Origin of the sequence: Azospirillum brasilense (assembly GCF_008365405.1) — a bacterium.
GTDB lineage: Bacteria > Pseudomonadota > Alphaproteobacteria > Azospirillales > Azospirillaceae > Azospirillum > Azospirillum brasilense_D.
Window position 1 is genome coordinate 56,345 of sequence record NZ_QOKV01000007.1, and the last position, 112,825, is coordinate 169,169.

Here is a 112,825-nt window from a genome sequence, read left to right on the forward strand (position 1 = left end):
TTCGCCGGTCCAGCCCGGCACCGGAACGCGCCCGTCGCCGCCGCGCCGCACCGGGACCAGCGCCGGCGACAGGAAGCCCAGCGTTCCCGCGGTGTCGGCGTAGACGACGTTCTGCTGCGGCGCCACATGGAGGAACAGCGCCTCGCGCACCGCGGCGGCGTCGGCGGCGTGGTTGAGGCGGTACAGCGCCTCCGCCGTGGTGTCGGCGGCGGTCAGGCCGGGGAAGGCCAGCGCCAGAACATGACCCTCAGGCGTGGCAGATGCGGCGTCCGGCGTGGTCAGCACCGGGCCGTGCCGCGTCTCGCGCACCGTCAGCGTCTCGTCCGGCTGGCCGGCGATGCGGATCGTTTCCTGGCGCGTCCCGAAGGCCGCACCGCCGTCCGGCGTCAGGTAGCGGTCGGGGTCCTGCGGGTCGAGCTTCTCGATGAACAGGTCCTGGGTGTCGCTGTGGGTGGTGGTGAAGCCCCAGGCGACGCGCCCGTTGTGCCCCAGGATGTGAAGCGGCACGCCGGGGATCGTCGCCCCGGCGATGCGGTGGTCCGGCGTCACGATGCGCGCCAGATACCAGAGGATCGGCGCCTCCAGCCCGAGATGGGGGTCGTTGGCGATGATCGGCTTGCCGGTCGCGCTGCGCGCCCCGGTCAGCGCCCATTCGTTGGACGCGGTGTCGAAGCCGAGGTCGGGCAAGGCGGCCAGCGCCTTCGGCAAATCCATGCCGTCGAGCGCCGCCGCCAGGGTCACCGGGGCGGCGGGGTCGGAGTCCGGGAACAGGTCGCGCATCTGCTCCGGCGTCAGGCTTCTCAGGGCGCTGGCGCGGAACAGCTCGTCCCGCGAATCGCCGGAGAGCTGGAGCGCCATCAGCTTGCCCCAGACGAGGCTGTCGGTGGGCCGCCAGGGCTCCGGCGTGTGGCGCAGAAGCTGGAACTCGATGGGCAGCGCCTCGCGGTGCGTCGCCATCCAGGCGTTGACCCCGGCGGCGTAGGCGTCGAAGGCCGTGCGGGCTTCCGGCGACAGCTCCTCATAGGCCTCCTCGGCCCGGCGATAGACGCCCAGCGTGCGCATGGAGCGGTCGAGCCGCAGCGCCCAGTCGCCGAAGCGCGTGCCGACCAGTTCGGCCAGACGCCCGGCGGCGCTGCGCCGCATCGTCTCCATCTGCCACAGCCGGTCCTGCGCGTGGACGTAGCCGAGCGCGAAGTAGGCGTCCCGCTCGGTGGCGGCGAAGATGTGCGGGACGGCGTTGCGGTCGCGCAGGATCTCCACCGGGCCTTCCAGCCCGGGAACGGTGACGGCGCCCTCGTAGGCCGGGGTCTGCTGGCGAAGCCAAAGCAGGACCCCGCCCGCCCCCAGCACCGGCACCACGACCACCAAGGCGAGAACGGCGACCAGGATGGCCAGGGGCTTGCGGACGGCACGGGGAGTCATCGGGAAACCACAGCTCGGAAAGGGGGTTCGCCAGACAGAGATGGGGATGGGGGCCGCCCGGGGCCATGCTCCTCAATTCCGCTTGCGGGCCTCACGATCCGGACTCACGGCGTCGTGGCTTCCTTCAGATACTCGACCAGATCCCGGCGATCGGACGCGCTGGTGATGGTCTGCATCGGCATCTTGCTGCCGGGGGTCATCACGTCGGGGCCGATCTCGAACAGCCGGGCCACCGCCGCCTCGTCCCAGACGATGCCGCTGCCCTTCAGCGCCGGGGAATAGTGGTAGCCCTCCACCGCCCCGGCGGGGCGCCCGAACAGACCCCACAGCGTCGGGCCGGCGCGGTTGCCGCCGTCCGGCGTCAGCGTGTGGCAGAAGGCGCAGGCGCGGAACAGCGTCCTGCCGCGCTCCGGGTCGGGCGCGTCGTCGCCCAGCGCGGGGCTGCCGGCGGCCAGCAGGAGGATAGCGGCCAGCGGCAACCTCCCATTCACGGCGCGTCGTCCGGATCGGTGACGGTCAGGGAGACCACCGACGTGTTGATGAGCAACTTCCCGGCGTTCTCGAAATTTACCGTGACGCGGTCGCCGATGGCCGACTGCACCTGCCCCAGACCCCAGTCGGGGCGGGCGGGGTGGCGCACCCAGGCGCCGGGAACCAATGAATCGTCCATGCCGCGCCCCCTGCATCCACTGGATTCGGTTATCGCTTTCGCGGGATGACCGCGGAAAAGCGGCGGCATCCGCGCCCCTGGAATGATACAAACAGACGTCGCCGCCGGCCATCCCCATGGGGCACCGGCATGCAACAGAATGCCGCCCGGCCGGGGGAAGTTCCTGAACAACGTTCCCCGGGCCGCGCTTTGGCCGATGGCCGTTTCGCCGACGGTCGGCCATCAACGATCTGGAGACCTCCCGTGCCGCTGGACATCCGCGTGATCGAGCTTGTCGCTTCCCGCATCTGCCACGACCTCGTGAGCCCGGTGGGAGCGATCCGCAACGGGCTGGAACTGATCGAGGAGATGGAGGACGAGCCCGCCGGGGGCTTCATGGGCGAGGCGGTGAAGCTGATCGAGCATTCCTCCGGGCAGGCCGACCGGCGGCTGCGCGTCTTCCGGCTGGCCTACGGCCTCGCCGGGCGGGAGCAGAAGGGCTTCGGCGACACCCGCTCCTCCGCGCAGGGGCTGCTGGAGGGCGGGCGGACCACGCTGGACTGGCCGGCGGGGGTGCCGAACGACCAGCTCGCCTTCAAGCGCGGCGCGTCGAAGGTGCTGCTCAATGTCATCATCCTGGCCGACGAGGCGCTGACCCACGGCGGCACCATCACCGTCACGGCGGACGGGGACGAGCAGGCGGGGCGCTTCATCATCACCGCCGCCGGGCGTCCCGGCGCCCTGAAGGACGAGTCCGCGGCGGCGCTGGCCGGCACGGTGGCCGCCGCCGACCTGACCCCGCGCAGCATCCACGCCTACATGACCGGGCGTTTCGCGGAAGACGACGGCTACCGCGTCGCCGCCGTCCCGGCCGGGCCGGACCGGCTGGTCTTCACCGTGGAGTGGTGACCCGGCCCCCGCCGGAGGCGTGACCCGCGCATCGACGTCTTTCAAACCGCCGCCGGTCCGGTGCGCGGCGGTTGGTCATGGCCGTGCGCAGCATGCCCGGCGGTCATAGGCCGCCGCGCCGGCACCGGCCTCGCCGGCTGTGACCTTGGGCCGCGTGGCTCGGCATGACGGCGGAGCCCGGGAGTGGTATCGAAGGAGGTAAGGTTCTCTTAATCAGTGTTTGACAGGCTCCCACCGTAGCTGGAAAGGCCCGTACCGGCGGCGTCGCGCACGCCGCCCTCCGGACGGCCCGGCCGGAAACGGATACAATTGCGGGCGTGGGGATCGCGACATGGATGATCTGCTCTCCGAATTCCTGACGGAAACCAACGAGAACCTGTCGGTTCTCGACGTGGAACTGGTCCGTCTGGAGCAGAATCCCAACAATCCGGAACTTCTGTCGAACATCTTCCGTCTGGTGCACACCATCAAGGGCACCTGCGGCTTCCTCGGCCTGCCGCGCCTGGAAAAGGTCGCGCACGCCTCGGAAAACGTGTTGGGCAAGTTCCGTGACGGTGAACTGACCATCAACCCGGAAGCGGTCTCGCTGATCCTTCAGGCGCTGGACACCATCAAGAGCCTGCTGGCGGTGCTGGAGGCGACGGAGGCGGAACCGCCGGGCGACGACCTGCCGCTGATCGAGCGGCTGAACCTGTGCGCCGAAGGCAAGCTGGGGGCCGCCGCGGCCAAGCCCGCCCCGGCCCCGGAGCCCCCGCCGGCCCCCGCGGTCGCGGCGGCGGAGGTGGCCCCGGCCTCCTCGGGCAACCTCACGCTGGACGAGCTTGAGGCGATCTGGAACTCAACTCCCGGTCCGACCAGCACCGCCCTGGCCCCGGTCGCCGCGGAACCGGCGGAAGACCCCGTCCCCTCGCACGATCTGGTGGTGCCGGACCCCGATCCGGTCCCCGCCGCCGCCAAGATGCCCGCTCCCGCCGCGGAGGCCGCCTCCGGCGCCGGTGCGGGCGGCGAGGCCGCGACGAAGGAATCGGCGGTCGCCGCGCAGACCATCCGCGTGAACGTGGATCTGCTCGAAAACCTGATGACCATGGTGTCGGAGCTGGTGCTGACCCGCAATCAGCTCCTCCAGATCCTGCGGTCGCAGAAGGAGAGCGAGTTCGCCGCCCCGCTGCAGCGCCTGAACCACGTGACGTCGGAGTTGCAGGAAGGCGTCATGAAGACGCGCATGCAGCCCATCGGCAACGCCTGGGCCAAGCTGCCGCGTCTGGTGCGCGACCTGTCGCACGAACTGGGCAAGAAGATCGACCTCCAGATGCTCGGCGCCGACACCGAGCTGGACCGCCAGGTGCTTGAGCTGATCAAGGACCCGCTGACGCACATGGTGCGCAACTCCGCCGACCATGGCCTGGAGGTGCCCGCCGACCGTCTGCGCTCGGGCAAGTCGGAGACCGGCCGCATCACGTTGAACGCCTATCACGAGGGCGGCCACATCATCATCGAGATCCAGGACGACGGTAAGGGCCTGGCGATCGACCGGATCAAGCAGAAGGCGATCCAGAACGGGATGGCCTCGGAAGGCGAGCTGGCGGCGATGTCCGACCAGCAGATCATCCAGTTCATCATGAAGCCCGGTTTCTCGACCGCGGCGAAGGTTACCAACGTGTCGGGCCGCGGCGTCGGCATGGACGTGGTCAAGACCAACATCGAGAAGATCGGCGGCACGATCGAGATCAAGTCCCAGCAGGGCAAGGGCTCGACCTTCGTCATCAAGATCCCGCTGACGCTGGCCATCGTCTCCGCCCTGATCGTGGAGTGCGCCGGCGAGCGCTTCGCCATCCCGCAGATCAGCGTGGTCGAGCTGGTGCGCGCCGCCGCCGACAGCGAGCACACCATCGAGCGGCTTAAGGGCACGCCGGTCCTGCGCCTGCGCAACCGCCTGCTGCCGCTGGTCTCGCTGCAGGAGCTGCTGCGGCTGGACGACCAGGAAGGTGGGGAGAAGAAGACCGACGAGACCTTCATCGTGGTCACGCAGGTCGGCACCTACACCTTCGGCATCATGGTCGACCGCGTGTTCGACACCGAGGAAATCGTGGTGAAGCCGGTGGCGCCGATCCTGCGCCACATCGAGATGTTCTCGGGCAACACCATCCTCGGCGACGGCTCGGTCATCATGATCCTCGACCCGAACGGCATCGCGTCGGCGACCGGCGAGATGGCCATGGGCGAGAACGTCTCGAAGGAGGCGGCCTCTGTCCAGGCGACCCGCCAGGAGGACAAGATGGCGCTCCTGCTGTTCCGCGCCGGGGCCGGCGCGCCGAAGGCGGTGCCGCTGTCGCTGGTCGCCCGCCTGGAGGATGTCGATCTCGCCAGCGTCGAATCGTCCAACGGCATGCCGGTGGTCCAGTACCGCGGCAAGTTGATGCCGCTGGTGCCGATCGATCCGGGTTTCATGATCGGCCAGGAAGGCCGCCAGCCGGTGCTGGTCTTCGCCGACGGCGACCGGTCGATGGGCCTGATCGTCGACGAGATCGTCGACATCGTCGAGGAGCGTCTGGTGGTGCAGCTCACCGCCGACCGTCCGGGCCTGATGGGCTCGGCGATCATCGCCGGCAAGGCGACGGACGTGATCGACGCGGGCTTCTTCCTGACCCAGGCCTACAAGGATTGGTTCGGCTCGTCCTCGACCGATGCGTACGAGGAGGAGAGGGCGCTCCAGCGCGTGCTGCTGGTCGATGACAGCCCCTTCTTCCGCAACCTGCTGACCCCGCTGCTGTCGGTCGCCGGCTACGACGTCACCGCGGTGGAGAACGCCAACGAAGCGCTGGCGCTCTGCGAGGCGGGCGAGGACTTCGACGTCATCGTCTCCGACATCGAAATGCCGGGGATGAGCGGCTTCGACTTCGCCGAGGCGGTCCGCCAGGGCGGCACCCGCTGGAGCGGCACGCCGATGGTCGCCCTGTCCAGCCACGCCTCCCCGCGCGACCTCGACCGCGGCCGTCAGGCCGGGTTCACCGACTATGTCGCCAAGTTCGACCGTGACGCGCTGCTGTACGCGCTGCAGCAGACCCTGTCCGAGCAGAAAGGTGCCGCATGAGCAACGCCAAGCTGCCCGCCACCACCAAGAAGTCCAAGGGCGACGAGATCACCTCCGGTGGCAGCCAGGACTATGTGACCATGACGATCGCCGACCAGCTGTTCGGCATCCCGGTCCTGCAGGTCCAGGACGTGCTGGGGCATCAGCGGATCACCCGCATCCCGCTGGCCCCGCCGGAGGTCGCCGGCTCGCTGAACCTGCGCGGGCGCATCGTCACCGCCATCGACGTGCGCCTGCGGCTCGGCCTGACGTCGCGCCCGAAGGACAAGCCGGGCATGTCCATCGTGGTGGACCTGCGCGGCGAACTCTACAGCCTGATGGTCGATTCGGTGGGGGAGGTGCTGAGCCTTTCCAACGACGACTTCGAGCGCAACCCGGCCACCCTCGACCCGCGCTGGCGCGAGGTGTCCACGGGCATCTATCGCCTGAACGGTCAGCTCATGGTGGTTCTGGACGTGCCGCGTCTGCTGAATTTCACCACGTTGGAAGCGGCCTGAGGCGAAACCCTGGTCGGTGTGCAAAGCGAAGCCTGAGGCCCGTTCACCATGAAAGTTTGCCTGGTCGTCGACGACAGCCGCGTGGTCCGCAAGGTTGCGCGGAAGATCCTGGAAGAGCTGCACTTCGCCTGCACCGAGGCGGAGGATGGGAAGCAGGCCATGGAAGCCTGTGCGCAGAAGATGCCGGACGCCATCCTGCTGGATTGGAACATGCCGGTGATGAACGGGATCGATTTCCTGCGCCGTCTGCGCAAGATGACCGGCGGAGACGTTCCCAAGGTCGTGTTCTGCACGACCGAGAACGACCTCGCCCACATCCAGGAGGCGCTGTCCGCCGGGGCGAACGAGTACATCATGAAGCCTTTCGACAGCGACATCATCCAGACCAAGTTCCAGCAGGTCGGGCTGCTGTGACGGGCGGGACCACCGCACCGTTTGCCGCTCCGACCCTGAAAGGCTGATTGCGATATGTCTGATCGTTTCGGCAGACCTCCTCCCCCCGCGCCGTCGGGGCATCCGACCGGCGCGGCCGGCGGCGATCCCGTCCGGGTGATGGTGGTCGACGATTCCGCCGTGATCCGTGGCCTTCTGACCCGCGCGCTGGAAGGCGATTCCGAGATCCGCGTGGTCGCGTCGGTCGGCGACGGCCAGATGGCCGTCAACGCCCTGCAGCGCAACTCGCTCGACGTCATCGTCCTCGACATCGAGATGCCGGTGATGGACGGGCTGACCGCCATCCCGAAGCTGCTGGCGGTGGCGCCGCAGGTGAAGATCATCATGGCCTCCACGCTGACGCTGCGCGGGGCCGACATTTCCATGCGCTGCCTGTCCGCGGGGGCCGCCGACTACATCCCCAAGCCGACCTCCACCCGCGAGATCGGCGGGGCGGACGCCTTCAAGCGCGAGCTGGTGTCGAAGGTCAAGGCGCTGGGCGCCGCCGCCCGCCGCGCCGGGTCCCGCACCCGCGGCGAGCTGCGCCCGCTGAACCCGGTGCCCGCCGCCTTCCTAAAGCGCGAGCCGCCGCCCGTCACGCTGCGCCCGGCTCCCGCCGTCGGCTCCGTCGGCCAGGTCAAGCCGGACGTGATCGCCATCGGCAGCTCCACGGGCGGCCCGCAGGCGCTGTTCGAGGTGCTCGCCCATCTGAAGACCGGGGTCACCCAGCCGATCCTGATCACCCAGCACATGCCGGCGACCTTCACCACCATCCTGGCTGAGCACATCACCCGCCAATGCGGGCTGAACGCCCAGGAGGCGAAGGACGGCGAGCCGGTGGTGTCGGGGCGCTGCTACATCGCGCCGGGGGACTTCCACATGCTGGTCACCCAGCGTGCGGGCGCCAACGTGATTTCGCTGACCAAGGACCCGCCGGAGAATTTCTGCCGCCCGGCGGTGGACCCGATGATGCGGTCCATCCTCCGCGCCTTCGGCGGGCGCAAGGTTCTCGCCTGCATCCTGACCGGCATGGGGCAGGACGGGCTGAAGGGCTGCACCGATGTGGTGAACGCCGGCGGCACCCTGATCGCGCAGGACGAGCCGTCCAGCGTCGTGTGGGGCATGCCGGGGGCCGTCGCCCAGGCGGGCATCTGCTCCGCGGTGCTGCCGCTCAAGGAAATCGGTCCCTACATCCGCAAGTTCGCATCGAGGGCAGCATGAGAGTCGAAGATTTCGACATGTTCTCCACGCTGCTCAAGCAGCGTTCCGGTCTGGTCCTGACTCGGGACAAGGCCTACCTGCTCGAATCCCGGCTGATGCCGGTGGCGCGCAAGTGGAACATGAAGGGGCTGGAGGAGCTGGCCTCCAGCGTGCGGACGCGCAAGGACGAAGCCCTGTTGCGCGACATCACGGAGGCGATGACGACCAACGAGTCGTCCTTCTTCCGCGACCAGAAGCCCTTCGACCAGTTCAAGCAGATCGTCCTGCCGAGGCTGTTGGAAGCGCGGTCGGCGAAGCGGTCGATCCGCATCTGGTCGGCGGCCTGCTCGTCCGGGCAGGAGGCTTATTCGCTGGCCATGCTGCTGAACGACGACGCGGCGAAGCTGGCCGGCTGGCGGATCGAGATCGTCGGCACCGACATCTCCGCGGAAATGGTGGAACGCTCCAAGTCGGGCATCTACACCCAGTTCGAGGTGCAGCGCGGCCTGCCGATTCAGATGCTGGTGAAGCATTTCAAGCAGCAGGGCGACAAGTGGCAGATCAGCCAGCAGCTGCGCCAGATGGCCTCCTTCCGCGAATTCAACCTGTTGGGCGACCTGTCGGGGCTGGGGCAGTTCGACATCGTGTTCTGCCGCAACGTGCTGATCTATTTCGACCAGCCGACCAAGACCAAGGTTCTGGAGGCGATCGCCCGCCAGATGCCGCAGGACGGTGTGCTCTATCTGGGCGGTGCGGAAACCGTGCTGGGCATCACCGACCGCTTCAAGCCGGTGGAAGGCCAGCGCGGCCTGTACAGCCTGGGCGGCTTCCAGGTGCCGAGCGGGCTGAGGGCGGCCGTCTAATCAGGGCTGTCTGATCAGGGCGGCGTGACGGTGAGGCGGTCGGCGGCGCCTTCCTCCATGACCCAACGGCGGAAAGCGGCGATCTTCGGCCGGTCGGCGGTGACCTCTGGGCAGACGAGGTAGTAACCGAAGTCTCCCGGCAGGGCGAGGTCGAACAGCCGGGTCAGCCGCCCGCTCGCCAACTCCTCCAACACCAGGGTGCCGCGCGCCATCGCGATGCCCTGGCCGTTTTCCGCGGCTTCGATGGCGATTCCGATCTCGTCGAAGACCATCTCGGAGCTTGGCTTCAGGTCGCCGAGCCCGGCCATTGCCAGCCACGTCGCCCAATAGCTGTGGCCGGTTTCCTCGACCAGGACATGATGGCGCAGGTCGGCCGGCTGCCGCAGCGGCGTCGGCCCCTGCAGCAGGGCCGGGCTGCACACCGGGAATACCGCGTCGTCGAGGAAGCGGTCGGCCCGCAAACCCTCCCACACCCCAAGGCCATGGCGGAGCCCGATGTCGATGTCAGCCTCGCGCTCGAAATCGATCTCGTGCTGGCTGACGCTGATGCGCAGATGGATTTCCGGGTGGCGGGCGCGGAAGCGGCCGATGCGGCTCATCAGCCAGCGGCTGGCGAAGGAGGGCGAGACGCTCATCGTCAGCACGCCGGAGCGCTCATGCTCCATCACCCGCTCCAGGCCGGTGGCCAGCCGCGCGAAGGCGTCGCGCACGCTGGGCAGCAGGAGCTGGCCGGCGTCGGTCAGAACCAACGCCTGATTCAACCGGCGGAACAGCCGGATGCCCAGTCGATCCTCCAAGGTCCGGATCTGGTGGCTGATCGCGCTCTGGGTGACGTTCAACTCCTCCGCCGCGCGGGTGAAGCTGAGATGGCGCGCCGCCGCTTCGAAGGCGCGCAGGCCGTTGAGGGGAGGGATCTGCATGGGTCCGCATCCGCCGGATTGTTGCCCGGCCGCATGAAATTCTCTCATGCAGGTTAGAGAAAGCATCCTTTGCGGACAAGCCGCTTCCGGGTCATTTCTAGGGGACGGAAATCATCAAGCGGAGTGTCGGATCATGAGCAGGAGAGCGCTGGGCGTCGTTTCCACAGACCGGGGCATGGTGTCTCTTGGCGGCGCGCGGCGGTTTGCCGAGCGCGCGTTCGGCGAGGTGCTGGGGATGATCGAGCGCCACCGGCAGCGCCGCTCCCTGGCGGCCCTGGACGACCATCTGCTGCGCGATGTCGGGCTGAGCCGCAAGGACGCCCGCCGCGAAACCGGCAAGGCGTTCTGGCAGGAATAGCCGTGGAGGGCGGCAGGCCTGAACCCGCCGCTCACCGGCATGACTTTCAACAGTGATGGGCGGTCGGCGATCAGCCGGCCGCCTGAGCCTGCTGGTGCGGGACGCGCGGGATCGGCGACGCCTCCTCGTGCGGGTCGCGCAGCACGTAGCCGCGGCCCCACACCGTCTCGATGTAGTTGTCGCCCTGGGTCGCCGCGGCGAGCTTCTTGCGCAGCTTGCAGACGAAGACGTCGATGATCTTCAATTCCGGCTCGTCCATGCCGCCATAGAGATGGTTCAGGAACATCTCCTTGGTCAGGGTCGTGCCCTTGCGCAGCGACAGCAGTTCCAGGATGCCGTATTCCTTGCCGGTCAGGTGGAGCGGCTGGTTGTCCACCTCCACCGTGCGGGTGTCCAGGTTCACGGTCAGGCGGCCGGTGCGGATGATGCTGTCGGAATGGCCCTTGGAGCGGCGGACGATGGCCTGGATGCGGGCGATCAACTCGCGCTTGTCGAAGGGCTTGGTCAGATAGTCGTCGGCGCCGAAGCCCAGACCCTTGATCTTGTGGTCCAGCTCCGACAGGCCAGAAAGAATGAGGATCGGCGTGGTCACCCGCGCGGCGCGCAGGCGGCGCAGCACCTCGTAGCCGTCGATGTCCGGCAGCATCAGATCGAGGATGATGATGTCGTAATCGTACAGCTTGCCGATTTCGAGTCCATCCTCACCGAGGTCGGTAGAGTCGACGATGTAGCCTTCCGACTGGAGCATCAGTTCGATGCTCTTGGCCGTGGAGGAATCGTCTTCGACCAGCAGAACCCTCATGGCGATATCCCGATGTTTGATGGCGCGTTTCTGGCTTCCGAAGCGGCGTTGCTGTCCCGCAGTTCCTTAACCAATTCCCTTAACAGATCCGCTCGTCTGTTTACACAGGTTAACAGACGATTCAGCTTAACGCCAGAGGCATAGCACTTCATTTAACGTTAATGTTTTTGGACGAGCATGACGCGGGCGGCATGGCGGCGGACTCCCAGCCCACCGCAAATTGCGCCGTCCGCACCCGGCTCACCCGTCCCAATTCCGTCCGCTGATCCGCAAGACCGTGCCCGCCGACGTCGCCCGCATCCTTCAGGAAATCGAGTCCGTGTCCGGTTGCAGCCGGTTCGGGCGGGTCACCGCCGTGCTCGGCCTGCTGGTCGAGGTCGGAGGGATCGAGAAGGAGTTGTCGGTGGGCGGCCGCTGCATCGTCGAATCCCGCGACGGCCGGCAGGTCCCCTGCGAGGTGGTCGGCTTCCGCCAGGGCCGCGCGCTGCTGATGCCCTTCGGCTCCATCGACGGGGTCGGGCTGGGCTGCCGCGCGCTGGTGTCGGACAGCCAGCCCATGGTCTTCCCGACGGAGGCGTGGCTCGGCCGTGTCATCAACGCGCTGGGCGAGCCGGTGGACGGCAAGGGACCGCTGCCCAAGGGGACGCATGGCGTTCCCATCCGCAACAACCCGCCGCCCGCCCACTCCCGCGCCCGGGTGGGCGAGAAGCTGGACCTGGGCATCCGCGCCATCAACGCCTTTCTCACCTGCTGCCGCGGCCAGCGCATGGGCATCTTCGCCGGCTCCGGCGTCGGCAAGTCGTCGGTGATGTCGATGCTCGCCCGCTTCTCCGGCGCGGAGGTCGCGGTGATCGGTCTGATCGGCGAACGCGGGCGCGAATTGCAGGAATTCATCACCGAGGATCTGGGCGAGGAGGGCCTGTCGCGCAGCGTCGTGGTCTGCGCCACCTCCGACGAGGCGCCGCTGATGCGCCGCCAGGCCGCCTACATGACTCTGGCCGTGGCGGAGGCCTTCCGCGACGCCGGCCGCAACGTGCTGTGCATGATGGACAGCGTGACCCGCTTCGCCATGGCCCAGCGCGAGATCGGCCTGTCGGCCGGCGAGCCGCCGACGACCAAAGGCTATCCCCCGACCGTCTTCGCCGAGCTGCCGCGCCTGCTGGAGCGCGCCGGGCCGGGCTTGAGCGGGTCGGGGTCCATCACCGGCCTGTTCACCGTGCTGGTGGAAGGCGACGACCACAACGAACCCATCGCCGACGCCGTGCGCGGCATCTTGGACGGCCACATCGTCCTGGAGCGCCAGATCGGTGAGCGCGGGCGCTACCCGGCCATCAACATCCTGCGCAGCGTGTCGCGCACCATGCCCGGCTGCAACTCCCCCATGGAGAACGAGCTGGTGAACCACGCGCGGCGGCTGATGTCGTCCTACGACAATATGGCGGAGATGATCCGCCTGGGCGCCTACCGCAAGGGCACCGACCCGCAGGTGGACGAGGCCATTCATTTCCAGCCGGCCTTGGAGGCGTTCCTCAAGCAGGGCAAGCGCGAGGCGACCGACCTCGACAACAGCTACGCCCAGCTTGCCGCCATCTTCGGCATTGAACAGTGGCCGCCGCAAGAATGAGCAGTCTCAAGACCATCATCCGCCTCCAGAAATGGAAGCTCGACGAGAAGCGCCGGGCGCTGGCGGAGCTGCAGAACCTCGCCGACCGGCTCCAGGCCGAGATCGACCGGCTGAAGGAGGAGATCGCGGCGGAGCGCGACACCGCCCGCGGCAACGTCGAATACGCCTTCACCTACAGCAACTACATCCAGGCGGCGATGGAGCGCGGCAAGCGGCTGACCCAGTCCATGGGGCAGGTGGAGGCCCAGATCGCCGTCGCCACCGACGAGATGGCCGAAGCCTTCCAGGAGCTGAAGCGCTACGAACTGGCCGAGGAGGAACGGTTGAAGCGCGAGAAGGAGAAGCTGAAGCGCAAGGAGGCCAACATGCTGGACGAAACCGCGCTGGTCGGCTTCCGCCGCCGTCAGCGGGAAGAAAGCGAACTGGAAACCTGACGGCCCGGCCCGTTCAATCGACCGTGGCGTTGTCGGTGGGAAGATCCGAATAGGACACCACGCGCGCACGGCCGGCGTGTTTGGCGGCGTACAGCGCCCGATCGGCGTTCTGAAGCGCCAGGGCCAAGTCCGCCGCGTCCGACGGCCAAAGCGCGATGCCGATGCTGCATCCGATCTGGACATCGAGCCCGTCGGCCATGATCGGGGCGGATACGCTGTCGATGATCCGTCTGGCGACGTCCAGGGCATAATGCCCCTGTTGGCCATCCGGCAGGGAGAGCAGCACGGCGAACTCGTCACCGCCGAGGCGCGCCGCGAAATCCCCATGGCGCACGCAACGCGCCAGCCGGTCGCCGATCTCCTTCAACACCATGTCGCCGGCATGGTGACCGTGCCGGTCGTTGATCGGCTTGAATCCGTCGAGGTCGATGTAGAGGATCGCCACGGCATCGCGATCCGACGCCGGCTGCTCCTGAAGGCGCTCCACGTGAGCTTCGAAGAAGCGCCGGTTGGCGAGCCGCGTCAGGCGATCCTCGAAGGCGATGGTGCTCAGCGTCCGCCCCATCGTCCGCATGCCCCATCGTCCGCATCGCGTGGGCGACTTGGCCAATCTCGGACGGGTGGACCGGCGCCGGGGTGCAGGGGGCATGGGGATCGAAGAGGTCCGACGACAGGAACGCCGCCGATGCCTTGAGGTCCCGCAGGCCGCGCAGGACCATCACCTCCATTAGCATCCAGACCCCTCCGACGATGAGAAGCACCACACCGACCATGACACCGGTTCCCAGCAGCAGGTTCCGGTCGGCCGCAATCAGGATGTCGTCGCGCGTGACGGCGACGACGATCTTGGCGCCGGTTTCCTCCAGGGTCGAGAAGCCGCTGATCCGGGGGACGCCGTCCAGCCCGTCATCCTCGATGATGCCCGCCTCCTCCTGCAGGAATTTGCGGACCATCGGATGATCGGCCATCGATCGCCCGACGAGCCCTTGCGGGTCCGGCACACGGGCGAGGACCGTTCCCTGGGAATCGAACAGCGAGACGATCCCGCCGGACTCGCGGGCAATCTCGGCGGACAGTTCCGCAAGCCAGCTCAGATCCACCCCGCCCACCAGCACGCGGCTGACCGATCCGTCATCATCGAGAATCGGCAGGGCGGCGACCACGCGGGGTTGCTTGCTGTTCTGGCCGATCAGGAAGTTGCTGACCGTAAAGCCGCGCGTCGCCAGGGCTTCCTTGAAATAGTCACGTTGGGCGAGGTTCAGCGAGCGGTTGTCGCTGCTGTTGCACAGCAGATTTCCATCGGGATTGAACACGCCGAAACCGGCGGCCCAGGGATAGAGGTCGGTCGCCTGTTTCAACAAGGTCGAGCAACGTTCCGGGCTCGCTTCCCGGATGTCGGGGACCAGGGTGAGAAGCTGGAGGACGCTGCGGGCCTGCTGAACGATCTGCGCCTGCTGCTGCGCCCCGCGGTCGGCGAGCAGGCGGGTGGCATCGCGTGCCCGCTCGATGTCCTGGCTGCGCTCTTGAAGCAGAAGGACGACGACCAGACCCACCATTGGAAGAAGGGCGAGCAGAATGAAGGCTTCGAGGCGTGCGCGAAGCCCAACGCGCGCCCACAGGGTTTGGGCACGCCTCAATATTCGCGCACGTTTCAACGGGCTCATCCACGCACCGACCGACCCGCTTTATTCTCATGCGGGTTGAGGAAATCAAGCGATGAACGCCGTGGAATGGCGCGGTGCAGCCATGCCGTCCGATCGGTGTGGCCAGGGGTCGGGAATCAGACGCGCCGCATCCGGGCGAAAAGATGCGGGTTGTCCCAACCGGGCTGGCGGTCCTCGATGACCACGCGCTGGGGGACGGGCAGGGTCCGCTCCACCGTGATCTCGACCCAGCGGGGGATCAGTTCGTTGTTCAGGTCGTCGAGCACGGCAACGGCCAGGGCCTCCGGCCCGGCGGTTGCGGCGGTGCCGGACAGGGCGCCGAGATAAGCGGCGACGCCCTCCGGCGCGGCGACCGCGCGGTCGGGGACGTAGCGCAGGGTCAGGCGGGTGCCGGGCGCCGGTTCCCCGTGAAGCTCCACCAGATAGTCATGGCGGGCATCCGGGTTGGCGGCGGTGGTCAGAAGCTCGCGGCGGTGCATGGCGTCCAGGCTCGTCAGGCGGTGTAGCTGCTTCCGCCGGCCCCGGTTCGGGTCAGCTTGACCCAGCATTTGGCTCCGGACTGGAAGGACAGGCCGCCGATGTAACCCACGGCGCGGATGCTGTCCGCGAAAATCTGGATCAGGTCCAGGCGGATCTCCGGCGCCAGCGGGGTGTGGCTGCGCAGGATCAGGTCGAACCGGTTGGGCTGCACCAGCCCGTCGAGCTGCATCGGACCGAGCCGGCTGAGATCCAGGTCGAGCAGGAAGCGGCTCCCCTTGTCGCCGCCCTTGCGGCCCGTCTTGCCGTCCTCTTCCGAATTTATGGGATGGATGTGCAGCTTGAGCGGCATCAGCCCGTTGGCGTCCATCATCGGCAGGGTGTAGGGGCGCCAGTCGCCGGGCAGGGGATCGCCCGCCTGCTGCTGGAGGCTGCGGAACTCGCGTTCCAACTGGGACAGCAGGCCGCCTTGGCCGGATTTCTCCAGGGCGGAGGCGGCGTCCTCCCCCAGCCAGCCGCGGGCGTCGCCGCCGCGGATCGCCGACAGGAAGAAACTTAGCGCCGCGCCGAACTTGCGGTTCGGCTGCGGCATCACCGTGCCGATCAGCGCTTGCGCGGCGGAGCGGTCCACCCCGGCCAGGGTGGCCAGGAGTTGGCGCATGGCGGGCCAGTCCCGTTCGCTCAGCGGCCCCGGTTCTGCGGTGAGCGGGGGTGGCGCGGTCTGGAGCGCCTTGGCGGGGTCGGTTAGGGCCGCGGTGACGGCGCTGCCCTGCGGTAGACTCGCCTGGACGTTCAGCGCCAGCATGCCCTGCGGCGTGGCGAGGATCGGCTGGCCCTGCGGCGTGCTGCCGGCCACCGTGCCCTTCAGCACCGGTCCATCGGGCATCTCCGGCGTTGTCGGGGAGGCGCCGGAGTCCACACTGGGCGTTGCGGTCGGGGTTGCGGCGCCGCGGGGCGAGGCAGGGGCCGATTGCGGCGCTGCGGGAGGCGAAGAACCGGGTTGGGACGGGGCACCGTCCTTGCGGGGCGGGGTGCCGGCGCTCTGGCCGTCCGGTGGGAGGGACCCGTCGTCCGGCGGGGTGGCCTGCGGCTGGTCCGGCGGGGGGGTGACGGTCAGGATCTTGAGAGCGACGGTGCCGCCCTGGGTCAGGACCGGTTCGCCGGCTGGTTTCGCGGGGGTCGGCTTTGGGGGAGCGGCGGGCTCCGCGAGTTCCCCGCCGGGATGCGCCGCGTCGCCGCCGAGTTCCACCGTGGCGTCGAGCATCGGCTTGCCGGGGAGCGGTGTTGCGCCCGAAGGCGTGGGCTGCGCCTGTGGAGGGGCGGGGGTTGTGTTGGGTTGGCCGGCTTGCGTCGGTGCCGGGGCTTGGCCGCTGTCGCCGTCCGTGACGGGAAGGGGCGGCGGGGCCGCCGGGGTGGCGGTGATCTGGCCGGGGAGGGCCGGGGGGGCGCCGGGCGCGGCCGGAGGCTTCGGCGCCGCGGCGATGACCAGCGCGGGAACGATGGTGCCCGGCAGCAGCAGGGGAAGCGGCTGGCCCGCCGGTCCCGTGGTCGGCGTGGCAAACGCCGGGTTGGGCAGGATCACCACCGGCGTCGCCGAGCCCTGAGGCTGCGCCACGCCGGTCTGGCTGGGGACGGTCTGCGCCGGTCCGCTCGTCGGCGGTGCTGTCGGGACGTTCGGCGCGGTGGTCGGGGGGGCGGTCTGGGTGCCTTGGGTCAGCACCAGAACCTTCGCCGCGAGGCTCTGTGTGGGGGAGGCCGCGGCGGGGTCGGTCGACGCGGCCTGCGCCTGCTCCAGCAACACCTGCGCCGGGGTGATCTGGAGCGTCACCGGTTTGTCGGCGGGCAGCGGCGTCGGGGTTTGCACAAGCACTTCGCCGGCCTGTGTCCGCACGCGGGCCAGACCCTCCGGCGTGGTGCCGACGACGGTGCCGGTCAGCACCACCGGGCGGGCGATGTCCTGCAAGCGCTCCGGCAGGGCCTTGATCGTGCCCTCGGCGACCGCCACCGGGGCGGGCGCGGGGGTGGCCGCCGCCGGGGCGGCGGGCGCACCGGCGGCCGGGGGTGGAAGGGCGCCCCCCATTCCGGCCTTACTGGCCGTTCAGAAGCCGCTGGGCGATGGCCAGCACGTCCCGCGCGGCGTCGGAACTGGGCGAGCGGGTCAGCAGCGGCGACTGGTTGCGGATGGCGTCGCGCACCTTCAGGTCGCGGCGGATGATGCCGGCCAGCGCGGGCTTGTACTTCAGGAAGTTCTGGCAGGCCTTCAGGATGGTGCCGTAGGTCCGCTCGCCGTCCTTCACGCTCTGCGCCATGTTCACCACGACGCGCAGGTCGGCGGTGGGGTTGGTGGCGTGGGTCAGCTTGATGAAGGCGTAGGCGTCGGTCAGCGACGTCGGCTCGTCCGTCGTCACCACCAGCGTCGTCCCGGCCGGGCCGGACAGGGTGCGCACCGTGCGGTCGACGCCGGCCCCCATGTCCATGATGACGCAGTCGTAGCGCCGCGCCAGCTCCATCAGGTCGTTGCGCAGGCCGGACAGGCGCTGGCTCGGCAGTTGGGCGAGCGTCCCGGAGCCGGAGCGGCCCGCGATGATGTCGAAGCCACCATCGGTGTAGCGCTGGGCCGCGCGGCCCAGCGTCACGTCACCGTTGATGACAGCGCCGAGATCGTTCTTGGGCTGGAAGCCGAGTTGGATGTCGACGTTGGCGAGGCCGAGGTCGCCGTCGAACAGCAGCGAGTTCTTGCCCATCTTGGTCAGCGCGTGGGCGAGCGTGATCGAGAACCACGTCTTGCCGACGCCGCCCTTTCCACTGGCCACGGCGATGACGTTGGCACCGCGCAGCGGGTGAACGTTCTTGAGGGCGGCCGGAAACACCGGATCGGTCATGGGATGGTCCTCGACGAAGAACGAACGGCTTTGGTCTTGGCAGGGGCCGCCGGCTTGGGCCGGTTGCGCGCCGCCTTGTCCTCGGCGGGCATCATCAGGCGGGCGAAGGCCACCGGGTTCAGCGGTGTCAGCCCTTCGGCCACCTTGGAGGAAACGCTGGCGTTGCAGAAGGCCATCCGCGCGCGGTGCGCGGTGCCCAGGAGACTGCCCAGCCGACGCGCCATGTCGAGCCGGGTGATCAGCATCCGCCGCACGCCCAGCGCCTTGAAGGATTGGGCGATGTCGGCGGCTTCCATGGCGTCCAGCCCGGCGGGGAGCACGAGGATCGGCTCGGCCACCCCGGCGGACAGCAGGGCCTTGAGGTCGGCCATGTCTTCCCGGTTGTAGGGGTTGCGCCCGGCGGTATCCACCAGGACGACGTCGGCGCCGCGGCTGACCTCGAACGCGCCCGCGAGCGCGTCGGGGTCTTCCACCGTCGCCAGTTTGATTTTCATCAGACGCGTGAAGGCGGCCAACTGTTCCATGCCGCCGGCGCGAACCGTGTCGGTGGTGATCACGCCGACCGAGCGTTTGCGGAACACCGCCTGGGCGGCCAGCTTGGCGACGATCAGCGTCTTGCCGCTGCCCGGCGGGCCGACCAGGATCAGCGGCTTGTTGCCGCCGCGCCGGTCCTGCAACGGGCTGAAGGTGAACATGGAATCGAGCGCGGCGCCCAGAGCCAGCGCGGGATCGTCGGTGTCCAGCCCTGCGGCGGCGTCGATCAACTGCTCGGCCAGCGCGGCGGGCACGCCGTGGCGGTGCAGCACGTCGGCCACCACCTCGCCCACGTCGATCTCCGGCTCCTCCTCGACCACCACCACGGGGCGGGCGGTCCGGGTCGGCTGGGCTGTGCGCGCCTGCGTCATCAGCAGATCGTCGTCCTCCACCGCCGCGGTCACGCGAACGCCGCCGCCGTCCTCCTCGCGCGTGGCGACGATGATGGCATCGTCGCCCAGCGTCTGGCGGACCATGCGCATGGCTTCGGACATGGACTTGGCGTGGAACGACTTCAGCCGCATCGGCCCGCTCCCCGCCCGTCACACTGGTTCGTCATGGCCTGCATCAGATCTGCCCCAGGGTCTTGATCCGCGCCTTGGGGTGGATCTCGTTCTGCGACATCACCACGGTGGCCGGCCGGAACCGCTCGACGATCGAGCGGACGAAGGGACGGATCAGCGGGCTGGTCAACAGGACGGGGGTCTCGCCCATCATGGCGTGTCGCTCGAAGGTTTGGCGGACCGAAGTGATGAATTGCTGAAGCCGGCTCGGCGCCATCGTCAGTTGCCGGTCGTCGCCGTCGCCCACCAGCGATTCCGCGAACGCCTGCTCCCACTCGGGGGACAGGGTGACGAGCGGGATCACTCCCATCTCGTTGATGTTCGCGTCGCAGATCTGCCGCGCCAGGCGCGTGCGCACATGCTCGGTGATCTGCGTGATGCTGCGGGTTTGGCTTGCCGCCTCGGACACGCCCTCCAGAATGGTGGCAAGATCGCGTACCGAAACCCGTTCTGCAAGCAGGTTCTGCAACACCCGTTGCAATCCGCCCACAGTGATCTGCGCCGGCACCACATCGGCGATCAGCTTCTGGTGTTCCTTGTCCAGCTCGTCCAGCAGCTTCTGCGTCTCGGTGAAGGACAGCAGCTCCGGCATGTTGTCCTTGATCAGCTCGGTCAGGTGCGTGGTGATGACCGTGGACGGATCGACCACGGTGTAGCCCTTGAACAGCGCCTCCTCGCGGTAGCCCGGCTCGATCCAGATGGCCGGCAGGCCGAAGGTCGGCTCCACCGTCTGCTCGCCGGGCAGGCTCATCGCCTCGCCGCGCGGGTCCATGACCAGCAGCATGTTCGGGCGGATGTCGCCGCGCCCGGCTTCGATCTCCTTGACGCGGATGATGTAGGAATTGGGCGGAAGCTGGAGGTTGTCCTGGATGCGCACCGCCGGCATGACGAACCCGACCTCGCCGGCGATCTGGCGGCGCAGGCCCTTGATCTGGTCGGTCAGCCGGTGGCTGCCCGCCTGCGGCTGGTTGATCAGCGACAGCAGGCCGTAGCCCAGTTCCAGCCGGATCAGGTCGATGGCCAGCGCCGTGGCGATCGGCTCGTCGGCCACCGGGGCGGCTCCGCCGCCCGGCCCGCCCATGCCCGCGGCCTCCGCGGCGGCGGCCTCCGCCTCCTCCGCCTCCTTCTTCGCGCGGATCTTCGGCAGATACCAGGCGGCGGCGCCGACGATGGCGATCACCGGCAGGAAGGGCAGCACCGGCATGCCCGGCATCAAGGCCAGCAGGGTGATGGCGCCTGCCGACAGTCCGAGAGCGCTGATGTGGTTGGTGAGCTGCCCGACCACCGCCTTGTCGGTGGAGCCGCCGGTGCCGGCCTTCGACACCAGGAAACCGGCGGAGATGGAGATGACCAGCGCCGGGATCTGCGAGACAAGTCCGTCGCCGATGGTCAGCTTGGTGAAGGTGTCCAGCGCCTGCAGGATCGGCATGTCGTAGCGCAGGACCGCCAGCGACACGCCGCCGATGATGTTGATGAACATGATCATCAGGCCGGCGACGGCGTCGCCCTTCACGAACTTCGACGCACCGTCCATGGAGCCGAAGAAGGCGCTTTCGTCCTCCAGCTCCTTGCGCTTGGCGCGGGCGGTGGTCTCGTCGATCATGCCGGCGGACAGGTCGGCGTCGATGGCCATCTGCTTGCCGGGCATGGCGTCCAGGGTGAAGCGCGCCGCCACTTCGGCGATGCGGCCCGAACCGGCGGTGATGACCTTGAAGTTCACGATCGTCAGGATTGCGTAGACGATCACGCCGATGATGAAGTCGCCGCCCATGACGAAGCCGGCGAAGGCCTCGATGACATGGCCCGCTGCGGACGTCCCCTCATGCCCCTGGGTCAGGATCAGGCGGGTGGACGCCATGTTCAGCGACAGGCGCAGCAGCGTCGTGATCAGCAGGATCGTCGGGTAGGACGACAGCTCCAGCGGCTTTTCGATGAACAGCACCACCATCAGGATCAGGATCGAGATGGTGACGTTCAGCCCGAGCATCATGTCGAGCAGCATCGGCGGCAGCGGCAGGATCAGGCCGACGACGATCAGCATGATGCCGGCCGCCATGATGAGGTCGCCGCGCTTCAGCGCGCCCTTGGCGACGGCCACCATGTCGGTCAGCGCGGTCATGTTGCCGCCGCCTGCTCGCGCTCCGGGATTGTGTTCGGTCAGTGCCATGCCGCCGCTCCTCCGCCTTTCCTCCGATCAGCGGATCAGTAGGCCGCCCGTTCCTCGCTGCCCGGCGGCGGCACCGGCACCCCATCCTCGCTGTACTGCTTCAGCTTGTTGCGCAGCGTGCGGATGGAGATGCCCAGGATGTTCGCCGCGTGGGTGCGGTTGCCCAGGCAGTGCGACAGCGTGCCGATGATCAGGTCGCGCTCGACCTCCGCCACCGTGCGCCCGACGAGTCCCTGGACGGCGGGAGCGCCGGACGCCGCCCCCGCGTTGCCGTAGGCCGCGGCACCCGCGGCGTGGCCCTGCGGCGGCGCGTAGGAGGTCGGGTAGCCGGGAGCCGGCTGCCCATAGCCGCGCGGCGCCTGCGGCACCGTGCCGCCCGGCCCGGCGAAGGGGTTGGCGACTGGCGAGTTGGTCGGGATCGACGCTTGCGCCGATCCTTCCGGGGCGAGCAGCTGGCTGGTCAGCATGATCGCGTCGGGCCCGACCGTCTCCGACTTGGAGAGCAGGACGGCGCGGTGCATGGTGTTTTCCAGCTCGCGCACGTTGCCGCGCCAGTGATGGGCGCGCAGCATCAGCAACGCATCGTCCGACAGCCGCTTCTCGCCCAGCCCGTTGGCCTGCGCGTATTTCTTCAGGAAATGGTCGGCGATCATCGGGATGTCGGCCGGCCGTTCGCGCAGGGACGGAATGGCGACGCTGAAGACGTTCAGCCGGAAATAGAGATCCTCGCGGAAATTGCCGGCGCGGACCTCGTTCTCCAGGTTGCGGTTGGAGGTGGCGACCAGACGGACGTTGACCTTCACCGGCTGGGACGAGCCGATGCGGTCGATCTCCTTCTCCTGGATGGCGCGCAGCAGCTTGGCCTGGAGCCGCGGGTGCATCTCCGACAGCTCGTCGAGCAGCAGGGTGCCGCCGTTGGCCTCCTCGAAGCGGCCGAGCCGGCGGGCGACGGCGCCGGTGAAAGCGCCCTTCTCGTGGCCGAACAGCTCCGATTCCAGCAGGTTTTCCGGGATGGCCGCGCAGTTCACCGCAACGAAGGGCGCGTCGGAGCGCCGGCTCTTGCGGTGGATGTAGCGGGCCATCAGCTCCTTGCCGGTGCCGCTCTCGCCGGTGATGAGGACGGAGGCGTCGCTGGGCGCCACCTGGTCCGCCAGCCGCAGGGTCGCCAGCATGGCCGGGTCCTGGCAGACGATGGCGTGGCTTTCCTCCGCCACCGCTTCCAGCACGGCGGCGATCAGCTCCGCGTCGGGGGGCAGGGGGATGTATTCCTTGGCGCCGGCGCGGATCGCCTTCACCGCCGCCGCGGCGTCGGTGCCGATGCCGCAGGCCACCACGGGAATGGTGATCCGTTCCGCCTTCAGGCTTTCGATGAAGGTCGCGATGTCGAGTTTGACGTCGATCATCACGAGGTCGGCCCCCGCCGCCGCGCGCAGGGCGTTCAGGGCGCCCTCGATGCTGTCGGTGTGGGACACCTTCGCCCCGCGCTGCATGGCGATCTTGCCAGCGGCGGTGATGTACCCTTCCAACGTTCCAACGATCAGCAGACGCATCTTACGCTCCCCTCGGAGAACCCCGGTCGGAGTCCCGGTCGAAGTACTGAATCCGCTTTCCAGGCGGAAGAACGGCGTTCAGGAGCATCTCCAGACGCCGCGGATTTTCCTGACGCGCGATGGATACCGCGCCGATGGTGTAGAGAGTCTTGATGAGCGCGTCTTCCTCCGCGGTCCGCTCGACCTTCGCGGCCAGCGGGGCCAGCGCGACGTTGCCGAGCACCGCCCCGTAGAAGGTGGTCAGCAGGGCCAGCGCCATGGCCGGGCCGATGCTCGACGGGTCGTTCAGGCTGCCCAGCATCTGGACGAGGCCGACCAGCGTGCCGATCAGCCCCATGGCCGGCGCCACCTCCGACGCGCGGCGCAGCACGCCGGCGCTCTTGACCTTGCCGGCGCCCGACGCCTCGACCTCGCCGATCAGCATCCGCTCGATGTCGTCGGGCGGCAGGCCCTCGGCCACCAGCGTGACGGAGCGGTGCAGGAAGGACTCGTGCTTCAGCTCCGGCAGGACGTTGCGCAGCGTCTCCGGAGCGCGCCGCGCCGCCTCGGCCAGCAGCAGCACCTGCCGGGCCACGCCGCGCGGGTCGCTGGTCCGGTGGATCAGCACCGCCCCGGCGTCGCGCCAGGCGATGGCCACGTCGGACAGCGAAAAGGAGGCGGTGGTGACCGCCAGCGTGCCGCCCAGCACGATGATGAGCGAAGGCGGGTCGACGAAGGCGCGCAGACTGCCGCCCGACGCCATGGCGACGAAGATGACCACGGCGGCGGCGGCCAGACCGACCAGCGTCGCCATGTCCACCCCGCCGCGCGGGCGGGCCGAACGCCCACCCCGGCGGGACGATTCGGCGCTGTCTCGTGTGAGGCTCATCCGCGGTCCGACTTGATGATTTCGGTCATGGTGATGCCCAGCCGGTCCTCCACCACGACGACCTCGCCGCGGGCGACCAGACGGTTGTTCACGTAGATGTCGATGGCCTCGCCGACCTTGCGGTCCAGTTCCACCACCGCGCCGCGCCCGAGCTTGAGCAGCTGGCTGACCTGCATGGTCGATTTGCCGAGCACGGCGGAGATCTGGACGGGGATGTCGTAGACCGCTTCCAGGTCCTTGGCTGGACCCAGGCCGGTCTCATACTCCGCAATGTCGCTGCGGCCGCCGCCGTCCAACTCGTCGAGGGAGAAGCTGTCCTTGGCCATCGAAGTCTCCAGAAGCCCTTAGAACCTCAAAAAAAAATGCTACTTGCCGCCATCCGGTCCGCCGAGGTGTCAGCCCGGCGGCGCCTCCAGCAGGCCGGCCATCCGCCGTTCGATCTGGGCGAGCAGGCCGGCGGTGTCGCGCTCCACCCCGCCCTCGGCCCACTCGATCCGGCAGCTTCCCGGCGCCAGAGCGGAATCGCCCACCACCATCAGCTTCGCGCCGAAGCCGCGGGCGGCGATCACCTGATCCAGATGCTCGCGCACCGCGTCCACCGTGTCGTCGGCGACGCGGACGACCAGACGCGGCTCGTCGATCAGGTCGGTCAGGCAGGCGCGCACCAGCCCTTCCACCTCCATCAGCCCGCCGCGCCGCGCCAGCTCCGGCATCAGCTTGCGGACGATGGCCAGCGCGATGTGCACGGGCTGGTCGGCCCGTTGGGCGCTGGTGGCGTAATGCTCGTTCAGCAGGTGCTGCACGCCGTTGCCGATGGTTTCCAGCGCGTTGGCGGTCCGGGCCTGCACCGTGGCCTCGATCTCGGCGCGGGCCTTCTCGTAGCCGTCCTTGCGGCCGGCGTTGTTGCCGTCCAGGAAGCCCTTGCCGTAGCCCGTCGACTTGCCGGCGGTTTCGCCCTCCGCGAAGCCGGCGGCGCGGGCGGCGGCCAGATCGGCCTCGCCGAACACCGGCGGCGGCGGCTCGGGGGGCAGCTCCGGCTCCGGTTCGGGCTCCGGTTCCGGCAGGGGGATGTTGTCGAAATAGTCGTCGTCGGCCTGACGCTGCCGGCGCGGTGGTGCATCCACGTCGAAGGACTCGTCGAACAGGAACTTGCGGACCGAACTCATCGCGTCAGCTCTCCTGATACAGCCAGTTGCGCAGGATCGACACCGCTTCCTCCGGATGCTTTTCCACGATCTCGCCCACCTTGCGCAGCGAGGAGGCGCGGACGCGGCCTTCGACGCGGTTGATGTCGATCATCTGCTCCAGCTCCTCGTCGGCCTGGGCGGCTTCCAGGGCCAGATCCTGGGCCAGCGCGCCGGTCGGCGCGGCCAGCGCGGCGGGCATGCCGCTCTGGTCGGCCAGCAGGCGGTCCATGTCGTCCTCCTCCTGCTGGTCGGCCTTCTCGAAGGCGCGGGTGATCAGCGGGCGGATGACCAGCAGGATGATCAGCACGGCGACGATGCCCAGCACGACCATCTCCGCGATGCGGAACAGGTCGTCCTTGGTCATGCCGAGGAACAGCTCCTCCGGCTTCTGGACGTCGTCTTCCGGCGACCAGAAGCGCATGTTGATGACTTCCAGCGTGTCGCCGCGCACGGCGTCGAGGCCGACGGCGGAGCGGACGAGCGCCTTGATGCTCTCCAGCTCCTGCTCCGGCCGCGGCTGGTAGGCCGCCGGGTTGCCGTCCTTGGGCAGGCTGTAGGTGCCGTCGACCAGCACGGCGACCGACAGGCGGCGGACCTGCCCGGATTCGCGGACGTGGTTCTTGGTGGTCCGGCTGATCTCGTAGTTGATCGTCTCTTCGCTGCGGTTCTGCTTGTTCTGCGAGATCGGCCCGGCGCTGTTGCCCGACTGCGCGGTCGGCAGGTTCTGGTCCACGGTGACCGGCGACAGCGGGTCGCGGTCTTGGCTCTCGTTCGCCTCCGTCACCGTCTGGGTGGAGCGGACGACCTGGCTTTCCGGATCGAAGATTTCCGACTGGGTGGTGATGCGGTCGAAGTCGAGATCGGCCGACACCTCCGCCCGCACCTTGCCGTAGCCGACGGTGCGGCCCAGCAGATCCTCGATGATGCGGGCGATGCGGCTCTCGTAGGCGACCTTCTTCTCCTCCGCCGAGGCCAGCATGGCGTCCGCGCTGTCGTTGCCGGAGCCGCGGGCCAGCAGGGTGCCCTTGTCGTCGACGATGGAGATGCGGCTGGGGTCGAGGTTCGGCACGGAGGCGGCGATCAGGTGCTGGATCGCCTGGATGTTCTCGCGCGACAGCTGGGCGCCGGGGCGCAACTTTATGAAGATGCTGGCCGTCGCCGGGTTCTGCTGGCGCGCGAACAGCTCGCGTTTGGGCAGCACCAGATGGACGCGGGCGCTCTGCACCCCGTTCAGCGTCTGCACCGTGCGCGCCATCTCGCCTTCCAGGGCGCGCAGGTGGTTGATGTTCTGCATGAAGCTGGTGGCGCCGAAGCCTTCGCCCTTGTCGAACAGCTCGTAACCGATGGAGCCACCCGACGGCAGGCCGGCGGCGGCCATCCGCATGCGGGTCGGCCCCACCTGCTCGGCGGCGACCATGATCTTCGTGCCGGTCTTGTCGACCGTGAAGGGGACCTTCGCCTCCTCCAGCTTCTTGGCGATGGCCGCGGCTTCGGTGGGCTGGAGTTCGGCGTAGAGAAGCTCCATCTCCGGGGTGGAGAGGCGGGTCATCAAATAAACGAAGAATCCGATCAGGAGCAGGCCGACGCCACCGATGGCGGCCAGGCGCGCGGGACCCAGGTTGCGCAAGGTCTGCAGAAGATTGTTCACGCGCTAGTCCCCGATCGGATGCCCCGGTGGATCTCCGGGAAGTTCTTGATTTCGCAGACGCAAAAAAGGAATTTGCAAAAACCGCGCCGGTCCTCGTCTTCAGCGCGCATGCTGGGCTGTCTTGATGAAGAGAGCGTTAATTCGTGGGCAGAAATTGCCCAGTGCCCGGCAAAATGTGCCTATCGATGCGCGCCGGCAACGCTCTTCTGCCCACCTGTGAGCGAGGGTTCGGGCGCCGATTCACCAAAAAAGAGTGTTCGGCAGATTGTTTCCGTTCTAAGCAAATTAAAATTACTCCGAAAGAAGGAATAATGCGTGCGTGAGTAACCATTCTCTTTCTGTGGTTTGTTGGGACGTAGGTAGTAAATGCCGCAACGGTGGTTGACTTTACACCGCCGACGTCATAGCTGAGTTGCAATGGTCGCTTGTCCGATACCAAAAAGATCGTGGCACAAGCGCGTCGGAATCTTTCCAACGCAGAACCGAATGTTGCTTCGCGTGACATGGGGCTTTGCCACTTTTCCTGATGGGGGAATGTTGTGAAAAAACGTGGACGTGAGAAGAAGGAAGGCCTCAACGAGGTCGATGTGTTTGTTGGGCAGCGCCTGCGCGAACTGCGCATGCTCGCCGGTCTGAGCCAGAGCGATGTCGCGGCGGCTTTGGGGCTGACGTTCCAGCAGCTTCAGAAGTACGAGCGCGGCTTCAACCGAGTCTCGGCCAGCCGGCTGTTCAAGCTGGCCCAGTTCTTCCGGGTGCCGGTCTCCGTCTTCTTCGAGGGGCTGGAGGAGCGCCACGCCGCCCAGGAGGCGGGGGTCGCCAGCCCGCAGGCGGAGGAATCGGAGGGCACCCTGCGGTCCCGCGAGGCGCTGATGCTCGCCCGTTATTTCCAGAACATCCGCGACCCGCAGATCCGCGGAGCGATCCGGGAACTGGCCGAACGCTGCGCCGACCAGACCGACGGAGCCGGCGGTCAGGCGCTCGACGAGGATGCGGAGGTGGTCGACCCGACCGCCGTTCGTGGACGCCGCGGGCGCAACGCCGGCCACAGCGTCGGGCAGGCGTGAGGAGCGGGTGGCGTAGCCGTGGGGGCCCGGCCCCGTACGGTTCACCCGCCCGGTTTTGTGGGTAGGCCCGGCCCCGGCTTCACCGCTGGGCCGCGTCGGTTCGCGCCGCCCTGCCGCCTCGGCCCCCCGTGAGGCGATCGGGCGTGCGCGCTGTTGATTCGATTGGGTTTGTGTCGACCGTTGATGACGGACCCAACACGGGCGGGCAGGGCTTTTGTTGACGCTCGCCGCGTCCGGCTGGCCCCGCCACCTCCCCGGTGCCCGTCGCATGCTCCGGAAGCAGGAAGCCGCGCAAGCGCCTCGGCTGGGAAAACCCCGCCGAGGCGCTGGACGAACGGCTGCAATCCGTCGATAAGGCAAGCCGGAACAAGGCTGTTGCGACGACCGCCGGACTCCGCCCGTTCGATCCGCGATCCGAGACGGGCGGCGCCTTCCCGATCCGTCCGGTCACCGATCAGCCACCACGGAACTCACCCAACCACACCGACGGTGTTCGATGCAAAATTCCGGAGAACCGAAGACAGGCTTCCTTGGTCGGCGGGAACTCGACCTCCCGGTCACGATCTTCGAGGTGATGTCCCGCCTGTCGGACGAGCACAAGGCGATCAACCTTGGCCAGGGCTTTCCCGATGAGCGCGGTCCCGCCGACGTGCTGGACGTGGCGGCCAAGGCCATCCTCGAAGGGTGGAACCAATACCCGCCGATGATGGGCACGCCGGACCTGCGGCAGGCGCTGGCCGCCCACGGCCGGCGGTTCTACGGGCTGGACATCGATTGGAAGACCGAGGTGCTGGTGACCTCCGGCGCCACCGAGGCGCTCACCGCCAGCCTGCTCGGCCTCATCGAACCGGGCGACGAGGTGGTGCTGTTCCAGCCCATGTACGACAGCTACCTGCCGATCGTCCGGCTGGCCGGCGGCGTGCCGCGCTTCGTCAGCCTGAAGGCCCCGGACTGGAGCTTCACGCGGGCGGATCTGGAGGCGGCCTTCTCGCCCAAGACCAAGCTCGTCCTCATCAACGACCCGCTGAACCCCGCCGCCAAGGTCTTCACCCGCGCTGAGCTGGAGCTGCTGGCGGAGTTCGTCCAGCGCTTCGACGCCTTCGCCGTCTGCGACGAGGTGTACGAGCACATCGTCTTCGACGGGCGGCAGCACATTCCGCTGATGACGCTGCCCGGCATGCGCGACCGCTGCCTGAAGATCGGTTCCGCCGGCAAAACCTTCTCGCTGACCGGCTGGAAGGTCGGCTACGTCACCGGCGCGCCGCACCTGCTCCAGCCCGTCGCCAAGGCGCACCAGTACATCACCTTCACCACGCCGCCCAACCTTCAGACGGCGGTCGCCTATGGGCTGGGCAAGGACGACGCCTATTTCGCCGGGTTGGCCGGCGGGCTCCAGGCCAAGCGCGACCGGCTGGCCGACGGGCTGCGCGCCGTGGGGTTCGAGGTGCTGCCGTCCGCCGGCACCTATTTCGTGGTCGCCGACGTGTCGCCCTTCGGGTTCGACGGGAACGACGAGGCCTTCTGCCGCCGTCTGACCGCCGAGGCCGGGGTGACGGCCATCCCCGTCGGTGCCTTCTTCGTCCAGGACGCGCCGCGAAGCTTCGTACGCTTCTGCTTCTCCAAGAGGGACGAAATCCTCGATGGCGCGGTTGAACGGTTGAGGGCGCACTTCTCGCGGAAATGACATGAAGGCCTCCGCCGTCAACGCAGGATGGAGGGGCTTGCCGGAGACTTCGGTGGCGTGATACCCCTAGTCCTCTAGGGTCGATACCGGGCCGGAACGGATCATCGTCCGGATCCGCCCCGGTGGACCGCCTGTGGAAAGACCGGGATGCGTCTGCCGATCTCGTTCCGCTGGTGCGTGTTCGCCATTGCCGCCGTTGCGATCACGGTGGTCTGGGGGGCCTACGCGCAGGTGACGCGCGAGTTGCTGGACGGCCAGACGCGGGAAGCGGTGGCGAAGGCCGAGGTCATGGTCCGGGCCTTCGCCAAGAGCACCCACCGCGCGGTCCACGAGGTGGACATCACGCTGCGCTCCCTGGCGCTGGAATTCGGGGAGAACGGCCTGCCCGGCATCCGCAACTTCCTCGACCAGACGCTCTACGATCCGACGCTGATCCATCACTTCACCGTGCTCGACGCCGACGGGACCGTGCTGTTGCGCAGCGAAGGGCCGGGCGGGCGGATGAACGAGCGGGACGAGACGGCTTTCGCCTTTCACCAGGGCACCGGCCGCGACCTGATGCACATCGGAACGCCTTTTCCCGGAACGACCGGCGGCGGCCCCCTGCTGCGCCTCAGCCGGCGGTTGACCGACGGGGATGGCGGCTTCGCAGGCATCGTGATCGCCAACATCGACCCCGACATCCTGGCGGAGTTCTACCAGCAGGCGAATTTGGGGCCGCAGGGGGCGGTGACCCTGATCGGGATGGACAAGATGATCCGTGCCCGCGGCGCCTCGCGGGGCGTCGAGGCGGTCGGCTTCGCCATCCCCCACTCCCGCCTGTGGGAGGCGTTGGGCCGGTCGCTCGCCGGCGTCTATTGGCAGGAGTCGCAGACCGACGGCGTCCTGCGCGCCTTCGCCTACCGTATGGTGGAGAGCTATCCGTTGGTCGCGACGGTGGGCGTCGCGCGGGAAGACATCGAGGCGGGAGTGGCCGACCTGCGCAACACGCTGTTCCTGCTGGCGGCGATCCTGACCGTGTCCATCCTGCTGGTGATGCTGTTCCTTCTGGTGCAGCACCGCACCGCGGAGCGGTTGCGCGCCGCGCTGGCGCTGAACCGCAATTTCCTCGCCCGCGTCAGCCATGAACTGCGCACCCCGCTGAACGCCATCCTCGGCTTCTCGGAGATCATCCGCGATCAGATGCTGGGTCCGCAGTCCGGGGGACGCTACGCCGACTACGCCCGCGACATTCACGAATCGGGGCGGCATCTGCTGGGGCTGATCAACGACATCATGGATCTGTCGCGGCTCCAGGCGGGGACGCTGCCCCTGCATCCGGAGAATCTCGACGTCGCTCCGGTCGTCGAGTGGGCGTTCCGCATGGTGGCGCCGCAGGCCGACGCCAAGAGCATCCGGCTGGACATGAACGTCGAGCCGGGCCATCACGGCGTCACGGCGGACGAGCGCGCCCTAAGGCAGATGCTCCTGAATCTGCTGGCCAACGCCATCACCTTCACGCCGGACGGCGGGCGCATCCTGGTAACGGTCGGCGGCGGAGCGGACGGCGGGTGCCGCGTCCGGGTGACGGACAACGGCATCGGCATGACGCCGGAACAACTGCATCAGGCGGCGGAGCCCTTCGGGCAACCCGCGGTGCATGTGGCGCTGCCGGGGCAGGGCAGCGGGTTGGGTCTGTCCATCGTCAAGTCGCTGATGGAGGCCCATGGCGGGCGCCTGCGCATCGACAGCCGCCCCGGCGAGGGCAGCCAGTTCACGCTGGAATTCGCCGGCTGATCCCCGCTCCATCCCAAGCCTGATCCACATCCCATCCACCCTGCGGGATTTTCCGGGCGGCGCCGCAAAGCCGTGGCGAAACCAGGGGCGCTTCGGCATACTCCGCGCCGGTTTGCCGATAGCGGTGCTTTCGCAGGCCCGACGTTTTCGCATAGGCCCGCGCGCGCCGCGCCGGGCGGCTGGTCCAGGGAAGATCGAATGTTGCGTGCAGTGGCGCGTGTCTGTGCCGTCCTCGTCGCGTCCTCAACCCCCGTCATCGCCGCCGACGCGCCGCCCGAGCCGGTGCCTTTCGGCGTCTCCTCCGCCGAGGTGGTGGCGGAGCGCGACGTGCCGCAGGCCTGCTTCACCTTCACCGACCGGCTGGAGAAGTCGCGCGCGGTGAACTACCGCGATTATGTGGAGGTGGCGCCCGCCGGTGGCGGGGCGGCCTTCGACGGGACCGCCGTCGCCCGCGACCGCACGCTCTGCGTCGAGGGGCTGAAGCACGGGCAGAGCTACCGCATCACCCTGCGCGACGGGCTGCCGGGCAGCGACGGGAAGCGCCTGCCCAACCCGGACGCGCGCGACATTGAGGTGCCGAACCGCAAGCCGGCGCTGGCCTTCCGCGGCGCCGGCTACATCCTGCCGCGCATCGGCGCCGACGGTCTGCCGCTGCGCTCCATCAACCTCGACCGGGCGAAGCTCCAGGTGCTGCGGATCAACGACCGCAGTCTGGTGGAGAAGATCTATTTCGGCCGCATCGGCCAGCAGATGTCCGACCACGAGGTGGGTGAGATCCTCGACCGCTCCGGTCAGGAGGTGTGGCGCGGGGAAATGGCGATCAGCAACAGCCGCAACCAGGCGGTGTTGACGCCCTTTCCGATCGACGCCGTCCTGGGCCGGTTGGAGCCCGGCGTCTACATCGCCGTGGCCAGCACCGAGGACATCAAGCCCGGCGGCTGGGACCACAAGGCGACCCAATGGTTCGTCGTCTCCGATCTCGGCCTGAACGCCATCACCGGAGAGGACGCGCTGGTCGTCTTCGCCCGCTCCGTGAAGGGCGCGACCCCGGAGGCCGGCGTCGAGCTGCGCCTGCTCGCCCGCAACAACGAGGAACTGGGCAAGGCGCTGACCGGTGCCGACGGGCTGGCGCGATTCGACCTCACCGCCCTGCGCGCCGCCGGTCGGGAACCGGTGCAGGCGCTGTTCGCCTACCGCGGGGCGGGGGATTTCGGCTTCCTCGACCTCGTGACGCCGACGCTGGCCAACGCGCCTCCGGCGGCCGGGTCGCCCAACGCGGCGCCCGGCGGCGTCGCGGTGGCGGTCCCGGCGCGCCCGGTCCCCGGCCAGCCCGACGCCTTTCTCTACACCGAGCGCGGCATCTACCGCCCCGGCGAGACGGTGCATCTGGCGGCGCTGCTGCGCGACGCCGACGCCAAGCCGGTCACCGGCCGTCCCGTCACGCTGAAGATCCAGCGTCCGGACGGCTTCGAGGTGGACCGCCGCCCGCTTGCCGAATCCGGCGGCGGCAGCTTCGCCGCCCGCGTCGAGATCCCGGCCAACGCCATGACCGGCACCTGGGCCGTCACCGCCCATGGCGAGCCGGAGGCCGGGAGCCAGCCGAACACCATGGGTCCGGTGCTGGGCCGCGCCGAGTTCCTGGTCGAGGACTTCGTGCCGCCGCGGCTCGAGGTCGCCCTGGCCGCCGAGGCGGCGGAGCTTCCGGCGGACGGCAAGACGACCCTGACCATCGACGGGCATTTCCTCTACGGCGCCCCGGCGGCGGGCCTGCCGGGCGAACTGGCGGTTACGCTGCGCGCCGCGGCGAACCCCTACCCGAACCTGCCCGGCTACCGCTTCGGCCTCGCCCAGGAGGAGGTCAAGCCGCTGCGCAGCGACCTGCCGGGCTTCACCACCAACCGCAACGGGCAGGCCAAGGCCGACCTCGCGCTGCCCAAGGCGCCGGAGAGCACCAAGCCGCTGGAGGCGGTGGTCCGCGCCACCTTGCTCGACATCGGGGGCCGTTCGGTCAGCCGCGATCTGGTCCTGCCGGTGCGCCACCAGCCCTTCGCCGTCGGCATCCGCCCGCGCTTCGAGGGCGACGGCGTGCCGGAAGGCGCCACCGCCGGATTCGACGTGGTGGCGGTCGGGCCGGACGGCCAGCCGATGGACAAGGAGGACCTCTCCTACGAGCTGTTCGAGGAGGAGTACGACTACGCGTGGTTCGAGGCGAACGGGCGCTGGGACTACAAGGTGACGGTGCGCGACCAGCGGGTGACCGGCGGCACGCTCGCCGCCCAGGCGGCCAAGCCGGCTTCCGTGGAGGCTCCGGTGACCGCCGGGCGCTACCGGCTGGAGGTGTTCGACCCCAAGACCGGCGTGGCGAGCAGCCTGCGCTTCGCCGCCGGTTGGTGGATGACCCCGACCGCCGGCGAGCGTCCCGATCAGGTGGACGTGACCGTCATGCTGCCCGCCTACAAGGGCGGCGAGACCGCCTGGGTCTATGTCAAGCCGCCCTACGACAGCGAGGTGCTGATCACCGTCGCCGATCGCAAGATCCGCCACGCCTCCACCCGCCGCATCGGGCCGGAGGGGGCCTTCCTGGAGATTCCCGTCGATCCGACCTGGACCGGCGGCGTCTATGTGCTGGCGACCGCCTTCGGCGCGCCGGACGCCGCGGGCGGCCTGTCGAAGGGCGTGGCGCGCCGCGCCGTCGGCCTGTCCTGGCTGGCGGTGGACGGGAACGAGCGGGCGCTGGACGTGCGCGTCGCCGCCCCGGCGCAGACCGAGCCCCGCCGCTCCGTCACCGCCGAGGTGGTTGTGGAGGGCGTGCCGGAGGGCCAGCCCGCCTACGTGACGGTCGCCGCGGTGGATGATGCCGTGCTCCAGCTCACCGACCAGCATTCGCCGAATCCCATCGACCATTATCTCGGCAAGCGCCGCCTCGGCGTGGAGCTGCGCGATTCCTTCGGGCGGCTGATCGATCCGGCGGTCCTCGACGCCACCCGCCCGCGCCCCGGCGCCGCTCCGCGGCTGCGTCAGGTCGGCGTCACCGTTCCGCAGAAGTCGGAGCGCGTCGTCTCCCTGTTCTCCGGCGTGCTGACCGTGGGGCCGGAGGGCAAGGTGGCGGTGCCGCTGGACGTTCCCGACTTCCAGGGCCGGCTGCGCCTGATGGCCGTGGCGTGGAGCGGGGACAAGCTGGGCCGTTCCGAATCCTCCATGCTGGTCGCTGATCCGGTGCTGGCCGACCTGGGCCTGCCGCGCTTCCTGGCGCCGGGGGACCGGGCGGTGGTCCCGGTGACGCTCGACAACGTCGGCGGGCCGGCGGGCGCCTACAGCATTTCCCTGATCGCCAGCGGCGCCGTGTCGCTCGGCGAGGGGACCATCGCCGTGCCCGAGCTGGGCAAGGGCAAGCGGGCCACCGCCGGGCGGGTCCTGACCGCCAACGGCGTCGGCACGGGCCACATCGCGCTGGACGTGACCGGGCCGGACGGCCTGCGTATCACGCGCCAGTGGGAAATCCCGGTGCGCCCGGCCGCGCCGCTGGTCACCCGCCGCACCGCCTCCATGCTGGCCCCGGAGCGCAACGTCGAACTGCCCGCCGACCTGCTGAACGGCCTGCGGCCGGAGACTGCGACGGCGGCGCTGTCGCTCGGCAACCTGCCCGAGCTCGACATTCCCGGCCTGCTGACCGCGCTGGAGCGCGGCGGCCCCGGCGGGCTGGAGATGACGGCCAGCCGCGCGCTGCCGCTGCTGTCGCTGGGCGACGTGGCCGTCGCGCTGGGCGTCGCCTCGGACGAGCGGGTGAAGGCGCGGGTGCAGCGGTCGGTGGACCGCGTGCTGACCTTCCAGCGGATGGACGGCGCCTTCGCCGCCTGGTCGCCGAAGGGGGAGGCCGATTCCTGGCTGACCGCCTATGCGCTGGATTTCCTGGGCCGCGCCAAGGCCGCCGGCTACCGCGTGCCGGAAGGTCCCTACCGCAAGGGGCTGGACGGGCTGCGCGGCGCGCTCGACAACGCCTGGGTGGAGGCCGACGAGCAGCCGGCCCGCGCCTACGCGCTCTATGTGCTGGCCCGCGCCAAGATGGTCGATGCCGGTGCGGTCCGCTACTTCCAGGAAACCTTCTGGGACAAGCTGCAGACCGACTTCGCCCGCGCCCAGGTCGCCACGGCCATCGCCGCGCTGGGTGACAAGGACCGCGCGGCGGAGGCCTTCGGGCGGTTGTCCGGTGCCCGCGTCGTGTCGGCCAGCCTGCGCGACTACGGCTCGTCCCTGCGCGACGAGGCCGGCGTGGTGGCGCTGATGGGCGAGAGCGGCGTGGTCGAGCGGGATCGTCTGACCCAGGCGACCGAACGCCTGTCCAAGACCTACGCCGCTGTCCGCACCACCGGCGTGCAGGAGCAGGCGTGGCTTCTCCAGGCCGCCAAGGCGCTGATCGACCGGGCGCCGTCGATGAAGATCGCCCAGAAGGACGCGCAGGGGGCCGATCAGGTCGCCGAGGGCGTCAAGCCGTTGTTCCAGCGCATCGACCCGGCGGCCCCGCCGGCCATCCGCAACGCCGGGGGCGAGCCGCTGCGCCAGATCTTGTCGGTGTCCGGCATTGCCGACGCGGTGCCGGGGGCGGAGGAGCAGGGCATGACCATCACCCGCAGCCTGTTCGACATGACCGGCCGCCCCGCCGATCCGGGCGCCGTCCGTCCCAATGACCGGCTGGTGGTGATTTTGGAGGGCAGCGCCTCCGATCCGGTGGACCGGCAGGTTCTGGTGTCCGATCCGCTGCCCGCCGGCTTCGAGATTGAGGCCGCCCGCTTCGCCGGGGGCGGGGCGCCGCTGGGCGACCTGTCCTGGCTGGGCGAGCTGACCGCGCCGCGCGCCGTCGATTACCGCGACGACCGCTTCGTCGCTGCGCTCGACATGACCAAGCAGGCACCGCGTTTCCGGTTGGTCTATCTGGTGCGCGCGGTGACGCCCGGCGACTACGCCCAGCCCGGCGCCGCGGTGGAAGACCTCTACCGCCCGCACCAGTCGGCCCGCACCGCCGCGTCGCGCCTGCGCGTCCTGCCGGAGTAAGGAAGCCGAACGGAAAAGCCCCATCGTCCGCCGCGCGCGGGTGGTGGGGCTTTTGCTTTTTCAAGGCTGACTTTTCCGGCCCCGCCGGTCTCAGATGATCGTCTTGTGCTCGTCGTCGCGCTGCCGGGTGACGAGCATCAGGACGGCCACCACGACCGCGAAGAAGGCGGTCAGCGCCACGTAGAACAGCAACGCGACCCCGACCGTCAGGGTGCCGATCAGCACCATGGCGAGTATCCAGACGCCCAGCGATACGATGGCGCGCGACGACATCGGCTGTCCCAACCCTGCTTGCCGTAACTCCGGTTTGTCCTGCCCTGTAACCGCCCGTTGCGCCCGGCCATTCCTGGCCCGGGTTCGTCGACGGTTTTTTTGTTGAATGACCTGAGCCTGCCATAGCTGGGCAGGCTCATCGCCCGTGGCATGCTGTCACAGCGCGCGCGCGCCGCACCCCGGAAGGCCATCGGGACGGGAGCGGGCTGCCCGCTTGACAGCAAATGGCAGGTGCCTTACCTTTACGTAAACGTCAACCCGTGACGATCAAGGGCAATGACGATCAAGGGAAGGGTGGGAGGATGTCGCAACCCGCAAGGTTGATGGGGCTGGGCGCACGTGACGACGACGGACTCGCCCCCGGCGCGGATGGCGCCGGGCGCTCCTTCGCCATCGGTGAACTGGCCGACGAGTTCGGGCTGACTCACCGCACCATCCGCCATTACGAGGACGAAGGGCTGCTGGCGCCGCAGCGTGACGGCACCGCCCGGGTGTACGGCCACCGCGACCGCGCGCGCCTCGCGCTGATCTGCCGGGGCAAGCGGCTGGGCTTCAGCCTCGCCGAGATCAAGGAATTCCTCACCCTCTACGACGCGGACGAGATCCAGAAGGAGCAGATGCGCTTCATGCAGCGCATCGCCCGCCGCCGCATCGCCGACCTGGAACGGCAGCTTCAGGACGTCCAGCAGACGCTGGGCGAGCTGCGCATCATCGACACCCAGATCTCCGACCATTTCCGCAAGAACGGAATCACGGAGACGCAGACCTCGGAGGACACGCAACCATGACCTCGGCGCCTTTGACCACGCCCGCCAATCCGGTCGTCATCGCCGGCTACGCCCGCTCCCCCTTCGCCTTCGCCAACAAGGGCGAGCTGGCGAAGGTCCGCCCCGACGACCTGCTGGCCCATGTCGTCGCGGCGCTGGTCGAGCGCACGGGCGTCAACCCGCAGGACATCGAGGATGTGGTCGTCGGCTGCGCCTTCCCCGAGGGCGAGCAGGGCATGAACATCGCCCGCACCGTGTCCTTCCTGGCGAAGCTGCCGCTGACCGCCGGGGCCACAACGATCAACCGCTACTGCGGCTCCTCAATGCAGGCGATCCACCAGGCGGCGGGCGCCATCCAGATGGGGGCGGGCGAGGTCTTCCTGTGCGGCGGCATCGAGTCGATGAGCCGCGTCCCGATGATGGGCTACAACCCGCTGCCGCATCCGGGCCTGAAGGACCATTACCCTGAAGCCTACTGCTCGATGGGCGTCACGGCGGAGAATGTCGCCCGCCGCTACGAGATTTCCCGCGCCGACCAGGAGGCGATGGCCGCCGAGTCCCACGCCAAGGCCGCCGCGGCCCAGCAGGGCGGGCGCCTCGCCGAGGAGATCGTCGCCATCCAGACCGCCGCCGGCCTCGTGGAGCGCGACGGCTGCATCCGCCCCGGCACCAGCGGCGAGACGCTGAGCGGCCTGAAGCCCGCCTTCCTGGCCGACGGCTCGGTCACCGCCGGCACCTCCTCGCCCCTGACGGACGGCGCCTCGGCGGTTCTGGTGACGACGGAGGCCTACGCCAAGGCCAACGGCCTGCCGATCCTTGCCCGCATCCGCTCGGTCGCGGTGGCCGGCTGCGCGCCGGAGGTGATGGGGCTCGGCCCGGTCCCGGCGGCGCAGAAGGCGCTGGCGCGCGCCGGCCTGTCCATCCGGGACATCGACGTGATCGAGCTGAACGAGGCCTTCGCCGCCCAGGCCATCGCCTGCATGCGCGACCTCGACATCGACCCGGCCAAGGTGAACCTGGACGGCGGGGCCATCGCGCTCGGCCACCCGCTCGGCGCGACCGGCGCCCGCATCACCGGCAAGGCCGCGGCCCTGCTGAAGCGCGAGGGCAAGCAGTTCGCTCTCGCCACCCAGTGCATCGGCGGCGGCCAGGGCATCGCCACGGTCCTGGAAGCGGTCTGACGGCGGCGGGACAGGGAGGCACCAACCATGCAGATCAAACGCGCCGCCGTGATCGGCTCCGGCGTGATGGGCAGCGGCATCGCCGCCCATTTCGCGAACGCCGGCATTCCCGTCGTTCTGCTCGACATCCCCGCCAAGGAGGGTGACGACCGCAGCGCCATCGCCAAGGGGGCCATCCAGCGGCTCCTGAAGACCGACCCGGCGCCCTTCATGCACCCGAAGAACGCCAAACTGGTGACTCCGGGCAATCTGGAGGACGACCTCGCCCTGCTGGCCGACGTCGACTGGATCGTCGAGGCCATCGTCGAGAATCCGGCGGTCAAGGCCGACCTCTACCGGCGCATCGACCCGGTGCGCAAGGCAGGCTCCGTGGTGTCGTCCAACACCTCGACCATCCCGCTGGGCGTGCTGGTGGAGGGGCAGTCGGACGCCTTCAAGCGCGACTTCCTCATCACCCACTTCTTCAACCCGCCGCGCTACATGCGGCTGCTGGAGATCGTCGGCGGCGAGGTCACCCGGCCCGACGCGCTGGCCGCCGTCGCCGACGTCGGCGACCGCGCGCTGGGCAAGGGCGTGGTCCGTTGCAAGGACACGCCGGGCTTCATCGCCAACCGCATCGGCGTCTACTGGATCCAGACGGCGATCAACGCCGCCGTCGATCTCGGCCTGACGGTGGAGGAGGCCGACGCCATCGCGGGCCGCCCGATGGGCATCCCGAAGACCGGCGTGTTCGGCCTTGTCGATCTCGTCGGGCTCGACCTGATGCCGCACATCGCCAAGAGCCTTTTGGCGACCCTGCCGGACAACGACCCCTACCGCGCCGCCTTCCGCGAGCATCCCGTCATCACCCGGATGATCGCGGAGGGCTACACGGGCCGCAAGGGCAAGGGCGGCTTCTACCGCCTGAACCGCGAGGGCGGCGCCAAGATCAAGGAGGCCATCGACCTGTCCACCGGTGCCTACCGCCGCTCCGACAAGCCGAAGCTGGAAAGCGTGTCCGCCGCCGGGCGCGACCTGCGGGCGCTGGCCGACTTCCCCGACAAGACCGGGCAGTACGCCCGCCGGGTGCTGGCCCACACGCTGTCCTACGCCGCGTCGCTGGTGCCGGAGATCGCCGACAGCATCGTCGCGGTCGATGAGGGGATGCGGCTCGGCTACAACTGGAAGCAGGGTCCGTTCGAGCTGATCGACCGGCTGGGCACCGCCTGGTTCGCCGACCTCTGCCGCAGCGAGGGCATTCCCATCCCGCCGCTGGTCGAGCAGGCCGCCGGGCGGCCCTTCTACCGGGTGGAGGACGGCAAGCTCCAGCACCTGACCACCGCCGGCCTCTACGACACGGTGGTGCGGCCCGAGGGCGTTCTGCTGCTGTCCGACATCAAGCGGGCGTCGAAGCCGGTGTGGAAGAACGGCTCGGCCAGCCTGTGGGACATCGGCGACGGCGTGCTGTGCGTCGAGTTCACCAGCAAGATGAACGCGCTGGACGGCGACGTCATGGCCGCCTACGGCAAGGCGATGAAGCTGATTGGCGACGGAAAAGGCGACTGGAAGGCGCTGGTCATCCACAACGAGGCCGACAATTTCTCGGTCGGCGCCAATCTCGGCCTCGCCCTGTTCGCCCTGAACGTCGGGCTGTGGCCGCAGATCGAGGAACTGGTGGAGGGCGGGCAGCGCGCTTACCGCGCCCTGAAATACGCCCCCTTCCCGGTGGTGTCGGCGCCCAGCGGCATGGCGCTCGGCGGCGGCTGCGAGATCCTGCTGCATTCCGACCATGTGCAGGCCCACGCCGAGACGTACATGGGGCTGGTCGAGGTCGGCGTCGGGCTGATCCCCGGCTGGGGCGGCTGCACGGAGATGCTGGCCCGCCACGCCGCCAACCCGCGCACGCCCAAGGGGCCGATGCCGCCCATCGCCGGGGCCTTCGAGACCATCAGCCTCGCCAAGGTCGCCAAGTCGGCGGCGGAGGCCAAGGACCTGCTGTACCTGCGTCCCGGCGACGGCATCACCATGAACCGCGACCGCCTGCTGGCCGACGCCAAGGCCAAGGCGCTGGAACTGGCGGCGGACTACACCCCGCCGGAAAAGGTCACCTACACGCTCCCCGGCCCCAACGGGCGGGCCGCGCTGGAGCTGTTCCTGGAAGGCTTCGCGCTCCAGGGCAAGGCGACGCCGCACGACATGGTGGTCTGCGGCAAGCTGGCCGGCATCCTGACCGGCGGACCGAAGGCCGACGTCACCCAGCCGGTGACCGAGGACCAGATGCTGGCGCTGGAGCGCACAGCCTTCATGGAGCTGGTGCGCACCGAGGGCACCATCGACCGGGTGGAGCACATGCTGACCACCGGCAAGCCGCTGCGGAACTGATGGGGGAGGACTGAGGAATGCCGATCTACAAGGCTCCGCTGGAGGATGTCCGCTTCGTCCTCGACGAGATCGTCGGCGCGGGCAAGCTGGCCGAACTGCCGGGTTACGAGGACGCCACCCCCGACCTGATCGCTCAGGTCCTGGAGGAAGGCGCCAAGCTGTGCGAGGAGGTGCTGTTCCCGCTGAACCAGTCCGGCGACGGCGAGGGCTGCACCTTCGAGAACGGCGTGGTGCGCACGCCCAAGGGCTTCAAGGAGGCCTACGGCACCTACATCGAGGCGGGTTGGCAGGGCCTGTCCTGCGACCCGGCCTATGGCGGGCAGGGGCTGCCGAAGCTGGTCAACACCATGCTGGAGGAGTTCATCTGCTCCGCCAATCTCAGCTTCGGCATGTATCCCGGCCTGTCGCTGGGCGCCTACAACGCCCTGTCCATGTACGGATCGGACCCGCTGAAGCAGCGCTTCCTCGGCCGGCTGGTCGACGGCACCTGGGCCGGCACCATGTGCCTGACGGAGCCGCATTGCGGCACCGACCTGGGGCTGATCCGCACCAAGGCGGTTCCGCAGGAGGACGGCAGCCACAGGATCACCGGCACGAAGATCTTCATCTCCGCCGGCGAGCATGACCTGACCGAGAACATCCTGCATCTGGTGCTGGCTCGCCTGCCCGACGCACCGGCCGGAACGCGCGGCATCAGCCTGTTCCTGGTGCCGAAGTTCCTGCCCAACGAGGACGGCACCGTCGGTCCGCGCAACGGCGTCGCCTGCGGCTCCATCGAGCACAAGATGGGCATCAAGGCGTCGGCGACCTGCGTCATGAACTTCGAGGACGCCACCGGCTGGCTGGTCGGCGAACCGCACAAGGGCATGCGGGCGATGTTCGTGATGATGAACGCGGCCCGCCTCGCCGTCGGCATCCAGGGGCTGGGGGTGGCCGAGGTCAGCTATCAGAACGCGGTGGCCTACGCCAGGGAGCGGCTCCAGGGCCGCTCGCTGAAGGGCACGGCGCATCCCGACAAGCCGGCCGATCCGATCATCGTGCATCCCGACGTGCGGCGGAACCTGCTGACCGCCCGCGCCTACACCGAGGGCGCCCGCGCGCTCGGCGCCCTGGTCGGCTACAAGCTGGATATGGCGGAGAAGCACGCCGACGAAAAGACGCGCAAGGAGGCGGACGAGTTCGTCCAGCTGATGACGCCGATCGTCAAGGCGCTGTTCACCGACATCGGCTTCGAGTCGGCCAACATCGCTGTGCAGGTGCATGGCGGCCACGGCTTCATCTGGGAAACCGGCGTGGAGCAGTATGTCCGCGACGCCCGGATCTGCCAGATCTACGAGGGCACCAACGGCATTCAGGCGCTGGACCTCGTGGGGCGCAAGCTGCCGCAGGACATGGGCCGGCTGCTGCGCCGCTTCTTCCACCCCGTCGGCGCCGAGATCGAGGCCGACATGGAGACGGAGGACTTGGCCGAATTCGTCCTGCCGCTCGCCAAGGCCTTCGCCAAGCTCCAACAGGCGACCGCCATCATCGCGCAGAAGGGGATGAAGGACCCGGAGGAGGCGGGGGCGGCCGCCACTGACTATCTGCGGCTGTTCGGTCTGGTGGCGCTCGGCTGGATGTGGCTGAGGATGGTCAAGGCCGCCCAGGCGAGATTGGTAGCAGGGGAGGGCAACGCGGCCTTCCTCGAAGCCAAGATCAGGACGGCCCGTTTCTACATGGCGAAATTGCTGCCGCAGACCAACGCCCTGTTCGTCATCATCATGGCGGGGTCCAGTCCCCTGATGGAGATGGACGAGGCCGCCTTCTGAGGATCAGCCTTACGGGGTCTATGTCTTTGGGCCGGGATCGGTGTATGCTTCACCCGTTCCGGCCTTTTCGCTTCGAGAGATGCGAAAGATAGAAAGTACGAAAACGATGGTTCTTTGTCATGAGCAAGCCTATGGCTTGATACATTCGTGCTCACTTTCGTCATGGGTGGACGTCGCGTAAAATGGATATTGCTGTCACGCAGCAATGCCATTGCTCAGAGCCTGCCATGTGACAAAGGTTAAATTCGGGTTGTCCACCCCCACCGGAACGTGGTACATCTGATGTGACATTACCCTGCATAAGGACTTTCTATACCTTTTGGAATTGGGTCATATGATGCTTGAAAATGACCTGCATTTTTTCCGAAACTGAGGGTTGGAACACTGGCCTTGTGTCAGGGCTGTACGTTCGGACCATTGAAAGCACTGAGTACGGGGGCACCACCAGATGAAAATCCTGATCGGAGACGACCATGTGCTTTTCCGGGAGGGATTGCGCAGGCTGCTGGAGCAGCTGAAGGAGGGAGCCAGCTTTGAGGAAGCCAGCAACTTTGATGAGCTTCTGGAAAAGGCTGGCAAGGGCGAGACCTACGATCTCGTCCTGACCGATCTGCGCATGCCCGGTTGGCCCGGTTTCTCCGGCATCCAAGACCTGCGGGCAAAGCAGCCCGACTCCAAGGTCGTGGTCGTGTCCGCGTCCGAAGCGCATCACGACGTCCGCGACGCGTTGGAGCACGGTGCCGCAGGCTATATCCCGAAATCCTCCAGCGTGAAGATCATGCTCAGCGCGCTGGATCTCATCTTCTCCGGCGGCGTCTATGTGCCGCCGACCGTGCTGCGCGAGTCTGGGGAGTCGGAGGTGCGCGTCGGCGCCATCCCGCCCAGCGACCCGCAGCTCGACCATCTGCTGACCCAGCGTCAGCGCGAGGTTCTGGACCGCCTGCGCGAAGGCAAGTCCAACAAGCAGATCGCCCATGAGCTGGGCCTGTCGGAGGGCACGGTGAAGATCCACATGACCGCGATCTTCAAGTCGCTGGGTGTGCGCAACCGCACCCAGGCGGCCATGGCTTTCCCACAGTCGCATTCCGCCTGAACGGCCGGACTGAACGTCCGGTTGTCCTGCCTTTGAAAGCGCCCGCGGGATGGTCCGCGGGCGTTTTCGTTTATGGAATGGTGAGTGGGCCTCAGCCCATTCCGGCGACGTAGCCGCGCAGGGACTCGACCTCCAGTTCCGCGTCGTCCAGCCGCGCCTTCACGATGTCGCCGATGCTGACCAACCCGACGAGTTCACCGCCCTCCAGGATCGGCAGATGGCGGATTCGGCGCTGCGTCATGACGCCCATGATCTGGGACACCGTGTCGGCCGGGCTTCCGGTGACGAGATCGCGGGTCATCAGGTCGCCGACGGGCCTCTCCAGAGCGGCGGCCCCATCCGCAGCCACGGCGCGGACGATGTCGCGTTCCGACAGGATTCCGGCGGGGCGGCCGTCATCCTTCATCACCAGGACGGCGCCGATTTTGTGATGGGCGAGCTTGCGGGCGACCGCGTCGATCCGGTCGTCCGGATTGGCGGTGATGATCTCCGTGCCCTTCCTTTTCAAGACGGCGGCAATGTGCATGGTTGTGCTTCCTCCCGCGCGGATTCACGAAAGGGAATGCTCACCCACAGAAGCCGCTATAGGAAGTCGCAAAAAGGAACAGGCCGGCTACTCCTTTCGGAGTAACCGGCCTGAATCCAGCGGTTTCGCGAAGCCTCCCGTGAGAGGCTCCGGAAAGGCCGATTAGAAGCGGTAGCCGACGCCGATGCCGATCAGCCACGGATCGATCTTGACGTCCGAAGTGACCGGAACGCCGCTGACGTTGGCGGTAACGTCGGTCTTCAGGAAGATCTTCTTCACGTCGAGGTTCAGCGACCAGTTGCCGGTCAGGGCAACGTCGACACCAGCCTGAAGCGCCCAGCCGAAGCGGTTCTTGTAGTCGACGGTGTTGGTCGTGAAGCCGTCCGCGTTGGTGCTGCGGGCGGCGGTCTCGTCGTAGAACCAAGTGTAGTTGATGCCGGCGCCGACGTAGGGGCTGACGCGCTCCTTCGTGAAGAAGTGGTACTGGGCCGTCAGGGTCGGCGGCAGCAGCGACACCTTGCCCACGTCGATGTCGTTGCCGGTGATCAGCGAACCGGAAACCTTGTGACGGGTGGTGCCGGCGATCAGCTCCAGAGCGATGTTGTCGGTGATGAAATAGGAGACATCGAGTTCGGGGATGTAGTCGTTCTCGATGTCCACGCTGCCGATGTTGCTGCCGCCGAACGGACCGCCGCCGATCAGGTCACCATTCTCCTGCGGGATCACGGCCAGGGCGCGCGCGCGCACCAGGATGTCGCCGGCGGACTTGCCCTTGAAATCCTGGGCCAGCGACGGGGAGGAAACGGCGGCGAGAGCCGTGGTCGCCAGCAGGGCGGCAGCGGCGCGCTTCAGGAAAGTCATGGGATTCGCTCCAGGGCAGAATTAGCTGATGTCGTTTTTTTGGCTTAATGCCTGGAGATGTATTACCAGAGTTTTTCTAGGGTTGCTATGCCGCCTCAACCAAAACGTCATAGTGAGGCGGCTTTGCAACAGCGACGAGTTGTCGCATGGACTGGAACTCTTACCGCGCTGGGGCCATGGAGGGTTGTGGGGACTGGGAGGGGACTTGCGCCAGGCAGTTCTGTACGATCGCGTAGCATTGGCCGAGTCGGCTTCCGCCGCTGGACGACCCGCCATAGACGATGCGTTCCACCACGCCATTGCGCAGGGTGAAGGTCGCCTCGCAGTCGACGCTGGTCACGTCGTAGCCGTAGCCGCCCCATCCACCGTAGGGATAGCCCCAGTAGCCGCCGTAACCGCCCCAGGCCGGGTAGGAGATCAGACGGTTGCTGCGGTAGGTGAAGAATTCCAGGTCTCCGGCGGTGGCCTGCCGTTCGGGAACCCCGGCGCAGGACAGCAGGGTCTGCTTCGGCATGCCGACCAGCGCATTCTGCGCGATCATCGCCTGATCGGCGGCCGGGTTGGCGCAGCCGCCCAGAAGACCGCCAACCAGAAGTCCACCGGCCAGAAGAATCGCACCGAAACCGTTTCCTGCCATCATCCTGCGCATCGCCTGTCTCCCGTCAGGGGCGCCGCAGCCGGGCCGGCGCCAGATCCTCCGCACGCACGCCGAGCGCCGCGACCTCCGCCGGCAGGCCGCGTCCGGTGGCCAGGGCCGCTGCGGTGCGGCCCATGGCCGGTGCCGTCTGGATGCCGTAGCCGCCTTGGCCCGCCAGCCAGAAGAAACCGTCCGCGGACTCGTCGTAGCCCACCACCATCACCTTGTCGGCGACGAAGCTGCGCAGGCCCGCCCATTTGTGCGTGATACGTCGAACGGAGAAGCGCACCGCCTGTTCCATACGGTCGACGGCGACGGCGATGTCCAACTCCTCCGGTTGCACGTCGCAGGGCTCCACGGGCGTCTCGTCGGCGGGAGAGAGCAGCAGCCGGCCCGATTCCGGCTTCATGTAGAACTGCTCGTCCACGTCGATGGTCATCGGCCAGCCGGCGAGGCCCGCCACGTCCGCCGGGTCGGCGAACACTGGATCGAAGGTGATGGCGGTGCGCCGTTTCGGCACCAGACCGACGGGGCGTGCGCCGGCCATTCCCGCCAGACCGTCGGCCCAGGCACCCGCCGCGTTGACCAGAACCGGGGCGGCGAAGTCGCCCGCCGGGGTCGAGGCGATCCACAGCCCGTCGCGCCGCTCCAGCGCGGTCACCCCGGCGTCGGTCACCAGCCGGCCGCCGCGCGCCTTCAGCCCGCGCAGATAACCGCCGTGGATGGCGTGGACGTCCATGTCCATGGCCGTCGGCTCCCACACCGCGCCATCCACGTAATCCCTCTTGAGGAAGGGGGCGCGGGCGAGCGCCTCGGCGCGGTCGAGGCGCTCGACGGTCGGAGTCAGCCGCCGCCCCTCGGCGAAGTCGCGGTCCAGAGCGGCGGTCTGGTCGGCCCGTCCGATCAGCAGGACGCCGCGCGGAGTCAGCAGCGGGTGCTCCGAAAAGCCCTCCGGTGGGTTGATGTAGAAATCCCAGCTCGCCACCGTCAGCGCGCGGACCACCGGGTGCCCGTAGGTCTGGGTGTAGAGCGCCGCCGACCGGCCGGTGGAGTGGTAGCCGGGCTGGCTCTCCCGTTCCAGCACGATGACGCTGCCGTGCGCCGCCAGCTCATAAGCCGCCGAGGCACCGGCCATGCCGCCGCCGACGATCAGGAAATCCACCCGTTCCACGTCCACTCTCCCTTTCCGGCGCCCGCGCCGGTCATTCATCCGCCTTATCTTAGGCGTCCGGGAGAGCGGAATGAAGCTGTGAAAGCCTGCGAATGGGAATTGGAATCGGTTACGCCGCCCCGCGCAATTCCTCGGCCTTCTGCAGGTCCACGCTGACCAGTTGCGACACGCCCCGTTCGACCATCGTCACGCCGAACAGCCGGTCCACGCGGGCCATGGTCAGGCGGTGGTGGGTGATGATGAGGAAGCGGGTGTTGCCCTCCCGCGCGATGTCTTCCACCAGATCGCAGAAGCGGCCGACATTGGCCTCGTCCAGCGGCGCGTCCACCTCGTCCAGCACGCAAATCGGCGCGGGGTTGGAGCGGAAGACGGCGAACAGCAGCGACAGCGCGGTCAGGGCCTGCTCGCCGCCGGACAACAGCGACAGCACCTGCAGCTTCTTGCCCGGCGGGCTGGCGTAGATCTCCAGTCCGGCCTGCAGCGGGTCCTCGGCGCTGACCAGCTCCAGATGGGCCTTGCCGCCGCCGAACAGGCGGATGAACAGCTCCTGGAAATTGCGGTTCACCGTGTCGAAGGAGGCGACCAGACGCTCCCGCGCCTCGCGGTTCAGGCTGGCGATGCCTTGGCGCAGGCGGGCGATGGCGCTGACCAGATCCTCGCGCTCGGTCTGCAGCGTGCCGATCTGCGTTTCCAGCTCCGCCGCCTCGATCTCGGCGCGCAGATTGACCGGCCCCATGTTCTCCCGCTCGCGGGTCAGCTTGTCGAGGCGCGATTCCACGACCGCCACGTCGGGCATCGCCTCGTTGGGGGGCAGATCGGCGGCGGCGCGGGTCTGCTCGGGGCGGCAGTTCAGCCGCTCAGCGATGCGCTCCGTCAGGGTCTGGCCGTTCTGCAGCGCGGCGGAGACGGCGGCCTCGGCGCGGGCGCGGGCCTCGCGGGCGTCGGCCAGCCCGGACTCGGCCTGCTTCAGCAGCTTTTCGGTCTCGGCCAGACGGTTTTCCGCCTCGGCCAAGGCGTCGGCGGCGCGCTTGCGGGCGCGCTCGGCCTCGCTGATCCGGCCGAGCAGGGCCTGGCGGTCGGCTTCGATCGCCGCCGGTCGGCTTTGCAATTGGGTGAGGTCGGTTTCGGCGGCGGCGGCGCGCTGCTTCAACTCGGCCACGCGCCCGCCCGCCCCGGCGGAGCGGGTGCCCCAAGAGGCGACGTCCTGCTGGATGGCGGCCAGACGCTGGCGGCGGGACTGCGCCTCGCGGGTCAGGCGGTCCAGCGCATTCTGTTTCTCGGCGAGGACGGCGCGGTGCTCGGCGAGCGTGGCGCGGCGGTCGTTGACGGCGTCGCGGCCCTCGCGCGGGTCGGGCAGGGCGTCCAGCAGCTCCCGCGCTTCCTCCAGAGCGGCCTCGGCCTCCTGCCGGTCGGTGTCCAGCCGCGCGATGCCATCGACCACCGCCGCCAGCTTCGACGCGGCGGCGTCGGCCTCGCGGGCCAGCTTGGCGTGGCGGTCGCGGGCGGCGGTCACCCCGGCGAAGGCCTCGCGCACCGCGTCGCGGGCGCGGCGGTCGGCCTGGGCGGCCTCCTCGACGGCGCGTTTGGCCTCGTCCAGGGCGTCGCGGGCGACCTCCAGCCGCTCGTCGGCGAGGTCCAGCTCGCCGCGCAGCTCGTTCAGGCGGTTGCGCTGCTTCAGGCGGACGGCGGCGGCGGTTGGCGCGCCGGCCTGCACGGTCAGCCCGTCCCAGCGCCATGCCCCGCCGTCGCGGCTGACCAGGATCTGGCCGGGCGCGAGACCGGCGGCCAGAGCGGCGCCCGCCGCGTCGTCGGTCACCACGCCGATGTGCGACAGGGCGCGGGCGGCGGCCTCCGGTCCCTGGACGCGGGTGGCCAGCGGTTCGGCTCCGGCGGGCAGGGGAGCGGCGGCGGGGTAGGGCGGCAGAGGACGCCAGTGGACCGGGGCAGCCTCGTCCAGCGGGGCGGTCAGCGCGTCGCCCAGCGCCGCGGCCAGGGCGCCCTCGTAGCCGGGGGCGACGGTCACCGCGTCGACCAGCGGCGGGAACAGGTCGCCCGCCCCGGCGGACAGCAGCTCGGCCAGCGCCCTTTCCTCCGCCTTCAGCTTGGTGCGGGCGGACTCGGCGGTTTGCAGGGATTCGCGGGCGCGGGTCTGGGCGGGTTCGGCGTCGGTCTTGGCGCGCTCGGCCCGTTCGGCGGTCTCGCGGGCGTCCTCCAGCCGCTGTTCGGCCAGCTCGACGGCCAGCTCGGACTCGGCCACGTCGGCGCGGGCGGCGGTCTCGCGCTCCAGCGCGTCGCGCTGCGCTTGCTGCTCGGCGAGGCGCTTGGCGAGCCCGGAGGCCCGCGTTTCAAAATCAGCGACCTGCCGCTGGGTGGCGGCGCGGCGGGCCTCGTCGGCGGCGGTCTGCTCGGTCAGGCGGGTTAGCTCGCGGTCGAGCGCGTCCACCGCGTCCCGTGCCTCGGCCAGCGCCTCCCGCGCGGCCTCCTCCAGCATCTCCTCGTCGGCCTGGGCTTCGAGCAGACGGTCGCGCTCGGCCTCCAGCCGGGCCAGGGCATCGCCGGCGTCGGCGGCCAGGGCCTCCTCGCGGCCGAGGTCGCCGGCGATCTGCTGCAGGCGGGAGAGCAGGGCGCGCTGCTGCTCGGCGACCCGCTTCTCCTCGGCGTCGAGCTGCTCCTTGGCGATGACCAGCCGTTGCAGGGCGGCGGCGGAGGCGGCTTCGGCCTGACGCTTTTCCGGCAGCCCGGCGGCGTCGTCGATGCGGCGGGTGGTCAGCTGGGTGACCGCCAGCATCAGCTCCCGCACGGCACCCTCTGCCTTGGCGAAGGCGCCGCGGGCGCGGGCCAACTCGCCTTCGTGGGCGATCCAGCGCAGGTGCCAGAGCACGGCCTCCGCCTTGCGGATCTGTTCGGAGAGGTTGCGGTAGCGGGCGGCCTGCCGGGCCTGCTTCTTCAAACTCTGAAGCTGGGTGTCCATCGCCCCGATCACGTCGTCGAGGCGCATGAGGTTGGCTTCGGCCGCCCGCAGCCGCAGCTCCGCCTCGTGCCGGCGGGAGTGCAGGCCGGTGATGCCCGCCGCCTCCTCCAGCAGCATGCGGCGGTCCTGCGGCTTGGCGTTGATGATCTGGCCGACCTTGCCCTGGCTGACCAGCGCCGGGGAACCGGCGCCCGAGGCGTTGTCGGCGAAGAGGAGCTGGACGTCGCGGGCGCGCACCAGCTTGCCGTTGATGCGGTAGTCGGAGCCGTTGCCGCGCTCGATCCGCCGCGTCACCTCCAACTCGTCGTGCTCGTTGAAGCCGGCGGGGGCGGTGCGCGTGCGGTTGTCGATGAGGAGGGCGACCTCGCCCAGATTGCGTGCCGGACGATTGGCCGTGCCGCCGAAGATGACGTCGTCCATGTCGTCGCCGCGCATCCGCTTGGCGGAGGTTTCCCCCATCACCCAGCGCAGCGCCTCCACCAGATTCGACTTGCCGCAGCCGTTGGGGCCGACGATGCCGGTCATGCCCGGCTCGATCACCAGATCGGTGGCGTCGACGAACGACTTGAAGCCGGACAGGCGGAGGCGCGTGAAGTGCACGGGATCGAAGCCTTCTACCCGGTCCTTACTTCACCAGCTTGTCGATCGCGGCGGCGAAGGTCTCGAAGGACTGCGCGCCGCTGATGGTGGCCGCGCCCTCGTTGAGGACGAAGGTCGGGGTGGCCTCCACCTTGTACTTGTCCTGGCCGACCAGACGGCTCTGCAGGATGCCGTCGGCCAGCGCCTGGTTGGCCATGCAGGCGTTGATGACCTGCTCGCTCATGCCGGCGAGCTTGCCGTACTGGGCCAGCGCCTTGACCGGGTCGGCCGCGCGGCTCCACTGGCCCTGGCTCTTGAACAGAACGTCGAGCAGCGGGTAATAGCGCTCCGCCGGGGCGCAGCGGGCCAGCATGGAGGCGCGCAGCGCCGCCTGGTCGAACGGGAAGTCGCGGAAGATCAGCTTCGCCTTGCCGGTGTCGATGTAGGCTTCCTTGATCTTCGGCAGCGTCTCGGTGTGGAAGGCGGCGCAGTGCGGGCAGGTCATCGACGAATAGTCGAGGATCGTCACCGGCGCGTTGGGGTTGCCGAGCACCCGGTCGGCCAGCAGGTCGGCGGTCGAGGCTGCCGGAGCCTGCGCCGTCTGCACGGGCGGCTGCACCGGCAGAGTCTGTCCGTTCGACGGCCGGGAGCCGACGACGGCGAGCCCGATGATCAGCGTCATGCCGACCGCGATCAGGGCGGCAATGCCCAAAAGGTTGCGGTTCACTTTGGCCTCATCCCTACCAGATGTTGATGGTATAATCGAAACTCCCCTTTTGCGGCAAGAGTATGGCCCAGCCCGAGCCGGCTCCCGCCCACAAGGGGATCGCTTGATGGCTAGCGGCGGCGCGGCGCCGGACGCGGACGGGCCAGCAGCGACCGCCCGAAGCGCTCCAGCGTGGCCCGCAACTCCTCGTCCTCCACCGTGGCGGTGGTGGTCATCACCGACAATTCCTCGTCCATGGTCAGGTCGCGCGGGCGCACCGTCGGCTTCTGGATGGTCAGCGGGGCGGCGTGGATCAGCTTGATCTTCGCCACCGCGCGGTATCCGAAGAAGCCGTTGATCCGCTCCACGATCTGCGGTTCCAGATGCTGAAGCTCCAGCGCGATGGCGCCCATGGCGCGGATGTGCAGGACGGCGTCCTCCCGCTTGCCGCGCGGGAAGCTCAGCTTGTCGGGGGCGGTGCGCAGGCTCAGCTGGTGGCCGACGATGGACGGCCAGTCGTTGATGAGCGAGCCGAAGGCCAGCCCGCGCTTGCCCAGCGCCTTTCCGGCCACCTCGGGGACGGTCTGGCCGATTCGCCGCGGTCCGTTCATGTCAAGGCTTCCTGGTCGGGGCTTCCTGGTGATCGTCCGCGCACCCTAGCGCAAGCGGGCGGGACTGCGCCAGCGCCCCCGCAGGTGCCCCTTTATCGGCAGTCATGTTCGCCCTATGTCTTGCCGCCATGACGACGCCTCTCCACACCGCCCCAAAGAGCGCCCCCAGCGACGCCGCCCCGCGGCTGCTCTCCTGGTACGATCACAACCGCCGCGACCTGCCCTGGCGCGCCAAGCCGGGGGAGGTCGCCGACCCCTACCGGGTCTGGCTGTCGGAGATCATGCTGCAGCAGACCACGGTGCCCGCCGCGGCGCCCTATTTCCGCGCCTTCACCGAACGCTGGCCGACGGTGCGCGATCTCGCGGTGGCGCCGCTGGACGACGTTCTGGTGGCCTGGGCCGGGCTCGGCTACTATGCGCGGGCGCGCAACCTGCACAAATGTGCGCAGGTGGTGGTGGCGGAGCGGGCAGGGCACTTTCCCGACAAGGAGGTGGCTCTGCTGGAGTTGCCGGGCATCGGCGCCTACACCGCGGCGGCGATCACCGCCATTGCCTTCGGCCACAAGGCGACGGTGGTGGACGGCAATGTGGAGCGGGTGGTCTCCCGCGTGTTCGCCGTCGAGGAACCGCTTCCCGGCGTGAAGCCCAAGCTGCGCGCGCTGGCTGCCCTCCTGACGCCGGACGAGCGGCCCGGCGACTATGCCCAGGCGATGATGGATCTTGGCGCCACGGTCTGCACGCCGCGCAAGCCGAAATGCATGCTCTGTCCCTGGTCGGACTGGTGCGCCGCCCGCGCCGCCGGCATCCAGGAGCAGCTTCCCCGCAAGGCCGCCAAGGCGGACAAGCCGACCCGGCGCGGCGTCGCCTTCTGGCTGATCAACCCGGAGGGGGCCGTGCTGCTGCGCCGCCGGGCGGAGGAGGGGCTGCTGGGCGGCATGACCGAAGTGCCCTCCACCCCTTGGGCCGGCCACGCGCCGAGCGAGGCGGAAATCGCGGCGACGGCCCCGCTGAATCGGTCCTGGCGCCGCCTGCCGGGCGCGGTCCGCCATACTTTCAGCCATTTTCACCTCGAACTTGAGGTCGTCGCGGCCAAGGCCGGCGACGGCTGGCGGATGGCCGAGGGGCTGTGGGTTCCGGTGGACCGGCTGGGCGGGCAGGCCCTTCCCTCCGTCATGATGAAGGTGGTGCGTCACGCCCTGGCTCACGCGTAAACGGGGCGCACGCGTAAATGGAAGGCGGACGGAGCGAGATGAGGCGGCGGACGATCCTGACCCTGCCGGCCTTCCTGGCCGGCGCATGGCTTGCCGGACCCCTGCGGGCCGAGTCCGAGGCGAAGACAGGCTCGGTCCCCGCCGGGCGTCGCGTCGCCTTGGAACTGGTTCTGGCGGTGGACGGGTCGGCTTCGATCACCGACGGGGACCTGGAGTTCCAGTTGCAGGGGCATGCCGCGGCCTTCCGCGATCCGGATGTCAGCGACGCGGTGACCGCGGGTGGAGCCGCGGCGACCCTGGTGGTCTTCTCCGGCCCGCACAGCCTGCGCGTGCTGGTGCCCTGGACTCCGCTGACCAGCGCGGAGGAGGTGGCCGCCTTCGCGAGCCGGATCGACAAGGCGCCGCGCGGATTCCAAGGGGATTCCACGGCGCTGGGCAGCGCCATCGAAGAATCGGCGAAGCTGTTCGCCGGCAACGGATTCGACGCCGCGCGCAAGGTCATCGACATCGTGTCGAACGGCTTCTCCAACAGCGGCCCGGACCCCGCGGGAGTCCGTGACCGGGTCGAGCGGCAGGGGGTCACCATCAACGCCCTGGCCATCCTCGACGAGTTTCCGTGGCTGGAAGAGTACTACCAGGAGAATGTCGTCGGCGGCATGAATGGATTTGTGAAGACGGCGATGGACCGCAGCAGTTTCGTCGAGGCGCTCCGGCAAAAACTCATCCAGGAAATCGCCGCTCTTCCTGCACCGCGCTCGGTTATCACCGCAGCTAATTTCTAAGCGCCGCCGCGCAATAGGCCCGAATTTTGGAAAATCGTCTGGAGGAATAACGCCGGGTCAGGCAAGTTTACCGCTGCGTGCACAACGTCGGCAAAAAAACTCCCCTGGGATGTTTTTTGGCGTGCGTCGCGTCCGGAATGGTGCTCTGGAACGGTGATATGAACGATCATAGGCCGGTGGATTCGGGCGACATCGCGGTAGCGGACATCGTGGCGGCGTCGGGCACGGCTGTCACCGGGAAAGCCATCGCCCATGATGCGGCTCCCCTTCCCGACGCCCAGACGGCTGCAGCGGCCAATCGCTCCAGGGGAAAGCTCCGTCTGCAGGCTGTGGCGATGATGCTCGCCGCCGTCGTCGTCCTGGTGCTGGGGGTGCTGACGGCGGTGGTCGGTTCGGCCTTCATCGGCATCGTCGGCATTGCGGAGGAGGCGCGCGACGTCACCATGCCGCGCGCCGGCGCACAGCACCGCGACGCTCTGACCGCCGCCGAGCTGAGCCGGCTCGCCGAGGTGATCCTGAACAGCCGCGACCGCGCCCGCCGCGCTGCCGCCCTGGACGAGGTGGAGGCGCTGGCCGGCCGGTTCGCCCTGGTGGTCGACGAGGAGGTCCGGGACAAGCTCGACCGCGCTCTGGACGCCGTGCGGCGCAGCAACCATCGCGCCGACCTGATCGACGCGCTGTCCGCCAGCATCCGCGAGCAGATCGCCGGGGCGGACGACGCGCTGGCCGGTGCCACCGCGCTGCTGGCCGAGCCGGACAAGGCGGTCCAGGACTATGCCTTCCTCAGCAACCTGTACCATCTGCGCCGCCTCTACGGGCAGGCGGCAGCCAGCGAAACGGCGGAGCGGCTGGCGCTGGTGGACAGCGAGGTCATCGGGCTGCTGCGCAACCAGCAAGCCCTGCTGGACAGTCTCTCCAGCATGAGGACCGGGCCGGCGGCTCAGCCCAACCGGCTCGCCGTCCTTCTGGACCGGTTCACGGCGGCGCACGCGGTGATCGACCTGCAACGCGGGCGTCTTTCCGTGCTGGCCCAGGTTCGGCAGGACGGCGATCTCGCCTATCGCCAACTGAAGACGCTGGCCGACAGTCTGTCCAGCGACGCCGCCGTGACCACCTTGCTGATGACCGACCGCATCGTCGCGGACGGCTGGCGCGGCTTGTGGACCGGGGTGGCCGGGATCGCTGCAGCGATCCTGCTGCTGGGCCTCGTGACGGCGCTGCTGCGCCGCCATGTGATAGCACCGGTAATGCGCCTCAGCGATACGTTGCACGCTTTGCAACGAAACCCGCGGGTGATTGCTCTGCCGCCGGCCTCGCTGGAGGAGTTCGACCGCATCGATGCGGCGGTGGAGCGGTTCGCCGAAATGATGACCGCGCTGCACCGGCAAACCGAGGCTTTGCAGGCGAGTGAAGCGCGGCTGAGTGCCATCCTGCAATCCTCGCCCTTTCCCATCGTCATCGCGCGGCGCAGCGACGGGCGCATCCTGTTCGCCAATGCTCCCGCTGCGGAGCTTCTGGAAACCACCGGCTCCGCCCTGCTGGAGCTTGCGGTGCCGGATTTCCTGGAGGCTTCGGCCGATTGGGAGGGAATCGCCGACGGCATGTTCCTCCGTGGCCGGCGGCCGGACGTCGAGACGCGGCTGAGAACCGCGGAGGGCCGACCCTTCTGGGGTGTGTTGTCGGCGATGGCGATGGATCACGACGGTGTGGAATCGCTGTTCGTGGCTCTTCATGACATCTCCGCGCGCAAGTACGCCGAAAAGGCGCTGGTCGCCGCAAAGGAGGAGGCGGAGCGCGCGCTGCATGACCTCCGGCGGGTCCAAAGGAGCCTCGTCCAGGCGGAGAAGCTGGCGTCGCTGGGGGCGCTGGTGGCCGGAGTGGCGCACGAGATCAACACGCCCATGGGAATCGGCGTGACCGCCGCCAGCCATCTTGCCGAACAGGCGCGGCAGTTCAAGGCCGGCTTGGCGGATGGGCAACTGCGCCGCCGTGACCTGGAGGAGTTCGTGGACCGGATCGAGGAGGGAGCCTCCATCATCCTGGGCAATCTGGAGCGCGCCTGCACGCTGGTGCAGAGCTTCAAGCAGGTCGCCGTGGACCAGACGTCGGAGACGCAGCGGCCCTTCGAACTGCGCGGCTATCTGGACGGCGTGCTCGGCAGCCTAGCCCCGCAGCTGAAAGGCACCGGGCATCGGGTGACGCTGGACTGTCCGGACGGGCTGATCATGGACAGCTATCCCGGCGCCCTGTCGCAGGTCGTGTCGAATCTCGTCATCAACGCGCTGCTGCACGCCTTCCGGCCCGACGTACCGGGGACCATCGCCATCGCCGTGCGCGCCGACGGTCCGTCCTCCGCCGGCGCGGCGAGCGTCGTGCTGGACGTCGTCGACGACGGCCGCGGCATTCCGCCGGACCAGATCGAGCGCATTTTCGAGCCCTTCTTCACCACGCGCCGCGCCGAAGGCGGCAGCGGGCTCGGCCTGCACATCGTCTACAACATCGTCACCGGAACGCTCGGCGGGCGCGTCGCCGTGGCGTCGCGGCCGGGGGCCGGCTGCCGCTTCACCATCCACCTGCCGCTGACCGCGTCGCCCATGGCGCCGCCCGCCGTCACCGCCGGCCGCGTCGCGGCGGTGCAGAAGGAGCCCGCCTGACGGGTCAGCTCCGGGCGCGCTCGATCTCGACGCCGACGCTGGCGGCGTCCGGGAACACGTCCAGCTTCTCCACCCGCACCTTGACGCTGGCGATCCGCTCGTCGGACAGGCAGCGCTCGGCGATCCGTTCGGCCAGCGTTTCGATCAGGGTGACGTGGCCCTGGCTGACCAGCCCCTTCACCACCGCCGCCATGTCTTCGCCGGTGACGCCGGGGGCGGCGATCTCCAGGTCGAGGCTCAGGCGGATGCGCTGCGGCTTGATCCGTTCGTGGGCATAGACGCCGATCAGCGCATCCATGACCAGATCGCGCACGAAGCAACGGGTGGAAAGCGCCGCCGGGGCCGAGCGGGGCGCCGGAGCGGTGACGGTGGCGAAGAGCTTGTTCATGGCGCACACGCCTATCACGCCGTCCCCGTCCTGCCAAGGCATGCGGGCGGCGCTCGATGAAGGGCTCCAATGCTGAACTTGCGCGAACGGGGCGGCGTGAGCGGCCGCCCCGCGTCAGGTCCGGCGCCGGGAATCAGGCGGAGGCTTCGGAGCGGATGCGCTCGCGCAGCACGTCGATGGGGCGCAGGTCACCGCCGTCCTCATAGTGCCAGAAGGTCCAGCCGTTGCAGGCCGGCAGACCGGCCATGGCGGCCCCCACCTGATGGATGGAGCCGCGATGCTCGCCACGCGGGCCGGCCCCGATCAGCGTGCCGTCGGCGCGCACGCGGGCGACCACCCGGCGGCGCAGGTCGAACAGCGACGTGCCGGGGCGCAGCAGGCCGCGCTCCACCACCCAGCCGAAGGGGATGCGCGGGGCGGACCGCTTTGGCGGCGTGTCGAGAACGGCGGCGTCGGGGGCCTCCTCCACCGCCTCGATGCGGGCGGTCGCCGCCTTGGCGTAGGTCGCGTCGCGCTCCAGCCCGATCCAGTTTCGGCCGAGCCGCTTCGCCACGGCACCCGTGGTGCCGGTGCCGAAGAAGGGATCGAGCACCGTGTCGCCAGGGCGGGAGGAGGACAGGATGACGCGGTAGAGAAGCGATTCCGGCTTCTGCGTCGGGTGGGCCTTGCGGCCGTCCTCGTCGCGCAGGCGCTCCGCGCCGTTGCAGATCGGCAGCAGCCAGTCGCTGCGCATCTGCAGATCGTCGTTCAGCGCCTTCATGGCGTCGTAGTTGAAGCGGTAGCGGGCGTCCTTCTCGCGCGAGGCCCAGATCATGGTCTCATGCGCGTTGGCGAAGCGCGTGCCGCGGAAGTTCGGCATCGGGTTGGTCTTGCGCCACACGATGTCGTTCAGAATCCAGAAGCCCAGATTCTGCAGCGTGGCGCCGACACGGAAGATGTTGTGGTAGCTGCCGATCACCCACAACGATCCCTCGGGTTTCAGGATGCGGCGGGCCGCGGCGAGCCAGTCCCGCGTGAAGCGGTCGTAGGTCTCGAAATCCTCGAACTTGTCCCAGTCCTCCTCCACTCCGTCAACACGGGAGTGGTTCGGGCGCAAGAGTTCGCCCCCCAATTGGAGGTTATAAGGCGGATCGGCAAAGACAAGGTCCACCGATTCAGCCGGCATTTCATTCATGAGGGCGATGCAATCGCCCACGAGAATTTTGTTCAGGGGGAGCATTGACGAAACCAAAACAGCGAATCAGTCGTTGGGACAATGATTCGCCGCCGAGTCGCCGTCAACTGATTTCTTGCCCCGGAATCGCGGCGGTCAGCCGGCCCGTTCGATTTGGGCGCGGACTGGTGCAAAAGTGACTCGGTGGTGGGACGTGACGCCGTGGCGGCGCAGCGCCTCCAGATGCTCCGGCGTCGGGTAGCCGGCGTTGCGGTCCCAGCCGTATTCGGGGTGAAGCTCCGCCAGCCGCATCATCTCGCGGTCGCGCGCCACCTTGGCGACGATGGAAGCCGCGGCGATCGACTGGCTGCGCCCGTCGCCCTTGACGATGGCCTCCATCAGGCAGGACAGGTCCGGCTTGAACTTCCCGTCGATCAGCGCGACGGCGGGCGGCTCGCCGGGCAGCGCCTCGTAGGCACGCTTCATGGCCAGCAGTGTGGCCTTGTGGATGTTGAGGTCATCGATCTCCGCCGCGGACGCCTCGGCCAGAGCGACGGCCAGGGCGTGGGCGCGGATCTCCGGCTCCAGCGCCTCGCGGGCGCGCAGGCTCAGCGCCTTGCTGTCGTTGATGGCGCGGGCCAGCGCGTCGGGCAGGCCGCCCGCCGGCAGCACCACGGCGGCGGTGACCACGGGGCCGGCGAGCGGGCCGCGCCCCACCTCGTCGATGCCGCAGACCAGCCGGCCCTGGCCCAGCGCGGTTTCGAAGGACAGATCGGGTTGCGGGCGGGGAGCTTTGACGCGGACGGCTTTGGCGGTGGTCTTGGACGTCATGGCGAGTCGGTTCTTGCGGGTTCGGCGTGGTGGGGCAGGAGCCGTCCGCCGGACAGTTGCTCGATGTAGATGCGCGTCAGCGAGCGCAGGATGGGCGGCATCGTCTCGATGGCCTTGGCGAACTGGTCCTTGCGGATGATTTCGCAGACCGTGGCCTCCAGCGCAACGACGGTCGCGGCGCGGGGGCGGTTGGCGAGGAGGGCCAGTTCCCCGAAGATCCGCCCCGGTCCCAGCACGCCGAGGTCGGTGCCGTCGCGCTGCACGCCGACCGAGCCGGACTGGATCAGATAGGCCGCCGTTCCGGCGTCCCCCTGGCGGAAGAAGCTGTGGCCGCGGCGGAACATGCGGCGGTCGGCCACCGTGGCGAAGGAATCGGAGGAGCGGATCGCGGCGCCGCCCTCCTGCCGCTCGGGCTGGGACAGGCCATAGCTGCGGCGGATCGCGGCGACGAGGCTTTCCAGCAGGTAGGAGGCCAGCGGCGGGCAGCGCCCGCGCAGTGCGCGGAAGGTGTCGCGGGACAGTTCCACCGTTTCGACGGCGGTCAGGGCGCGCACCGTGGCGCTGCGCAGCCCGTCGTCGAGCAGCGCCATCTCCCCGACGATGGCGTTGGCGCCGACGGTGCCCAGGCGGCGGGGGCCGTCCGGGCCGTCCAGCAGAACCTCCAACTCGCCCGACTGGATCAGCCACGCGCAGTCCCCGGCCTCGCCCTGGCGGATCAGCACGGTGTCCGCGGCGATGCGCCGCGTGGGAAGGTCGGGTCCGCGTCTGGTCATCGCCGGTTCCATCGGTCCGGGCCTGCCGCCCATGTTCTGCACAGGTTCATGTTCCGCACAGGTTAGCGCGAATGCCGGTCCGGTTCAGGCGAATTTCCGGTGATGCTTGGCGGAGGCCGCCGGCTGCGCTATGCATGGCGCCCTCAAATCGAGAGGCCGGAAGTCATGACCACCACCGCCACCACCGAATGCCCCTGCCGTTCCGGCAAGCCGCTGGACGCCTGCTGCGGCCCCTATCTGGACGGCAGTGCGCCGGCGCCGACCGCCGAAGCGCTGATGCGGTCGCGTTACTCGGCGTTCGCCTGCGGGAAGATCGACTATCTGCAGGAGACGCTGCTGCCGGAGACCCGCGAGGACTTCGACCGCAAGGAGATCGAGACCTGGGCCGCCAACAGTCAGTGGACCGGCCTCGAAGTCCGCGCCACCGAAGCTGGCGGGGCGGAGGACGAGGACGGCGTGGTCGAGTTCGTCGCCCACTTCACCATGAACGGCAAGCAGCAGAAGCACCACGAGACCAGCCGCTTCACCAAGCGGGACGGCCGCTGGTTCTATGTGGACGGCACCTTGGGCGCCCGCCCGCGCAGCGGCCCCAAGGTCGGGCGGAACGATCCCTGCCCCTGCGGCAGCGGCAAGAAATACAAGAAGTGCTGCGGAGCCGCCTGACAGCCCAGTCGAGAGGGGCGGTCTTGACGGGCCGGTCTTGACCGACAATCCGCCGAATCTCGCAGCAATTGCGATATTTTTGGTCGCCCGGACACCGCCGGGCGGCCCTCGGCCGTGTTTTTGCCGAATCTTTCTTTCCGGCGCGCGCGATCTCAATTGAAAAGCGCGGCGGAACGGATCATCTTCGGGGGGCCATGTTCCGCCGGTTGGGGCATGGCCTATCACGACAGATGAGACCACGTATGTTCGACCGTCCGCAGCGCAACAGCTTCCGCGCTCCCGAGATCACCCAGCGCAACATCCGCGCCACCGTCAAGTGGTTCAACGCGACCAAGGGCTTCGGCTTCGTCACGCCCGAAGACGGCTCGCCGGATGCCTTCCTGCATTCCACGGTTCTGCAGTTCTGCGGACACGACAGCCTGCCCGAGGGTGCCACCATCACCTGTGACCTGTCCCGCGGCCCGAAGGGCCCGCAGGTCGCCACGATCCATGACGTCGACACCTCGACCGCCAGCGAGTCCCCGCGCCCGGCGGCGCGCGCTCCGCGCGGCGACAGCTACGGCGGCGGCTACGGCGGCGGCAGCAGCTATGGCGGTGGCGGCAGCTACGGCGGCGGCGCCGGCGGCGCCGAGGAGACGGTCGACGGCACCGTGAAGTGGTTCAACGTGTCCAAGGGCTTCGGCTTCATCGCCCCGTCCACCGGTGGCAAGGACATCTTCGTTCACATCCGCGCTCTGGAGCGTTCGGGCCTGGACGTGCTTGCCGATGGCGAGCAGGTGCGGGTGACCGTCCGCCAGGGCGTCAAGGGTCCGGAAGCGCAGCGCGTCGAAGTGGTCTGACGTCGAACAGCCGGGTGTGAGGGGGCGGGGCGGACCCATCCCCACACGCCCGGTCGCGGAAGCAGCACCATTCCCATCACCGTCACGATCCGCCCATTGGGTCCGAGACGGTGCGCGGGGCACAAAGAAAAAGCCCGCCGTTCCAATGGAACGGCGGGCTTTTTTGTTTCACCTCTTGGGGGTGCGGCTTGTTACGGCCGCCCGATCAGCGTGCCCATCAGGCGGGTGCGGATGGCGGCGACGGCGCAGTCCAGCGGGCGGTCGGCGTCCGGCTTCGACGGGGCGGCGGCCACGTCCGGGCACAGGTCCTCGATCCGCCAGGCGCGCGGCAGCGGGGGCGGGGTGGCGTGCGGGTCGCAGGTCGCCGGGTCGGGGTGGGTTTCCTCGCTGTTGTCGTTGGCCGGCTTGATCTCCAGGTTCGGCGACACGCCGAAGCAGTCGACCAGTCCGCCGGACGGGCGGAAGTAGCGCGCGGTGGTCAGGCGGATGCCGATGTCGCCGGACAGCGACGAGATGGTCTGCACCGAGCCCTTGCCATAGCTGCGCGTGCCGAACAGCAGCGCCCGGCTGTGGTCCTGAAGGGCGCCCGCCACGATCTCCGACGCCGAGGCCGACCCGCTGTTGATCAGCAGGACGATGGGCAGCCCGGCCAGCAGGTCCCCCGGCGTGCCGGTGTAGCGGCGGTTCTCGTCCGGGTCGCGACCGCGCACCGACACGATGTCCACCGCCTCCAGGAAGCGGTCGGCGACGTTCACCGCCTGGTCGAGCAGGCCGCCGGGGTTGTTGCGCAGGTCCAGCACAGCGCCGGCCAGCCGGCCATGGGCCTGCCGGCGCATCTCCTCCACCGCATCGTCGAGCGCGTGGGAGGTCTGCTGGTTGAAGGCGGCGATGCGGATGTAGGCGACGTCGCCCTCCAGCCGGTAGCGCACGGGCTGGATCTTCACGATGGCGCGGGTCAGCGACACGCGGAACGGCGCGTCGGGAGCGCTGTTTCCACCGCCAGCGCCGTTGCGCCGCATGGTCAGGGCGACGGAGGTGCCGACCGGGCCGCGCATGCGCGCCACCGCGTCGCGCAGATTCATGCCCTTGACCTGCGCCTCGTCGATCCGGGCGATCAGGTCGCCGGTGCGCAGCCCGGCGCGGGCGGCGGGGGAGCCGTCGATCGGGGACACGACGCGGATCAGGCCGCTGTCCTCGTCCATCGTCACCTCGATGCCCAGCCCGCCGAACTCGCCCTGGGTCTGCTCCCGCATGTAGCGGAAATGCTCCGAATCGAGGAAGGCCGAGTAGGGGTCGAGGGAGGTCAGCATCGCGTCCAGCGCCGCCTCGGTCAGCACCCGGTCGGTCGCCCCCGGCTCCTCCTTCTTCTTCTTCTGGAGGCCGGCAACGGCCTTTTCGACCAGAACCTGCGGCGTGCCCGGCTTCACATGCTCGGCCAGCACGCGGCGCAGGACGTCGGAGAAGAGGAGGTAGTTGCGGTCCGCCGGGGAGGGGAGGGTGGAGGTCCCCTTGGCCTTCGCGAACTCCTGCCGGTAATGGTCCAGCGCGATGCTGGTGTCGGCGCGGGAGGCGGGCACGACCGCACAGGCGGGTCCCATCGCCACCATCAGCAGCAACAGCGCCGCCAGCAGTTTCGCCATCCTGCGCCCCTCTTGACTGACCGGCCCGGCCGGCGGAATCAAAGCCATCAACGCGACTGCAAGCCTTATTGTACCAGGGGTTTCGCCTGCCGGACGCCCGAGGCCGGTGCGTATGTGCTTTCGTACGGCGGAACATGGCCTTCCGGCCGGCTCCGCCGGTCGTCCATCCGCAACCTAGCACGTTGACCGGGCAATCTCAAATCCTGCCCCCTGATGCCGCGGGACCCGTCGCCTCGCGCAGGATAGGATATATGTCTCCACCCTTCACGCCGCCACTCTCCGGGCGGGGGAGAGCGCTGGCGCGGGGATTCTACGCCTTAATAGGCACCTTTTCCGCTGAGCATCACGCCGACCGTGCGCAGCAGGATGCGGATGTCGCCCCACAGGCTCCACCCCAGCAGATAGGCGGTGTCGAGCTGGACTCGCCGGCCATAATCCACGTCGTTGCGGCCGCTGACCTGCCACAGCCCGGTCAGTCCGGGGCGGCACCGCATGTAGAAGGGGAAGCAGACGTGATAGCGCTCCACCTCCTCCTGCACGATGGGGCGCGGGCCGACCAGACTCATGTCGCCGGTCAGGACGTTGAAGAGCTGCGGCAGCTCGTCCAGGCTGGTGCGGCGCAGGAAGCGGCCGATCCAGGTGATGCGGGGATCGTTGCGCAGCTTGCGCGTGGCCTCCCACTCGGCGCGGGCCTCCGCGTCGGATTCGATCAGCCTCTCGAAGACCTCCGGCGCGTTGACGACCATGGAGCGGAACTTCCAGCAGGTGAAGTCCCGGCCCTCCGTTCCGATGCGCCGGTGGCCGAACACCGCGGGGCCGCCGTCCAGTGTGATGAGAAGCCCGACGATCAGCATCAGCGGTCCGAAGAACAGGATCAGCCCGACCGCCCCCACGAGGTCGAAGGCCCGTTTCACCCGGTTGCGGTGCAGCGGTGCCGTGGTCGGCAGACGCGCGACCAGCTCCGCGGCGGACGCCGTGCCGGCGAGCGTCGCCGGTTCCAGCGGTGCAGCACCCAACTGGATGGACTGCGGAATACCCATCGATCCCCCGTACTCACAATTCGGCTGGCGGAAACACGACCGCCTTCCGGGGGAGGCAACGCGTGAGGCGCGTCCGGGGTCCCCCGGCTGGGCCGATCCGCCGCAGTTCCATTGCGGTACGCCGGGCGGTGCGAGCGAAGCCGAGGGGGTGCCCCTTTCGGCGCAAGCGGAGGCTCAGCAGATGCGGGGAAGCTGCTCGCCGGACAGCCAATCCACAATGCGCTTGCCGCCGAAGCGCGTTTGCATCTGCACGAAGCGGTGCGAATCCTCGACCACCGTGCCGATGATGGCCGCATCGCCCCCCAGCGGATGGGCGCGCATGGCCGCCAGAAGGCGCTCGGCGTCCTCGGCTGTGCAGATGGCGATCAGCTTGCCTTCGTTGGCGACGTAGAGCGGGTCGAGCCCGAGCAGTTCGCAGGCGGCCGCGACCTCCGCCTTCAGCGGGATGTCGGCCTCGCGCAGCAGCATGCCGACTCCCGACTGGTGGGCGATCTCGTTCAGCGTCGTCGCCAGACCGCCGCGAGTCGGGTCGCGCAGGACATGCACGTCCGGCACCGCCGCGACCATGCCGGCAACCAGCCCGTGCAGCGCCGCGCTGTCCGACCGGACGTCCGTCTCGAAGCTGAGATTCTCGCGGGTGGACATGATGGCGACGCCGTGGTCGCCCATGGTGCCGCTGACCAGAATCGCGTCGCCGGGCCGCGCCCGCTCGCCGGACGGGGCGACGCCGGGTGGCACCACGCCGATGCCGGTGGTGGTGATGAAGACGCCGTCGCCCTTGCCGCGCTCCACCACCTTGGTGTCGCCGGTCACGATGGATACGCCGGCCTCGCGCGCGGCGTGGGCGATGCTGTCCACCAGCCGCTTCAGGTCGGCCAGCGGGAAGCCTTCCTCCAGAATGAAGCCGGCGGTCAGATAGAGCGGCACCGCCCCGGCCATGGCGACGTCGTTCACCGTGCCGTGCACGGCCAGCGAGCCGATGTCACCGCCGGGAAAGAACAGGGGCGAGACGACGAAGCCGTCGGTCGTCACCACCATCCGCCCGGCGGGCGGATCGAAGGCCGCCTGGTCGTTGCCCTGGTCGAGCAGCGGGTTGGCGAAGGCGGCGGCGAACAGCTCCCGCACCAGCTGGGCCATGGCCTTGCCGCCCGATCCGTGGCTCATGTCCACGGCGCCGCGGGCGAGGTCGAGCTTGCGGGTGAAGAGGCGGCGGTCGGTCATGGCGGGGTCCACACAGTCAGGCGGCGGATCAGGCGGCGGGAGTCAGAGTGCCGGTTTCGGCGAGCAGGGCGAGCGTGCGCTCCGCCTCCTCCGGGTCGAGCTTGGACAGGGCGTAGCCGACATGCACGATGACGTAGTCGCCCACCGCCACCCCTTCGACCAGCGCCAGGGAGCAGACGACCTTCACCCCGCCCAGACTGACGGTGGCGCGGTCGTCCTCCAGAAGCTCGATCACGCGGGCGGGGACGGCGAGGCACATGGGGGCGGTCCTTCCTCAAGCAAACTCTGCATGGCGATCCAGGCCTGTCCCAGGCTGAGCCCGCCGTCGTTGGCCGGTGCCTGGCGCGGCAGCAGCGCGGTGACCCCGCGCGCCGCGAAGCCGGTGCTCAGCCCCTGCGCCAGCACGGCGTTCATCAGGCAGCCGCCGGACAGGGCGATGCGGTCGAGGCCGCGCGCCGCCAGTTCCGGCATGGCCCAAGCGACCAGCGCCGCGGCCAGGGTGCCATGGAACCGGTCGGCCCCCTCCTGCGCATTGATCTGCAACAAACTCTCCAGCAGGAAGGTGAGGTCCAGCACGCCGCCGTCGATCCGCCAGCCGCCCTCCAGCACCGTGGGGCTGCGGACCAGCGATTCCAGGGCCATCGGCGCCTCGCCCTCGAAGCCGGCGACGGAGCGCACGCCCAACAGGCCGCAGGCGGCGTCGAACCAGCGCCCGCAGGAGCTGGTGGGCGGCGCGTTGATGCCGCCCTCGATCATCCGCCGCACGCCGTCCGCCGGGCCGCAGGCGGCGAAGCGCCCGACGATCTCCGCGCCGCGCCCCATGCGGGCCAGCGCCGCCGCCGCCATGCGCCAGGGCTGGCGCGCCGCGACATCGCCGCCCGGCTGGGCCAGCGGCGCCAGATGGCCGAGGCGCGTGAAGCCGGTGCCGTCCAGCAGCAGCATTTCCCCGCCCCAGGACCCGCCGTCCGTCCCCAGCCCGAACCCGTCCAGCGCCAGCCCCAGCGCCGGACCGTTCACGCCGTGTTCGGCCAGCACCGCCGCGATGTGGGCGTGGTGGTGCTGCACCGGCAGCGTCGGCAGGCCGAGCGATTCGGCGAAGCGGGTGCTCTGGAAGTCGGGGTGCAGGTCGTGGGCGACGGCCACCGGCTCCACCGCCAGGATGCGGCGCAGATGGGCGGCGCTCTCCTCCAGGAATTCCAGGGTCGCGGCGTTGTCGAGGTCGCCGATGTGCTGGCTGAGGAAGGCTTCGTTGCCGCGGGTCAGGCAAACGGTGGCCTTCAGGTGCCCGCCGACCGCCAGCACCGACGGTCCGGAGCGCGGCAGGCGGATGGGCACCGGCGCATGACCGCGCCCCCGCCGCAGGAACGCCGGCGCGCTTGCCAACACCCGCATCACGCTATCGTCGGCGCGGATCAGGATGTCTCGGTCGTGGTCGACGATCAGGTCTGCGATGCCATGCAGTCGTTGCCGGGCCTCGTCGTTGCCGATGGCGAGCGGCTCCCCGCCGGGGTTGGCGGAGGTCATGACCAGCGCGAGATCCTGCGGCCGCTCCAGCCACGCCGTGCCGTCCGGGCGTCCGGCGGCCTCGTGGAACAGCAGATATTGAATGGGCGTGTAGGGCAGCATGACGCCCAACCAGGCAAGACCAGGGGCGATGGCGTCGGGAAGGGAGGCACCGTCCCGCCGCCGCACCAGCACCACCGGCCGCGCCATCCCCTCCAGCAACGTCCGCTCCGCCGTTCCCACCTCCACGAACCGCTCTGCGGACACGGCGTTGGCGACCATCAGGGCGAAGGGCTTGCCGTTGCGCTGCTTGCGCGCGCGCAACCGTTCCACCGCCGCCGCGTCGAACGCGTTGCAGGCGAGGTGGAAGCCGCCCAGCCCCTTGATCGCGACGATCCGTCCGCCGCGCAGCGCGGCCAGCACCTCCTCGATGGAATGGGACAGGCGCGGGCCGCAGGCTGGGCAGGCGGTCGGCTGGGCGTGGAAGCGGCGGTCGGCGGGGTCGGCGTATTCGGCGGCGCAGTCCGGGCAGAGGGGAAAGCCCGCCATGGCGGTCTGCGGCCGGTCGTAGGGCAGGGCGCGCGTGATGGTGAAGCGCGGCCCGCAATGGGTGCAGTTGAGGAACGGGTAGCGGTAGCGCCGGTCCGCCGGGTCGAACAGCTCGGCCAGACAGGCCGGGCAGACGGCGGCGTCGGGGGCGATCCCGGTGGTTACCGCGCCGTGCTGCGACGCAAGGATGGCGAAACCCGCCTCGTCGGGGCGGATGGGGCAATCTTCCGCTTCGACCGCGTCGATCCGCGCCAGCGGCGGGGCGTCCTTCGCGAACGCCGCCAGAAAGCGCTCCAGAGCCTCGCCCTGCACCTCCGCCAGCACCCCGGCCCCGTCGTTCAGCACCCAGCCGGTCAGGGCGAGGCGGTGCGCCAGCCCATGCAGGAAGGGCCGGAAGCCGACCCCCTGCACCTGCCCACGGACCCGGACGCGCAGCCGTTTCACCGCGCTGCGACCGCCACGCCCGCGCCGATCATCAACGTGCCGGCGCCCTGGTTGAGTGCCTTCATGGCCCGCTCGCTGCGGAACAGGTGACGGGCGCGCGACGCCGCCATGGCGTAGGTCAGCAGGACGGCGCTTAACACGCCCACCACGATCGCGGCCATCAGCACGGCGTCGGTGGCCGAGACGCGGGTAAGGTCCACGAAGGCCGGGAGAAAGGCCATGTAGAACAGGATGGTCTTCGGGTTGGAGAGGGTCAGGGCCAGCCCGCTGGCGAAACCTCGCAACTGCGCACCCTCGGCCTCCGGCAGGTCTCCACCGAGGGTGACGGGCGCGCGCCACGTGCGGATGCCCAGCCAGATCAGATAGCTGGCGGCGGCGAAGCGCAGCAGGGTGAACAGCTCCTCGAAGGCGTGGGCGACGGCGGCCAGCCCGCCGAGGGCGAGCGCCAGCAGCACGAGGTCGCCCACCACCATCCCGGCGAGGAAGCCCAGATTGCGCCGCCATCCCAGGGCGAGGGAACGGGCGACCACGGCGAAGATGCCCGGACCGGGGGTGGCCATGAAATACAGGCAGGCCCCGGCCATCAGGAGGAAATCGGCGGGCCTCATGCGCCGCGTCCCGCCACCGCCTTCGCAAGCCCCTCCGCGATCCAGCCGTACCAATCCTCAAGCCCTTTCCCGGTGGTCGCGGAAACCTCGATCACGCGCAGGTTCGGCTTCAACTGGCGGGCGTAGGCGATCATGCGCGCCACGTCGAAGGTCAAATGCGGCAGCAGATCGATCTTGTTGACCAGCAACAGGTCGGCGCCGGCGAACATCGCCGGGTATTTCAGCGGCTTGTCCTCCCCCTCCGTCACAGAGAGCACGACGACCTTGTGCGCCTCGCCGAGGTCGAAGCCGGCCGGGCAGACGAGGTTGCCGACATTCTCGATGAACAGGATACTGCCCACCTCCACCGGCAGGCGCCCCACAGCCTGGGTGACCATCTGGGCGTCGAGGTGACAGCCCTTGCCGGTGTTGACCTGGATGGCCGGCGTGCCGGTGGCGCGGATGCGGTCGGCGTCGAAGGAGGTCTGCTGGTCGCCTTCGATCACCGCCATCGGGAAGTTCCCCTTCAGGTCGGTCAGCGTGCGGGTCAGCAGGGTCGTCTTGCCCGAACCGGGGCTGGACATCAGGTTCAGCACGAACACGCCCTTCGCCGCGAACAGCTGGCGGTTCACCGCGGCGAAGCTGTCGTTCTTGGCGAGGATGTCCTGTTCGATGGCGACCAGTCGGGTCTGCGACATGCCCGGCACCTCCGTCCCCGCCGGGCCGCGGCCGAGGTCGATGGTCCCATGGTCGTGCCCATGATCATGGCCATGGTCGTCGCCGTGCGTGTGCCGGTAGACCTTGCCGTCCGGACCGACATGCTCGTGGCTGTGGCCATGGTGATCATGATGATGGTCGTGACCATGGTGGTGGTGATGGCCGTGCGCGTGGCCGGCTTCGATTTTGGTTTCGCCTTCGGCGCAGCCGCAGACCGTGCACATCACTCCACCTCCAGTTCCTTGACGCGCATTTCCTCGCCACCGGTCACCATCAGCTGGTGGCCGCCGCATTCGGGGCAGGGGGCCGACCGCTCGGGCAGCGGGACCGGCTTCTCGCAGGACAGGCAGAAGGCCTGACCCGACGGGCGTTCGATGTCCAGGACGGCGCCTTCCGCGATGGTGCCGCGGCTGACCGCGTCGAAGCCGAAGGCGATGGCCTGCGGTTCGACGTGGGACAGGGTGCCGATGACCAGCCGCACCGTCTTCACCGTCGTGAAGCCTTGGGCCGCGGCCTGATCGCGGATCACGTCGATGATGCCTTGGCTGAGCGCCAGCTCGTGCATGGGTCAGTCCTCGTCCTGAATCGTGATGGCGGAGGCCACGCAGGGATCGAGTGCGGCCACCAACAGGCCGGCACGCTCGGCCAGACCCGCGTCGGCCGAAGCATCGGCCAAGCCCCGGGCCAGCGGCCCGTCCGCGGCGAAGTTCCATTCGGTCGGCGCTGCGATGCGATAATCGGCGATGCGACCGTCCTCAAGCCGCAGCCAGTGGGCAAGCCGCCCGCGGGCCGTCTCCACGACGCCGCTTCCCGTACCGAGCAGAGTGGCGTCGGCTTCGGCATCGGGGACCGGCTCGGCGTCGTTCAAGCGCTCCACCCACGATGCCAAGCGCTCCGCCAGTCCCGCCAGCTCCACCAGCCGGGCGGCGGCATGAGCGGCGAGACCGGAGCCGTGCCGGGCCAGCAACGCGGCGACCAGCGGATGCGCGGTCCGGCGGGCCAGCGGCCCGGTGTGGGCCGGGGCACCGTCCTGCCGGGGACGCTCGGAGAACACCGCGTCGACGGACAGCCGCTCGCCGAACCAGCCCGCCGGATGCGGCTCCAGCGCCGCCACGCCGCAGGCGCCGAAGCCCGCCATGCCCGGTGCCAGGACGCGGCGCATCAACCGGGCCGCACCGGTTCCGCCCGCCTCGGCCCAGCGCTCCAACGCCGCCACGTCGGTGGGAGCCGGGGCGGCGAAGACGGCGCGCTCCACCCCCTTGCGCAGGGCCGCGATGGCGGCGGTCAGGGCGGCGCGGTCGGGCCGCAGGGAGCCGCCGCCGGGACGCAGACCATCACGGGCCGGGTAGAGCGCGGGATGGATCGCCGCGGCCGCGGCGCGCAGGCCCGCCAACTCCTTGGGCTGCGGCGCTTCACCGAGCCGCGCCGGCCAGTCCATCAGAACTTGCCAGGCGTGGTTCGTCGCGGCTTCCGCCTCGGCCAGCAGGGCGCGGGCGGTGGTGTGCGGGTGGGCGTCGAGACCGAGCGCATCCTCAAAAGCCTCAAGCGCGGCCAGCGACTGGGCGGTGCCGCACAGGCTGAAGAGCAGCGGCACGAGGCGCATCGCCTCGTCGGGCGTGCGTCCGCACAGGGCGCGGGCGGCGGCGGGACGGCGGACCTGCACCGCGATGGTGCGCACCCGCCCGGCGGCGGTCTCCAGTCGCACCGACACGCTGCCTTCCAGCCCGGCGCCCGCCACGCTCATCGGCGCGCTCGTCCGAACAGGGAGCGGCGGGACAGGGCGGGCTTCGCCGCCTCCCCATCGCTTGCCGGCGGCGGTTCGGTCTGTGGCGCCGGTTGCTGCGGCTCCCGCATCAGATGGTCGAGCGCCAGAACGGCGGCGGCGCGGGCGTCCTCCTGATCGGTGAACACATTCATGGCCGAGGCGAGCGGGATCACCGCCAGCGTTCCCAGGACCCCCACCCGCGCCGCGGTGAAGCGGTAGGCACCGGAGGGCAGGGCGATCTCCACCTTGTCGCCGTCGCGCCGATCCGCCCACAAGGCGGCATCGCGCGGGATCAGCACGGCGTTCAGGAACCAGGGGGCGATGACGCAGCCGACCCAGCCCGGCCCATGGGGGCGGAAGCCCAGCGCCTCGACCGCCAGGGCGGCGTTGCAAATGGGAACGCCGGCCATGTCGCGCTCCGCGATCAGGCGGTAGCTGGCGGTCAGGGCGGCAACCCGCAAGTCCATGGGATCGGCGCCCGACGGCGCCGAAACGGTGAAGCCATGCTGCGGGCCGCCGCAACCCGGGCAGCGCCAATAGTCGGGCAGACCGCCGAAGGGCGTTCCCGGCGGCACCTCCCGCCCCGGATCGCCCGCCGTGGGGTCGTAGACGGCGCCGCAGGCAGCGCAGGCGGGGCGCGCGTCGGCGGCGAAGCCCGCCTCGGGGCCGCCGGGGGTCATGCGGTTGCCTTTTCCATGAGGTCGGCGAACAGGTGGTCCACGTTCTCCCCCTTCGCCGCCAGCAGGATGGCGTCCAGCGCGCGGTTCAGCGACTCCACCTCTTCGACTTCCAGCGGGCGGACGGCGCGGTCGAGATGGACGAGGACCCAGCCGCCTTCCGGGACCTCGTCGATCAGCATGACGTTGACGCGCCGTTCCTCGCCCCGGCCGGCGCAGCGCGCGGTGAAGCCGTCGGTCTCCAGGACCTGCATCGGAATGCCGAGACACATGCGCGCGCCCTCACGCGGGGAAGCCAACTCGTCAGGATGATGTCAGTTCGACTGCGGCATCTTGACCGGGGGTTGAATCCGCACATTGATGTGCGTCAAACATGCGGTCCGACGTAATTTCATGGCGCTCCGCCATTTCCAATCGGAACGGTTCTGCTAAAGTGGCGACCGCTTCGCGCGCGATGGGGTAGGGGTCGGTCGTGCGCCGCTCAACGATACAGCAGGGGTTTTCACGGATGAAACGTTTCGCTCTCGCGTCGGTCACCGCGGCGGCGGCCCTGGCCGCGCTGCCCAACGCGGCGCTCGCCCACACCTTCGGCGCCCACGATGCCGGGTTCGTCCATGGGTTCATGCACCCGGTCGGCGGCTGGGACCACCTGCTGGCGATGGTCGCCGTCGGCCTGTGGGCCGCGCAGCGCGGCGGCAAGGCCCTGTGGGCGCTGCCGGTGGCCTTCGTCGGCGCGATGATCGGCGGCGGCCTGCTGGGGGTGGCCGGCATCGACCTGCCGCAGGTGGAGCTTGGCATCGTCCTGTCCGTGGTCGCCCTGGGCGCCCTGATCGCCCTGCAGTCCCGCCTGCCGCTGCTGGCCTCCGCCGGTGTGGTCGCCCTGTTCGCCGTGTTCCACGGCCATGCCCATGGCGCCGAGATGCCGGAGGCGGCGCAGCCGCTGCTCTACGGCCTGGGCTTTGCCCTGTCGACCGCGCTGCTGCACGGTGCCGGCATCGGTGCCGCCCTGTCGCTGCGCCGTCTGGTGGAAGGCCGCAAGGGCGCCCTGGCTCTGCGCGGCACGGGTGCGGTGGTCGGTCTGGCCGGCGTGGCGCTGCTCGCGCTGGGCTGATCCGGGACGCCTCCCAGGACACCCGATTCGGCATCGAAGGCTCGGCGGAGCGCTCCGCCGGGCCTTTTCCTTGTCCAGATCTTTGTGGATTCCGGTAAGGAATCCAGGTGTTTGGCGACGTGCGCGCAGCACTCTTCCCCGGCGGGTCCAGGACGGCCATGCTGGGCGCCGACCGTCCTGAAGGGGAACCACGCCGATGACACCGCCGACCTTCGCCTCCCTGCGCAACGCCCTGCTCGCCCTGGCCGTCGCACTTCCCGCCGGTGCCGTGCTGGCTCCTGCCGTGCCGGCCCTCGCGGAGGTTCCGGGCCAGCAGCGGACCCAGGCGCCGGGCTTCTACCGGATGGCCATCGGCGACTTCGAGGTCACCGCGCTGTATGACGGCTTCATCGACCTCGACCGCAAGATCCTCAGCGGCGCCAGCGCCGACGACATCCAGGGCCTGCTCGCCCGGATGTTCCTGGCCGACACGCCGGGCGTCCAGACGGCGGTGAACGCCTATCTGGTGCACACCGGCACGAATCTCGTCCTGGTGGACACCGGGACGGCCAAGGCCTTCGGCCCGGCGCTGGGCTTCATCGCCGACAACATCCGCGCCGCCGGCTACAACCCGGAACAGGTCGATACGGTTCTGCTGACCCACCTGCACCCGGACCATGCCAACGGCCTGCTGCGTCCGGACGGCGCCATGCTGTTCCCCAACGCCACGGTCCATGTCGCCAAGGCCGACGCCGACTTCTGGCTGAACGAGGAGGTGGCGGCCAAGGCCCCGGCCGACAGCCAGCCCTTCTTCGCCATGGCCCGTGCGGCGGTGGCGCCCTACGCGGCGGCGGGCAAGCTGAAGCCCTACCAGCCCGGCGACAGCCTGGTTCCCGGCGTTGAATCGGTGGCGGCCTACGGCCACACGCCGGGGCACAGCGGTTACCTGTTCACGTCGGGGGAGCGCAGCATCCTGATGTGGGGCGACATCGTGCACAGCCATTCCGTGCAGTTCGCCCGCCCGGAGGTCGTCATCGAGTTCGACGCCGACAAGGCGCAGGCCGTCGCTTCCCGCAAGAAGATCTTCGCCGACGCCGCAGCGCAGAAGCTGTGGGTGGCCGGCGCCCATCTGCCCTTCCCCGGCATCGGCCATGTCCGCACCGAAGGCAAGGGCTACGCCTGGGTCCCGGTGGAGTTCGGCCCGATCCGCGCCGACCGCTGAGGATCGATCGTGATCGCCACGCTCAGTTTCGGGGCGTGGCGGTCACGCCGAGGCGGGCCAACTCCTCGACGATCATCGTCACCATCCGCGGAATCATCGCCTCGATCTCCGGCGACATCATCAGGCCGGTGCCGAGCGCCATCGGCACGCAGCCGACCACCGTCACGCTCTCCGGCGCCTCGTCCTGCAGGCGCAGCGAGGCCAGCAGATCGCTGAGGCCGAGTTGATGGGGCGACAGCTTGCCCTTGAAATAGGCCGGAACCTCGTCGCCGCGCAGCACCGTCAGGCTGGCCGGCGGCGCGCCGGTCTTCACCGCGTCCACCGCGATCAGGTGCTTGTGGCTGGCGATCAGGTCCAGCATGTCCATGCCGCAGGTGCCGCCGTCCACCACGCTGACGTGATCGGGCACGCCCCAGGCGGCGTCGAAGGCCTCCATGGCGCGCACGCCCACCCCTTCGTCCATCAGGAGAATGTTGCCGAGGCCGAGGACGAGGATGGACATGACGCGGGGACTCCGTTCGACGGTTTTGAAACAGAAGGATGGGGTGGGACCGGCACCGGGCGCCGTGAACTGGATCAATCGACCGGTGTGACGACGCGAAAAGCCCCTCCTCCGCGGGGAGGAGGGGCTTTCGGCCGGTCAGAAGGCTTGGGTCAGACGACCTTCACCTGGTAGTGCGACTTCGTTTCCGTGTCGGTCAGGTGCACGGCGCAGGCCAGGCACGGGTCGAAGCTGTGCAGGGTGCGGATGATCTCCAGCGGCTGGTCGGCGACCGCCACCGGGTTGTCGATCAGCGCCGCCTCGTAGGCCGAGATGTTCCCGTCCTCGTCGCGCGGGCCGGCGTTCCAGGTGGTCGGCACGACCGCCTGATAGTTCTTGATCTTGCCGTTCTCGATCACGACCCAGTGCGAGAGCATGCCGCGCGGCGCCTCGTGGAAGCCGAAGCCGCGGATCTCGCCCTTCGGGAAGACCGGCTTGTTGAAGGTCTTGGTGTCGCCCTTCGCGATGTTCTCCATCAGCAGTGTCCACTGGTTCTGCAACTCCTCGTGCAGGACCACGCACCGCACCGCGCGGGCGGCGTGGCGGCCGATTGTGGAGTGCAGCGCGTCGACGCCCACCTTGCTGCCGAGATGGCCGGACACCGCGTCGAGCACCGCGTTGACCCAGAACTGCGTGCGCTGGTGGCCCGAGGCGTACATGCCCAGCACGTTGGCCAGCGGGCCGACCTGGGCGCGCTTGTCGTAGAAGGTCGGCGACTTGATCCAGCTGTACTTGCCGTCGTCCTGCCAGTCGGTGAAGTTCGGGATCGTCTCGCCGTCGTAGGGGTGCAGGGGACCCTTGCCGCCCTGGTACCAGGAATGCTTCACGCTCTCCTTCACGCCCTTCTCGAAGTAGGGGTCGTGGAAGTCCTTGATCGGGGTGAACTTGGCGAGGTCGCCGCCGTCGATGTAGCCGGCGGGCAGGGCGAAGGTGGTGCCCTTGGTGTCCAGCGGCATGTCCGGGATGGACAGGTAGTTCACCACGCCGCGTCCATACTGCGTCCAGTCGGCGTAGAAGGCCCCGATGGCCGCCACGTCGGGGATGTAGACCTGGGTGATGAAGTCGCCCACCTCGTCGATCAGCTGCTTGATGTACATCAGCTTTTCGAGGGTCAGGGTGGACTGGCTGTCCATGTTGATCGGGTTGGTGACGCCGCCGACCGCCATGTTCTGGATGTGCGGGGTCTTGGAGCCGAGGATCGCCACCACCTTGTTCATGCGCCGCTGGTAGTCGAGCGCCTGGAGGTAGTGGGACGCCGCCATCAGGTTGGCTTCCGGCGTCAGCTTCATCGCCGGATGGCCCCAGTAGCCCGAGCCGAAGATGCCGAGCTGGCCGGAATTGATGAAGGCCTGCAGCTTCTTCTGCGCGGTGGCGAATTCCTGCGTGCTGTTCCGCGGCCAGCCGGAGATCGACTGGGCCAGCTTGGCGGTCGCCGCGGGGTCGGCCTTCAGCGCCGACACGATGTCCACGAAGTCGAGCGCGGACAGGTGGTAGAAATGGACGATGTGATCGTGGACGTTGTGGGCGCCCTGGATCATGTTGCGGATGTACTGGGCGTTGAGCGGCACCTCCAGCTTCAGCGCGTTCTCCACCGCGCGGACGGAGGTGATGGCGTGCACCGTGGTGCAGACGCCGCAGATGCGCTGGGCGAAGACCCAGGCGTCGCGCGGGTCCTTGCCCTGAAGGATCAGCTCGATGCCGCGCCACATCTGGCCCGACGCCCAGGCGTTGGTGACCTTGCCGCCGTCCACTTCACAATCGACCCGCAGGTGACCCTCGATGCGGGTGACCGGATCTACAACAACTCGCTGAGCCATAACGACAGTCTCCTAAACTCAGCCGTGCTCGGGATGGACGGCGTGCATGACGGGCAGCTTCTTCACGAAGAGGAGATACAGCGCGATCTCCAGCGCGAAGACGCCGACGGTGACCATGATTTCCTTGACCGAGGGGAAGTAGTGCCAAGGACCGACCGCCGGCGTGAAGCCGATGAGATAGACGTTCAGGCGGTAGAGGATGCCCGCCGCCAGCAGGAGCGAGGCCGCCAGGAACAGCGCCCGCGACCGGTTGCGGTTGGCCTTGGGGATCAGCAGCACGAGGCCGGAGATCATCAGCGCCATCTCCACCACGAACCAGCCGGACTGCGGGCCGCCGAAGATCTGGCCGATCTGGCCGCGCACAATCAGGTCGACGAAGCGCAGCACGACGAACAGCGAGGCGACGACCAGCATCAGGCCCGACAGCTTCGACAGCACCGGCGTTTCCATCGGGCGGCGGAAGTTCAGCGAGGCCATGACCGATTCCCAGACCACGATGGCGAAGCCCATCAGGATGGCGGTCAGCAGGAAGAAGACCGGCAGCATCTGCGACTGCCACAGCGGCGACAGCTTGTGCCCGACGATGACCATCATGGTGCCGAGCGACGACTGGTGCATCGTCGGCAGCAGAACGCCCAGCGCGATGAAGACCCACAGCACCTTGTTCAGCTTGGCGCGCAGCCCCTCGATGCCGAAGCGCTCCAGGAAGGCCGGGGCGAACTCCACCACCAGCACCAGCGTGTAGGTCGCCACGCACAGGCCGACCTCCAGCATCACCGAGTTCGGCTGCGCGTACCACGGCAGCATCATGTGGTAGAAGTTCCAGTAGCGCCCCAGATCGACCAGCACCGCCAGACCGGCGAGGCCGTAGCCGAACAGGCTGGCCAGCACCGCCGGACGGACCAGCGGGTGGTACTCGCCGCGGTTCAGGATGTAGCAGAGCAGCGCGATGACGTAGCCGGCGCAGCCGAAGGCCGAGCCGATCACCACGTCGATGGCCACCCAGATGCCCCAGGGATAGCCGTCGTTCAGGTTGGACGCGGCGGCCAGGCCCTGCGTGTAGCGCTGGAACAGGATGACGCCGGCGACGGCGACCAGGGCGGCGCAGATCAGGAAGGGAAGGGTGAGGACCCGGCCGCCGAGCGGCTGATGCTCATGAGCTTGTGAAGACATGGCGTGGCCCCCTCACTCGTCGGTGTGGTTCTTGGTGTTGCGGTGCGCCAGATAGGCGAGGCCGGCGAACACCGTGGCGGGGGCGATCATGCCCGCGTAGAGCGTGTGCTGGATGCCTTCCGACAGGGTCGGATAGCCGTTCTCCGGCACGTTGGTGGGCAGGTTCAGCTTGTCGAACGGCACGGCGGACACCGCGAGGCACTGGGTGCCGCCCAGTTCCTTCTCGCCGTAGATGTGCGTCTGGTAGGCCGCCTCGACCAATTTCTCATGGCCGGAGCGCGGGCCGCCGACCTTGCCGGCGATGTCGCCGCGCGGGTAGTGGGTGTGCTCGCCGACCTTCAGCGCGGTGCGGCGCTTGGCTTCCGTCTTGAGGTCCTCCGTGCGGCCGAACAGCGTCGCCCCGGTGGGGCAGACGTCGGCGCAGCCCGGAAGCTCGTTCTTGGCGAGCTGCTGCTTGCAGAGCTGGCACTTTTTGATCTCGCCGAAGGCGTCGTTGTAATCGTACTTCGGCACGCCGAACGGGCAGGACAGCACGCAGTAGCGGCAGCCGATGCAGGCGCTCGGGTCGTGGTTGACGATGCCGGTCTTCGCGTCCTTGGTCATCGCCGACACCGGGCAGACCGACACGCAGGACGGATCGGCGCAGTGCAGGCACTGCCGCTTGATGAAGGCGAAGCCGTTCTCCGCTGCGTCCTTGGTGGCGCCGGTGCCGTGGCTGTAGGCCTTGATGACGTTCAGCGTCCTGGCCGACAGCTCCACCGGGCTGTCGTAGATCGGCTTGTCGCCGCCCCCCGCGTTCCAGCCCTGCTGGGCCGGGCCGACGTCGGGCGGCATGTGGTTGACCTCCTTGCAGGCGGTCACGCAGGCCTTGCAGCCGATGCACAGCGTGCTGTCGTAGAGCAGACCGACCGCGTCGGGCGGCAGCGGCTTGGGCGGGCGGACCAGTGCGTTGGCCTCCGGCGGGGCCGCGACCACGGTGGTGCAGGCCGCTGCGGCGGCCGCAGCGCTGCCCTTGACCGCGTTGCGCAGGAAGCCGCGACGCGAAACCGATGTCCTGCTTTTCGACATCATGTTCTTTGACATCATGTTTTTCGACATGGCGTCACCTCACTCGGCGGCGGTGGAGGAGGATTCGGTCTTCGCGTCCTGCTTGCCGAGCCGGCTGGAGATGACGGCACCGGCGCCGACCGCCGCGCCGGCGATGCCGGCGACCACCGCCGCGGCCCCGGCGGAGATGCCCTCGCCCTTCTCGACGGCGACCGCCGGGTAGGTGTTGGGCGGTGCCACCGACTTCAGCGAGGCCAGCTCATGGATGCCCTTGGTGAAGCCGACGCCCTTCTCGGTGCAGCCGAAGCAGGGATGGCCGGTGCCCACCGGCCAGGTGCCCTGGCCGACGTCGTTGAAGCCGATGGAGGGACAGTTCGCGTAGGTCTCCGGACCCTTGCAGCCGAGCTTGTAGAGACAGTAGCCCTGGCGGTGGCCGTAGTCGCCGAACTCCATGGCGAAGCGCCCGGCGTCGAAATGCGGGCGGCGCTCGCAATTCTCGTGGATCAGCCGGCCGTAGGCGAACTTCGGGCGCATCTTGTCGTCCAGCTCCGGCAGCTTGCCGAAGGCGACGAAATGCAGGACCAGCGACAGGAAATTGTAGGGGTTCGGCGGGCAGCCGGGGACGGAGACGACCGGCTTGTCCTTGATGATCTCGTTCAGGCCGACGGCGCCCGTCGGGTTGACGCCGGTCGACGGCCAGCCGCCCCAGGAGGAGCAGGAGCCCATGGAGATGACGGCGGCGGCGCCCTTGGCGCACTCCAGCACGGCGTCCTTGTAGGTCTTGCCGGCGACCTTGCAGTAGACGCCGCCATCCTTCGTCGGGATGGAGCCGTCGGTGACCATCAGGTACTTGCCCCAATTGTCCTTCATCGCCTGCTGCTTCCAGTTCTCGGCCTGGTGGCCGGAGCCGGTCATCAGCGTCTCGTTGTAGTCGAGCGAGATGGTGTCGAGGATCAGCGTCTCGAGCGACGGGTGGTGGGTGCGCAGCAGCGATTCGGTGCAGCCGGTGCAGGCCTGGCCCGACAGCCAGATCACCGTCGGGCGTGGTGCTGCCACGGCGGCGTTGGCGATCTTCACGCCGAAGGCGGGGGACAGGCCCAGCGTGGCGGCCACGCCCGTGCAGTAGGCCAGGAATTCCCGGCGGGACAGGCCGGCCAGCGCACCCTCATACTCGTCGAGATCGCCGATGTGCTCGGCGTCGAGATCCACATGTCCGTCGGGCATGATTTCCCCCAAAGACCCTTTTGCATTGATCTGCTGGCCGCCCGGTTGCCGGACGCCGGATGCGCAGCACGCCACGACGCGTCGTGGGAAACCCGAGGCGGGAAACCCACGGCGCGGCTTAATCCCTATAACTTATAGGGGTATTTTGGCGCGAAACGCTCGCCGGCATTGCACCAGTTTCGATGCCGGCGCGGCATTGATCTGCATCAAATGGGGTATGAGGCGGGTAAGCTTCGAACGCCGGGGGCGCATCAGCGGAAAGGATGCGTCGGGAAATGCTCCTCTCCGGCATGAAAGCCGGAGAGGAGGGGAGAGGGGGTCAGACCGCCTTCATCTGGCGGGTGAAGTCGTCCACGTCGCTCTGCAGGGTGCGCGCGTGGACCGACAGGCCCTTGGCGGCGCTCAGCAGGCCACCGGCGGCCTCGCCGGTGTGGTCGGCGGACTGCGACACGCCGGAGATGGTCGAGGAGACCTCCTGCGTGCCGATCGCGGCCTCCTGCACGTTGCGGGCGATTTCCTGGGTGGCGGAGCCCTGCTGCTCCACCGCGGCGGCGACGTTGGTGCTGATGTCGCTGATCCGCTCGATGGTGCCGACGATGCCGCTGATCGCGCCGACCGCCTGCTGGGTCTCGCTCTGGATGGCGACGATCTGGGCGGAGATCTCCTCGGTGGCGCGGGCGGTCTGGTTGGCGAGGCTCTTCACCTCCTGCGCCACCACGGCGAAGCCCTTGCCCGCCTCGCCGGCGCGGGCCGCCTCGATGGTCGCGTTCAGCGCCAGCAGGTTGGTCTGGCTGGCGATCTCGGTGATGAGGTTGACCACCGCGCCGATCTTCTCCGCCGCCTGGGCGAGGCCCTGGATGGTGCTGTTGGTGCGCTGGGCCTCACGCTCCGCCTCGCTGGCGATGCGGGCGGCCTCGCCGAGGCGCTGGCTGATCGAGCCGATGGAGGTGGAAAGCTCCTCGGTCGCCGCGGCCACGGTCTGGACGTTGCCGGTGGCCTGCTCCGCCGCCGCGGCGACGGTCGAGCTGCGGCGCGAGGCGTCGGCGGCGGAGTGGGTGAGCGATTCCGCGCTGCTGCGGATGTTGTCGGCCTCCCCGTTCAGGGTGCGGCACAGCCCCTCGATCTTCTGGGCGAAGCCGTGGGTCAGGGCCTCCAGCCGTTCCTGACGCTGGCGGCGCACGTCGATCTCGCGGCGCTCCTGCTCGGCCAGATCAGTGGCGCGCCGCAGCCCGTCGCGGAAGACCAGCACGGCCTCCGCCATGTCGCCGACCTCGTCGCCCTGGCCGGTGCCGGGCACCTCGGCCCCGGTGTTGCCGGCGGCGATGGTCTTCATCGCCGCGGTCATGCGGGCGATGGGGCGCGCGATCATGTCGCGGGCGACCAGAACGGCCAACAGGACGCCGAAGAGCACGCCGCCGATGCCGATGGCGAGCATCAGGGTGGTCCAATGCCGGCGGGCCGACACGAGCTCGTCGTGCAGGCGGTCGATCATGCCGTCCTGGTCGGCGCTGAGCGTCTGGATCGCGCCGTTGAGCGCTTGGCGGTTGCTGCGGTTGGCGTCGTTGTCGCCGTAGGTCCGGGCTTCCGCCGACCCTTTCTCACGGGCGAGGCGCACCAGCTCCGTGCGGAAGCGGATGAACTCCTCCGCCTTCGCCGCCACCGGGGCCAGCGCGGCCTGCCCCTCCGCCGGGGTAAGGCGCTTCAGGGTGCCGAGCCGCTCGCCGAGGGTGTTCAGATTGTCCAGCAGGGGTTTGCCGAACTTGTCCACCTCGGCCCGGTCGCGGGCCATGTAGACGCCACGCGAATCCATCACGACGGCCAGGACGAGGCCGTTGAGCTGCTCGCCCAGCACCTGCCGGTCCGACGCGCGTTCGATGGCCTCGGACTTGCCGGCCAGATCCTGCATGGCGGCCAGCCCCATCAGGCCGGTCACCGCCGCCACCGCCGCCTGCAGCCCCACGAGAAGATAGATCTTCGGCCCGATCTTTAGATTCTTAAGCGCTTTCAACATGCTGGACGTCCCCATTGCGGCGGTCTTGGGCCGCCTCTGTGCATGACGATATTGAGGTGCCCATTGGTTTCCGAAGCGTTAAATCGTTCTATGACACGTTGCCGCGTCACCATTGGAGCAGAACCAGACGAAACGCATATTGTTTTTTGAGCGAACCATTTTTCCTGGGAATACCGATGATCCCGGCGTGTTTGTCTTTCTAGAGGCGCAACGCGTCGGACCGGGCTGGTGGATCATGAATCCCATCGCCGCCATCATCGGAAAGATCGCTCAATCCATCGTTGCCGTTCTTCTTCTGGCGCTGACGGCTTGCGAGGACGGCGGCGGGGCTCGTTGGGCGCGTTACGGCGTCGGCTATGGTGGAAGCGGGCCGGTCTACACGCTGGGCCTCGGCCTTCCGGCTTACCGACTGGAGCCGCGCAGCTATTGGAACTACCCGGACTACCGTGGCCTTGGACCGGTGATCGAACTGGCGAGTCGACCAGGGAGCTGACCGGGCGATTTGCTGTTACGGAAAATCCGATTGAAGGGTCCCGCTCGGCCTTTTACCTAAAGAAGACTTGGAATGGTCAGGACGAGGCGGAGTCATGGCGGTCACCCGGGACGATCTGAAGACGCGCATCGGTCAGGCCCTGGGCGAGACCAAGGCCGATCTGGTCATCAAGAACACCCGTTTCCTCAACGTCGTCACCGGCGAGACCGCCGCGGGCGACATCGCTCTTTGCGGCGACCGGATCGTCGGCACCTACGAGTCCTACGACGGGGTGGAGGAGATCGACGGGTCCGGACTGACCGTCGTGCCGGGCTTCATCGACACCCACGTCCATTGCGAATCCACCTGCGTCACGCCGATGGAGTTCGACCGCTGCGTCCTGCCGCGCGGCACCACCACGGCCATCTGCGACCCGCACGAGATCTGCAACGTGCTGGGCGAGAAGGGCTTGCGCTACTTCCTCGACTGTGCCGAGGGAACGGTGCTGGACCTGCGGGTGCAGCTCTCCTCCTGCGTTCCGGCGACGGAGTTGGAGACTTCGGGCGCGCGGCTGGAGGCGGCGGACCTGCTGCGCCACAAGGACCACCCGAAGGTGCTGGGGCTGGCGGAATTCATGAACTTCCCCGGCGTCTTCCACAAGGTGGACGGGGTGCTGGACAAGCTGGCCGCCTTCGACGGGCGCCACATCGACGGCCACGCCCCGCTGCTCAGCGGGCGGGAGCTGAACGCCTACCTGTCCTGCGGCATCCGCAACTGCCACGAGACGACCAGCGCCCCGGAGGCGATGGAGAAGCTGCGCAAGGGCATGCAGGTGCTGATCCGCGACGGGTCGGTGTCGAAGGACGTGCACGCGCTGGCCCCGGTGATCCAGCCGGAAACCTCGCCCTTCCTGGGCTTCTGCACCGACGACCGCAACCCCCTCGACATCGCCGAGGAGGGTCACATGGACCATCTGATCCGCAGCGCGATCCGGCTGGGCGCCCCGCTGACCCATGTCTACCGCGCCGCCACATGGTCGGCGGCGCGCGGCTTCGGCCTGTTCGACCGCGGGCTGATCGCGCCGGGGCAGCGCGCCGATCTCGTCCTGCTGGACGATCTGGAGGAATGCGCGGTCAACCGGGTGATCCGCAACGGGCGGGTGGTGACCCCGGAGACCTTCGCCGGGCGCCCGGCGGTCAGCCCGGTGGGCCTGCGCTCCGTCAAGCTCCACCCGGTGACGGCGGAGGATTTCGCTGTGCCCGCCCGCGGCTCCGTCCAGTCGGTGATCGGGGTTCTGCCCGGCAAGATCATCACCGCCCATCTGCGGCTGGAGGTGCCGGCCAGGGACGGCAAACTGGTGGCCGATCCCGACCGCGACATCCTGAAGATCTGCGTCTTCGCCCGCCACGGCACCAACCAGAATGTCGGGCGTGGCTTCGCCAGCGGTTTCCACATCCGCGAGGGTGCGCTGGCCTCCTCGGTCGGGCACGACAGCCACAACATCTGCGTGGTCGGCGCTTCGGATGAGGACATGTCCATCGCCGTCAACCGCCTGATCGAGCTTCAGGGCGGCTTCGTCGCGGTGCGCAACGGTCAGGTGGTGGGCGAACTGGCCCTGCCGCTGGCCGGGCTGATGAGCCTGGAGCCCTTCGAGACGGTGGAGCGCCACCTGCGCAGCTTGCGCGCTTCGGTGCGGCAGATGGGATGCCCGTTGGCCGAGCCCTTCCTGCAACTGGCGTTCCTACCGCTGCCAGTGATCCCGCATCTGAAGATCACGGACCGCGGGCTGGTCGACGTCGACAAATTCGCGCTGGTGCAAGCGTAACCCCGGCAGATCCTGCCGGAGGGGCGGCGGAACTTGCCGCCCTTCCCGTGACAGTTTTCGTTCAACCCATTGAAAACCATGGAAAGCCATTTGGCCCGCCGCCTGCAAGGACCGGTCCGACGAACACGAAGAATGCCAGTCGGAGGGGCGTGCCATGGTTGGAATGAGCGACATCAGCGGCTTGGCGCAGAGCCTTCAGACGTCCATCGACGCGGCGATGAAGCGCGTGCAGGAGCAGGCCAAGCAGGCGACCGACGCCAAGCCCAGCGGTGAGGTCCAGGAGTACGAGCAGACCGTCCGCAAGTCCGCCCTGAACGCCGCGCCCTTCGCCACCAACGTCGGCACGCTGGTCAAGGACACCAGCCGTCTCAACGTGCTCAGCACGCTGGCCGCCAACGACCCGGCGGACTTCTACAAGTTCAATCTGGCGACGCCCGGCGAGGTCGCCCTCGGCCGCGTCGGCGACACCGGCGTGCGCGTTCAGCTGATGGACAAGCAGGGCAAGATCGTCGCCGACAGCAACAGCGAGGCCGGCGCCACCTACGACGCCTACAAGAAGTTCGAGGCGGGCACGCTGTCGCTCGACCGCGGCGACTACACGCTGCGCGTCTCCCGCGACAAGGGCGTGGCGGCCAAGGAGGAGAAAAACTACGGCCTCCAGCTCCGCATGGGCGACTACAGCAAGGACTACGACACCATTGCCAAGCAGCCGGTCAAAGGCGACAACCCGCTCCAACAGACGCCGCAGCTCCAGCGCCTGACCTCCCTGCTGACCGGCGGCACGACGACCAGTTCCGGGGCGTTGGGCATCCTCACCGGGGGAAGCGGCGGCTACAGCGGGCGCGGGTCTCTGCTGAACGGGCTTTTCTAAAGCGCCGGACTCCTCGCCATCCGCCTGTAGGCGCGGCCGATCCGTTGGGGCGCCGTCAGGCCGCGAGACGCAGCGACGCGGCGCCGAGCACGATGACCACGCCGGAAGCCAGGCGCACCGGGCCGACCCGCTCCTTGAGCACCAGGGCGGCCAGCGCCATGGCGAACAGGATCGAGATTTCGCGCAGCGCCGCCACCACGGCGACCGGCGCGATGGTCATTGCCCACAGGGCGAGCCCGTAGGAGGCGATGCTGGCCGCCCCGCCACCCAGCGCGACCATCCAGCGCCGGCGGGCGTGGCTCAGAAAGCCTCTGGCGTCGCGCAGCAGCGCACCCCCCACCATGGGAACGCTCAACAGCAGGAATCACCACAGCGTGTAGCCGGCCGGCGCGCCGGACAGCCGCACGCCGATGCCGTCCACCACCGTGTAGGCGGCGATCACCAGGGCATTGGCGAGCGCGCAGGCGGTGCCCCGCCACGATCCCGACGGACCCGATCCCCGCCCCAGCAGGGTCAGCCCAAGGATCCCGCCGCAGACCAGCACCGTTCCCGTTCAGGCAACGGCGGACAGATCCTCCCCCAGCAGGGCGCCGCTGCACAGGGCCAGGATCAGCGGCGGCGCGCCGCGCATCAGGGGATAGGCGTGGCTCATCGCCCCGTCACGATAGGCGGCGGTGAGCAGCCGGTAATAGCCGACGTGCAGCACCGCCGTCACGCCGAGGTATGGCGCGCTGGCGAGCGACGGCGCCGGAACGACGGGAAGCAGCAGCAGGGCGATGAAGGCGGACCCGGCGACCACCAGGACCGCGTCGGACGCGCTGCCGCCGCCGGCCTTCAGCGCGGTGTTCCAGCCGGCATGGAGAAGGGCGCCGGCCAGGACGGCGAGAAGGGCTTCGGTGGGCAAGGCGGGAGCCGGTTGGGAAGGGGGACGACGCGGAACGCATGCGGCCCGCCGGAAGGCAGGATACACGCACAGGTCCGCTGTCGGACAGTTCGATTGCCCGGCCCGATTGCCCGGCAGCGTTCTTTGCGCTAAGCGTTCGTCATGTCGACCGAAAGCTACCCGAACCTCCCGACCGCCGCCGCGTCAGCCCCGGCCGCCGTCCGTCGCGCCACCGCCATCGGTGGTCTGGCCATTCTGATGTGGTCCACGCTGGCGCTGCTGACGGCGCTGTCGGGAACCATCCCGCCGTTCCAGCTTGTGGCGATGTCCTTCGGCGTCGCCTTCATCATCGGGACGGCGGCGGGGGCCGCGCGGGGCAAGGATGTGATCGGCGTGCTGCGTCAGCCCTGGCGGGTCTGGCTGCTCGGTGTCGCCGGGCTGTTCGGCTACCATTTCTTCTATTTCCTGGCCTTCCGCCTCGCCCCCGGAGCGGCGGTCGAGGTCAATCTGCTGAACTATCTCTGGCCGCTGCTGATCGTCCTGTTCTCCGCCCTGCTGCCGGGGGAGCGGCTGAAGCGCGGCCATGTGCTGGGCGCGCTGTGCGGGCTGGCCGGGACGGTGCTGATCGTGACGGGCGGCGCGCGCGGCCTGTCGCTCGACGCCGGGGACACGCCGGGCTACCTGTCGGCCATGGCCGCGGCGGTGCTCTGGGCCTCCTATTCGGTGCTGTCGCGCCGCTTCGGCGACGTCCCGACCGAGGCGGTCGGCGGCTTCTGCCTCGCCACGGCGGTGCTGGCCGGGTTGTCGCACCTGCTGTTCGAGACGACGGTGGCGCCGTCCGGTGGCGAGTGGCTCGCGGTGCTCGCCATGGGGATCGGGCCGGTCGGCGCGGCCTTCTTCGTGTGGGACCATGGGGTGAAGCGCGGCGACATCCGGGCGCTGGGCGTGCTGTCCTACGCCACGCCGCTGACCTCCACGCTGCTGCTGATCCTGTTCGGGCAGGCGGCGGGGGGCTGGACCGTCTGGGTGGCCTGCGCGCTCATCATGGGCGGGGCCGTGCTGGCCAGCCGCGATATGCTGCGTGGCGATCGTTAGGGCGCTGAACGGGGGAGCGTAGGCGGGAGATGTGTTTTCTCCAACCGGCCTCATCACCCCGGCTCCCATCCTTTCGGCGCCATTTCGAAGCCGGCGAATTCGAAGGCCGGGGACACGGTGCAGCCGACCAGAACCCAGCTCTCCAACGGCCGCGCCGCCTGCCACGCGTGTGCCGGGACGACCCCCTGCGGGCGTTGGCCGCCCGCGAGCTCCATCCCGAGGATCAACCGCTCCACCGACCTCCCATCGCTGGAGATGGACAACTCCAGCGGCCCGCCGGCGTGCCAGTGCCACATCTCCACCGCGTCCACACGGTGCCAGTGGGAGCGCTCACCCGCCTGAAGCAGGTAATAGATCCCGGTCTTCACGCCGCGCCCGCCGCCCGGCGGGGCGTCCCGGAAGGTTTCCACATAGTGGCCGCCTTCCGGGTGGGGCTGCATGCCCAGCATCGCGATGATGCGCTCGGGCGTCAGGGACTCCATGGCTTCGCCCTCTCTCACGCCGCCCGCCATCATGCCGGAGGCGGCGCGGTGCGGCGGAAGCTGTCGAGGTCGGAGGCCGAGGCGAACCACGCTGCCAGCTCCGGACGGCCGACCCGCCAATCCTCGTGCCCGAACCGGAAGTCGAGGTAGCCGAGCGCCACCAGGATGGACAGCGTGCCGATGGTCAGGGTGCCGTCGAGGGCCGGCGCGTCGGCCTCCAGAACGTCGAGCGCGCGGGCGACGGCGCGGCGCTGGCGGTCCGCCCAGGAGTCGGAGCGCTCGCCGTCGGGCCGCTGAAGCTCCAGGCGGCGCAGGATGGCGGCGTCGCAGATGCCGTCGGCCAGCGCCTGCTGGCGCAGCGCCGTCCAGCGTGCCGGGCCGGAGACGGGGAACAGGCGCGGGCCGTCGTGCAGCGTGTCCAGATACTCCGCGATCACCGGGCTGTCGTAGAGCGCCGAGCCGTCGTCCAGGATCAGGGCCGGCACCTTGCCCAGCGGGTTGTCCGTCGGCAGGTCGGTGTCCGGCGCCCAGGCGTTGGTCACCTGCTTTTCGACCGCCGAGTCCAGCCCGCATTCGATGAGGACCATCGCGACCTTGCGGACGTAGGGCGAGGTCGGGCTCCAGCGCAGCTTCATCAAAATCTCTCCTCCCGTTCTGTGGGCGTCAGCGTAGCGCGAGGGCGCGCCGTCTTAAAAGCGGTCCTTCTTAAAAGCGGTCCTTGCGGCCGCGAATCTCCGCGAAGACCGCCACCGGGTCGGCTCCGGCCATGCCGAGGGCGGCCTGGACCTCCGGCACGTCGGCACGCAGGAAGGGGTTGGTGGCCTTCTCGGCGCCCAGCGTGGAGGGGATGGTCGGCTCCCCGCGCTCGCGCTGGGCGGCGATGTCCGCCGCGCGGGTCCTCAAGGCGGCGTTGTCCGGTTCCACCGTCACGGCGAAGCGGGCGTTGGACAGGGTGTATTCGTGGCCGCAATAGACGCGCGTGTCGTCCGGCAGGCCGCGCAGCTTGACCAGCGAGGCCCACATCTGGGCCGGCGTGCCCTCGAACAGCCGCCCGCAGCCGAGCGCGAACAGCGTGTCGCCGCAGAACAGCGCCTTGGCTTCCGGAAACCAGAAGGCGATGTGGCCGGAGGTGTGGCCGGGGACGAAAAACACCTGTGCGGTGAGCGATCCGAACGAAATGGTCTCGCCTTCGCCCAGACACGTCTCCATATCGGGAATGCGAGCGACGTCGGCGCGCGGGCCGATCACGTCGGCGCCATAGCGCGCCTTCAGCGCGTGGTTGCCGCCGATGTGGTCGTTGTGATGGTGGGTGTTGAAGATGTGCGTCAGCGTCCAGTTGCGCCGCTCCAGTTCCGCCAGCACAGGCTGCGCATCGCCGGGGTCGACGACCCCCACGGCGCCGCTGGCCGGGTCGCGCAGGAGGTAGATGTAATTGTCGGTGAATGCCGGAATCAGGTGAATGTCCATGGCCTTGGGCCCCTCCCGCATGAATGGACGTTTGATCGAAACGTGATAGCCTTGGGATGACCATGTACACCGATATCGTCGATCTCCGTGAATTCTACGAGTCCGGGCTGGGTCAGGCGGCGCGGCGGATGATCCGCCGGCGCATCCGCACCATCTGGCCCGACCTGCGCGGGCAGATCGTGCTGGGGGTCGGTTACACGACGCCGTACCTGCAGCCCTTCCGGGACGAGGCGGAGCGGGTGTTCTCGATCATGCCGGCGACCCAGGGCGTGACCTTCTGGCCGCCCGGCGGGCCGGGGCTGGTGGCGCTGGGCGACGAGGCGGACCTGCCGCTCGCCGACATGTCGGTGGACCGCGTGCTGCTCGTCCACGGGCTGGAGGGGACGGAGCAACTTCGCCCGATGATGCGGGAGATTTGGCGCGTGCTGGCCGGTGGCGGCCGGGTCCTGGTCGTGGTGCCCAACCGTCGCGGCCTGTGGGCGCGGGCCGACTGGACGCCCTTCGGCCATGGCTTTCCCTATTCGGCCTCGCAACTGAAGCAGGTGCTGCGCGACACCATGTTCGTGCCGGAGCGCACAGGGCACGCCCTGTTCCTGCCGCCGCTGCGCTCCCGTTTCCTGATGAAGACCGCCCCGGCCTGGGAGGAGGTGGGCGGACGCTGGTTCAAGGCCTTCGCCGGGGTCACCATGATCGAGGCGTCCAAGCAGATCTTCGCCGGGGTGTCGCGCAGGACCCAGCAGCCGGCCAAGCGCCGCCTGATCGTTCCACTTCCCGGCGGTGCGGCCCCGGCCCGCCGCCCGGCAGGGTCCGGCGCGTGGCGGGTGTCGGAGGAGCCGTAATCCTTGCTCCGGGGCCGTTGCGGTTTGTAACCTCCCGGTTCACCGCAGCGGATCGGACCCCATGGCGAAGGCGAGCGTTCTCATTGTCCCCGGACTCGGCAATTCCGGTCCGGACCACTGGCAAAGCTGGTTGCAGCAGCGTCACCCGTCCTTCACCCGCGTCGAGCAGGCCGACTGGGACGCGCCGGTCCTGGAGGACTGGGTGCGGTCGCTGGAGGAGGCTGTGGCCGCCGCGGCCGCAAAGGTGGTGCTGGTCGCCCACAGCCTGGGCTGCATGACGGTGGCCCATTGGGCCGTGCGACGCGGCTCGTCGGTCGGCAACGTCGCCGCCCTGCTGGTCGCCCCGCCCGACGTCGAATCGGCGGAGCACACGCCGCCGGAGGTCCACGGCTTCGCCCCGGTGCCCACCGACCCGCTGCCCTTCCGCGCGGTGGTGCTGGCCAGCCGCAACGATCCCTACGCCCGGATCGAGCGTTCCTGCGCCTTCGCGGTGGGATGGGGGGCCGACTTCATCGACGGTGGCGACCTCGCGCACATCAACACCGCCGGCGGCTACGGTCCCTGGCCGGACGGCGAGCGGCTCATCCTCGACCTGCTGCGCGCCGTGGACGGCGGCGCTTGAGCCGTTATTGCGGCTGGCCGGCCACCGTCTTCACGCCCTCGCCATAGGTGAATTCCGGCGCCCGCGCGAGTTCGGCCGCGGGGAGGTCCAGCGTCGGCGGTGTGGAGCCGTCGGCACCGGCCGCCGCGCCCGCGATGTCGGTGCGCAGCATGCTGACCGGCAGGGATCGCAGTTTTCCGTCCGCCCCGCTGCCCTCGGCTGGGGCCAGCACGATCCGTTCGATCGAGGCGGCGCTGCCGTCCAGCGTGAAATCCTTGATGGAGCCGCCGGGCTGGCCGTCGCGGGTCCGCACCTCCTTGCCGATCAGGGTCCGCGCCTCCTCCGGGGTCAGCAGATGGGGAATCGCCGCGACCGAGGGAGCGGCGCGCTTCATCTCGTCGGAAGGCGCGTCGCCGCCGAGCCCTTCCTGCGAGGCCGCGGGCGGGGTGGCCGGGGTGTCGTCCGGGCGTGGTGCCGTCATCAGCGGGGGACGCGCGGCGTCCGGTGACGCCTGCGGGGCCTGGGCCTGCGATGTCTGCGCCGATGCGGCGCCGGACAGCAGCAGGGCGGCGGCCGATGCGGCCAGGACGGAGGAGGGGACGAGTCGCATGGTGCGTGGCTCCCGCTGGACGGTTGTTGAACGGACTTTGCCTATCAACAGCGCCAGCGGGGCAGGGGTTGCATCGCCGGGAGGCGGCGGGGTCCGGTCAGTCCCGGCGCAGCAGGAAGACGCCCTGCTCGCCCAGCAGGTTGGCGAGCCCGGAATGGGCGTGGCCGGTGACCCGGCCGGTGCGGTTCACGATCATGCAGCGCTCGATGCGGATGCCCATCTCCTCCGCCAGGACGACGAAGTCCTTGATCGTGCAGAAATGGATGTTGGGCGTTTCCCACCACTGGTAGCCCAACTTCTCCGTCACCGGCATGCGCCCGGTCAGCAGAAGCTGCGCGCGGATGCGCCAATAGCCGAAATTGGGCACCGACACGATGGCCCGCCGCCCGATGCGGGTCATCGTCTCAAGCACCGTCCGCGGCTCCCGCATCGCCTGGAGGGTCTGGCTGAGGATCACGTAATCGAAGGCACCCGGCGGGTAGTCCTTCAGGTCGGTTTCGGCGTCGCCCTGGATGACCGAGAGGCCCTGGGCCACGCACTGGTGCACGCCGTCCATCGACAGTTCGATCCCGCGCCCGTCCACTCCCTTCCGGCGGGACAGGAAGGCGAGCAGGGCGCCGTCGCCGCAGCCGACGTCGAGCACGCGGCTGCCCGGCTCCACCATTTCCGCGATCAGCTTCAGGTCGGTGCGGATGCCGTTTCCGGTGGCGGTGCGGGCGGCGGACGGGGTGTCGTCGAGGGGGCTCATGGCCGGGATGTCATGGTCTGGATGTCCGTGTCAGGCCGCGGTGTTCGGCGCAGCCTTCCAGGAAGCCGCGGATCACCTGATGGAATTCCGGCTCGTCGAGCAGGAAGGAGTCGTGTCCCTTGTCGGTGCGGATCTCCACGAAGCTGACGTTGGCGGCCACCGCGTTCAGCGCGTGGACGATGGCCCGCGATTCGGAGGTCGGGAACAGCCAGTCGCTGGAGAAGCTGGCCAGGCAGAAGCGCACCGGCGTGCCCTTGCCGTCCTTGCGGAAGGCGTTGGACAGCGTGCCGCCCCCGTAATCCGCGGCGAGGTCGAAATAGTCCATTGCCCGCGTGATGTAGAGGTAGGAGTTGGCGTCGAACCGCTCGACGAAGGTGATGCCCTGATGGCGCAGATAGCTCTCCACCTGGAAATCGGCGTCGAAGCCGTAGGTGACGGTCTGGCGGTTCTGCAGGTTGCGCCCGAACTTGCGGTGCAGCGCCGGTTCCGACAGGTAGGTGATGTGTGCGGCCATGCGCGCCACCGCCAGCCCGCGGTGGGGGCGGGTGCCCTCCAGCAGGTAGTTGCCGCCGGCCCAGTCCGGGTCGGCCATGATCGCCTGCCGGCCGACCTCGTGGAAGGCGATGTTCTGCGCCGAATGGCGGGCCGCCGTGGCGATCGGCACCGCGGCGAACACCGACTCCGGATAGGCGACGGCCCATTGCAGGACCTGCATGCCGCCCATCGAGCCGCCGATCACGCAGAACAGCTGGTCGATCCCGAGATGCTCCACCAGCAGCTTCTGCGCGCGCACCATGTCGCCGATGGTGATGACGGGGAAGCCGAGGCCGTAGGGCTTGCCGGTCGCCGGGTCGGTCTCCTTCGGGCCGGTGGAGCCCATGCAGCCGCCGATGACGTTGGAGCAGATGACGAAATAGCGGTCGGTGTCGACCGGCTTGCCCGGACCGACCAGCATCTCCCACCAGCCCGGCTTGCCGGTCACCGGATGCTGGTCGAGCACGTAATGGTCGCCGGTCAGGGCGTGGCAGATCAGGATGGCGTTCGAGTGGTCGGCGTTCAGCGCGCCGTAGGTCTGGTAAGCGACCTCGAAGGGACCCAGCTCCGCGCCGCTGTCCAGCCGCATGGGCCGGTCCACCCCGAGCGTGACCCGGTGGCCGGGCATCGTCGCGGGCTCGGCAGGCACGGCGGCAGGCACGGCGGCGGCGGGATTCGGCGCGGACATGACGGGTCGAGGGCCTCCGGAAAACGGGAGCTCATAGCTACGGACCGGCGGTTGGGAGTGTCAACGTTTTCTTTGATTTCGCGCCGCTTGCGGACTACTACTATCCGGCTTTGGATTCGCTTTGGATTTGACGGTTTCCCGCCCCATGCCTCCGCCCAAGTCCCCGCTCGACGATCTGCGCCGCGAGATCGATCACATCGACGATACGATCCACGACCTGCTGATGCGCCGCGCCGCGGTGGTGGAGCGCGTCGGCGTCGTCAAAAGCCAGATCGAGGCCGCCGAGGGTCAGGTCAGCGGGAATCCCCAGACCCCGATCTATCTGCGCCCGGCGCGCGAGGCGGTCATCCTGCGCCGCCTGATGGCGCGCCACGCCGGCTCCTTCCCGGCGATGGCCGTCACCCGCATGTGGCGGGAGATGATCACCGCCTTCACCCGGCTCCAGGGACCCTTCGCCGTCGCGGTCTACGCGCCGGAGGACCGCCGCGGATTCTGGGACGTGGCCCGCGACCATTTCGGCAGCGTCGTTCCGATGACCGCCGTCAACTCCCCCGTCGCGGCGATCCGCGCGGTGTCGGAGGGCACGGCCACCGTCGGCGTCGTTCCCTACCCGGCGGAGGACGACGCGGACCCCTGGTGGCGCTTCCTGGTGTCGTCCGACGCACGCACGCCGCGCGTGGTGGCGCGTTTGCCCTTCGCCGGGCGCGGCAACGCCCGCGGCGAGGACCGCGACGCGCTGGCCATCGCGCTGGTCCCGCACGAGCCGACCGGCGACGACCGCACCCTCCTGGGGATCGAGCTGGGGCATGACCTCAGCCGCGGCCGGCTCAAGGATCATCTGGAGACGAGCGGCCTCGCCCCGACCTATTTCTGCACCTGGCACGCCCGCGACCCGTCCGGCCCGTCGATCCATCTGGTCGAGGTCGCCGATTTCGTCGACCACACCGACCCGCGCCTGTCCGCCTTCGCCGGCCGGCTGGGCGAGATCCCGGTGCGGATCAACATCGTGGGCGGCTACGCCGTCCCGCTCCATCTCTCCACCTCGTCTTTCCAATGACGCCCGCCCAATGATGCCCGCAAGGTCCGAGACCTGACATGACCCAGCCGAACAACGGCCCGGCGCCCCGCCCGGGGATTCTCGACATCGCCCCCTACGTCGGCGGCGAGCATGCGGGGCACATCCGCCTCGCCTCCAACGAAGGCGCGCTCGGCCCCAGCCCGCGCGCCGTGGAGGCCTACAAGGCCGCCGCGGGCGAGTTGCACCGCTACCCGGACGGCGGCTCCGCCAAGCTGCGCAAGGCCATCGCCGAGCGCTTCGGCCTGGACGCCGACCGCGTGGTCTGCGGCGCCGGCTCCGACGAGCTGATCGCCCTGCTGATCCGCGCCTATGCCGGGCCGGGGGACGAGGTGCTGTACTCGCAGCACGGCTTCCTGATGTACCCGATCGGCGCCAAGTCGGTCGGCGCTACCCCGGTTCAGGCGCCGGAGACGAATCTGACCACCGATGTGGATTCGCTGCTGGCCCACGTCACGCCGCGCACTCGGCTGGTCTTCGTCGCCAACCCGAACAACCCGACCGGCACCTACATCACCGCCGACGAGATGGCCCGGCTGCACGCCGGCTTGCCGGAGAACGCGATCCTGGTCATCGACGCGGCCTACGCCGAGTACATGAACCACAACGACTATTCGGCGGGGCAGGAGCTGGTCGACCGCTTCCCCAACGTGGTGATGACCCGCACCTTCTCGAAGATCTTCGCGCTGGGCTCGGTCCGGCTGGGCTGGGCCTATTGCCCGGCGGGGATCGCCGACGTGCTGAACCGCGTGCGCGGCCCCTTCAACGTCTCCTCCGCGGCGCAGATCGCCGGTGTGGCGGCGCTGGAGGACACCGAATTCCTGGAGCGCTCGCGCAGCCACAACACCGAATGGCGGGAGTGGTTCGTCCAGCAGGTCCACGGGCTCGGCCTGAAGACCCATCCCAGCGTGACGAACTTCGTTCTGGTCGACTTCGCCGGACAGACCGCCGGGAAGGACGACGCCGAGGCGGCGCGCCTGTTCCTGAAAGGCCGCGGCATCCTGGTCCGCCAGATGCCCGCCTACGGCCTGCCGAGCTGCCTGCGCGTCACCATCGGCACGGAGGCCGAGATGCGCGAAGTGGTGCAGGCGCTGAAGGACTTTCTGGCGGCGTAAGGCCGGAGTGGTTTCCCCTCTCCCGCCCCGGGAGAGGGAGGGGCCCGCCGTGAAGCGGTGGGAGGGTGAGGGTATAGGCAAGAATCAGCTCATTGATCCTTGCGCTACCCTCACCCGACCCTTCGGGCCACCCTCTCCCGGGACGGGAGAGAGGATCGCGCCGCTGCGCGCGTTTCCTCACGAGGCGGCCGGGCAAACTTTCCCTTGGTCATAGGGCGCCTTGGTGCTTTATAGCGGGGCGTTCTGCAACCCATCCGCAGCCGGTGCCCTGAGATCATGAGCGAGACCGCCGCCCCTCTGGCCGCCCCTCTGGCCGCCCCCCTGTTCGACCGCGTCGTCATCGTCGGCGTGGGTCTGATCGGTTCGTCCCTGGCGCGGGCGCTCACGCATTACGGGGTGGCGCGTCAGGTCGTCTGCGCGGACCGCAGCCCGGAGCATTGCGCCAAGGCGATGGAACTGGGCATCGTCGAGCGCGCCACCACCGATCTGGCGGAAGCGCTGGAGGGTGCGGACGCGGTGGTCCTGGCGACCCCCGTCGGCGCCTTCGCCGAGGTGGGGGAACAGCTCGGGCCGCTGCTGCGCCCCGGCATGATCGTGACGGACGTCGGCTCGGTGAAGCAGGCGGTGCTGCGCGACGTCGGACCGCACATCCCGGACGGCGTGCACCTGATTCCCGGCCACCCGGTGGCCGGCACCGAGCATTCGGGGCCGGAGGCCGGCTTCGCCACCCTGTTCCAGGGGCGCTGGTGCATCGTCACCCCGCCGCCCGGCGCCAACGAGGGCGCAGTGGACAAGGTGGTGGCGATGTGGCGCCGCATCGGTTCCACCGTGGAACTGATGGACGCCAACCACCATGACCGCGTGCTGGCCATCACCTCGCACCTGCCGCACCTGATCGCCTACACCATCGTCGGCACGGCGTCCGACCTGGAGGACGACACCAAGTCCGAGGTCATCAAATTCTCGGCCGGCGGTTTCCGCGACTTCACCCGCATCGCCGCCAGCGATCCGGTGATGTGGCGCGACGTGTTCCTGAACAACCGCGAAGCGGTCCTGGAAATCCTCCAGCGCTTCACCGAGGACCTGACCGCTCTCCAGCGCGCCATCCGCTGGGGCGAGGGGGAGCAGTTGCAGGACCATTTCACCAAGACCCGCGCCATCCGCCGCGGCATCATCGACGCCAAGCAGGCCTGACCGGTCCGGTTGCGCCGTTCGGCGGGCGCAACCGTTTGACGCCGTGTTTTCACATTAAAGTTTTGATAAATGATAATCGGACATATGTGAATTACACGTTTGACGGCAAAAGACGACTTGCTTGATAGGGATCGGCCATGTTCAATAATCCCCGGCACCACGCCATCGACCGTCAGCTTGGGGATCACCGTTCATGCCGTCGCGCTTCAGCCAGAGCCTCATCGCCGTTGGGCTGGTGACCTTGGCCGCCCTGGCGACTGCCAGTGCCGCGAGCCGCAGCACGATCCTGAACGTCTCCTACGACCCGACGCGGGAGCTGTACGAGGAGTTCAACCCGGCCTTCGCCCGCACCTGGGCGGAGGCGTCGGGGGAGACGGTGGTCATCCACCAGTCGCACGGCGGATCGGGCGCACAGGCGCGCTCGGTCATCGACGGGCTGGATGCCGACGTGGTGACGCTGGCTCTGGGCTACGACGTGGATGCCATCGCCGACGCCGGACTGATCGCGAAGGACTGGCGGACGCGTCTGCCGAACAACAGCTCACCCTACACCTCCACCGTCGTGTTCCTGGTCCGCAAGGGCAACCCGAAACAGATCAAGGATTGGGACGATCTGGTGAAGCCGGACGTGGAGGTGGTCACGCCCAACCCGAAGACCTCGGGCGGAGCGCGCTGGAACTACCTCGCCGCCTGGGCCTACGCGCTGAAGACCAACGGCAACGACGAGGCGAAGGCCAGGCAGTTCGTCGCCGAGCTGTATCGGCATGTCCCGGTGCTGGACAGTGGCGCCCGCGGGGCCGCGCTGACCTTCGCCCGCAAGGGCGTCGGCGACGTTCTGCTGGCCTGGGAGAACGAGGCCTTCCTGTCGCTTCAGGAGTTCGGCGCCGACCAGTTCGAGATCGTCGTGCCGTCCCTGTCCATCCTCACCGAGCCGCCGGTGGCCGTGGTGGACAGCGTGGTCGACCGCAAGGGCACCCGCAAGGTGGCCGAAGCCTATGTGCAGTATCTCTACACCCGCGAGGGGCAGGAGATCGCCGCGCGGAATTTCTACCGGCCCCGCCATCCCGAACTGGCGCGGCAGTATGCCGGGCGCTTCTCCCCGGTGGCGCTGGTGACCGTGGACGACGTGTTCGGCAGCTGGCGCAAGGCCCAGGCGGCCCATTTCGCGGAGGGCGCGCTGTTCGACCAGATCCAGGCGGCGCCCCGCTGACCCCCAGGATGTGAGCACCGATTGATGGAACGGGAGGGCCAGACACCATGAGCACGACATCGACCCCCCGGGGCACGGATGGCGATGCCAACCCGCTGACCGGCGTGATCGCCGAGAACATCCGCAATTTCCGGCTCCGCCAGGGGCTGTCCGTCGACGCGCTCGCCAAGCTGTCGGGCAACAGCCGGGCGGAGCTGACGGCGGTGGAGGCGGGTCAGGGGCCGTCGAACATCGATTTCCTGTGGACCATCGCCCGCGCGCTTGACGTGCCCTTCTCCAGCCTGCTCAGCAGCGGGGGCAGCGGCGGGACCACGGTCATCCGGCGGGCGGACAGCCGGCCGCTTGCCTCGCGCGACGGGCGCTTCAGCTCCCGGGCATTGTTCCCCTTCCGTGGCGAGCGGCAGGTGGAGTTCTACGAACTGCGCCTCGCTCCCGGCACCGACGAGCGGGCCGACGCCCACACCATCGGCACGGTGGAGAACATCCTGGTCGGGCGCGGCGTGGTCGAGATCGAAACCGGCGACGGCACCCACCGGCTGGAGGAGGGCGACACGATCCAGTTCGACGCCGACGCCCCCCACGCCTACCGCAATGTGGGCGACGGCGAGGCGCTGCTGTATCTCGTGATGACCTACGTCTTCTGAGGTCGGATCAAGCCGCGGTCCGTACGCTGGCGTCGCCATTGGCCGGGGCCTGCGGTCCGTTGTCGCGGGACATCTCCGTCTTCAGGGCGGCGGCGAGCTGCCGGAAGGTCTCCTTGCGGCCGGAGGTGCGGCGCCAGACCAGCCCGATGCGGCGGTAGGGCCGCTCTCCGCCCAGGGGGCGGACCACCACATCCAAACCGCGCAGAATCCCTGAATCGAGTGCCATCTGCGGCAGCAGCGTCACCCCCAGCCCGTTGGCGACCATCTGGACCAGCGTGTGCAGGCTGGTGCCCTGGAACGCGGCGCTTTGCCGCGCCCCCTCCATGGAGCAGGCGGCCAGCGCGTGGTCGCGCAGGCAGTGCCCGTCCTCCAGCAACAGCAGATCGTCCAGCGCCACGTCGGACGGGCGGGGCGTCGTGACGTCGCTCAGCCGGTGCTCGGGCGTGCACACCACGGAAAAGCGGTCTTCGGCGATGTCGATCGATTCCACGTCGCCGGACGGATAGGGCAGGGCCAGGATGGCCGCGTCCAGCTCCCCCGACTCCAGCCGGTCGAGCAGCCGGGCGGTCTGGTCCTCGCGCAGGAACAGCTTCAACTTGGGGAAGCTGTCGCGCAGCGCCGGCATGACGCGGGGGATCAGGAAGGGGCCGATGGTCGGGATCACGCCCAGATGGAGCGGCCCGGACATCGGGTCCTCCACCGAGCGCGCCATGTCCACCAGCTCCTCCGCCCCCTTCAGGACGAGGCGGGCGCGGTCGGCGATCTCGCGGCCCAGCGGGGTCGGCAGGACGGTGCGCCGCGTGCGCTCCAGCAGCGGGGCGCCCAGCAGATTCTCCAATTCCTGGATGCCGGCGCTGAGCGTGGACTGGCTGACGAGGCACGCCTCCGCCGCCTTGCCGAAATGGCAGCGATCGACGACGGCGACGAGGTAGTGGAGCTGACGCAACGTGGGAAGGGGCTTCATGCACTGCACAATAATCGGTTTTATCGATCAAAGCGATTGGTATTTTTCGCTTCCATCGCTGACCCATTGCCCCTAACTTCCCTGGTGTCAAGCGACCAACGAGGGGGGAGCAGACTTCCGGCAGGGATGCCGCGGCACCGGTAACCCGGATGGGACACCATCGGGGAGACGGCGCCAAGCGGGCAGGACACCGGAGTGACGCTTGCTCCAATCATTCAGACTGATGGAGAAATCATGTCCTTGATCAACACCGAGATTAAGCCGTTCAAGGCGACCGCTTTCAAGGGCGGCAAGTTCATCGACGTCAGCGACGCCGACCTGAAGGGCAAGTGGTCGGTCGTCTTCTTCTACCCGGCGGACTTCACCTTCGTGTGCCCGACCGAGCTGGAAGACCTGGCCGATAACTACAGCGAGTTCCAGAAGCTCGGCGTTGAGATCTACAGCGTTTCGACCGACACCCACTTCTGCCACAAGGCTTGGCACGACACCTCGCCGGCCATCGGCAAGATCGCCTACACCATGGTCGGCGACCCGACCGGCACGATCTGCCGCAACTTCGAGATCCTGATCGAGGAGAAGGGCCTCGCCGACCGCGGCACCTTCGTCGTCGACCCGGACGGCAAGATCCAGATCATCGAGATCACCGCCGGCGGCATCGGCCGCGACGCCCGCGAGCTGCTCCGCAAGGTGAAGGCCGCCCAGTACGTCGCCTCGCACCCGGGCGAGGTCTGCCCGGCCAAGTGGGAAGAGGGTGAGAAGACGCTCGCCCCGTCGCTCGACCTCGTCGGCAAGATCTAAGCCTCTCCGGCTGATCATTGGAAACCGCCGGCCGCAACCGCGGCCGGGCGGTTCGGCCGCGGCCACGCTGGCCGTGGCGCCACGGCTTCGGGCCCGGATGATTCCGGGCCCGGATCGCGAGTGGCCTTCATCCGTTTGACAAGAAACGCTTCAACGAAATTCTGCTGCCCGGACCCGCCCTGGCGCCACCGGGCTCGCTTCGAAAAACCACTTTCGGGAGCCCTCGCCGTGTTGGATAGCAACGTCAAAGGCCAGCTCAAGGCCTATTTCGACAAGATCACGCAGCCCATCGAACTGGCCGCCTCCCTTGACGACGGCGCCAAATCGCAGGACATGCAGGCTCTGCTGCAGGACATCGCGTCCCTGTCGGACAAGATCACCTTCGTCCGCAGCGACGACGACGCGCGCAAGCCCTCCTTCGCGATCAAGCGCACCGGCACCGATGTCGGCGTCCGCTTCGCCGGCCTGCCGATGGGCCACGAATTCAATTCCCTCATCCTCGCCCTGCTGCAGGTCGGCGGCCACCCGTCCAAGGAGTCGGCGGAGGTCATCGAGCAGGTGAAGGCGCTGGAGGGTGAGTACAGCTTCGAAACCTACTTCTCGCTGTCCTGCCAGAACTGCCCCGACGTGGTGCAGGCCCTGAACCTGATGAGCGTTCTGAACCCGCGGATCAAGCATGTCGCCATCGACGGCGCGCTGTTCCAGCAGGAGGTCGAATCGCGCAAGATCATGGCCGTCCCGTCCATCTTCCTGAACGGCGAGCCGTTCGGCCAGGGCCGCATGGGGCTGGAGCAGATCCTTGCCAAGATCGACACCGGCGCCGCGCAGCGCGACGCCGAGAAGATCAAGGCCAAGGATGCCTTCGACGTGCTGGTGATCGGCGGCGGCCCGGCCGGCGCCGCGGCGGCGATCTACGCGGCCCGCAAGGGCATCCGCACCGGCGTCGCGGCGGAGCGCTTCGGCGGGCAGGTGCTCGACACCATGGCCATCGAGAACTTCATCTCCGTCTCCCACACCGAGGGTCCGAAGCTGGCCGCGGCGCTGGAGCAGCACGTCAAGGAGTATGAGGTCGACGTGATGAACCTGCAGCTTGCGGAGAAGCTGATCCCCGCCGAGGGGCCGGGCGGCCTGATCGAGGTCCAGCTCGCCAACGGCGCCTCGCTGAAGTCCAAAACGGTGATCCTGTCCACCGGCGCCCGCTGGCGCCAGATGGGCGTCCCCGGCGAGGACGAGTACCGCAACAAGGGCGTGGCCTACTGCCCGCACTGCGACGGCCCGCTGTTCAAGGGCAAGCGCGTGTCGGTGATCGGCGGCGGCAACTCCGGCGTCGAGGCGGCCATCGATCTGGCCGGCATCGTCGCCGAGGTGACGCTGATCGAGTTCGACAGCCAGCTCCGCGCCGACGAGGTGCTCCAGCGCAAGCTGCGCAGCCTGCCCAACGTGCGCGTCATCACCTCGGGCCTGACGACCGAGGTGCATGGCGACGGCATCAAGGTGACCGGCCTCAGCTACAAGAACCGCAACACCGGCGAGGTGCACCGCATCGACCTGGAGGGCATCTTCGTGCAGATCGGCCTCGTCCCCAACACCGAGTGGCTGAAGGGGGCGGTGGCGTTGAGCCCGCGCGGCGAGATCGAGGTGGACGCGCGCGGCCAGACCTCCATCCCCGGCGTGTTCGCGGCGGGCGACGCGACGACGGTGCCCTACAAGCAGATCATCATCGCCATGGGCGAGGGCTCGAAGGCCGCGCTGTCGGCCTTCGACTACCTGATCCGCATGGCGCCGGTCGAGGCCGTCGCGGCGGCGTAAGGGGGACGTAGTCGCCTAAGGCCCCCACCCAACCCTCCCCCGCTTTGCAGGGGAGGGCTTTTCTCCTCCCCCTGCGGAGCTCTCGCGCAAACCGGAGGTTTGCGCTGACGCGGCAGGCGGACCTTCGGTCCGCTGAGAGCGGGGGGAGGTCGGGAGGGGGCCCGTCGCGACCACCCACCCTCGTCAGCGAAGCCCCGCCAGCACCTTGTCCAGCGTGATCGGAAAATCGCGCACGCGCACGCCGGTCGCGTGATGGATGGCGTTGGCGATGGCGGCGGGAACGCCGACGATGCCGATCTCGCCCACCCCCTTGGCGCCCAGCGCGTTGACCATGTCGTCATGCTCCTCGACGAACAGCACGTCGATCTCCGGCACGTCGGCGTTCACCGGGACATGGTACTCCGCGTAGTCGTGGTTCATCACGCGGCCCAGCCGGTGGTCGGTGAAGGCCTCCTCCTCCAGACCCATGCCGATGCCCCAGACCACGGCGCCCTGGATCTGGCTGCGCGCCGTCTTGGGGTTGATGATGCGGCCGGCGGCGATGGCGCTGACCACGCGGGCCACCCGCACGGTGCCGAGGTCCTCATCAACCCGGACCTCCACGAAGACGGCGGAATGGGTGGCGAAGGTGTGCCGCGCCCGCGCCAGCAGATAGGGCAGGGCGCGCGCCTCCTCCTCGATGGACAGGGTGCCGGAGCCGCGCATCACGTCGGTGATGGACAGCCGCCGCGCCCGGTCGTCCCGTACCATCAGGTGGCCGTCGGCGAAGAGAATATCCTCTTCCGCCACGCCCTTCAGCGGGCTGTCCTCCAGCTTTCCGGCCAACGTGACCAGTTGTGACCGCACCCGGTCGCACACCGCCTTGACCGCCGACCCGACGGTGGAGACGGTCCAGGAGCCGCCCTCGATGGGGGCGGTGGGAAGCGAGGAATCGCCCAGGCAGAAGGTCACCTCCCCGATCGGCAGGCCCAGCACGTCGGCGGCGATCTGCGTCATGACGGTGTAGGTGCCGGTGCCGATGTCGGCGGTGGCGCTGGACACCACCAGCTTCCCGTCGACGCCCAGGACCGCCTTGGCGGCGGCCTGCCCCTGCATGGCGTCCCAGACGCCCGCCGCCATGCCCCAGCCGATCAACTCGCGGCCCTCGCGCATGGAGCGCGGCGCGGGGCTGCGCTTCGCCCAGCCGAACCGCTCCGCCCCGTGCCGGAAGCAGGCGCGCAGCTCTTTGCTGGAGAAGGGATTTCCGGTGTTCGGATCGGTCTCCGCGTAGTTCTTCAGGCGAAGCTCCACCGGGTCCATGCCGAGCTTGCAGGCCAGCTCGTCCATGGCGATCTCCAGAGCCGGGACGCCGGTCGCGGCACCCGGCGCGCGCTGGTCCAGCGGCGTGTGCACGTCCAGCCGCGACAGCGTGTAGTCCAGCCGGACGTTGTCGCACTTGTACTGCTGGCCCGACCAGTTGACGACGATCTCCACGTAGTTCTCGTTCCGCGAGCTTTCCTGCACCGCCTCGTGGATCAGCGCGCGCAGCGTGCCGTCGCGGTCGGCGCCCAGAGCCACCCGCTGGATGGTTTCGGGCCGGTGGCCGAAGCTGAACATCTGCGGGCGCGACAGCTCCACCCGGATGGAGCGTTTCAACTGCGTCGCCGCCAGCATGGCCATGAAGAGCTGATGCTGCGGCCGCAATCCGGAGCCGAAGGCGCCGCCGACGAAGGGCGACATCACCCGCACGGCGGATTTGGCCAGGCCGAAGACGTTGCAGACGTAGGTGTGGCAGTTCTGCACGCCCTGGGTCTTGTCGTGGACGGTCAGCGTGCCGTCGTCGTGGTGCAGGACGGTGGTGGCGTGCATCTCCATCGGGTTGTGGTATTCCGCCGCCTGGGTGAACTCCGCGTCCACCTGGACGGGCGACTCCAGGAAGGCCTGCTCCGGGTTGCCGCGCGGCTTCGGCGGGGGCTGGAAGCCGCCCTTGTCCTTGCCGGGGGTGAAGCTGTTCGCGCGGTTGGCGCGCAGGTCGGTCTGATGGGGAGCCGCCTCATACTCGATGTGGACGAGGCGGGCGGCGTAGCGAGCCAGTTCGAAGCTCTCGGCGATCACCAGCGCCACCGGCTGGAGCGCGTGGTGGATCTCCGCGTCGTAGAGCGGGCGGAAGGGCGCCCCCTTGGGCGCGTCGTCGTCCTTCCATTTGCGGTCGAACCAGGCGAGGCTCGGCCGGTTCTCGTGGGTGAAGACGTGGATGACGCCGGGCAGGGCCAGCGCCGCCGCCGTGTCGATGCGGGTGATCCGTCCGCGCGCGATGGCGCTGGAGACGATGCAGCCGTGGGCGAGGTCCGGCAAGGTGAACTCGGCGGCGTAATGGGCGTTGCCGGTCACCTTCTTGCGCCCGTCCACCCGGCTGACGGGCTTGCCGATGGGGCCGTTGGGCTCCGTCAGGAAGCCGGGGATGCTGGGAATGGCGATCATGGACGGGGCGCTCCCTTGGGGTCTGCGGCTTCGGTCAGGGCGCGGACGATGGCGCGCTCGGCCAGTTCGATCTTGAAGCTGTTGTGCTCGTGCCCCTTGGCGTCGCGCAGCAGAACGCGCGCGGCGGCGCGGAACCGGTCGGGCGTGGCGGGCTTCCCGACGAGGGTGGCTTCCGCCTCCGGGTCGCGCCAGGGCTTGTGGGCGACTCCGCCCAGCGCCAAACGGGCATCGCGGACGGTGCCCCCATCCAACTCCAGCCCCGCCGCGACCGACACCAGCGCGAAGGCGTAGGAGGCGCGGTCGCGGATTTTCAGATAGGTGGAGTGCTCGGCGAAGCCTCTGGCCGGCAGGTCGATGGCCGTAATGAGGTCGCCCGGCCGCAGAACCGTGTCGATCTCCGGGCGGTCGCCGGGCAGGCGGTGGAAGTCGGCGAAGGGGATGCTGCGCTCACCCTCCGGCCCGGTCACCTGGACCACCGCTTCGAGCGCTGCCAGGGCGACGCAGAGGTCGGAGGGGTGGACGGCGATGCACTGGTCGCTGGCGCCCAGAATGGCGTGGATGCGGTTGATTCCGCCGATCGCGCCGCAGCCCGACCCCGGCTCCCGTTTGTTGCAGGGGGTGGCGGTGTCGTAGAAGTAGTAGCAGCGGGTCCGCTGCAGCAGGTTGCCGCCGTTGGTCGCCATGTTGCGGAGCTGCGCCGAGGCTCCCGCGAGAATCGCCTTGGACAGCATGGGGTAGCGGGTCTGCACGCGCTCGTCGTAGGCGGTGTCGGCATTGCGGGCCAGCGCGCCCAGCCGCAGTCCGCCCTCCGCCGTTTCCTCGATCCGGTCCAGCGGCAGGCGGGAGATGTCGACCAGCTCTTCGGGGCGCAGCACGTCGGCCTTCATCAGGTCGAGCAGGTTGGTCCCCCCGGCGACGAAGGCCGTCCCGGAGACGCCGGCCCGTCCGACCGCGTCCGCCGCGCTGTCGGCGCGGGCGTAGGTGAAGGATCTCATGGCGCGCCCTCCGCCTTCGGGGCGGCGGTGGCCATGGCCTGCCGGATCGCCGCGACGATGTTGGGATAGGCCCCGCAGCGGCAGAGGTTGCCGCTCATCAACTCGCGGATCTCGTCGTCGGTGGTGGCCTTGCCCTCGGCGATCAGCCCGGCGGCTGAACAGATCTGGCCCGGCGTGCAGTAGCCGCACTGGAAGGCGTCATGCTCGATGAAGGCTTCCTGGAGCGGGTGGAGCGCGTCGCCGGTGGTCAGCCCCTCGATGGTGGTGACCTTGCGGCCGTCCTGCATCGCCGCCAGGGTCAGGCAGGAATTGATGCGCCGCCCATCGACCAGCACGGTGCAGGCCCCACACTGGCCGTGGTCGCAGCCTTTCTTGGTGCCGGTCAGGTCGAGATGCAGGCGCAGCGCGTCCAGCAGCGTCGTCCATGGCGCGAGGTGAAGCGTCCGCTCCACCCCGTTGACGTTCAGCGTGACGGGAATCGGTTGGGGTGGCGGGGCGGGGGCCGGGCGCAGGCTGGCCTTGAGCTGTGCCATGAAGACTCCGGATCTGCGGGGGAGCGCCGGGCGCCGCCACGAACAAGGGCTGCGCCGGCTTCACATGTCCGGACCAACAGGAGGTAGGCACCGCCGTTCCGAAGCCGGAATGAACCGGCCGGGAACGGGCGCCGCCGCATCCTGGGCATAGGCTGAAATGATGGGGTTCGGCGGCTCGCCGTTACTTCTTTGCGGTGCCGGCGATGCCGGACTTCTCCGCGGCGTCCAACAGGGTGACGACCTCCGGGGCGACCCACCAGCGGCAGCGCTTGCGTTCGTCGCTCGACACGGCGATGACGCGGTCGATCAGGCGGGTTTCGGCCGCGCCGAACGTCTTCTGCTGCCGCAAGGCCGCCTCGATCACCCCGGCCAGCGCGATGTCGAGCGCGGTGATCTCGATGGGATAGCTCAGCATGTCCGCCAGATCGGCGAGCTGGCCGAGCGTCCGCAGCCCTTCCGCGGCGCCGGTGGAGGACAGGCGGCGGAAGACCGTGGCGACGTGGTTGCCGTCCTCGGCCCGCCACGGCTTGCCCGATGACACGATACCGCGCCGCGCCAGCTGCGCCTGGAACTCGTTCACGAAGCGCACGCGCTCCATCAGCGGATCGAGCACGCTGTGCATGGTCAGCGCCTCGATCCGCCGGGCGAGGACGGGGGCGAGGTCCTCGTGCACCGCGTTGCTCAGCTCGCGGAACGCCTGATGGACCAAGTTGCGTTCGCGGTCGGTGGTGTCCAGCTCCAGCGCGTGGACGGCGTCGTACCAGGCCAGGAAATGCTGGAGCTGGGCGGAGGGATGGTCGCGGTCGTCAACCGCGTCCGCCACCAGCAGGCCCGGCTTGCTGAGGAAGCTGCCGGTCAGCGTGGCCTTCAGCGCCTCCGCGGCGACCAGAAGCCGGCCGATGATGGCGTCCTTGGCCACGGCAACGGGGAAGGCTTCGAACAGGCGGGTGGCCAGGGCGGCGTCGTCGCGCCGGTGCAGGCCAGCCACCGCGAACATGGCCGCCCCATCGCGCGTGCAGTCGCCGCGCCGCACCATCTCCCGCGCCAGACGCACCGGGTCGCCGTGCAGCAGCGAGGGCAGGGGCTGGCCCGCCCAGGCGGGGGCGGCCTGAAGGATGGTTTCCATCCGCTCCAGCTCCGCGCGGGAGACGCCTTCGCGCTGGCGCACGCCGTGGCGTTTCAACATCTGCGCGCGGAAGCCCGACACCTCGGCCAGGAAGGCGGTGGCTTCCGCGGGTGTGGCGCGCAGGCGGGCCAGCACGGCGAGGCTGCGCTGGCGCAACTCGTCGGCCCAGACCTGCGCCTCGGCGGAGGCGAAGATCTCGTTCAGCGGCTGGTCCTTGGCAAGGCGTGCCACCGTCTCCTGGACGCGGCCGACCAGCGGCTCCAGGCGCGGGGCCAGGGCGAACCACCAGGCGCTGACGTCCGCCAGATGCAGGGCGCCGGCCAGCCGGACCCCGCTGGTCAGCAGGGAATCGTCGCGCAGGATCAGCGCGTCGAACAGGCCGGTCCAGACGCGGCGCGCGTGCTCGGACCGCCGCCCGTTCAGCATGGTGACCAGCATCTGGGCGACCGGCTCGGCCATGTCGTCCAGATACCCGTCGCGGATCATCTTGTAGAGCTGGAGCTTCTGCCCGTGGTCCAGCGGCGCCAGCACATCGGACACACGCTTCAGGCTGTTGTCCTGTCCGCCGGGCAGATCGGGGAGGGCGAGGTGGAGCGGCATCGCCGTCGCCGCGTTGGGCGAAACGCCGTCGACCGCCTGTGTCTCTTTCGACATCCGGAGCTTTGCCATGATCGGACCCGTCCGCATCGAAGCGTGTGGAAATTCAATCTAAGATCGATTGGATATGGTCGTTAGAATATGCCTAAAAAGCCTAACGAATCGCTAAGCGGTGACAAAGACAGATTTCCGCGGCCTCTATGACGAAATGTGACAAGGTTGACGAAGCGAAAGCAAAGATGATTCATTGACCGTTACATTAAAAACACAACCCAAGCGCTCATGCCTCATCCTTTCAGCGGACGGGTCCTTGCGGGCTCCGCGGGCTTGCGGGCGGGAATGGGTGGCGCGCTGCGCTCCCGCCCTTCCTCCCCGAGGAAGCCCTGCGCCGCGACGACGGCGGAACGCCACGGGCGGTCCATCGCCATCCAGTTCTCGAAGGGCAGGCGGTCGAGGGGCAGGCCCGGCCAGGATGCGGAAAACAGGCCGGAGATCATCCAGCCGGCCAGCAGGGTGACCGCCAACTGCTCCGAGAATCCGCCGGTCTTCAGGATGGGGAGCGCGAAGTTGCGCCGCCGCTTGATCGGCCAGAGCAGAGGCAGCCCCGCCGGGGTCAGCAGGTCACCCGCCAGATGGGTCAGATAGCCGATCAGGAAGGGCAGGATCAGGTGCGAGTAGTCCGCGTATTCGTGCAGGACCCACAGGCAGCCCACGATGGCCAGCGTGGAATGGGTGACGCCGCGATGCCCGAAGACGGCGGAAATCACGTTCGACAGGGGCCGCATCAACTGGCCGAGCGTCGATTTGGGATGGTCGATGTCCGGCGCCAGCGACCCGATCACCGCCGCCCCGAACGCCACCACGTCGAAAGGCAGGCCGAAGCGCGCCGAGGCGTAGAACCACGCCGCCCCGCCGACGATCATGTGGGAAGAGGCCATCATGGCCGGTCACCGCGGGACGAGCGATGAGGCACAGGGCGTCAGAACGCGCGAAGGCTGTGCCTGGGTGACGGCCACTCTGTCGGATGCTCCCGGATTCCTGGTTCCTAACATTAGGACAGAAGTCGCGCCCACACAATCCCGGCCTGATCAAGAGGGATTCCGAAATGACATGGCGCCCATGCGTTCACGATGGAGGTACGCTTTCAGCCCGCCGGGCCGCGGGTGCAGGTTGCGCCGATGGCGCGCAGGGCGTTGCGCACCCGCCCGACGCTCTCGCGGTCCGGCAGGCTGTACCACGTGATGGTGAGGGCGACCGGAGCGGCGCGGCGCAGGCCGTGGACATCGCCGGGGGCGGCCTCGACGACGCGACCCTGGCTGCCGACGAACCAGCGCCAGCGCTGGCCCTCCCCGTCGGCCAGCGACTGCCAGACCTCGCGGGAGTCCCGGTAATAGGCGCCTCCCCCGGCGTCCGCCGCGTCGGCGTAGAGGTAGAGCGGATTCTCGGGCGACAGCGAGAGCAGCAAATGCTGGACGGACCGCGGCCCGCCGGAACGGATGACGGCATCGGGAAGCGGCTCGTCGCCGTCCTGGCCATAGTCGAACATGGTGGAGCCGCGGTGCATCGGTCAGTCGGATCGGGCCAGGGGGATCAGGTTTGCGGGGTCAGCCGGGCTGGAGGAATTCGACCTCGACGAAGACGATGTCGCTGTCGCCGTCGTTGATGACGTTGTGGCTGACGCCCGCCTTGCGGAAATAGGAGCGCCCCGGCTCCAACGGGAACGGACGGGCGTTGCCGTCCGGATCGACGATGGTGAAGGCGCCGGCCGTCACCGGGACAATCACATAGTCGTAGCCGTGCACGTGGGCGCCGGTCTCCGCCCCCGGCACCAGACGCCATTCGGTGACGCGGGTGCGCTCGTTCTCGACATGCTGAGTGGAAACCGCCTGCGGACGGGTGCTCATCGCTCGGTGCCCTCCTTGCTCTTCTCGTTGGGAACTTTTCAAAAGAACAATTCGTGTACCACGAAGCCCGACCCACGCCCAGACCGAAGCGCATCCGCCACCTTTCCTTCGGACTCCTTTGGCGAGCGCCCCCCTCCTTTGGGGGGAGTCCTACCTACGATTGAATCCGTGACCCGGCGACTCCCCGCAGCTTAGCCTTGCCGGTCCGTACCGCGCAAAACCGTCAGGGAGGGGCGTCAGGCCGGCATGCCAGCGTTGAGGAGCCACCAGACCATGGTCGCCGGCGTCGCCGCGGCCATCGCGCAGCGGCAGACGGACGTGCGGGACGTGCTGGCCGCGGTAACGCCGGGTGGGGGCAAGTCGCTGCTGCCGGTGATCATGGGGGCGGCGCTGATGCGCGCCGGGCTGATCGACCGCATCTGCTGGATCGTGCCCCGCGACAGCCTGCGCCGGCAGGCCGAGGAGGCTTTCGCCGACCCGCGCTGGCGCGAGGCGCTGGGCCACGGGATCGCGCTGCGGGCGGCGGAGAATGGGCGCGATCCCTGCCGTGGCCTCCAGGGATACGTCACCACCTATCAGGCGGTCGCCGCGGCCCCGGACCTGCACCTTCAGGAGTTCCGCCGCCACCGCTATCTGCTGGCCGTGGACGAATTGCATCACCTGCCCGCCGTCGCCGACACCGGAACGGCGACCACGGCGGAGGATGAAACCGCCTGGAGCCGCTCCATCCTGCCGCTTCTGGAAAGTGCCGCCGCCCGGCTTCTGATGAGCGGCACGCTGGAGCGGGCGGACGGGCGTCCCATCCTGTGGCTGCCCTACCGCACGCCGCAGGGAGTGCGGCGGGTGCGCGAGATCGACTTCAAGGCGCCGGGCTGGGCCATCGTCGGCTATTCGCGGCGGCAGGCGCTGGCCGAGAAGGCGATCCTGCCGGTGACCTTCGGCGCGATGGACGGCACCGCGACGTGGCTGGACGCGGAGCGGACGACGCGCAGCGTCGACGCGTTGTCCCGCGCCGGGGAGAACACCCGCGACGCCCTGTTCACCGCGCTGCGCACCGGTTTCGCCCAGGCCATGCTGCGCGAGGCCTACCGCTCCTGCCGCGAGCACCGGGCGAAGCGGCGCGCGGCGGGGAACGGTTCCGGACAGGATGGAACTGGGCTGGGCAAGCTGCTGGTGATCGCCCCGGACCAGGAGACCGCCCGCAACTACCTCGACACGCTGCGCGGCTGGATGCCCGGCGCCCAGGCGGCGCGGATGGCGCAGATCGCCATTTCCGAACGGCGCGACGCGCAGGAGGTGGTGGCCGCTTTCCGCCTGCGCCCCGAGCCCGCCGTGCTGGTGTCCGTCGCCATGGCCTATGAGGGGTTGGACGCGCCGGCCATCTCGCACGTCGCCTGCCTGACCCACATCCGCTCCCGCCCCTGGCTGGAGCAGGCCATCGCGCGGGCCACCCGCGTCGATCCCCACGCCGGCGCCTACGAGCAGCAGCGGGCGGTGATCTACCACCCCTCCGACATGATGTTCGAGCGGTTCCGCCAGATGGTCGAGACCCAGCAGGGCACGCGGGCCATGGTCAAGACCCGGCGCCAGCATGAACTGCCCTTCGAACGCACGGTGGAGGCGGAGCCGGAGATCATCCCGCTGGAATCTAACGCGACGGCCCTGCGCTTCGCCGTGGTCGCACCCGGTCCCGATTTCGGGAACCCGCCGCCGGGGCGCGATTCCGCCGACCGCCCCCCCGCAAACGGCCATTCTGCCGAGCGCCCGTCAAAGGACGGGGTGCAGGTGCCGAGCGCCGTGGAACATCATCTGCGCCAGCGCATCGGCCAGATCGTGGCGGCCCAGGTGATCGAGGACCAGGACAACAACCTCGTCGCCGAGGGGCCGGTCAGTTACCACACCTACAACGCCGTGCTGAAGCGCTGCATGAACAAGGCGCGGTCGGAGATGACGCTGTCGGAACTGGAGGCCGCCCTCGGCTGGCTGGAGCGCAACCGCATTTCCGACCATCTGCATCTGATCGCCGACGACCCGCAGTACCGCTGGTCGAGCCGCCGCAAGGGCCGAGGGGCGGGGTCGGTCACGGCCTTCTCGAAACCATCCCGCCGGACGCCACACCATGGTACGGTGAAGCCGGCGTCCTAAATAACGCCCCCGGCCACACTTTTTTGCAGGAGCGAAGCAACCGGCCTTCGTGGAGAGTGTCGGCCCGTTCGCCACCCGTGGAGGTTACCGGTGCGTTTCGCGAGGTCACTCAATATTCTTCTCGTGGAGGATGATTCACTCACCGCCATGGCGATGGCCCGCATGCTGGAAATGGCCCATTGCACGGTCACCACCGTAACGGATGGGGAGGCGGGGCTGAGCGCCCTGGCCAAGGGCTCCTTCGATGCGCTGATCACCGACTTGGTGATGCCCCGGCTGGGCGGCGAAGCGATGATCCGTCAATTGCGCTTCGACTGGCCCGACCTGCCCATCGTCGTCCTGTCCGCCTCCCCGCCCGAGGATGGAATCCCCGGCTTGCAGGACGGCGATGGCGGACCGCTGGTGATCCTGAGGAAGCCCGTCCTGGCGGGGGAATTGCTGACGGCGATGGAGCGGGCGTTCCTGAAGACCTGAACGGAGCCGGTCAGGCCTTCTTCTTGCCGAAGCTGATCTTCGGCTCCTCGCCCTTCAACAGGCGTTTGATGTTCGCGGAATGGCGGATGGCGACCAGCACGGCGATGAACAGGCAGAGACCCGCCACCAGCGGCCCGCCGAAGATCCAGCCGAAGATCGGGCTGAGGCCGAGGGCGGTCAGGGCCGACAGCGACGAGATCTTGAACAGGAAGGCCATGGCGAGCCACGTCGCGCAGGCGATCGCGCCGACCGGCCAGGACACCGCCAGCAGCACGCCGAGCGCCGTCGCCACGCCCTTGCCGCCCTTGAAGCCGAGCCAGACCGGGAAGCTGTGCCCCAGCATGGCGCCGCCCGCCGCGAAGACCGCCGCCTCCGGCCCCGCCCAGGCGAGGGCGAGCAGCGCGGCGATGGCGCCCTTGCCGCTGTCCAGGATCAGGGTGGCGGCGGCCAGCGGCTTGTTGCCGGTGCGCAGCACGTTGGTGGCGCCGATGTTGCCGGACCCGATCTGGCGGATGTCGCCCAGCCCGGCCAGCCGCGTCAGCACCAGCCCGAAGGGGATCGAGCCCAGCAGATAGCCCAGCAGGGCCGAGATGAGGATCGTCACCCTGTCAGCCCTCGAACTGCCAGACGGTGCGCCCGTCCACCACGGTGCGCAGCGGACGGCCCTGGACGGGGCGGTCCTCGAAGGGGCTGTTCTTCGACTTCGACTTGAAGGCCGTCACGTCCACCTTCCACGGCACGTCCAGGTCGAAGGCGATCAGGTCGGCGGGCGCCCCCTTGGCGATGCGGCCGAGCGGCAGGCCGAGGAGTTCGGCCGGCTTCACGGTCACGCAGGCCAGCGCCTTCAACAGCGGCATGGCCCCCTTGTGCACCAGCTCCAGCGTCAGCGGGAACAGCGTCTCCAGCCCGATCACGCCGCAGGCGGCCTGGGCGAAGGGCAGGCGCTTCTGATCCTGGTCCTGCGGCGTGTGGTCGGACGCGATGGCGTCGATGGTGCCGTCGGCCAGCCCTTCCACGATGGCCCGCCGGTCCATCTCGCCGCGCAGCGGCGGGGAGACCTTGGCGAAGGTGCGGTAATCGCCGACGTCCGTCTCGGTCAGGGCGAAATAATGGGGGGCGGTGTCGCAGGTGACCTTGAGCCCGCGCGCCTTGGCGCGGCGGATCAGGTCCACCGACTCGCCCGTCGAGATGTGGGCGAAGTGCAGCCGGCCGCCGGAGAGTTCGAGCAGGCGCAGGTCGCGCTCGA

At 69.0% G+C, this 112,825-nt stretch carries 104 protein-coding genes and 1 pseudogene (2 of these 105 cut by a window edge); 40 read left to right on the forward strand and 65 right to left on the reverse strand.

Annotation, left to right across the window (positions count from 1 at the left end; all coding sequences use genetic code 11):
- The 3 genes from DS837_RS13115 to DS837_RS13125 all read right to left on the reverse strand — a co-directional run.
- Positions 1-1,422, reverse strand: partial view of a penicillin acylase family protein gene (locus DS837_RS13115; RefSeq protein WP_149165161.1) — the 5' portion only. It extends 999 nt beyond the left edge of the window; the window shows 1,422 of its 2,421 coding nt (coding positions 1-1,422); it begins with the start codon at positions 1,420-1,422; the stop codon falls past the left edge of the window.
- A 104-nt stretch (positions 1,423-1,526) separates the two neighbouring features.
- A complete protein-coding gene (locus tag DS837_RS13120; protein ID WP_247889911.1) occupies positions 1,527-1,901 on the reverse strand; it encodes a c-type cytochrome in 375 nt (124 codons plus the stop codon).
- Positions 1,902-1,909: 8 nt separating this feature from the next.
- Positions 1,910-2,092, reverse strand: a complete 183-nt coding sequence (locus DS837_RS13125; RefSeq protein ID WP_145627214.1) for a DUF3553 domain-containing protein — start codon at positions 2,090-2,092, stop codon at positions 1,910-1,912.
- Between the two features lie 243 nt (positions 2,093-2,335).
- On the opposite strand from DS837_RS13125, the gene DS837_RS13130 reads away from it, so the two are divergent.
- The 6 genes from DS837_RS13130 to DS837_RS13155 all read left to right on the forward strand — a co-directional run bounded on the left by DS837_RS13130 (position 2,336) and on the right by DS837_RS13155 (position 9,063).
- Entirely contained in the window at positions 2,336-2,980 is a 645-nt protein-coding gene (locus DS837_RS13130) for a histidine phosphotransferase family protein (RefSeq protein WP_149165163.1), read from the forward strand.
- A gap of 331 nt (positions 2,981-3,311) precedes the next feature.
- Entirely contained in the window at positions 3,312-6,071 is a 2,760-nt protein-coding gene (locus tag DS837_RS13135) for a hybrid sensor histidine kinase/response regulator (RefSeq protein ID WP_149165164.1), read from the forward strand.
- Positions 6,068-6,568, forward strand: a complete 501-nt coding sequence (locus DS837_RS13140) for a chemotaxis protein CheW (RefSeq protein ID WP_149165165.1) — start codon at positions 6,068-6,070, stop codon at positions 6,566-6,568. The genes DS837_RS13135 and DS837_RS13140 overlap by 4 nt, the downstream gene beginning before the upstream one ends.
- 48 nt (positions 6,569-6,616) lie before the next feature.
- On the forward strand, positions 6,617-6,982 hold the full coding sequence (locus DS837_RS13145; RefSeq protein ID WP_149165166.1) for a response regulator: 366 nt from the start codon (positions 6,617-6,619) through the stop codon (positions 6,980-6,982).
- 138 nt (positions 6,983-7,120) lie between these two features.
- Positions 7,121-8,221 carry a protein-glutamate methylesterase/protein-glutamine glutaminase gene (locus DS837_RS13150; protein ID WP_170295849.1) on the forward strand — a complete coding sequence of 367 codons (1,101 nt, stop codon included), beginning with the start codon at positions 7,121-7,123 and terminating at the stop codon, positions 8,219-8,221.
- On the forward strand, positions 8,218-9,063 hold the full coding sequence (locus DS837_RS13155; protein WP_149165168.1) for a CheR family methyltransferase: 846 nt from the start codon (positions 8,218-8,220) through the stop codon (positions 9,061-9,063). Before DS837_RS13150 ends, DS837_RS13155 begins: the two co-directional genes overlap by 4 nt.
- Before the next feature lie 14 nt (positions 9,064-9,077).
- Here the strand turns inward: DS837_RS13155 and gcvA are convergent, their stop codons facing one another.
- Positions 9,078-9,983, reverse strand: coding sequence for a transcriptional regulator GcvA (gene gcvA / locus DS837_RS13160; protein WP_149165169.1), 906 nt, complete (start codon positions 9,981-9,983; stop codon positions 9,078-9,080).
- Positions 9,984-10,116: 133 nt separating this feature from the next.
- Between gcvA and DS837_RS13165 the strand changes: the two genes are divergently transcribed.
- Positions 10,117-10,341: a DUF1127 domain-containing protein gene (locus DS837_RS13165; RefSeq protein ID WP_247889912.1), complete on the forward strand. Its 225-nt coding sequence runs from the start codon at positions 10,117-10,119 to the stop codon at positions 10,339-10,341.
- A 70-nt stretch (positions 10,342-10,411) separates the two neighbouring features.
- Here DS837_RS13165 and ctrA read toward each other — a convergent pair whose 3' ends face one another.
- Positions 10,412-11,143, reverse strand: coding sequence for a response regulator transcription factor CtrA (ctrA, locus tag DS837_RS13170; RefSeq protein ID WP_040134966.1), 732 nt, complete (start codon positions 11,141-11,143; stop codon positions 10,412-10,414).
- A 277-nt stretch (positions 11,144-11,420) separates the two neighbouring features.
- Here ctrA and fliI point away from each other — a divergent pair, with 277 nt between their 5' ends.
- Complete coding sequence (fliI, locus tag DS837_RS13175) at positions 11,421-12,767, forward strand: flagellar protein export ATPase FliI (protein WP_149165170.1); 1,347 nt, start codon at positions 11,421-11,423, stop codon at positions 12,765-12,767.
- Entirely contained in the window at positions 12,764-13,201 is a 438-nt protein-coding gene (locus DS837_RS13180) for a flagellar export protein FliJ (RefSeq protein ID WP_149165171.1), read from the forward strand. The genes fliI and DS837_RS13180 overlap by 4 nt, the downstream gene beginning before the upstream one ends.
- Positions 13,202-13,214: 13 nt before the next feature.
- Here DS837_RS13180 and DS837_RS32685 read toward each other — a convergent pair whose 3' ends face one another.
- From DS837_RS32685 to fliF, 12 genes and pseudogenes are all read right to left on the reverse strand, one after another.
- Positions 13,215-13,850, reverse strand: a complete 636-nt coding sequence (locus tag DS837_RS32685) for a GGDEF domain-containing protein (protein ID WP_149165172.1) — start codon at positions 13,848-13,850, stop codon at positions 13,215-13,217.
- A 247-nt stretch (positions 13,851-14,097) separates the two neighbouring features.
- Positions 14,098-14,865 (reverse strand): annotated as a pseudogene (locus tag DS837_RS32690) (PDC sensor domain-containing protein); the annotation flags it as partial.
- 116 nt (positions 14,866-14,981) lie between these two features.
- Complete coding sequence (locus DS837_RS13195; RefSeq protein WP_149165329.1) at positions 14,982-15,344, reverse strand: hypothetical protein; 363 nt, start codon at positions 15,342-15,344, stop codon at positions 14,982-14,984.
- Positions 15,345-15,358: 14 nt separating this feature from the next.
- Positions 15,359-17,422, reverse strand: coding sequence for a hypothetical protein (locus DS837_RS13200; protein ID WP_247889914.1), 2,064 nt, complete (start codon positions 17,420-17,422; stop codon positions 15,359-15,361).
- Between the two features lie 7 nt (positions 17,423-17,429).
- Positions 17,430-18,224, reverse strand: a complete 795-nt coding sequence (locus DS837_RS13205) for a MinD/ParA family protein (protein WP_149165174.1) — start codon at positions 18,222-18,224, stop codon at positions 17,430-17,432.
- Positions 18,221-19,282, reverse strand: a complete 1,062-nt coding sequence (locus DS837_RS13210; protein ID WP_149165175.1) for a flagellar biosynthesis protein FlhF — start codon at positions 19,280-19,282, stop codon at positions 18,221-18,223. Before DS837_RS13210 ends, DS837_RS13205 begins: the two co-directional genes overlap by 4 nt.
- Before the next feature lie 43 nt (positions 19,283-19,325).
- The gene (gene flhA, locus DS837_RS13215; protein ID WP_149165176.1) at positions 19,326-21,488 is read right to left on the reverse strand and encodes a flagellar biosynthesis protein FlhA; all 2,163 of its coding nucleotides are present in this window, start codon (positions 21,486-21,488) and stop codon (positions 19,326-19,328) included.
- A gap of 35 nt (positions 21,489-21,523) precedes the next feature.
- Positions 21,524-23,038, reverse strand: coding sequence for a sigma-54-dependent transcriptional regulator (locus DS837_RS13220; protein WP_149165177.1), 1,515 nt, complete (start codon positions 23,036-23,038; stop codon positions 21,524-21,526).
- Position 23,039: 1 nt separating this feature from the next.
- Entirely contained in the window at positions 23,040-23,906 is an 867-nt protein-coding gene (locus DS837_RS13225) for a motility protein A (protein WP_149165178.1), read from the reverse strand.
- Complete coding sequence (gene fliN, locus DS837_RS13230) at positions 23,903-24,232, reverse strand: flagellar motor switch protein FliN (RefSeq protein WP_014198330.1); 330 nt, start codon at positions 24,230-24,232, stop codon at positions 23,903-23,905. Before fliN ends, DS837_RS13225 begins: the two co-directional genes overlap by 4 nt.
- Positions 24,233-24,301: 69 nt before the next feature.
- Positions 24,302-25,072 (reverse strand): FliH/SctL family protein, encoded by a 771-nt coding sequence (locus DS837_RS13235; protein ID WP_149165179.1) that lies wholly within the window; start codon positions 25,070-25,072, stop codon positions 24,302-24,304.
- A gap of 4 nt (positions 25,073-25,076) precedes the next feature.
- Positions 25,077-26,741: a flagellar basal-body MS-ring/collar protein FliF gene (fliF, locus tag DS837_RS13240; RefSeq protein ID WP_149165180.1), complete on the reverse strand. Its 1,665-nt coding sequence runs from the start codon at positions 26,739-26,741 to the stop codon at positions 25,077-25,079.
- Between the two features lie 539 nt (positions 26,742-27,280).
- Here fliF and DS837_RS13245 point away from each other — a divergent pair.
- From DS837_RS13245 to DS837_RS13260, 4 genes are all read left to right on the forward strand, one after another.
- Entirely contained in the window at positions 27,281-27,805 is a 525-nt protein-coding gene (locus tag DS837_RS13245; RefSeq protein WP_149165181.1) for a helix-turn-helix domain-containing protein, read from the forward strand.
- Positions 27,806-28,301: 496 nt separating this feature from the next.
- Complete coding sequence (locus DS837_RS13250) at positions 28,302-29,489, forward strand: aminotransferase (RefSeq protein ID WP_149165182.1); 1,188 nt, start codon at positions 28,302-28,304, stop codon at positions 29,487-29,489.
- Positions 29,490-29,636: 147 nt separating this feature from the next.
- Positions 29,637-31,265: a sensor histidine kinase gene (locus tag DS837_RS13255; protein ID WP_149165183.1), complete on the forward strand. Its 1,629-nt coding sequence runs from the start codon at positions 29,637-29,639 to the stop codon at positions 31,263-31,265.
- Positions 31,266-31,463: 198 nt separating this feature from the next.
- Complete coding sequence (locus DS837_RS13260) at positions 31,464-36,314, forward strand: alpha-2-macroglobulin family protein (RefSeq protein WP_149165184.1); 4,851 nt, start codon at positions 31,464-31,466, stop codon at positions 36,312-36,314.
- 90 nt (positions 36,315-36,404) lie between these two features.
- On the opposite strand, the gene DS837_RS13265 is transcribed toward DS837_RS13260, so the two are convergent.
- Positions 36,405-36,587, reverse strand: coding sequence for a hypothetical protein (locus DS837_RS13265; RefSeq protein ID WP_149165185.1), 183 nt, complete (start codon positions 36,585-36,587; stop codon positions 36,405-36,407).
- Between the two features lie 302 nt (positions 36,588-36,889).
- On the opposite strand from DS837_RS13265, the gene DS837_RS13270 reads away from it, so the two are divergent.
- From DS837_RS13270 to DS837_RS13290, 5 genes are all read left to right on the forward strand, one after another.
- Positions 36,890-37,375: a MerR family transcriptional regulator gene (locus DS837_RS13270; protein WP_149165186.1), complete on the forward strand. Its 486-nt coding sequence runs from the start codon at positions 36,890-36,892 to the stop codon at positions 37,373-37,375.
- On the forward strand, positions 37,372-38,535 hold the full coding sequence (locus tag DS837_RS13275; protein ID WP_149165187.1) for a thiolase family protein: 1,164 nt from the start codon (positions 37,372-37,374) through the stop codon (positions 38,533-38,535). The genes DS837_RS13270 and DS837_RS13275 overlap by 4 nt, the downstream gene beginning before the upstream one ends.
- A 27-nt stretch (positions 38,536-38,562) precedes the next feature.
- Positions 38,563-40,896 (forward strand): 3-hydroxyacyl-CoA dehydrogenase/enoyl-CoA hydratase family protein, encoded by a 2,334-nt coding sequence (locus tag DS837_RS13280; RefSeq protein ID WP_149165188.1) that lies wholly within the window; start codon positions 38,563-38,565, stop codon positions 40,894-40,896.
- 17 nt (positions 40,897-40,913) lie between these two features.
- Positions 40,914-42,704, forward strand: a complete 1,791-nt coding sequence (locus DS837_RS13285) for an acyl-CoA dehydrogenase C-terminal domain-containing protein (RefSeq protein ID WP_149165189.1) — start codon at positions 40,914-40,916, stop codon at positions 42,702-42,704.
- Between the two features lie 448 nt (positions 42,705-43,152).
- On the forward strand, positions 43,153-43,797 hold the full coding sequence (locus DS837_RS13290; RefSeq protein ID WP_149165190.1) for a response regulator: 645 nt from the start codon (positions 43,153-43,155) through the stop codon (positions 43,795-43,797).
- A gap of 91 nt (positions 43,798-43,888) precedes the next feature.
- Here the strand turns inward: DS837_RS13290 and DS837_RS13295 are convergent, their stop codons facing one another.
- The 7 genes from DS837_RS13295 to DS837_RS13325 all read right to left on the reverse strand — a co-directional run bounded on the left by DS837_RS13295 (position 43,889) and on the right by DS837_RS13325 (position 51,859).
- Entirely contained in the window at positions 43,889-44,323 is a 435-nt protein-coding gene (locus DS837_RS13295) for a CBS domain-containing protein (RefSeq protein WP_149165191.1), read from the reverse strand.
- Positions 44,324-44,485: 162 nt separating this feature from the next.
- Positions 44,486-45,184, reverse strand: coding sequence for an OmpW/AlkL family protein (locus DS837_RS13300; protein ID WP_145627166.1), 699 nt, complete (start codon positions 45,182-45,184; stop codon positions 44,486-44,488).
- Positions 45,185-45,344: 160 nt separating this feature from the next.
- A complete protein-coding gene (locus tag DS837_RS13305) occupies positions 45,345-45,833 on the reverse strand; it encodes a hypothetical protein (RefSeq protein WP_149165192.1) in 489 nt (162 codons plus the stop codon).
- A gap of 13 nt (positions 45,834-45,846) precedes the next feature.
- A complete protein-coding gene (locus DS837_RS13310; RefSeq protein ID WP_149165193.1) occupies positions 45,847-46,992 on the reverse strand; it encodes an NAD(P)/FAD-dependent oxidoreductase in 1,146 nt (381 codons plus the stop codon).
- 109 nt (positions 46,993-47,101) lie between these two features.
- Complete coding sequence (locus DS837_RS13315) at positions 47,102-50,563, reverse strand: chromosome segregation SMC family protein (protein WP_149165194.1); 3,462 nt, start codon at positions 50,561-50,563, stop codon at positions 47,102-47,104.
- Positions 50,564-50,588: 25 nt separating this feature from the next.
- Positions 50,589-51,269, reverse strand: coding sequence for a DsbA family protein (locus DS837_RS13320; RefSeq protein ID WP_247889915.1), 681 nt, complete (start codon positions 51,267-51,269; stop codon positions 50,589-50,591).
- Between the two features lie 110 nt (positions 51,270-51,379).
- The gene (locus DS837_RS13325) at positions 51,380-51,859 is read right to left on the reverse strand and encodes a DUF721 domain-containing protein (protein ID WP_149165195.1); all 480 of its coding nucleotides are present in this window, start codon (positions 51,857-51,859) and stop codon (positions 51,380-51,382) included.
- 128 nt (positions 51,860-51,987) lie between these two features.
- On the opposite strand from DS837_RS13325, the gene mutY reads away from it, so the two are divergent.
- From mutY to DS837_RS13340, 3 genes are all read left to right on the forward strand, one after another.
- Positions 51,988-53,070 carry an A/G-specific adenine glycosylase gene (gene mutY, locus DS837_RS13330; protein ID WP_149165196.1) on the forward strand — a complete coding sequence of 361 codons (1,083 nt, stop codon included), beginning with the start codon at positions 51,988-51,990 and terminating at the stop codon, positions 53,068-53,070.
- Between the two features lie 38 nt (positions 53,071-53,108).
- A complete protein-coding gene (locus DS837_RS13335) occupies positions 53,109-53,852 on the forward strand; it encodes a DUF1194 domain-containing protein (RefSeq protein ID WP_149165197.1) in 744 nt (247 codons plus the stop codon).
- Positions 53,853-54,010: 158 nt separating this feature from the next.
- Entirely contained in the window at positions 54,011-56,506 is a 2,496-nt protein-coding gene (locus DS837_RS13340) for a sensor histidine kinase (protein ID WP_149165198.1), read from the forward strand.
- A gap of 4 nt (positions 56,507-56,510) precedes the next feature.
- Here the strand turns inward: DS837_RS13340 and DS837_RS13345 are convergent, their stop codons facing one another.
- From DS837_RS13345 to DS837_RS13360, 4 genes are all read right to left on the reverse strand, one after another.
- Positions 56,511-56,894: a dihydroneopterin aldolase gene (locus DS837_RS13345; protein ID WP_247889916.1), complete on the reverse strand. Its 384-nt coding sequence runs from the start codon at positions 56,892-56,894 to the stop codon at positions 56,511-56,513.
- A gap of 133 nt (positions 56,895-57,027) precedes the next feature.
- Entirely contained in the window at positions 57,028-58,113 is a 1,086-nt protein-coding gene (locus DS837_RS13350) for a site-specific DNA-methyltransferase (RefSeq protein WP_149165200.1), read from the reverse strand.
- 90 nt (positions 58,114-58,203) lie between these two features.
- Complete coding sequence (locus tag DS837_RS13355) at positions 58,204-58,878, reverse strand: ribonuclease HII (RefSeq protein ID WP_149165201.1); 675 nt, start codon at positions 58,876-58,878, stop codon at positions 58,204-58,206.
- Entirely contained in the window at positions 58,875-59,651 is a 777-nt protein-coding gene (locus tag DS837_RS13360; protein ID WP_247889917.1) for a cyclic nucleotide-binding domain-containing protein, read from the reverse strand. Before DS837_RS13360 ends, DS837_RS13355 begins: the two co-directional genes overlap by 4 nt.
- Positions 59,652-59,816: 165 nt before the next feature.
- On the opposite strand from DS837_RS13360, the gene DS837_RS13365 reads away from it, so the two are divergent.
- Entirely contained in the window at positions 59,817-60,314 is a 498-nt protein-coding gene (locus tag DS837_RS13365; protein ID WP_149165202.1) for a YchJ family protein, read from the forward strand.
- A gap of 242 nt (positions 60,315-60,556) precedes the next feature.
- Entirely contained in the window at positions 60,557-61,153 is a 597-nt protein-coding gene (locus DS837_RS13370) for a cold-shock protein (protein ID WP_149165203.1), read from the forward strand.
- Positions 61,154-61,344: 191 nt separating this feature from the next.
- On the opposite strand, the gene DS837_RS13375 is transcribed toward DS837_RS13370, so the two are convergent.
- From DS837_RS13375 to DS837_RS13425, 11 genes are all read right to left on the reverse strand, one after another.
- Positions 61,345-62,793, reverse strand: a complete 1,449-nt coding sequence (locus DS837_RS13375) for a S41 family peptidase (RefSeq protein ID WP_149165204.1) — start codon at positions 62,791-62,793, stop codon at positions 61,345-61,347.
- Between the two features lie 317 nt (positions 62,794-63,110).
- A complete protein-coding gene (locus DS837_RS13380; protein WP_149165205.1) occupies positions 63,111-63,833 on the reverse strand; it encodes a sugar transferase in 723 nt (240 codons plus the stop codon).
- 174 nt (positions 63,834-64,007) lie between these two features.
- Complete coding sequence (gene hypE / locus DS837_RS13385) at positions 64,008-65,054, reverse strand: hydrogenase expression/formation protein HypE (protein ID WP_149165206.1); 1,047 nt, start codon at positions 65,052-65,054, stop codon at positions 64,008-64,010.
- A 28-nt stretch (positions 65,055-65,082) separates the two neighbouring features.
- Positions 65,083-65,313 (reverse strand): HypC/HybG/HupF family hydrogenase formation chaperone, encoded by a 231-nt coding sequence (locus DS837_RS13390; protein ID WP_149165207.1) that lies wholly within the window; start codon positions 65,311-65,313, stop codon positions 65,083-65,085.
- The gene (hypF, locus tag DS837_RS13395; RefSeq protein ID WP_149165208.1) at positions 65,286-67,550 is read right to left on the reverse strand and encodes a carbamoyltransferase HypF; all 2,265 of its coding nucleotides are present in this window, start codon (positions 67,548-67,550) and stop codon (positions 65,286-65,288) included. Before hypF ends, DS837_RS13390 begins: the two co-directional genes overlap by 28 nt.
- Positions 67,547-68,158, reverse strand: coding sequence for a LysE family translocator (locus tag DS837_RS13400; protein ID WP_149165209.1), 612 nt, complete (start codon positions 68,156-68,158; stop codon positions 67,547-67,549). The genes hypF and DS837_RS13400 overlap by 4 nt, the downstream gene beginning before the upstream one ends.
- Positions 68,155-69,078, reverse strand: coding sequence for a hydrogenase nickel incorporation protein HypB (gene hypB, locus DS837_RS13405; protein WP_149165210.1), 924 nt, complete (start codon positions 69,076-69,078; stop codon positions 68,155-68,157). The genes DS837_RS13400 and hypB overlap by 4 nt, the downstream gene beginning before the upstream one ends.
- Positions 69,078-69,419 carry a hydrogenase maturation nickel metallochaperone HypA gene (hypA, locus tag DS837_RS13410; protein ID WP_149165211.1) on the reverse strand — a complete coding sequence of 114 codons (342 nt, stop codon included), beginning with the start codon at positions 69,417-69,419 and terminating at the stop codon, positions 69,078-69,080. The genes hypB and hypA overlap by 1 nt, the downstream gene beginning before the upstream one ends.
- A 3-nt stretch (positions 69,420-69,422) precedes the next feature.
- Positions 69,423-70,598, reverse strand: a complete 1,176-nt coding sequence (locus DS837_RS13415; protein ID WP_149165212.1) for a nickel-dependent hydrogenase large subunit — start codon at positions 70,596-70,598, stop codon at positions 69,423-69,425.
- Positions 70,595-71,299 (reverse strand): [NiFe]-hydrogenase assembly chaperone HybE, encoded by a 705-nt coding sequence (gene hybE / locus DS837_RS13420; RefSeq protein WP_149165213.1) that lies wholly within the window; start codon positions 71,297-71,299, stop codon positions 70,595-70,597. Before hybE ends, DS837_RS13415 begins: the two co-directional genes overlap by 4 nt.
- Positions 71,296-71,568, reverse strand: a complete 273-nt coding sequence (locus DS837_RS13425; protein ID WP_149165214.1) for a HypC/HybG/HupF family hydrogenase formation chaperone — start codon at positions 71,566-71,568, stop codon at positions 71,296-71,298. The genes hybE and DS837_RS13425 overlap by 4 nt, the downstream gene beginning before the upstream one ends.
- Positions 71,569-71,804: 236 nt before the next feature.
- Between DS837_RS13425 and DS837_RS13435 the strand changes: the two genes are divergently transcribed.
- Both DS837_RS13435 and DS837_RS13440 read left to right on the forward strand, forming a co-directional pair.
- Entirely contained in the window at positions 71,805-72,407 is a 603-nt protein-coding gene (locus DS837_RS13435; RefSeq protein WP_149165216.1) for a HupE/UreJ family protein, read from the forward strand.
- A 196-nt stretch (positions 72,408-72,603) separates the two neighbouring features.
- The gene (locus tag DS837_RS13440; RefSeq protein WP_149165217.1) at positions 72,604-73,608 is read left to right on the forward strand and encodes an MBL fold metallo-hydrolase; all 1,005 of its coding nucleotides are present in this window, start codon (positions 72,604-72,606) and stop codon (positions 73,606-73,608) included.
- A 22-nt stretch (positions 73,609-73,630) separates the two neighbouring features.
- Here DS837_RS13440 and DS837_RS13445 read toward each other — a convergent pair whose 3' ends face one another.
- From DS837_RS13445 to DS837_RS13470, 6 genes are all read right to left on the reverse strand, one after another.
- Positions 73,631-74,110 carry a HyaD/HybD family hydrogenase maturation endopeptidase gene (locus tag DS837_RS13445; RefSeq protein ID WP_149165218.1) on the reverse strand — a complete coding sequence of 160 codons (480 nt, stop codon included), beginning with the start codon at positions 74,108-74,110 and terminating at the stop codon, positions 73,631-73,633.
- A 152-nt stretch (positions 74,111-74,262) separates the two neighbouring features.
- Entirely contained in the window at positions 74,263-75,966 is a 1,704-nt protein-coding gene (locus DS837_RS13450; RefSeq protein ID WP_149165219.1) for a nickel-dependent hydrogenase large subunit, read from the reverse strand.
- An 18-nt stretch (positions 75,967-75,984) separates the two neighbouring features.
- Positions 75,985-77,139 carry a Ni/Fe-hydrogenase cytochrome b subunit gene (hybB, locus tag DS837_RS13455; RefSeq protein WP_149165220.1) on the reverse strand — a complete coding sequence of 385 codons (1,155 nt, stop codon included), beginning with the start codon at positions 77,137-77,139 and terminating at the stop codon, positions 75,985-75,987.
- A 12-nt stretch (positions 77,140-77,151) separates the two neighbouring features.
- Positions 77,152-78,210 (reverse strand): hydrogenase 2 operon protein HybA, encoded by a 1,059-nt coding sequence (gene hybA / locus DS837_RS13460; protein WP_247889918.1) that lies wholly within the window; start codon positions 78,208-78,210, stop codon positions 77,152-77,154.
- A 36-nt stretch (positions 78,211-78,246) separates the two neighbouring features.
- Positions 78,247-79,410: a hydrogenase small subunit gene (locus tag DS837_RS13465; RefSeq protein ID WP_211102210.1), complete on the reverse strand. Its 1,164-nt coding sequence runs from the start codon at positions 79,408-79,410 to the stop codon at positions 78,247-78,249.
- 319 nt (positions 79,411-79,729) lie between these two features.
- On the reverse strand, positions 79,730-81,421 hold the full coding sequence (locus DS837_RS13470) for a methyl-accepting chemotaxis protein (RefSeq protein ID WP_149165221.1): 1,692 nt from the start codon (positions 81,419-81,421) through the stop codon (positions 79,730-79,732).
- A 112-nt stretch (positions 81,422-81,533) separates the two neighbouring features.
- Between DS837_RS13470 and DS837_RS13475 the strand changes: the two genes are divergently transcribed.
- The 3 genes from DS837_RS13475 to DS837_RS13485 all read left to right on the forward strand — a co-directional run bounded on the left by DS837_RS13475 (position 81,534) and on the right by DS837_RS13485 (position 84,589).
- Positions 81,534-81,914 carry a hypothetical protein gene (locus tag DS837_RS13475; RefSeq protein WP_247889919.1) on the forward strand — a complete coding sequence of 127 codons (381 nt, stop codon included), beginning with the start codon at positions 81,534-81,536 and terminating at the stop codon, positions 81,912-81,914.
- Between the two features lie 94 nt (positions 81,915-82,008).
- Entirely contained in the window at positions 82,009-83,718 is a 1,710-nt protein-coding gene (gene ade / locus DS837_RS13480) for an adenine deaminase (protein ID WP_149165222.1), read from the forward strand.
- Positions 83,719-83,872: 154 nt separating this feature from the next.
- Positions 83,873-84,589 carry a hypothetical protein gene (locus DS837_RS13485; RefSeq protein ID WP_149165223.1) on the forward strand — a complete coding sequence of 239 codons (717 nt, stop codon included), beginning with the start codon at positions 83,873-83,875 and terminating at the stop codon, positions 84,587-84,589.
- 55 nt (positions 84,590-84,644) lie between these two features.
- On the opposite strand, the gene DS837_RS32695 is transcribed toward DS837_RS13485, so the two are convergent.
- The 3 genes from DS837_RS32695 to DS837_RS32705 are packed head-to-tail and all read right to left on the reverse strand — an operon-like array spanning position 84,645 to position 85,493.
- Positions 84,645-84,944, reverse strand: coding sequence for an EamA family transporter (locus DS837_RS32695; protein WP_247889920.1), 300 nt, complete (start codon positions 84,942-84,944; stop codon positions 84,645-84,647).
- A 9-nt stretch (positions 84,945-84,953) separates the two neighbouring features.
- A complete protein-coding gene (locus tag DS837_RS32700; RefSeq protein ID WP_247889921.1) occupies positions 84,954-85,133 on the reverse strand; it encodes a hypothetical protein in 180 nt (59 codons plus the stop codon).
- A 9-nt stretch (positions 85,134-85,142) separates the two neighbouring features.
- Positions 85,143-85,493, reverse strand: coding sequence for a hypothetical protein (locus DS837_RS32705; protein WP_247889922.1), 351 nt, complete (start codon positions 85,491-85,493; stop codon positions 85,143-85,145).
- A gap of 141 nt (positions 85,494-85,634) precedes the next feature.
- Between DS837_RS32705 and yddG the strand changes: the two genes are divergently transcribed.
- Entirely contained in the window at positions 85,635-86,567 is a 933-nt protein-coding gene (gene yddG, locus DS837_RS13495; protein WP_149165224.1) for an aromatic amino acid exporter YddG, read from the forward strand.
- A gap of 53 nt (positions 86,568-86,620) precedes the next feature.
- On the opposite strand, the gene DS837_RS13500 is transcribed toward yddG, so the two are convergent.
- The 3 genes from DS837_RS13500 to gloB form a co-directional block, all read right to left on the reverse strand.
- Positions 86,621-87,049 carry a cupin domain-containing protein gene (locus DS837_RS13500; protein WP_149165225.1) on the reverse strand — a complete coding sequence of 143 codons (429 nt, stop codon included), beginning with the start codon at positions 87,047-87,049 and terminating at the stop codon, positions 86,621-86,623.
- Positions 87,050-87,078: 29 nt separating this feature from the next.
- Positions 87,079-87,684, reverse strand: a complete 606-nt coding sequence (locus DS837_RS13505) for a glutathione S-transferase N-terminal domain-containing protein (RefSeq protein WP_149165226.1) — start codon at positions 87,682-87,684, stop codon at positions 87,079-87,081.
- Between the two features lie 70 nt (positions 87,685-87,754).
- Positions 87,755-88,516, reverse strand: a complete 762-nt coding sequence (gene gloB / locus DS837_RS13510; RefSeq protein ID WP_149165227.1) for a hydroxyacylglutathione hydrolase — start codon at positions 88,514-88,516, stop codon at positions 87,755-87,757.
- 62 nt (positions 88,517-88,578) lie between these two features.
- On the opposite strand from gloB, the gene DS837_RS13515 reads away from it, so the two are divergent.
- Both DS837_RS13515 and DS837_RS13520 read left to right on the forward strand, forming a co-directional pair.
- Entirely contained in the window at positions 88,579-89,355 is a 777-nt protein-coding gene (locus tag DS837_RS13515) for a class I SAM-dependent methyltransferase (RefSeq protein ID WP_170295854.1), read from the forward strand.
- Between the two features lie 61 nt (positions 89,356-89,416).
- Entirely contained in the window at positions 89,417-89,977 is a 561-nt protein-coding gene (locus DS837_RS13520; protein WP_149165229.1) for an RBBP9/YdeN family alpha/beta hydrolase, read from the forward strand.
- A 4-nt stretch (positions 89,978-89,981) separates the two neighbouring features.
- Here DS837_RS13520 and DS837_RS13525 read toward each other — a convergent pair whose 3' ends face one another.
- From DS837_RS13525 to metX, 3 genes are all read right to left on the reverse strand, one after another.
- Entirely contained in the window at positions 89,982-90,566 is a 585-nt protein-coding gene (locus tag DS837_RS13525; RefSeq protein ID WP_149165230.1) for a PRC-barrel domain-containing protein, read from the reverse strand.
- A 97-nt stretch (positions 90,567-90,663) separates the two neighbouring features.
- Positions 90,664-91,314, reverse strand: a complete 651-nt coding sequence (gene metW, locus DS837_RS13530; protein ID WP_149165231.1) for a methionine biosynthesis protein MetW — start codon at positions 91,312-91,314, stop codon at positions 90,664-90,666.
- Between the two features lie 10 nt (positions 91,315-91,324).
- A complete protein-coding gene (gene metX, locus DS837_RS13535) occupies positions 91,325-92,536 on the reverse strand; it encodes a homoserine O-acetyltransferase MetX (protein ID WP_425599248.1) in 1,212 nt (403 codons plus the stop codon).
- 145 nt (positions 92,537-92,681) lie between these two features.
- Here metX and DS837_RS13540 point away from each other — a divergent pair, with 145 nt between their 5' ends.
- The 5 genes from DS837_RS13540 (at position 92,682) to DS837_RS13560 (ending at position 97,774) form a co-directional block, all read left to right on the forward strand.
- A complete protein-coding gene (locus tag DS837_RS13540; RefSeq protein WP_149165232.1) occupies positions 92,682-93,593 on the forward strand; it encodes a chorismate mutase in 912 nt (303 codons plus the stop codon).
- Between the two features lie 38 nt (positions 93,594-93,631).
- The gene (gene hisC / locus DS837_RS13545) at positions 93,632-94,726 is read left to right on the forward strand and encodes a histidinol-phosphate transaminase (RefSeq protein WP_149165233.1); all 1,095 of its coding nucleotides are present in this window, start codon (positions 93,632-93,634) and stop codon (positions 94,724-94,726) included.
- A 276-nt stretch (positions 94,727-95,002) separates the two neighbouring features.
- A complete protein-coding gene (locus DS837_RS13550; protein WP_149165234.1) occupies positions 95,003-95,920 on the forward strand; it encodes a prephenate/arogenate dehydrogenase family protein in 918 nt (305 codons plus the stop codon).
- Between the two features lie 193 nt (positions 95,921-96,113).
- Positions 96,114-97,130 (forward strand): sulfate ABC transporter substrate-binding protein, encoded by a 1,017-nt coding sequence (locus DS837_RS13555; protein ID WP_149165235.1) that lies wholly within the window; start codon positions 96,114-96,116, stop codon positions 97,128-97,130.
- A 47-nt stretch (positions 97,131-97,177) separates the two neighbouring features.
- Complete coding sequence (locus tag DS837_RS13560) at positions 97,178-97,774, forward strand: helix-turn-helix domain-containing protein (protein ID WP_149165236.1); 597 nt, start codon at positions 97,178-97,180, stop codon at positions 97,772-97,774.
- A 7-nt stretch (positions 97,775-97,781) separates the two neighbouring features.
- Here the strand turns inward: DS837_RS13560 and DS837_RS13565 are convergent, their stop codons facing one another.
- Positions 97,782-98,738, reverse strand: a complete 957-nt coding sequence (locus DS837_RS13565) for a hydrogen peroxide-inducible genes activator (protein ID WP_149165237.1) — start codon at positions 98,736-98,738, stop codon at positions 97,782-97,784.
- Positions 98,739-98,972: 234 nt separating this feature from the next.
- Here DS837_RS13565 and ahpC point away from each other — a divergent pair, with 234 nt between their 5' ends.
- Both ahpC and ahpF read left to right on the forward strand, forming a co-directional pair.
- Positions 98,973-99,536: an alkyl hydroperoxide reductase subunit C gene (gene ahpC, locus DS837_RS13570; protein WP_014198402.1), complete on the forward strand. Its 564-nt coding sequence runs from the start codon at positions 98,973-98,975 to the stop codon at positions 99,534-99,536.
- Between the two features lie 228 nt (positions 99,537-99,764).
- On the forward strand, positions 99,765-101,345 hold the full coding sequence (gene ahpF, locus DS837_RS13575) for an alkyl hydroperoxide reductase subunit F (RefSeq protein WP_149165238.1): 1,581 nt from the start codon (positions 99,765-99,767) through the stop codon (positions 101,343-101,345).
- A 183-nt stretch (positions 101,346-101,528) separates the two neighbouring features.
- On the opposite strand, the gene DS837_RS13580 is transcribed toward ahpF, so the two are convergent.
- From DS837_RS13580 to DS837_RS13610, 7 genes are all read right to left on the reverse strand, one after another.
- Positions 101,529-103,805: a xanthine dehydrogenase family protein molybdopterin-binding subunit gene (locus tag DS837_RS13580; RefSeq protein ID WP_149165239.1), complete on the reverse strand. Its 2,277-nt coding sequence runs from the start codon at positions 103,803-103,805 to the stop codon at positions 101,529-101,531.
- A complete protein-coding gene (locus DS837_RS13585) occupies positions 103,802-104,800 on the reverse strand; it encodes an FAD binding domain-containing protein (protein WP_149165240.1) in 999 nt (332 codons plus the stop codon). The genes DS837_RS13580 and DS837_RS13585 overlap by 4 nt, the downstream gene beginning before the upstream one ends.
- Entirely contained in the window at positions 104,797-105,333 is a 537-nt protein-coding gene (locus DS837_RS13590) for a (2Fe-2S)-binding protein (RefSeq protein WP_149165241.1), read from the reverse strand. The genes DS837_RS13585 and DS837_RS13590 overlap by 4 nt, the downstream gene beginning before the upstream one ends.
- Before the next feature lie 181 nt (positions 105,334-105,514).
- Entirely contained in the window at positions 105,515-107,113 is a 1,599-nt protein-coding gene (locus DS837_RS13595; protein WP_247889923.1) for a hypothetical protein, read from the reverse strand.
- Between the two features lie 230 nt (positions 107,114-107,343).
- Positions 107,344-107,997, reverse strand: a complete 654-nt coding sequence (locus tag DS837_RS13600) for a metal-dependent hydrolase (protein ID WP_149165243.1) — start codon at positions 107,995-107,997, stop codon at positions 107,344-107,346.
- Between the two features lie 203 nt (positions 107,998-108,200).
- Positions 108,201-108,620 (reverse strand): hypothetical protein, encoded by a 420-nt coding sequence (locus DS837_RS13605; RefSeq protein WP_059399296.1) that lies wholly within the window; start codon positions 108,618-108,620, stop codon positions 108,201-108,203.
- Positions 108,621-108,660: 40 nt separating this feature from the next.
- Positions 108,661-108,960, reverse strand: a complete 300-nt coding sequence (locus tag DS837_RS13610; protein ID WP_149165244.1) for a cupin domain-containing protein — start codon at positions 108,958-108,960, stop codon at positions 108,661-108,663.
- Positions 108,961-109,206: 246 nt separating this feature from the next.
- Between DS837_RS13610 and DS837_RS13615 the strand changes: the two genes are divergently transcribed.
- Positions 109,207-111,105 carry a DEAD/DEAH box helicase gene (locus DS837_RS13615; RefSeq protein WP_149165245.1) on the forward strand — a complete coding sequence of 633 codons (1,899 nt, stop codon included), beginning with the start codon at positions 109,207-109,209 and terminating at the stop codon, positions 111,103-111,105.
- A 123-nt stretch (positions 111,106-111,228) separates the two neighbouring features.
- Positions 111,229-111,579 carry a response regulator gene (locus DS837_RS13620; RefSeq protein WP_282187570.1) on the forward strand — a complete coding sequence of 117 codons (351 nt, stop codon included), beginning with the start codon at positions 111,229-111,231 and terminating at the stop codon, positions 111,577-111,579.
- A gap of 10 nt (positions 111,580-111,589) precedes the next feature.
- Here the strand turns inward: DS837_RS13620 and plsY are convergent, their stop codons facing one another.
- Together plsY and DS837_RS13630 are read right to left on the reverse strand one after the other, a co-directional pair.
- Positions 111,590-112,183 (reverse strand): glycerol-3-phosphate 1-O-acyltransferase PlsY, encoded by a 594-nt coding sequence (gene plsY / locus DS837_RS13625; RefSeq protein WP_149165247.1) that lies wholly within the window; start codon positions 112,181-112,183, stop codon positions 111,590-111,592.
- A 4-nt stretch (positions 112,184-112,187) separates the two neighbouring features.
- Positions 112,188-112,825, reverse strand: partial view of a dihydroorotase gene (locus DS837_RS13630; RefSeq protein WP_149165248.1) — the 3' portion only. It continues 670 nt past the right edge of the window; the window shows 638 of its 1,308 coding nt (coding positions 671-1,308); the start codon falls outside the window, past its right edge; the stop codon is at positions 112,188-112,190.

Excerpts from the sequence above, each read along its gene's own strand:
- DS837_RS13125 (WP_145627214.1), bottom strand. The coding sequence starts at position 2,092 with ATGGACGATTCATTGGTTCCCGGCGCCTGGGTGCGCCACCCCGCCCGC.
- DS837_RS13135 (WP_149165164.1), top strand. The coding sequence starts at position 3,312 with ATGGATGATCTGCTCTCCGAATTCCTGACGGAAACCAACGAGAACCTG.
- DS837_RS13140 (WP_149165165.1), top strand. The coding sequence starts at position 6,068 with ATGAGCAACGCCAAGCTGCCCGCCACCACCAAGAAGTCCAAGGGCGAC.
- DS837_RS13145 (WP_149165166.1), top strand. The coding sequence starts at position 6,617 with ATGAAAGTTTGCCTGGTCGTCGACGACAGCCGCGTGGTCCGCAAGGTT.
- DS837_RS13150 (WP_170295849.1), top strand. The coding sequence starts at position 7,121 with ATGGTGGTCGACGATTCCGCCGTGATCCGTGGCCTTCTGACCCGCGCG.
- DS837_RS13155 (WP_149165168.1), top strand. The coding sequence starts at position 8,218 with ATGAGAGTCGAAGATTTCGACATGTTCTCCACGCTGCTCAAGCAGCGT.
- gcvA (WP_149165169.1), bottom strand. The coding sequence starts at position 9,983 with ATGCAGATCCCTCCCCTCAACGGCCTGCGCGCCTTCGAAGCGGCGGCG.
- DS837_RS13165 (WP_247889912.1), top strand. The coding sequence starts at position 10,117 with ATGAGCAGGAGAGCGCTGGGCGTCGTTTCCACAGACCGGGGCATGGTG.
- ctrA (WP_040134966.1), bottom strand. The coding sequence starts at position 11,143 with ATGAGGGTTCTGCTGGTCGAAGACGATTCCTCCACGGCCAAGAGCATC.
- DS837_RS13180 (WP_149165171.1), top strand. The coding sequence starts at position 12,764 with ATGAGCAGTCTCAAGACCATCATCCGCCTCCAGAAATGGAAGCTCGAC.
- DS837_RS32685 (WP_149165172.1), bottom strand. The coding sequence starts at position 13,850 with ATGCCCCCTGCACCCCGGCGCCGGTCCACCCGTCCGAGATTGGCCAAG.
- DS837_RS13195 (WP_149165329.1), bottom strand. The coding sequence starts at position 15,344 with ATGCACCGCCGCGAGCTTCTGACCACCGCCGCCAACCCGGATGCCCGC.
- DS837_RS13200 (WP_247889914.1), bottom strand. The coding sequence starts at position 17,422 with ATGGGGGGCGCCCTTCCACCCCCGGCCGCCGGTGCGCCCGCCGCCCCG.
- DS837_RS13205 (WP_149165174.1), bottom strand. The coding sequence starts at position 18,224 with ATGACCGATCCGGTGTTTCCGGCCGCCCTCAAGAACGTTCACCCGCTG.
- DS837_RS13210 (WP_149165175.1), bottom strand. The coding sequence starts at position 19,282 with ATGCGGCTGAAGTCGTTCCACGCCAAGTCCATGTCCGAAGCCATGCGC.
- flhA (WP_149165176.1), bottom strand. The coding sequence starts at position 21,488 with ATGGCACTGACCGAACACAATCCCGGAGCGCGAGCAGGCGGCGGCAAC.
- DS837_RS13220 (WP_149165177.1), bottom strand. The coding sequence starts at position 23,038 with ATGCGTCTGCTGATCGTTGGAACGTTGGAAGGGTACATCACCGCCGCT.
- DS837_RS13225 (WP_149165178.1), bottom strand. The coding sequence starts at position 23,906 with ATGAGCCTCACACGAGACAGCGCCGAATCGTCCCGCCGGGGTGGGCGT.
- fliN (WP_014198330.1), bottom strand. The coding sequence starts at position 24,232 with ATGGCCAAGGACAGCTTCTCCCTCGACGAGTTGGACGGCGGCGGCCGC.
- DS837_RS13235 (WP_149165179.1), bottom strand. The coding sequence starts at position 25,072 with ATGAGTTCGGTCCGCAAGTTCCTGTTCGACGAGTCCTTCGACGTGGAT.
- DS837_RS13250 (WP_149165182.1), top strand. The coding sequence starts at position 28,302 with ATGCAAAATTCCGGAGAACCGAAGACAGGCTTCCTTGGTCGGCGGGAA.
- DS837_RS13255 (WP_149165183.1), top strand. The coding sequence starts at position 29,637 with ATGCGTCTGCCGATCTCGTTCCGCTGGTGCGTGTTCGCCATTGCCGCC.
- DS837_RS13260 (WP_149165184.1), top strand. The coding sequence starts at position 31,464 with ATGTTGCGTGCAGTGGCGCGTGTCTGTGCCGTCCTCGTCGCGTCCTCA.
- DS837_RS13265 (WP_149165185.1), bottom strand. The coding sequence starts at position 36,587 with ATGTCGTCGCGCGCCATCGTATCGCTGGGCGTCTGGATACTCGCCATG.
- DS837_RS13270 (WP_149165186.1), top strand. The coding sequence starts at position 36,890 with ATGTCGCAACCCGCAAGGTTGATGGGGCTGGGCGCACGTGACGACGAC.
- DS837_RS13275 (WP_149165187.1), top strand. The coding sequence starts at position 37,372 with ATGACCTCGGCGCCTTTGACCACGCCCGCCAATCCGGTCGTCATCGCC.
- DS837_RS13280 (WP_149165188.1), top strand. The coding sequence starts at position 38,563 with ATGCAGATCAAACGCGCCGCCGTGATCGGCTCCGGCGTGATGGGCAGC.
- DS837_RS13285 (WP_149165189.1), top strand. The coding sequence starts at position 40,914 with ATGCCGATCTACAAGGCTCCGCTGGAGGATGTCCGCTTCGTCCTCGAC.
- DS837_RS13290 (WP_149165190.1), top strand. The coding sequence starts at position 43,153 with ATGAAAATCCTGATCGGAGACGACCATGTGCTTTTCCGGGAGGGATTG.
- DS837_RS13295 (WP_149165191.1), bottom strand. The coding sequence starts at position 44,323 with ATGCACATTGCCGCCGTCTTGAAAAGGAAGGGCACGGAGATCATCACC.
- DS837_RS13300 (WP_145627166.1), bottom strand. The coding sequence starts at position 45,184 with ATGACTTTCCTGAAGCGCGCCGCTGCCGCCCTGCTGGCGACCACGGCT.
- DS837_RS13305 (WP_149165192.1), bottom strand. The coding sequence starts at position 45,833 with ATGCGCAGGATGATGGCAGGAAACGGTTTCGGTGCGATTCTTCTGGCC.
- DS837_RS13325 (WP_149165195.1), bottom strand. The coding sequence starts at position 51,859 with ATGAACGGACCGCGGCGAATCGGCCAGACCGTCCCCGAGGTGGCCGGA.
- mutY (WP_149165196.1), top strand. The coding sequence starts at position 51,988 with ATGACGACGCCTCTCCACACCGCCCCAAAGAGCGCCCCCAGCGACGCC.
- DS837_RS13335 (WP_149165197.1), top strand. The coding sequence starts at position 53,109 with ATGAGGCGGCGGACGATCCTGACCCTGCCGGCCTTCCTGGCCGGCGCA.
- DS837_RS13340 (WP_149165198.1), top strand. The coding sequence starts at position 54,011 with ATGAACGATCATAGGCCGGTGGATTCGGGCGACATCGCGGTAGCGGAC.
- DS837_RS13345 (WP_247889916.1), bottom strand. The coding sequence starts at position 56,894 with ATGAACAAGCTCTTCGCCACCGTCACCGCTCCGGCGCCCCGCTCGGCC.
- DS837_RS13350 (WP_149165200.1), bottom strand. The coding sequence starts at position 58,113 with ATGCTCCCCCTGAACAAAATTCTCGTGGGCGATTGCATCGCCCTCATG.
- DS837_RS13355 (WP_149165201.1), bottom strand. The coding sequence starts at position 58,878 with ATGACGTCCAAGACCACCGCCAAAGCCGTCCGCGTCAAAGCTCCCCGC.
- DS837_RS13360 (WP_247889917.1), bottom strand. The coding sequence starts at position 59,651 with ATGACCAGACGCGGACCCGACCTTCCCACGCGGCGCATCGCCGCGGAC.
- DS837_RS13365 (WP_149165202.1), top strand. The coding sequence starts at position 59,817 with ATGACCACCACCGCCACCACCGAATGCCCCTGCCGTTCCGGCAAGCCG.
- DS837_RS13370 (WP_149165203.1), top strand. The coding sequence starts at position 60,557 with ATGTTCGACCGTCCGCAGCGCAACAGCTTCCGCGCTCCCGAGATCACC.
- DS837_RS13375 (WP_149165204.1), bottom strand. The coding sequence starts at position 62,793 with ATGGCGAAACTGCTGGCGGCGCTGTTGCTGCTGATGGTGGCGATGGGA.
- DS837_RS13380 (WP_149165205.1), bottom strand. The coding sequence starts at position 63,833 with ATGGGTATTCCGCAGTCCATCCAGTTGGGTGCTGCACCGCTGGAACCG.
- hypE (WP_149165206.1), bottom strand. The coding sequence starts at position 65,054 with ATGACCGACCGCCGCCTCTTCACCCGCAAGCTCGACCTCGCCCGCGGC.
- DS837_RS13390 (WP_149165207.1), bottom strand. The coding sequence starts at position 65,313 with ATGTGCCTCGCCGTCCCCGCCCGCGTGATCGAGCTTCTGGAGGACGAC.
- DS837_RS13400 (WP_149165209.1), bottom strand. The coding sequence starts at position 68,158 with ATGAGGCCCGCCGATTTCCTCCTGATGGCCGGGGCCTGCCTGTATTTC.
- hypB (WP_149165210.1), bottom strand. The coding sequence starts at position 69,078 with ATGTGCACGGTCTGCGGCTGCGCCGAAGGCGAAACCAAAATCGAAGCC.
- hypA (WP_149165211.1), bottom strand. The coding sequence starts at position 69,419 with ATGCACGAGCTGGCGCTCAGCCAAGGCATCATCGACGTGATCCGCGAT.
- DS837_RS13415 (WP_149165212.1), bottom strand. The coding sequence starts at position 70,598 with ATGAGCGTGGCGGGCGCCGGGCTGGAAGGCAGCGTGTCGGTGCGACTG.
- hybE (WP_149165213.1), bottom strand. The coding sequence starts at position 71,299 with ATGACCCCCGGCGGCCCCGAGGCGGGCTTCGCCGCCGACGCGCGCCCC.
- DS837_RS13425 (WP_149165214.1), bottom strand. The coding sequence starts at position 71,568 with ATGTGTCTCGGCATTCCGATGCAGGTCCTGGAGACCGACGGCTTCACC.
- DS837_RS13435 (WP_149165216.1), top strand. The coding sequence starts at position 71,805 with ATGAAACGTTTCGCTCTCGCGTCGGTCACCGCGGCGGCGGCCCTGGCC.
- DS837_RS13440 (WP_149165217.1), top strand. The coding sequence starts at position 72,604 with ATGACACCGCCGACCTTCGCCTCCCTGCGCAACGCCCTGCTCGCCCTG.
- DS837_RS13445 (WP_149165218.1), bottom strand. The coding sequence starts at position 74,110 with ATGTCCATCCTCGTCCTCGGCCTCGGCAACATTCTCCTGATGGACGAA.
- DS837_RS13450 (WP_149165219.1), bottom strand. The coding sequence starts at position 75,966 with ATGGCTCAGCGAGTTGTTGTAGATCCGGTCACCCGCATCGAGGGTCAC.
- hybB (WP_149165220.1), bottom strand. The coding sequence starts at position 77,139 with ATGTCTTCACAAGCTCATGAGCATCAGCCGCTCGGCGGCCGGGTCCTC.
- hybA (WP_247889918.1), bottom strand. The coding sequence starts at position 78,210 with ATGATGTCGAAAAGCAGGACATCGGTTTCGCGTCGCGGCTTCCTGCGC.
- DS837_RS13465 (WP_211102210.1), bottom strand. The coding sequence starts at position 79,410 with ATGCCCGACGGACATGTGGATCTCGACGCCGAGCACATCGGCGATCTC.
- DS837_RS13470 (WP_149165221.1), bottom strand. The coding sequence starts at position 81,421 with ATGTTGAAAGCGCTTAAGAATCTAAAGATCGGGCCGAAGATCTATCTT.
- ade (WP_149165222.1), top strand. The coding sequence starts at position 82,009 with ATGGCGGTCACCCGGGACGATCTGAAGACGCGCATCGGTCAGGCCCTG.
- DS837_RS13485 (WP_149165223.1), top strand. The coding sequence starts at position 83,873 with ATGGTTGGAATGAGCGACATCAGCGGCTTGGCGCAGAGCCTTCAGACG.
- yddG (WP_149165224.1), top strand. The coding sequence starts at position 85,635 with ATGTCGACCGAAAGCTACCCGAACCTCCCGACCGCCGCCGCGTCAGCC.
- DS837_RS13500 (WP_149165225.1), bottom strand. The coding sequence starts at position 87,049 with ATGGAGTCCCTGACGCCCGAGCGCATCATCGCGATGCTGGGCATGCAG.
- DS837_RS13505 (WP_149165226.1), bottom strand. The coding sequence starts at position 87,684 with ATGAAGCTGCGCTGGAGCCCGACCTCGCCCTACGTCCGCAAGGTCGCG.
- gloB (WP_149165227.1), bottom strand. The coding sequence starts at position 88,516 with ATGGACATTCACCTGATTCCGGCATTCACCGACAATTACATCTACCTC.
- DS837_RS13515 (WP_170295854.1), top strand. The coding sequence starts at position 88,579 with ATGTACACCGATATCGTCGATCTCCGTGAATTCTACGAGTCCGGGCTG.
- DS837_RS13520 (WP_149165229.1), top strand. The coding sequence starts at position 89,417 with ATGGCGAAGGCGAGCGTTCTCATTGTCCCCGGACTCGGCAATTCCGGT.
- DS837_RS13525 (WP_149165230.1), bottom strand. The coding sequence starts at position 90,566 with ATGCGACTCGTCCCCTCCTCCGTCCTGGCCGCATCGGCCGCCGCCCTG.
- metW (WP_149165231.1), bottom strand. The coding sequence starts at position 91,314 with ATGAGCCCCCTCGACGACACCCCGTCCGCCGCCCGCACCGCCACCGGA.
- metX (WP_425599248.1), bottom strand. The coding sequence starts at position 92,536 with ATGTCCGCGCCGAATCCCGCCGCCGCCGTGCCTGCCGCCGTGCCTGCC.
- DS837_RS13540 (WP_149165232.1), top strand. The coding sequence starts at position 92,682 with ATGCCTCCGCCCAAGTCCCCGCTCGACGATCTGCGCCGCGAGATCGAT.
- hisC (WP_149165233.1), top strand. The coding sequence starts at position 93,632 with ATGACCCAGCCGAACAACGGCCCGGCGCCCCGCCCGGGGATTCTCGAC.
- DS837_RS13550 (WP_149165234.1), top strand. The coding sequence starts at position 95,003 with ATGAGCGAGACCGCCGCCCCTCTGGCCGCCCCTCTGGCCGCCCCCCTG.
- DS837_RS13555 (WP_149165235.1), top strand. The coding sequence starts at position 96,114 with ATGCCGTCGCGCTTCAGCCAGAGCCTCATCGCCGTTGGGCTGGTGACC.
- DS837_RS13560 (WP_149165236.1), top strand. The coding sequence starts at position 97,178 with ATGAGCACGACATCGACCCCCCGGGGCACGGATGGCGATGCCAACCCG.
- DS837_RS13565 (WP_149165237.1), bottom strand. The coding sequence starts at position 98,738 with ATGAAGCCCCTTCCCACGTTGCGTCAGCTCCACTACCTCGTCGCCGTC.
- ahpC (WP_014198402.1), top strand. The coding sequence starts at position 98,973 with ATGTCCTTGATCAACACCGAGATTAAGCCGTTCAAGGCGACCGCTTTC.
- DS837_RS13580 (WP_149165239.1), bottom strand. The coding sequence starts at position 103,805 with ATGATCGCCATTCCCAGCATCCCCGGCTTCCTGACGGAGCCCAACGGC.
- DS837_RS13585 (WP_149165240.1), bottom strand. The coding sequence starts at position 104,800 with ATGAGATCCTTCACCTACGCCCGCGCCGACAGCGCGGCGGACGCGGTC.
- DS837_RS13590 (WP_149165241.1), bottom strand. The coding sequence starts at position 105,333 with ATGGCACAGCTCAAGGCCAGCCTGCGCCCGGCCCCCGCCCCGCCACCC.
- DS837_RS13595 (WP_247889923.1), bottom strand. The coding sequence starts at position 107,113 with ATGTCGAAAGAGACACAGGCGGTCGACGGCGTTTCGCCCAACGCGGCG.
- DS837_RS13600 (WP_149165243.1), bottom strand. The coding sequence starts at position 107,997 with ATGATGGCCTCTTCCCACATGATCGTCGGCGGGGCGGCGTGGTTCTAC.
- DS837_RS13605 (WP_059399296.1), bottom strand. The coding sequence starts at position 108,620 with ATGCACCGCGGCTCCACCATGTTCGACTATGGCCAGGACGGCGACGAG.
- DS837_RS13610 (WP_149165244.1), bottom strand. The coding sequence starts at position 108,960 with ATGAGCACCCGTCCGCAGGCGGTTTCCACTCAGCATGTCGAGAACGAG.
- DS837_RS13615 (WP_149165245.1), top strand. The coding sequence starts at position 109,207 with ATGCCAGCGTTGAGGAGCCACCAGACCATGGTCGCCGGCGTCGCCGCG.